Source organism: Candidatus Pantoea communis (assembly GCF_011752685.1).
Lineage (GTDB): Bacteria > Pseudomonadota > Gammaproteobacteria > Enterobacterales > Enterobacteriaceae > Pantoea > Pantoea communis.
In genome coordinates this window covers 1-95,277 of record NZ_VWXC01000022.1, presented here as the reverse complement: position 1 = coordinate 95,277, position 95,277 = coordinate 1, and the positions used below count along the sequence as shown (strand labels likewise).

Sequence of the window (95,277 nt, the reverse complement as noted above, 5' to 3'; positions counted from 1 at the left end):
CTTATGAACGATATCGAGAGCCTGACTGAGAAGCATAAAAAAATCCGTAATCCCTGAGAGATTACGGATTCTTGCAGAACTGCCGGATCGTTCAACCGATCATTTTTGTCTTAACTGATCGGCATTAAGCCAGCGGCTTCCTTTTTCTTACCCGGTGTAAAGTGAACTCACGTTAGCGCTATTCACAATTCGAAGCACTGGAAAATTACAGCAGGAAATCGTCCAGTTGTTTACCTTGTTCTTCAATCGCTTTTTTAATCACGGCTGGTGTACGACCCTGACCTGTCCAGGTACGGTTTTCACCATTTTCATCAACGTAAGAATACTTGGCAGGACGTGCAGCACGCTTGGTTTTTCCCGGTGCTTTGGTCTCAGAAAGTGCCTGTAACAATTCGTTTGGATCGATACCATCTGCAATCAGCATCTCACGGTATTGTTCAAGTTTGCGGTTACGTTCAGCATTTTCAGCCTGCGCGTGAGTTTCTTCTTCACGACGCTCATTGACGACAGCCTCGAGTTTTTCCAGCATCTCTTCCAGTGTTTCCAGAGTGCATTCCCGAGCTTGCGCGCGCAATGTACGGATATTATTAAGAATTTTAAGTGCTTCGCTCATTGTCCTAATCTCAAAATATAATAAATGGGAGTTGTTCTGCCGACTCATAATAGTGGGGCTAAAAAATAACTGCAATAGTCAGATTAAAAAGTAAAACGTTAAGTAAAAACCAGAAATCACATTGTATTACGGTTTACAAATATATTTACCGTTAGCGCTTAGATCTGAAGCCTTGATTATCCGCGTTTGCCACCGTGACGTTGTGCTAATCCTTACACTTTGGCAGTAATAATGCTGAATAAATTCTCAGCATAGATTGTCCTTTGCCAAAAAGTGCTGTTTTAACATCGATGATGAATCACGTACCTGCCATTGTCGTTAATTTGAGCAAATGATAAAAATAATGCATCGCTACAGGTTTACTTGTTTATGGTAGACTGCGCGCCATCAGATTTGTGCTGCGATGAGATTCTGCATATGGCCCAACTTTATTTTTATTACTCCGCGATGAACGCGGGTAAATCCACTGCTTTGCTTCAGTCCTCCTATAACTATCAGGAGCGCGGCATGCGCACTCTGGTGTATACCGCCGAGATTGATGACCGCTTTGGTGCGGGCAAGGTAAGCTCGCGGATTGGTCTTTCGTCTTCTGCATTTTTATATAACGCTGCGACACAATTAAATCAGGAAATAGCCAGGGAGCATGCGAAGCAACCGGTTCATTGTGTGCTGGTGGATGAGAGTCAGTTCCTGACACGTGAGCAAGTCAGAGCGTTATCGGATGTGGTCGACAATATGGATATTCCCGTATTGTGTTATGGATTACGCACTGATTTTCGCGGCGAGCTCTTTACCGGCAGTCAATATTTACTGGCATGGGCAGATAAACTGGTTGAGCTTAAAACCATCTGCCATTGCGGCCGTAAAGCCAGCATGGTATTGCGCCTTGATGCCAACGGTAAACCGTTCAGCGAAGGAGAGCAGGTGGTGATTGGCGGCAATGAGCGATATATTTCTGTCTGCCGTAAACACTATAAACAGGCGATTGATGAAGGATCGTTAAAAGCTATCTATGGTGCGCAATCTCCGCAAGCTTGATTATTTAGCGATAAAAAAACCCGCCGCAGCGGGTTTTTTGTTTTTAGCCGGTTAGGCTTTTTTGGTTTTTTTCTCGATTTTCACCGTTTTATCATCGGCGGCTTCAGCCACTGGGCCTTCAGCTTCAGAGAATTCGCGGCCATAGAAGGTATCCAGCATGATTTGCTTCAATTCAGCAATCAGCGGATAACGCGGATTCGCACCGGTACACTGGTCATCAAACGCGTCGTCTGCCAACTTATCGACTTTCGCCAGGAAATCGGCTTCCTGCACGCCAGCTTCACGGATAGAGGTTGGGATACCGAGTTGAGTTTTCATCTCTTCCAGCCATGCCAGCAGTTTTTCAATTTTCTGGGCAGTGCGGTCACCCTGTGCACTCAATCCAAGATGGTCGGCAATTTCAGCGTAGCGACGACGTGCCTGTGGGCGATCGTACTGGCTGAAAGCTGTCTGCTTGGTTGGGTTGTCATTCGCGTTGTAACGGATGACGTTACAAATCAGCAGGGCGTTGGCCAAACCGTGCGGAATGTGGAACTCCGAGCCCAGCTTATGCGCCATGGAGTGACACACACCGAGGAAGGCGTTGGCGAACGCGATACCGGCGATTGTGGCCGCATTATGCACACGTTCACGCGCTACTGGATTCTTCGCCCCCTCACGATAGCTGGCCGGCAGGTTCTCTTTCAGCAGTTTCAGCGCCTGCAGCGCCTGGCCATCCGAGTACTCATTTGCAAGTACAGAGACATAGGCTTCCAGCGAGTGAGTCACCGCATCCAGACCACCAAACGCACAGAGTGAACGCGGCATATCCATCACCAGGTTGGCATCCACAATCGCCATATCAGGCGTCAACGCATAGTCCGCTAACGGATATTTCTGGCCTGTGGCATCGTCAGTCACTACCGCAAACGGTGTAACTTCAGAACCGGTACCGGAAGTGGTGGTGATGGCCACCATGCGCGCTTTCACGCCCATTTTCGGGAACTTGTAGATACGTTTACGGATATCCATGAAACGCAGCGCCAGTTCTTCGAAGTGGGTTTCAGGATGTTCGTACATCACCCACATGATTTTCGCGGCATCCATCGGGGAACCGCCGCCCAGGGCGATAATCACATCGGGTTTGAAGCTGTTCATCTGCTCAGCACCTTTACGTACGATGCTGAGTGTTGGGTCCGCTTCTACCTCAAAGAACACTTCAGTTTCGATGCCGTGCGCTTTTAACACGCGAGTGACTTGATCCGCATAGCCATTGTTAAACAGGAAGCGGTCAGTGACGATAAAGGCGCGCTTAGCACCGTCGGTCGCGACTTCTTCCAGGGCAATCGGCAGTGAACCACGACGGAAGTAGATAGACTTCGGAAGTTTATGCCACAACATATTTTCAGCTCGCTTGGCCACGGTTTTCTTGTTGATCAGGTGTTTAGGTCCGACGTTCTCAGAAATTGAGTTACCGCCCCAGGAACCACAGCCCAGCGTCAACGAAGGCGCAAGTTTGAAGTTATAGAGGTCGCCAATACCGCCTTGCGAAGCTGGTGTGTTAATCAGAATACGGGCGGTCTTCATTTTGTCGCCAAAGAAGTGCACGCGCTCGTGTTGGTTATCCTGGTCAGTGTACAGGCAAGAGGTATGGCCGATACCGCCCATAGCCACCAGTTTTTCTGCTTTATCTACCGCGTCGTAATAATCTTTTGCGCGATACATCGCCAGGGTTGGCGACAGTTTTTCGTGGGCAAACGGTTCAGACTCATCCACCAGCTTCACTTCACCGATGAGAATTTTAGTGGTCGCAGGGACGCTGATGCCGGCCAATTCAGCAATTTTTGCCGCAGGTTGGCCGACGATAGCGGCATTCAGTGCACCATTTTTCAGAATGATATCCTGAATGGCTTTCAACTCTTTGCCCTGTAACAGATAGCCACCATGGCTGGCGAAACGCTCGCGAACCGCATCGTAGACCGAGTCCACCACGATGACAGACTGCTCTGACGCACAAATGACGCCGTTATCAAAGGTTTTCGACATCAGGATAGAAGCGACTGCGCGTTTAATATCGGCGGTTTCATCGATAACAACAGGCGTATTACCGGCACCGACACCAATCGCCGGTTTACCGGAACTGTATGCGGCTTTTACCATGCCTGGGCCACCGGTGGCCAGAATCAGGTTGATATCAGGGTGATGCATTAACTGGTTAGACAGTTCTACTGACGGGACATCGATCCAGCCAATAATGTCTTTCGGTGCACCGGCCGCAATGGCGGCTTGCAACACAATGTCGGCTGCTTTGTTGGTGGCGTCTTTGGCGCGTGGATGTGGTGAGAAGATGATACCGTTACGGGTTTTAAGGCTGATCAAGGCTTTAAAGATGGCGGTTGAGGTCGGGTTAGTGGTCGGGACGATACCGCAAATCAGGCCAATTGGCTCAGCGATGGTGATAGTACCGAAGGTGTCATCTGTATCCAGCACACCACAGGTTTTCTCATCTTTATAGGCGTTGTAGATATATTCAGAAGCGAAGTGGTTTTTGATCACTTTATCTTCAACGATACCCATGCCCGATTCGGCGACGGCCATTTTGGCGAGGGGGATACGGGCATCAGCAGCGGCGAGTGCAGCAGCGCGGAAAATGGTATCAACTTGTTCCTGACTAAAGTTGGCGTATTCACGCTGTGCCTTTTTAACACGCTCTACCAGTGCATTAAGTTCGGCAACATTTGTAACGGCCATAGTGCTCTCCTGAAGGAAGTTAAACTCTTTTAGTAAGCAAGCCTGAGTCGGAAAGTATAGTCGCGCTATGCTTATACGTTGTTCAGAGTGGCGAGTAGATTGCCGTTGCTTACTAAAAGGGTTTCCAGGATAAGATGCTGACGCCTGTATCAATAGTTTCGATGGGTTAAGATTACCCCTGATGAGGTAGGCAAATTTTGATGTGGATCAATCTGGCGCCAAGCTGACACCTTTCAGCATCGACTTTAGCAACTAAAGTAACTCATTAAGCGGTTTTAGTTGATGGAGATGACGTGAGGTGGGCGACGAGCCATTGTTCGCAGAAGAATAAACTGGAAGTAAGGGGAAATAGCAGCATATATTTCCGCTTAACCTACTGGTTTTCCCTCCGGCTTATGCACTACATTAAGCGCGATTTGAAACACTACCTTCGTGGAGCTCACCGTGAACCCCGTGCTACTTGATTTTTCCGGCTACATTAAGTTTTTTGTCGGTTTATTTGCCCTGGTCAATCCCGTGGGGATCATTCCCGTGTTCATTAGCATGACCAGCTACCAGGCTGTCGCTGAGCGGAATAAAACCAACTTCACGGCAAATCTGGCTGTAGCGATCATTCTCTGGACCTCGCTGTTCCTCGGGGACGCTATTCTCCATCTCTTCGGCATCTCCATTGACTCATTCCGTATCGCTGGCGGCATTCTGGTGGTCACTATTGCAATGTCGATGATCAGCGGCAAGCTGGGCGAGGATAAGCAAAACAAACAGGAAAAATCAGAGACCGCGATTCGTGAAAGTATTGGTGTGGTGCCGCTGGCTTTACCTTTAATGGCCGGGCCGGGTGCGATCAGTTCGACTATCGTCTGGAGCACGCGTTACCACAGCTGGATAAACCTGCTCGGTTTCACTGTCGCCATTGCGATTTTTGCTTTCTGTTGCTGGTTACTGTTCCGGGCTGCCCCTTTAATGGTGCGCGTTTTAGGACAAACAGGCATTAACGTGATTACCCGAATCATGGGATTGCTTCTAATGGCACTGGGGATTGAGTTTGTTGTCACCGGGATGAAGGCGATATTTCCGGGTTTGCTGAATTAATTTGTCGGTGTTTTCAGTTAAAAAATAACTTTTGTGATCCATATTGGTGCAATGGGCCAGTATTTTGCACCAATAGGGTGAGGTTATTCGCCTGGCTTAATATGATCTGACTATCATCACTTTTGCTACTACTTTTCCTTCCCGCGCCAGTTCATCAACAAATATATGTGATAATTATCACAGTATATTTCACTGCCATATTCATTTTAATCAGTAACTATTCGGAAGTTTTATCACCTCAAATAACGTTTCATATTGTTAGATGAGAGTTTGGCAGCGTTAACAGTAAAATAGCGGATTGCAAGGCTTTATTGGCGATAAAATCAGCGGAATATTGACTTATTTCTTATAAAACATCTGGTTGAATAATATTTTAGGATGAAAATTAACACTTCTCCTGTCGCGGTCTACATGATAAAAGAGAATTAGCTAACATTTTTTGCTGTTTAGCTTTGGCGTGCGGGCATCGGTTCTGATAATTTTCGGCTCATCACAAATTTTTTCCCTGTTCGCGACAAATGTGTACGCTTCTTGCTTACTCGCTATCAGGTTTTTATTTAAGGTTGATATTTGTTGATGAAGAGCATGGTAGCGAAAAAAGTTGCGCGCACGTCTCTGGTACTTTGTCTGGCAGGTTTTATCTCTCATAGTCAGGCGGCTGACATCCCGGCAGGGACGCAATTATCTGCAACACAGCGCATTGTCATCAATAACGGTAGTGAAGTGTCCTCGCTCGATCCGCAAAAAACGGAAGGGGTTCCCGAATCTAATGTCATCCGCAATTTGTTAGAGGGGCTGGTCGAGACCGATAACAATGGTCAGATTGTGCCTGGCGTTGCAAACCAGTGGAGCAACCAGCAGGGGCGTATCTGGACCTTCACCCTGCGTGAAGATGCGCGCTGGAGCAACGGTGAACCCGTCACCGCGCAAGATTTCGTTTACAGCTGGCAGCGTCTGGCCGATCCGAAAACAGCTTCACCCTATGCCAGTTATCTGCAAGCTGCCCATATCGCCAACATCGACGCCATTTTGGCGGGCAAAGCCTCGCCGGATTCACTGGGCGTGAAAGCGATTGATGCGCATCACCTCGAAGTGACACTCACTGAGCCTGTTCCCTATTTTGTCGACATGCTGGCCCATACCGCGATGAAGCCGGTGTATCGCGCGGCGATTGAAAAATTCGGCGAGCAGTGGACCCAACCGCAGAACTATGTGGGAAATGGTGCCTACACGCTGGCTGACTGGGTGGTGAATGAAAAGATTGTCCTGAAGCGTAACCCGCAATATTGGGATAACGCGCACAGTGTGATTGATGAGGGCGTTTTTCTGCCGCTCTCTTCCGAAAACAGTGACATCAACCGCTATCGCAGTGGTGGTACGGATATGACCAACAGCGTGGTGCCACCGGATTTATTCAAGAAGTTGCAGCAGGATTTAGGTAATCAGGTCAAAGTCAGCCCTGTGCTCTGCACCTTCTACTATGAAATGAACAACAAAAAGGCGCCGTTTGATGATGCAAGAGTTCGTACAGCCCTGAAGCTGACGCTCGATCGTGACATCATCGCCGACAAGATCATGGGGCAAGGTCAGATCCCCGCCTATGCGCTGACGCCGCCATTTACGCATGGCATCTCGCCTGAAGCCCCTGCCTGGTCGAAGCAAACTCAGGCCGAACGTAACGCCAGTGCCAAACAACTGCTGGCCGATGCCGGTTTTAATGCTCAGCATCCGCTGCGTTTCACGTTGTTGTATAACACCTCTGAGCAGAATAAACGACAGGCTATCGCCGCCGCCTCGATGTGGCAAAAGAACCTCGGTGCCGAGGTGACGCTACAAAATCAGGAGTGGAAAACGCTGCTGGAGACGCGTCATCAGGCACAATACGATGTGGTGCGCGCTACCTGGTGCTCGGACTATAACGAGCCCTCAACTTTCCTCAATATGCTGCTGAGTGGTTCCTCGATCAACACCGCGTTCTATCACAGCGATGCCTTCGATAAATTGATGGCGCAAACCCTGACGGTTGCCGATAACACTCAGCGTGCCGCATTGTATCAGCAGGCCGAAGCGCAGCTGGATACGGACTCGCCTATCGTGCCGGTTTATTATCGGGTCAGCGTGCGTCTGGTGAAACCCTGGGTAGGCGGTTTTACCGGTAAAGATCCGCAGGATATGCTGGCATTGAAATACTATTACATAAAGAAACATTGAGTAATGTGTGGAACCGGCGCTACAGTCGGACGGCACATTAACGTGGTAAACCCTGAAGGGTGGTAGTGGTCTCTGTTCAGACAGGCAGAGATCTCCCGGAAACGGGGTACGCCGGGCAGTTCACTGACCCGGTGACGATAATAAAACTGGAGCTAAGTAATGAACAACATCACGAAAAAAAGCCTGATTGCCGCAGGCGTTCTTGCAGCAATCGGCGCACTGGCAGGGAATGCTGCTTTGGCCGCAGTGCCAGCAGGCGTTGAATTGGCAGCAAAACAGGAGCTGGTACGTGGTAATGGCGATGAAGTGCAATCGCTTGACCCGCATAAAATTGAAGGCGTGCCGGAAGACAACATCGCACGCGATCTGTACGAAGGTCTGATCATCAGCGACAGCGATGGCAAACCGATTCCGGGCGTGGCAGAAAGCTGGGAAAACAAAGATTTTAAAGTCTGGACTTTCCATTTGCGTAAAAACGCTAAATGGTCCAATGGCGAGCCAGTCACGGCACAAGATTTCGTCTATAGCTGGGAGCGTTTAGTCGATCCTAAAACCGCTTCTCCTTACGCCAGCTATCCGCAATACGGCCACATCCTGAATGTCGATGACATCATCGCCGGTAAAAAACCGATCACCGATCTGGGTGTGAAAGCCATTGATGACCATACGCTGGAAGTGACCCTCAGCGAGCCGGTTCCTTATTTCTACAAGCTGCTGATCAACTCCGTGATGTCACCGGTGTATAAGCCTGCTATCGATAAGTTTGGTGATCAGTGGACGCAGCCACAAAACTGGGTGGGCAACGGTGCGTTTAAACTGGAATCACACGTCATCAACGAACGTGTCACCATCGTACGTAACCCGGAATATTGGGATAATGCGCACACCGTACTGAACAAAGTGACCTTCCTGCCGATCAACTCAGAAGTCAGTGACGTGAACCGTTACTTCTCTGAGAACGGCAGTGACATCACTTATAACAACATGCCGATCGAGCTGTTCAAAAAACTGCAGCGTGATAACGGCAAAGAGTTGATGGTGAAGCCGTATCTCTGCACCTACTACTATGAAATCAACAACCAGAAAGCGCCATTCACCGATCCGCGCGTGCGTACTGCGCTGAAACTGGGTCTGGATCGCGACATCATGGTGAATAAGGTGCTGGCGCAGGGGCAGTTACCGGCGTACAGCTTTACCCCGCCAGCCACCGACGGCATGGAATTGCTGCCGCCAGACTGGTTCAAATGGGATCAGAATAAGCGTAACGAAGAAGCGAAAAAACTGCTGGCTGAAGCGGGTTACACGGCTGACAAGCCACTGACCTTCAACCTGCTGTACAACACCTCGGATCTGCATAAGAAACTGGCTATCGCCGCGTCTTCGATCTGGAAAAAGAACATTGGCGTGAACATCAAACTGGAGAACCAGGAGTGGAAAACCTTCCTGGATACCCGTCATCAGGGCAACTTTGATGTTTCTCGTGCGGCCTGGTGTGCAGACTATAACGAGCCAACCTCGTTCCTGAACATCATGCTGTCTGACAGCAGCAGTAACACCTCGCACTATAAGAGCGCAGACTTCGATAAAGTGATCCACGATGCGGTGAAAGCGGTAGACGATAAAGCCCGTGTCGCGGATTACCAGAAAGCTGAGCAGATTCTGGATAAAGACAGCACCATCGTGCCGGTTTACTACTACGTGAATGCGCGTCTGGTGAAACCGTACGTGGGTGGTTACACCGGTAATGATCCGCTGGATAAAACCCTCGATAAAAACCTGTATATCATTAAACATTAATAGCACTCAGGCTATCGACAGTGGCGGCGCTGTAGCGCCGCCTTTTTGACTTTGTGAAGCAACAGCCTGGTAGGTACGGCAATGTTAAAATTCATCCTGCGTCGGCTTCTGGAAGCGATCCCGACGCTCTTCATCCTGATCACCATCTCCTTCTTTATGATGCGACTGGCACCCGGCAGTCCGTTTACCGGCGAGCGCACGCTCTCGCCTGAGGTGATGGCGAACATCGAAGCCAAATATCATTTGAACGATCCGATCGGCAAACAGTACGTCAGTTACTTAGTGCAACTGGCGCACGGCGATTTTGGACCATCGTTCAAGTACAAAGATTATTCCGTTAACTATCTGGTCGGCCATGCCTTCCCGGTTTCGGCCAAACTCGGCCTCGCCGCCTTCTTCCTTGCAGTGATCCTTGGCGTGACGGCAGGAGTCATTGCCGCGCTCAAACAGAACAGTTTGTGGGATTACGCGGTAATGGGGGTCGCCATGACGGGCGTCGTGATACCCAGCTTTGTCGTCGCACCGCTGCTGGTGCTGATTTTTGCGATTACCTTGCGCTGGCTGCCGGGCGGTGGCTGGAACGGTGGGCAGTGGAATTACATGCTGCTGCCTATGGTGGCGCTGTCTCTGGCCTATATCGCCAGCATCGCGCGTATTACGCGTGGTTCGATGATTGAAGTGATGCACTCCAACTTTATTCGCACCGCGCGCGCCAAAGGGTTGCCGCTGCGCCGTATCGTACTGCGTCATGCATTGAAACCTGCCATGTTACCCGTGCTCTCGTATATGGGGCCGGCATTCGTCGGCATCATCACCGGTTCAATGGTGATCGAATCGATTTACGGTCTGCCGGGTATTGGCCAGCTGTTTGTTAACGGTGCCCTGAACCGTGACTATTCTTTGGTGATGAGTCTGACCATTTTGGTCGGCGTGCTGACCATTCTGTTCAATGCGATCGTGGATGTGCTTTATGCCGTCATCGATCCGAAAATCCGTTACTGATGGTGGAGTTCGCCCATGATGTTAAGTAAGAAAAACAGCGAAGCTCTGGATGCCTTCAGTGAAAAACTGGAAGTCGAAGGGCGCAGCCTGTGGCAGGATGCGCGTCGCCGCTTCATCCATAACCGCGCTGCGCTGATCAGTTTGCTGGTGCTGTTAGCGATTACCCTGTTCGTGATATTAGCGCCGGTGTTATCGCAGTTTAAATATGATGATACCGACTGGGCCATGATGTCAGCCGCTCCGGATACGGTATCAGGCCACTGGTTTGGTACCGACTCATCGGGACGTGACTTGCTGGTGCGCGTGGCGATTGGCGGTCGTATCTCGTTGATGGTCGGCATTGCCTCCGCGTTGATCGCGGTGCTGGTGGGCACGCTGTATGGTTCACTGGCGGGCTATCTCGGCGGTAAAATCGACTCCGTGATGATGCGTATTCTGGAAATCCTCAACTCCTTCCCGTTCATGTTCTTCGTGATCCTGCTGGTGACCTTCTTTGGTCGTAACATCCTGCTGATCTTTGTGGCGATCGGTATGGTGTCGTGGCTGGATATGGCGCGTATCGTGCGTGGCCAGACGCTGGGCCTGAAGCGCAAAGAGTTTATTGAAGCGGCTCAGGTGGGTGGGGTGTCGACCTTCAATATCGTGCTACGTCACATCGTACCGAACGTGCTGGGTGTGGTGGTGGTCTATGCCTCATTGCTGGTGCCCAGCATGATTCTGTTTGAATCCTTCCTCAGTTTCCTCGGGTTGGGTACGCAAGAGCCACTGAGCAGTTGGGGCGCACTCCTGAGTGACGGCGCCAACTCCATGGAAGTCTCGCCCTGGTTGTTGATGTTCCCGGCGGGTTTCCTCGTGGTCACGCTGTTCTGTTTCAACTTTATCGGCGATGGCCTGCGTGATGCTCTCGACCCGAAAGATCGTTAAGGAGTTTCCCGATGACCATACATGAATTTCAGCCAGCAATGGCTGCACGTGCGGGAAACAGTAACCTGCTGCTGGACGTTAAAGACCTGCGCGTCACCTTTGGCACCCACGATGGTGATGTCACCGCAGTCAACGATCTTAACTTTTCACTTCGTGCCGGCGAAACCCTGGGTATCGTCGGCGAATCGGGATCGGGCAAGTCGCAAACCGCTTTCGCCCTGATGGGCCTGCTGGCAAAAAACGGTCGCATTGGCGGTTCGGCAAAATTCAACGGTGAAGAGATCCTTAACCTGCCGGAGAACAAACTGAACAAGCTGCGCGCAGAGCAGATTGCGATGATTTTCCAGGACCCGATGACCTCGCTCAATCCGTACATGCGCGTCGGCGAGCAGCTGATGGAAGTGCTGAAGCTGCACAAAGGCATGAGCAGCGCGCAGGCGTTTGAAGAATCCGTGCGTATGCTGGATGCGGTGAAAATGCCGGAAGCGCGCAAGCGCATGAAGATGTTCCCGCATGAATTCTCTGGCGGCATGCGTCAGCGTGTGATGATCGCCATGGCGCTGCTGTGTCGTCCTAAATTGCTGATTGCTGATGAACCGACCACGGCACTGGATGTGACGGTGCAGGCGCAGATCATGACGCTGCTGAACGAGCTGAAACGCGAGTTCAATACCGCGATCATCATGATCACCCACGATCTCGGCGTGGTTGCCGGTATCTGCGACAAGGTGCTGGTGATGTACGCCGGGCGTACCATGGAGTATGGCCGTGCACGCGATGTGTTTTATCAGCCTGCGCATCCTTACTCCATTGGCCTGCTGAGTGCGGTGCCGCGTCTGGATGCGGAAGAGGGTGAGTCACTCACCACCATTCCTGGCAACCCGCCTAACCTGTTGCGCTTGCCACAGGGCTGTCCGTTCCAGCCACGTTGCGCCTTTGCGATGGACGTTTGTGCCAAGTCACCGCCGCTGGAGCCTTTCGCGGAAGGGCGTCTGCGTGCCTGCTTCAAACCGGTGGAGGAATTAGCATGAGCACCGTCATCGAAGAGAAGAAAGTCTTACTGGAAATCGCCGATCTTAAGGTGCATTTCGATATTAAAGACGGCAAACAGTGGTTCTGGCAGCCGCCAAAAACACTGAAAGCAGTGGATGGCGTCAGCCTGCGCTTGTATGAGGGGGAAAACCTCGGCGTAGTGGGCGAATCGGGCTGTGGTAAATCAACCCTGGCACGCGCCATCATCGGCCTGGTGAAAGCCACCGACGGTCGTGTGGCCTGGCTGGGACGTGATTTATTGGGGCAGAGTCAGGATGAGTGGCGCCAGGCGCGCAGCGATATCCAGATGATTTTCCAGGATCCGCTGGCCTCGCTGAACCCGCGCATGACCATTGGCGACATCATTGCCGAGCCGCTGCGCACCTATTACCCGAAGATGCCAAAGCAGGAAGTGAAGGATAAGGTAAAAAACATGATGATGAAGGTTGGGCTGCTGCCAAACCTCATTAACCGCTATCCACACGAGTTTTCCGGTGGTCAGTGTCAGCGTATCGGCATTGCGCGTGCGCTTATCCTCGAACCCAAACTGATTATTTGCGATGAGCCGGTTTCGGCGCTGGATGTGTCGATTCAGGCGCAGGTAGTGAATTTGCTGCAGCAGCTGCAACGTGAAATGGGATTATCGCTCATTTTCATTGCGCATGACCTTGCGGTGGTGAAGCACATCTCTGATCGTGTACTGGTGATGTATCTCGGTCATGCGGTTGAGTTGGGCACTTATGACTCGGTGTACAACAATCCGCAGCATCCTTACACCCGTGCACTGATGTCTGCGGTACCCATTCCGGATCCGGATCTGGAAAAAAACAAACAGATCCAGCTACTGGAGGGTGAACTGCCTTCACCGATCAATCCGCCCTCGGGCTGCGTATTCCGCACTCGCTGTCCGATTGCCGGACCTGAGTGTGCAAAAACGCGTCCGTTGCTGGAGGGCAGTTTCCGCCACGCAGTATCCTGTCTGAAGGTCGACCCCTTATAAGGTCGAAAAGAAAACGCCGGGCAATTGCCCGGCGTTGTTTTATGCGTCAGCGATTATTCACGCCAGAGAATGTGGCACAGCTTATGGTCTTTCTCGCGGCACAGCAGCACGCGGGCAAACACATCGGTAATCGGCTCGCCGTCCGCTTCACCCAAACCAATCACCACTTCCGCAAAGAAGTCCGGGTTGAGATCGAAATCGACGTGCTCCTGCCAGTCTTCCGACGGGTCAAACAACTCCGCACCGCCGCGCTCTTCAAACTGCAGATTGAACAGAATGATGTCAGCCGGATCGAGGTTATCACCGGCCAGTTCTAGAAAAATGTCGTAGGCCTGTTCCAGCGTTTCATCTTCGGTAAGGCGATTATTTAAATCCATGGTCATTCCTGCTTAATCTGAGGCGGTAATCTTGTCGCTCGTTTTACAGTAAAGGGCTAAAGAAGTAAAACAGTCGTTCAACGATGCGTTGCCACCACGCACGTTTAGCCCAGCGCGCACCATCCAGTAAGCGTGAGCGGGCGATATAGTCATCCTGCACCGTGGCCAAATCGCTGCCAAATCCATCATCATCCACCACCAGCGTGATTTCAAAATTAAGCCACAAGCTGCGCATATCAAGGTTTACGGTACCGACCAGACTCAGCTGTCCATCGACCAGCACGCTTTTGGTATGCAGCAAACCGTCTTCAAATTGATAAATTTTTACGCCTGCTTCCAGCAACTCGGTAAAGAACGCGCGGCTGGCCCAGCCCACCAACAGCGAATCATTGTGGCGTGGCACCACAATGCTGACTTCCACACCGCGTTGCGCAGCGGTGCAGATGGCGTGCAGCAGGTCGTCACTGGGGACGAAATAGGGCGTCGTCATGATCAGCTGTTCGCGTGCGGAATAGACCGCCGTCAACAGCGCCTGATGAATCATATCTTCCGGGAAGCCCGGCCCCGAAGCGATCACCTGGATGATGTGACCGCTTTCCTGCTCAAAGGGCATGATGTTGGCATCCGGCGCGGGCGGCAGAATGCGCTTGCCGGTTTCAATCTCCCAGTCACAGGCGTAAACGATGCCCATCGTGGTCGCGACCGGCCCTTCCATACGCGCCATCAAATCGATCCATTGGCCCACGCCTGCATCCTGCTTGAAGTAGCGAGGATCGACCAGGTTCATGCTGCCGGTGTAGGCAATATAGTTATCGATGAGCACCACTTTACGATGCTGTCGCAAATCCATACGGCGCAGGAACACACGCAGCAGGCTCACTTGTAACGCCTCAACCACGTCGATACCGGCATTGCGCATCATATTCGCCCATGGGCTGCGGAAAAATGCCACGCTGCCCGCAGAGTCCAGCATCAGGCGGCAATGTACACCCCGGCGTGAAGCCGCCATCAGTGACTCCGCGACCTCATCCGCCAGGCCGCCCGGATGCCAGATGTAAAACACCATCTCGATATTGTGACGAGCCAGTTGGATATCACGAATCAGCGCGTGCATCACATCATCAGAGTTAGTGAGCAGCTGTAGCTGATTACCTTTGACACCCGCAATGCCCTGACGATGGTGACAGAGTTCAAATAATGAACGTGCCACGTCACTGTGTTCGGTGGCAAAGATATGGCGGCACTGTTTGAGGTCGTTAAGCCACTTGGCGGTGGAGGGCCACATGGTGCGTGCGCGCTCAGCCCGGCGTTTACCCAGATGAAGTTCACCAAACGACAGATACGCGATAATACCCACCAGCGGCAGAATATAGATGATCAGCAACCAGGCCATGGCGGACGTCACTGCGCGGCGTTTCATCAGGATACGCAGCGTGACACCCGCAATCAGCAACCAGTAGCCGAACAGCAGCAACCAACTGATTAGGGTATAAAATGTAGTCATTAAGTGGACATCCTGTTCGCGCTTTGATGAGGAAAGTTTACGTGCTGAATAGCACTAGTGAAACCTTTAATCGTGAATGACAGTTCAATGAAGCTTTCGATTTGGCATTTTCAATCAGATCTTTATAATGCCTGGCGAGTTTAGCCTGTCTGATGAGGATGTGATGAGACGAAGCAGAAATGAAGTGGCACGCTGGAGAATGTTACGTCAGGTACACCGCCGTCGTGCACGTTGGCTGGAAGGGCAGTCACGTCGCTATAAACGTATCCATGCCATTCGTCATCAGGTGGCGCAGCAGCATCGCCGATCTATCCTGTTCATCACGCAGAATATGTAAATGGCTTACGCGGCCGTTAAGCGCCGCGTAACACCAGAGAGACATTGACGATCTGTAATGCGGCCGCCAGCACGACTAACATCACAATGTGCTGCCGGGCCTGGCGCCAGCCTTGCTGACGCCAAATCCAGAGTGCTCTGCCAATCAGCGTTAACACCGCTACCAGCAGTAAAACAGACTGCCACATCGATTAAAATACGCGCTTGAACGGTTTGACCGCCACTTTCTCATACACGCCAGCGGCAATGTACGGGTCGTCATTAGCCCAGGATTGTGCGGTTTCCAGCGAGGAAAACTCGGCAATGATCACTGAGCCGGTAAAGCCTGCCGGACCCGGATCGTTGCTATCGACAGCAGGCAATGGGCCAGCAGCGATCAGCCGACCTTCATCCTGCAGTAACTGCAAGCGCGCGAGATGCGCAGGGCGTACGGAATTGCGTTTTTCCAGTGAATCTGCGGTATCTTCCGCATAAATGACGTAAAGCACGATGGGGTACTCCCGTTAGACTTGCCGAAATTGCGAGACACGTTAAGTGATCGTTAATCAGAGTGCAAATGAAAGATAAATCCACCGTCATATAGCGCAATCTCCGCTAAAAAACGCCTTTCTGCGAGTGGCTTACACATCGCTTATTGAAACTGATTGCTATTTGCATTTAAAATCTGCGCTTCACTCAATGAATATGACTGATATGACGACGTTGACTACGCCTCTTCCTACACGTACCCCCGTAGCTATGATCTTGTCCGTGGTACTCCACGGCTCGCTGATTGCGGGCATTCTCTATGCATCGTTTCATCAGACCATTGAGGTTCCGAAAGCATCCCAGCCAATCAGCGTGACCATGGTGGCACCTGAAGTGCAGCCAGAACCGGCCCCCGCGGTGGTGACGCCGCCGCCAGAGCCCGAACCTGAGCCGGAAGTTGCACCCGAGCCGCCTAAAGTCGAGCCGGTGCCGATTCCGAAACCTGAACCAAAGCCCAAGCCAAAACCTAAGCCGAAGGTAGAGAAAAAGGTCGAGCCGAAGCCACGTAAGGAAGTGAAGCCGCAGGAGAATCCGGTCAAGCAGGATATCCCGACCACTCAGACGCGTCCGACCACGGCACCGAAGAGTAATCCAGCGCCAACGCAAACCGTCTCTGACGGGCCTAAGGCGATGAACGTGAGCAAACCTGCCTATCCGGCGCGTGCGTTTGCGTTACGCGTGGAAGGGCGTGTACGCGTGCAATTCGATGTGGATAGCGACGGTCGTGTCGATAATGTGGAGATTCTTTCTGCCGAACCGCGCAACATGTTCGAGCGTGAAGTGAAGCAGGCCATGAAGAAGTGGCGTTATCAGCCGGGTCGTCCTGGCAAAGGCTTGACCATGAACATAGTGTTCCGCATTAACGGCGGTGCTAACATCGAGTAAGCCTGGGTTGAAGGCAAAGAAAAAGCGGTCATTGACCTAATGCTTGTCAGTTAAGATCTTAATGGAGGCCGCAACGGATAACGTTGTGGCCTCTTTTTTACCGCCCTTGGGTAATGCCGCACTCTTCTTTCCGGCAGCACCAGCCCTGGAGCCATCGCCATTATCTCTTCCATTATCCGCGGTATTTTTCCCGGTGAGATGCCCGGTAGCAGGCTCAGATGACTTCTCAGATACAGTGCGGACTGCTTAAAACTCATCTGATAAGGTTCCACGCCTTTCAGGCTGTACGCCATCTGCGCCATCATGAACCTCAGAAGGTTATAGGCCAGGACCACGCCCCACAGCTCCTGACGCACAAGTTCTGGCTTTTTGCTTCTCAGCGTCAGCTCATTATTCAGCAGGTGTTGTTTCATCTCGCGGAACCCATGCTCTATTTCCCAGCGATGGCCGTATAAATCCACGACATCTGCTTTGGGATACCTCAGGGGGTCGCACATGGATGTCAGGATTTGAACCGTTTTTCCGTTGAGTTCTTTGCTGATAAGCCTTGCCGTCAGCGTGTCTGCAGCACCCTGCCATTTTTTCTTCGCCTGCGGCGACAGCTGTAATTCCACCAACTCCTGCCCGGCTCCTAAGCTACGGACTACACGGTACTGTGCTCCTTTGCGCAGCGGCAGCATCCAGTGTCTTTCCGTTCCCGCTGACTGCCAGGCGTGCAGCAGACCCAGCGCATAAAAACCTTTATCAAAGAGGGTCAGAGAGTGGTCGGGGGTCTGTGGGATAAGCTGAGCGGCAAGATCGGCTTCGCCGACAGCTGAGACGCTGTCGAACGCTGCTGCTGACAGCAGGTGACTGGTGACTTCCATCTGACAGACCATTCGCACCTGCGGCCACTCAGAGCACTTATTAATATTGGCCGTTCGCCCGAAGGCGGCATCATTCTCTGGTGTGTCAGGGGTACGCCATACGGTGCCATCCACCGCCATCAGAGTCAGTCCGTTCCAGTGCGACAGCGGTGTCTTTTCAAACCACAGGCGCTGCGTTTTCTCAAACATTAACCGGATAACATCTTCTCCAAATCGCTGCCGGGCCTGCACAACCGCGCTGGGCGCAACAAAGGGCCTTTTCCCCGGCAGAAGGATATCCAGGTGTGAGACGAGCTGAGTCATCGAATGGGAGCGAAAAAGTGCCATGCCGGTCACAGCCCAGACCATCATTTCCATCGATAACCGGCGCTTTCGTAACGTTACTGTCCCGGTATCCGCGAGACACTCGTCAATAAGTTCAGGAGAAAGGAGATCAGAAAGCGTCGAGAACTCCTGAGGAGTAAAGTTATGAACAATATCGAGAGCCTGACTGAGAAGCATAAAAAAAATCCGTAATCCCTGAGAGATTACGGATTCTTGCAGAACTGCCGGATCGTTCAACCGATCATTTTTGTCTTAACTGATCGGCATTAAGCACCAGTAAGCCGTTATTAATCGCCTCCTGGCTGAGCAGCAAGTCACCAATTGAAACGCCGTGTCCACTGATCGCCGCCATCGTGCCCTGTTCCAGCGTATCGAACAGTTTGCCTTGCCACAGATTGATAGCCGGTGCATCAACTGCCCCCTGTGACCACCTCAGCCAGTCGCGGCGATCGTGTGAAGGGTGAATCAATTCACAACTTGCCAATTGCGTTTGTGCCTGTCGTTCCAGTGCGGGGGCGCAAATCGGAATTAACCACTCCTGAAACAGCAAATGGCATTCAGTGTCTGCACCAAAATGGCCGTCGCCCAACAAGATGGCGCAGTCAAAAGGTTCACGGGCAAAATCGACGTTGTCGGTGTCCATCCAAACGCTGGTAATCTGCACTTCAGGTGTTGAGTTTTGCTCGCGATAGAGTTGGAGTGCATCCAGCAGCCACCGCATGGTCAGTGTCGAAGGGGCCTTGAGACGGAGTTGATGACCCTGCTGCGTGAAGGCGGCGCAAGCTTGCTCTAAAGAGGCAAATCCGGCCTGTAATTGTGCCGCTAATACGCTACCGGCAGCGCTGATTTCGACCCTGGGGCCTTTACGGACAAACAGTTGGCAATCGAACCACGCTTCAAGGGTGCGGATGTGGCGGCTAATCGCACCAGGGGTGACGTTGAGTGCCGCAGCGGCCTGGCTAAAAGACCCCAATTGCGACGCACTGGCAAAGGCGCGCAACGCGTAAAGTGGAGGAAGCGTCATAAGGCAAACTCAATATTGAGTAAAACTCACATTCAACGGCATTTTAAAGCGTTTTTCTATGTGGAAACGAAAAGCCATACTGGCGACCTTCTAATACGTTTCAGGTCGTTGCCATGAACTTCTCACTGCTGCTGGCGTATATGCTGGCGATTTTATTGCTGTTAATAACGCCAGGCCCGGTGGTGGCGCTGATCACGGGCACGGCCGCGCGTCACGGTTATCGCCGCGCTTTTGCCACAGTGGTGGGCACTAACGCGGCATCACTGGTGTTGATTGCGCTGGCTGCACTGATGTTGACGGGATTGGTCTCTCTCGATCCCTTGAGTTTGCAAGTCGCCGGGTTGCTGGGTTCCCTGTTTATTGGCGTGATTGCATGGCGAGGCTTACGTGCTGCGACAAGTGCAACCGCCCACCGGCCTGCAGCACAGGGGGGATTGCTTAAAGGCTTTGTGGTGGGCATCTCTAATCCAAAAGATATTCTGTTTTTTGCCGCGCTGTTTCCACAGTTTATCGCCATCACGCCCGATCTGAGCAGCAGCCTGATCACCCTGGCGCTGGTGTGGATGGCCTTCGATTTTGCGGTGCTGGCGTTTTATATCATCACCGTAAAGCGCTGGCTGCCGGGAGCACATCAGCAGCGCCTGGAGCGGATATCAATGCTGATGTTGTTGCTGATCGCGCTGGCGGGAGCGTTCTACAACCTGAGGCAATTGTTGTTATAGCGTGGTATTGAAGATTTCACCCGTAGCGCCGATAACGCATAGCGAATGGCTGCATGGAGCAGCAGACTAAAGGGAAAGTAATGAAAAAAGCATTGATAGCGTTAGCGGTTTTAACCCTGGCAGGGTGCGCCAGACCTTATGGATCAGCCGATACCATCATCAATCAGCAAATGGTGACACCGGATGCCAGCAAGAAGCAGACACCGGTGACTGTTACGCGCCTCAAGCAGTTTATTGGAAGTGCCAGCGGTGGAACCTGCAAATTCGTGGTGAACGTGGATGGTCAGGATGTCGCGATGTTGCGTCAAAACCAGTTTGTCACTGCTTATCTGGAAAATGGTCTGCACAAGTTGCGCGTCAGTAATGACTGTTCAGTGATGAGTCTGGGGATGCGCAAGTCGCTGGATATTGTGGCTGACGGCACGCCACAGGAGTACGTCACAGAAGTAGGCTTCTGGGGACAGTACCGCATGTGGCGCACTAAATAAGTTACAGGTCGATCACCCGATTGCGCGATTAAATGCGTGAGCAGCACAGCGCGATAAACTGTTCAGCGGCTGGCGCTGGTTTTTTTTGTTTCCCCCCTCAGGCAATCCTCTTCAAATACCCGCAGATTGAAAGCGTGCACATCTTCTACCTGGACCCGCAGCTCGACGTTGCGGGTATTCATGGTGATGTTCCTGCCATTGGCTCACGAGGGCGACTGAAAGACTTCATTTTTATCAGGACATTGTGAATAATTAGCTCTGTACAAATCCATCCGACAGAATTCAATCAAGTGTTGCAAAAAACAGTACAGGTGATGCATGAGTCCGTTTTCCCGCTTTTCCGTTTACTTTGCAGAAGTGGCTCGCAGCGGCAGCTTACGTAAAGCCGCCGAGAAACTGCACGTCTCCGCGTCCGCCATTAACCGGCAGATCCTGCAGGCGGAAGAGAGCTTTGGTACGCCGCTGTTTGAGCGTTTGCCGGATGGGCTGCGGATGACCACCGCCGGTGAGTTGTTGTACGACGATGTGATGCGCTGGCAGCGCGAATTTCGCGTTACGTGCCAGCGTTTCGACGATATACAGGGTTTGAAGCGCGGTAACGTCAGCGCGGGTCTGGTGCAATCACTGACTAAGGGACCGGTGGCTGATGCGATTGCGGATATTGCACGTGAACATCAGTGGCTGCGGCTGGAACTTACCGTCGACAACAGCCACGCCATCAGCCAATTGATTCGACAGTCTGCGATTGATTTTGGCTTGATCCTGGATCCGGCGGGACAGAGTGGACTGGATGTGTTGGCGTTTGCGGAACTGGATATGGGTATAGTCATGGCGCCCGATCATCCATTGAGCCAGTGCGATGCGCTATCGCTCAGTCAATTGAGCCAGGAACGGCATATCATTCCTGGTGATTCGCTGGTGGTCCATGAACGGGTCGATGCGCTATACCGCAAGCAGGGCATGGCGCCGGATAACATTATTGCCTGCAACGATATTCGCCTGATACGCAGTTTGGTTGCTCAGGGCACTGGCGTATGCGTGCTGAGTTTGTTGGATGTGATGACTGAAGTGCAGGAGCAGCAACTGTGCTTTGTGCCGCTGAAAAACAGCGTGATGCGTCCGCTGACGTTGGCCCTTTGTACTGCGCCATCCCGACAGTTATCGCGGGCGGCGCAGAGGGTGATTCAGCGCATCACACAGGTTATCGATGAGATGGCGCGTTAAGCGTCCGATGCCTGTTTCGGAAATTTATTGCGCAGTTTCTGCAGTTTTGCCGGGATATTCATCATACAGAAGGCGTTTTCTTGTCCTTCTTTCTCCCAGAAGTTTTGATGATAGTCTTCGGCTGCGTACCACTCGGCTAACGGTTCCAGCTTTGTCACCAGCGGCTTGCTGAGTTCGGCAGCGGCACGCGCTATCCCTTGTTCAGCGGCAACGCGCTGTGCATCGCTGGTCGGAAACAGTGCGGAACGATAACGTGAACGCACCACGCCGTCTTTGATGTTTTCCTGCGTGGCATCATGTGTCGCGAAGTGGATGTCGAGCAAATCGTCGTAACTGACGAGATCGGGATCGAACTCGATTTTCACCGCCTCGGCGTGACCGGTGGTGTCGCTGTAAACTTGATCGTAAGTGGGTGACGAGACATGGCCGCCGATATAACCACTTTCCACGCTCAATACACCATGGATGGATTGGAAAATCGCTTCAGTACACCAAAAGCAGCCGCCGGCAAAAATGGCTTGTTCACGCATCAGTCTAAGTTCCGGATAAAAAAAGTGACGTTACCTTACACGGCGGTGAAAAGTAACGCCACTGCATTGGCGCATCCTGAATGCCTGTCAGCGCGCTAAGCCGCACTCAGGCTTCAATTGCTGCGTAATCGCCTGTGCCTTCAGGCCATGGCGTGAGCAAATCGAAGCCGGTCTCGGTCACAGCAAGGGTGTGTTCCCACTGCGCCGACAGCGAGCGATCTTTTGTCACCACCGTCCAGCCATCAGATAAAACACTGGTGCCTGCTTTGCCGGCATTGATCATTGGCTCGATGGTAAAGATCATGCCTGCCTGCAACTTAATCCCTGTGCCCGGCGTACCGTAGTGCAGAATCTGAGGCTCGTCGTGATAAATCTCACCAACACCGTGACCGCAATATTCACGCACCACTGAAAATCCGGCTTTCTCCGCCACCTGTTGGATCGCGGCGCCGATATCACCCAATGTCGCGCCGGGTTTGACGACTTTAATGCCCGCCACCATCGATTCGTAGGTGATATCGACCAGACGTTTAGCGCGCACCGATGGTTCACCCACGTAATACATGCGGCTGGTATCACCGTACCAGCCATCTTTGATGATGCCGACGTCGATGTTGACGATATCGCCATTCTTGAGCTTCTTCTCACCTGGAATGCCATGGCACACCACGTGGTTTACCGAGGTACAGGTGGTGCGTGTATAGCCGTGATAACCAACATTCGCGGGAACAACCTTCAGTTCATTGACAATATAGTCATGGCAAATGGCGTCCAGTTCATCTGTGGTCACGCCGGGTTTGACGTAAGGGGTGATGATTTCGAGCACTTTTGCCGCGGCGTGTCCGGCAGCGCGTGCCAGTTCGATTTCTTCAGCGGAATGTAGTTTGATGGTCATTGCGCGATTCCCTGCGAGGTTAATGTAGGCTGGTCAAGCAGCTGCGCTAAATCTGCGCCGCCGTCACGTTCGACACGCATCAACAGGCGCGTCAGTTCCTGAAGGTTGAGGTCAGGATAAAGCTCAGCCAGCATGCCAATCTTCATCCAGTGTTCTGCCTGCGCATTGATGGAACGGCTTAACGCCGTGCTCGCGATACGCAGATTCTCATGCATCAGATCAGAAATTTTTACGATACCCATTATGCGATCCGTATATGAAACATAGTCGTTTTGCATATAGGTTACGCTGCGTCCGGATAAGATGGAAGGGGAAATGTTGGGAAGTTTGCCGTGACCCTGCATAGCATCTCCACCTCTTAGCCGTTTAAGCCTGCTACGGCGTGACAGGGTGGCGTGATGTGTGGAGGAAAAGATAGACTAAAGAAAAAATACCCTGCGAAGCGGCTTTATAATCGTTGCAGAGTAATATCTCTGGATTTCCCCAGAGCAGGGTGGTGAAAGTTCGGGATTTGAAACCTTAGCTAAAATAAAATAATCCCATTATTGAGAGATTAAGCTAATAAGCGAGACGCATCATTAAGAGAAAACCTGGACCGACTTAGCGATAGGGCAGGAATATATATGCCGTGACGCATCGCTTATTTGATGCTTTTCTGTGCTTGTTGAATTACGGACAAAAGACTGAATTCTATGCGGTAATTATTAAATCCTATTAATGCGTGCGCCATTGAGAAATCTCTGAGCAGCCGTCATCCTTGTTATCAATTTACGCCTCGCTTGAATGGGATGAAGGATACCTTTACTCAGTTTTCATGTAAGATTTTTGTAAAGATATTTCAGCATGACAAACCGTGATGGCGAGCATAATATGGTGATATTGACCGGTTAATAATGAGCAAAATAGACGCAAAATGGCGGATATTCTCCTTAATGATAATGAAGTTATTCTTTTGAGTTCAGCATTGCTATCCGTGCCAATGGAATGGGCGAGTGCAAATGAGCATAACTAACGAATTGAAGCCAGGCTGCATCACGCTCCAGGCACTTCGGAATCCGGATATCTGCCGTGACGATGTACTGAGCAAATTCACTGATTTGGTCAGTAAAACGCTGGATGTTCCCAGCAGTTTCATCTCTGTCCTTGACGATGATTTCCAATACATCAAAGCTGCGCACAACTTTAACGTCGGTGAAACGTTGCGTGCCGATTCATTGTGTCAGTACGTGGTCGAGGGGGATCAACCGCTGGTGGTGCCCGATACCCAACTGGACGCCTGTTTTTCCGTCAATCCTTTTGTTATAGGTGAACCTTTTGTTCGCTTTTATGCGGGCGTGCCACTAAAGAGCCAGGAAGGGCTGGTCTTAGGCACGCTGTGCGTGGTGGATAGCAAACCACATACCTTTAGCGCTGAAAAGCTGGCGACGATGACGTTGCTATCACAGCTGGTTATTTCCTTTCTTGAAGCCTGGCATTCTGTCGGTTTTACCGATTTGGTTACAGGATTGCCTAACCGACAGCAACTGATTAGAGACCTGCAAGCCTTGCGTAATGCGGGTGATAACACGCGGTATCGACTGGTGTTAATCGACTGCATCGATATGCCGCGAGCCTATGAGCTGGCGCGTTCGTTGGGCATGGCACCTGTCGAAGGGCTCCTCAAAGATATGGCAACGTTACTGCCGCTACGTCTGCGTCCCGGCAAAAATGAACTGCTCTATACCGTGGCAACCGGGCGGTTCGCGCTATTAACTCAACAAGAAAGTCCATTGTGCGCCGAGTGGGTTGCGCGACGCATGGAAGGCGTACGCGCCGAGATTGGAGAAGGTTTATCGGTCGATTTGGCGACACATACCGGTGAAACCCTCTTTTCGCCGTCAGAAATTTCCGCTCAGGAAGCGCTGCGTCGAGCCGTTAGTGCCTTGCATGAAGCCATTTGTCGCGGGATCCCGTGTATGAACTTCAGTGAGGAAAACGATGAGCGGCGTACGGATGACTTTACTCTCGTCAACGACCTGGCCACTGCTGTAAGGCACAACCATGGATTGTATCTGGTGTTCCAGCCGAAAATCTGTCTGAGCAGCGGTTTACCGATTGGGCTCGAAGCGCTGATCCGATGGCGCCATCCCACCCGAGGTGAACTTTCTCCTTCAGTTTTCATCCCGCTCGCGGAACAAACCACGCTGCTGCAAGAGATCACCGAATGGGTCATTGATAAAACCATTGAGCGGTTGAAACGGCTCAACGGGCAAGGTATCCAGTTGCCTGTCACGGTGAACGTTAGCGTGCGCGACTTTAGCCAGGAAAGTTTTGCTGACAGGCTCGAGAATAAGATGATCAAGGCACGTCTGCCGACGAATCTGCTCGGCATTGAGTGCCTGGAAACTGAGCGCATCATCGAAAGCGCGGCGGCCATTAAGGGACTGGAAATGTTGAAACTGCGCGGTTTTGGTATTGCGCTGGATGATTTCGGCACCGGTTACAGCAATATCAGCTACCTACGAAAAATGCCTCTGGATGTGGTCAAACTCGACCGTTCGATTGTCGGCGGACTTGCCACGGATACCGCGTCACGCATCATCACCCGCAGCATTATCGCTATGCTCAAAGAACTGGATTATGTGGTGTTAGCGGAAGGCGTGGAAAATATTGAGACGCTCGAAGCGTTAAAAGAGTTCGGTTGCGATCAGGCGCAGGGGTTCTTTCATTCCCGCCCGTTACCTGAAAGCGAACTGGATAATTGGTTGCGCTGGAAGTTAGGGTGATGCGTCTGTCCTGACTTCACCGGTTCCTGCCTCACCCATTGCCAGAGCACTGGCGCTGGCGGGATCAAACAGCGACAGACTCTCGATTTGTTCCACCATAATCACTTTACGAAACGCTAAAGCTGTTTTGGGTTTCGACATGAAATCAATTTGGTGCTGATGATACCAACGGCTGTAATTGTGCTCAACGGCGAGATTTAGCGTACGTGAATCGCGATAACCGCTGAGCATCGGTATTAATACAATATTGGCCGTGCTGGCATATTCGAAGGTGGCGGCATGAATCATGCCAATGTAGATGCGTCGGGATTTTAGCGTTATCCAGGCTAACTCACCGTCTTCCATACACTGCAACAACATCTGTTCAATACCGTTCGAACGTGACAATCGCTGATAGAGGTCGCGGCGGCTGCTGGCGGTTAATCGCGCGCTGCCAGCCCAGTTTGAGCGATACACACAAAACAGCACGGCAAAGGCGAGCATAATCACGACCGGTGCCTGAATACCCAGGAAGCTCCAGGTCATAAAATCCACATGCCAACGAGCATGCACCAGGCGGGTAAGTGCAAAAGTATTATTGATCGCTGAAGCGGCGAGTAATATCAGCCAGACAATCCCGGTGGCAAACACGCCCTGTAAGACAAAAATACAACCATAAAGGGCAATTAAAAAGTAGACATCCCAGCCAAAGGAACGCTTTATTTTTAAGCGACTCGACATGTCCCGGCTGGTGTACCAATAGCCACACACCATCAGCACCATAAATATTGCCGTTCCCATTTAGATATCCTTCAAGGTTTTGACATGATGGGCAAAATCGCGCTGAACTTTGGGACTTAACGGATTAACCGAAGCGTTTCCATCTTCATCAATAATGATCCTGTCACCCTCCTGAATGGATTCTTTCATATCTTGCTGGCTCATCACTTGTAGCAATGACTCAGGGCTCTTGAAGAGGGCGATAACAAAGTGAAACATGTTATTTTCCAATTAATTTGGGTACCGAGAGTATGGCACACTATCCGATGTGAATTTGGGTTAGTGACTTGAATAATAGGCGTGTTTTCGAACTTACGGATTAATCTGTCTAAAAATCTGAAGTAAGCGAGACCGTAGGGGAATGGAAAAATTTGCCAGTTTTAATAATGAATGGCTTAGGCGTTCAGCATTCATTTCCTGTCGTTAAAATTAGACTACAATAAGAAAGACATTAAATATGAGGTTAATTATGAAATATCATCATACGAATGAACAACGTAATAAAGAAGGGGATGTGCATAAGGAATTTCCCGAAGCCGCCCCCAATGTCGGCAATGCGTATGAAGAGGATGACCATCCGGCAAAAGACAACCCTGAAGATCATGGAGAGATTCCGCGCACGCGCGATGATAGTAAAGATCACAAGCAGGATCCTTATCAGGATAAATAGCCTCGCTGACAATTAATCTCACCCGACATTTAAACAACATCTCTTTAATTATAGGGTGTGCTTAATCAATTGAAATTGTTGGTTAATCACCCTGTAATTTCGAAATAAACGAAGCATGTAGTTTATAAAGTAAGCTTTTCTAGTGGTTAAAATATTTTATAAAATATCCTACGCTTGATTCACAAAATCGGTTATTTTCTGCACCGTATCAATCATCACCCCACTAAACTACTTATACCCAATCAGGGTGAATGGAGGTATATATGTCAGAACGTCCAGATCCAGATGATGTTAAGCCGCTGCCTGGCGACGATTTACCCTTACCCGATGAAGAGGATGATGAGACTGACGATCGTGATTTACCTGATGATCAAAATCCGATGATCTGATTCTCAATTCAGAGCCGCGGAAGCGGCTCTTTTGCGTGATTTGTAAGGGTATTATTGCGGTACAGCATTTCAATCATTGGATGATGCATCATCTTTGATGTATTGCCGTATCGCTTCATGCATGGCTCGGTTACGGTCAACTTCCAGTCCGCGCTCTTCATACTCTTTAGCCATGTTAATAATGACTTCATCATATTTCCCTTTGAAGGTGATGTTATTCACCGCGACCTGTTTAATCATCAGTTCACGCAACACCTCAGTTTCGATTTTTAAACGCTGAACCGTTTCTTCAAGTTCCTTTATTCTTTCTTCGGTGGACATTATCACTCCCTATTAAGTTATGTAGATTAAGCGAGCCACATTATTGAAAAGAATATGGCATTGAAAAGCCTATAACTCAAGCCTCACCATTCGCATCATATTAAGCGAGCCGTAAAGCACAGATTGGAGAGCGATAACCTAACATTTGGTTTATATTGACGGCGCAAATTAACGAGCCGCAATGATTGATGCGAATGAATAACGCGGCAGCGCTGGAACCCTCTTATGATGAACATCTTCGCCCTGATACTGGCCATTGCTGTGGTTTTTAGCGGCCTGAGTTGGACATACAGGCTTTGGGCTTTGACGCGCATCACCCTTGAGAAAAACCAGGCAGAATCTTCGCTCATACAGCAGGGTAAAACTCAGCGCCTCCCGAGTTGGCTGGATACGCCCGCATCGCTCTTTCCGTTACTGGTCATCGTGTTACTGGTTCGGGCCTTTGGCTGGGAGCCTTTTCGCATTCCTTCTGGATCCATGATGCCAACTCTCCTCACCGGCGACTGGGTGCTGGCAGATAAATATTCATACGGGCTTCGAAATCCATTCAATCAGAAAACGTTGCTTGCCACCGGATACCCTAAACGTGGTGATATTGCGATATTTGCGTTTCCTCAGGACGAAACGCAGTTGTTCATTAAAAGAGTTATCGGTTTGCCCGGTGACAAAGTCATCTTCAATCCAGCCTCACAACAGCTCACTGTTTTCCCTTTTTGCCAGGACCATCAATCTTGTGCACCTGCGCTAGCCATTCATTACAGTGCGCTCAAAGCGGGCGAGTTCGTCGAGACTGCCGGAATGCATCCGGGCTTTTATGCCAGACCAATTGGCGAGGAAAAGCCTGATGAACAGCGTCTATTGATGGGCACTGAAACGCTAGCGGCGGTGACGCATCGCATTTTGCAGAAGCCTGAATGGACTGTTTCAGCATCGGCGTTTTTCCATCAACCAGGTCAGCAGCCTGGAGAGTGGGTGGTGCCGGCGGATAGCTATTTTATGATGGGTGATAATCGTAACAACAGCTATGACAGCCGCTATTGGGGTTTTGTCCCTGAGCGTAATCTGGTGGGCAAAGCGGTGGCGATTGGATTTAGTATGGAAAAACAGGAAGGGCAGTGGCCGACAGGCTTGAGGCCAGGTCGCATCGGGCGGATCCATTAAGAGAAGATGCCAGTCCCTGGCAGAACAAATCCTAAAGCGCTTTACTCAGACTTTGTTGGAGGACGGCGACTTATCTTGCCTCCTTTCCGACCCGCTTCAACGGCGCGTTCAGGGTCGTTTCTGAAGTTGCCTCCACTGGCTTTGCCTCCCGCTTTGCCAGCTTCTCTTGCGCGTGCCGGATCGTTAGCAAAATTCCCTGCACCGCCTCTGTAGCTCTGTTGTTTCATAGGAAGACCTCATATCAATGTTCCGTGAGAGATAAGGACTAGCTAGTCACTCCATAATTTTAGTGCGCGATTGCGGCTTCGCCAGCGCGGGGTAATTAATATTTTGTAGTCTTTATCGCACAAAAAAAGAAATGTTGTCCGATTTCAAATAGCCACTAATCACGATTAAATGGTTTTTTAATTGTTTAAGTAATAAACATGAAAATATTAAATGTTGAAGTCAATTTCTGGGCCGCGCTTGGCTTAGAAAAACTATTGATATCTGCAGGTTACCAATTCTTATCCTGCTCATCTTTATGTGATGCAAAAAAAATATTAATCGATCAATCTATCGAAGTAATGATTATTGAGTTAAAAACTGAAGCGGATGATATTGAATCTTCCTATGCGTTTTTACGCCTGTTGCAGGCACTTTATCCTTGTATCCGCGTGTTGGTACTGACCGACATTAATGATGCTGCGCTGCTTAATTTTCTTGCCCATGAATTTCATTCGGTTTTATTTCTGACAAAAAAAGCCTCATTAGCCAGCATTGTTCAAAACATCAATACACTCGCTGAGAAGAGACCGCATACATCAACACGCAGCCGTGTTCCATCGCTCTCGCTGCAAGAATTTCACATGCTGAAATGGCTTGCCCGATACAGCAGTCAGCAGGACATTGCCTTGCGTGTCAGACTGAATAACAAAACCATCAGTCACTATAAGCGATCGATTTACACTAAACTGAATTGTGAGAATAATGTTCAGTTTCATCATCGGCTTACGCAATACGGGTTTAATCGAACCCATGTCGATTAATACCTCTACTGACTGTATCCCTCGCTCATAACGCCCTGTTATGCCCGGTCAGTAAAGGGTGCTTTTTGCCTGAGGCTTGAGAATTCCGGCCCGCAGGAGGAAGATATTCCCCTTTGCCAGGGCCGGGAATAGCCATGCTGATCACCTCCGAAAACACGCGCACTTTTAATACGGATACCCGACTCGCCTGCACGCTGGCGGCTGTGGCGGGCGCGCTGAACACAGCTGCATTTGAAACCGTCGGTTTTTTCTCTGCCAACATGACGGGCAACGTCTCGTCACTTTCCGATCATCTGGCGAAAGCAAATCTGCATGTCGGATTGTTCTTCCTGCTCATCGTGCTGCTCTTTATAGCGGGTTCTTCTGTCTCGACCCTGATTATCAACTCCGGACGCAGGCGACAAATTCGCGGGATTTATGCCATCAACATCCTGCTGGAAGGCGTGGCACTATTCGCGCTGGGCGTCATTGAGAGTTGGTTCAGCTTTAGTGAATCGGGCGTATTGCTGGTGCTCAGTTTGAGTTTTTTGATGGGATTACAAAACGCCGTGGTGACCCGGATTTCCAACGCACGCGTGCGCACCACTCATGTCTCCGGTACCGCTACCGACATTGGCATTGAGTTGGCCATGTTGTTTGATGTGCTACGCCGTAAAGAATCCCCGAAAGATGCGCCGCTCTATATCGAGCGTTTAAAACTGCACTTCTTCACGGTGATGGCATTCCTGTTCGGCGGCGTGCTGGGTATTCTGCTGCTGAACGCGCTGAGCTATAAACTGTTAATTTTGATTGGTGTGATGCTATCTGCCCTCGCTTTGTCAGCATTACAACGTGCCGGGCATGCGCTGCACTCCTGAACAATAATTGACGCGCTTCACACATTTCAGCGCGATTTTTGAAAACTGCTTGCTACTTTTTGGCAATGCTCAGCAAGATAACCGTCATTAAGGATTGTTACTGTTCGGCAGGCAAAACCTGAGGCGCGCCCTTTCTCGATAGCAGAGGGCGCGCCTCAGGTTTTTTTTTGCGCGAAATTTGAGGCGTTTTGCAGGAGAAAGGAAGATGCAATATCAGGAACTGGCAGATGACATTGTGGCTGGCGTGGGGGGAAAAGATAACATTATCAGCGTGATGCACTGCGCAACGCGCCTGCGCTTCAAATTAAAAGAGAGCCAAAAAGCGCATACCGCCGAGTTGAAAAATAATCCTGGCGTGATCATGGTGGTGGAGAGCGGGGGACAGTATCAGGTGGTGATCGGCAACCAGGTTGCGGAGGTCTACCGCGCGTTAACGGCACGCTATGCCCTCGACCATGCCGATAACGTGGAGGACACTACGCCACAAAACCTGTTTGCCCGTTTTATCGATCTGGTTTCCGGCATTTTTACACCCTTTATTGGTGTGATGATTGCGACAGGCATCATCAAGGGACTGCTGGCGTTGGCGCTGGTGCTCGGTGTGATGGACGCGAGCAGCGGCAGCTACAAAGTGCTGTTTGTTGCCAGTGATGGACTCTTTTACTTCCTGCCGATTCTGCTCGGCTACAGCGCCGGGAAAAAATTTGGCGGTAACCCCTTTGTCAGCATGGCGATTGCCGCAGCGCTGGTGCATCCGTTGATACTTGAAGCGATGCAACAGCAGCAGGCAGGAAAGCCACTGACCTTTGTCGGTATCCCGCTGGAAATACTCAATTACAGCTCCTCGGTGATCCCGATTATCTTTGCTGCTTGGGTCTCAAGCCTGATTGAGCGTTGGGTACATCCGCGTTCACCCGGTGCGGTGCGTAACTTCACTACGCCGCTGGTGTGCTTGCTAATCACCGTGCCGCTCACTTTTCTGGCGATTGGCCCAGCAGCCACCTGGCTCAGCCGCTTGCTGGCGGAGGGCTATCTGTGGATTTACAGCCTCAGCCCCATGGTTGCAGGTGCGGTGATGGGCGCCATCTGGCAAATCTGTGTGATATTTGGTTTGCACTGGGGACTGGTGCCGATCATGCTCAACAATCTGGCCAACTTCGGTCACGACACCCTACTGCCATTACTGATGCCGGCGGTATTAGGACAGGCGGGCGCGACATTGGGGATCTTCCTGCGCACGCGTGATATCAAACTCAAAGCGATGGCTGGCTCGGCATTCACTGCCAGCATTTTTGGTATCACTGAACCCGCAGTGTATGGCGTTACGCTGCCACGTCGTCGTCCGTTTATCTTCGGCTGTATCGGTGGCGCGCTGGGTGCCGCCATTCTGGGCTTCTGGCACACCACTATTTACTCCTTTGGCTTCCCCAGTATTTTCACGTTTATTCAGGTCGTGCCCAGCACGGGTATTGATGCCAGCGTGCTGGCGTCCTTTGCCGGTGCAGCGGTCGCGCTAGTTTTCGCCTGTGCCATGACCTATGTGTTTGGTTTACGAGAGTCTGCGGCACAACCCGTTGTGGCTGAACCCGTCGCCGATCCCGCGCCTGCGACATTAACGCGCCGTGAAAGCGTGGTGAGCCCGATTGCGGGTGACGTGTTGCCGCTGGAGAAAGTCAAAGATGAAACTTTCGCCAGCGGTTTACTCGGCAAGGGCGCGGCCATTCTGCCGCACATGGGCCGCGTAGTATCGCCGGTCAATGGCGTAGTTTCCTCCATGTTCCGCACCGGACATGCGATTGGACTGACGTCAGATCAAGGCGCGGAAGTGCTGATTCATGTTGGACTCGATACCGTCAAACTCGACGGGCAATATTTCCATCCTCATGTACAAAACGATCAGCCAGTGAAAGTGGGCGATGTGCTATTGGAGTTTGATATCGAGGCGATCAAAAACGCTGGATTCGACCTCACCACACCGGTGCTGGTGAGCAACAGCGATGAATTTGTTGATGTATTAACCCTGAACAACAGCGCAGTGAGTGAAGGCTCGCCGCTGCTGGCCGTGCTGAAATAACCAAGGAGCAAGTAAATGACTACACGTTTCCCGGATGCATTTTTATGGGGTGGCGCCGTTGCCGCCAATCAGGTGGAAGGTGCCTGGCAGGAGGGCGGTAAAGGGCTATCGACCTCGGATCTGCAACCCAAAGGTATTTTTGGCGCGCGCGTTGAACGCAGCGGCAATGATTTTGGCATCAAAGACACGGCGATTGATTTCTATCATCGCTTCCCGGAAGACATCAAGCTGTTCGCAGAGATGGGCTTTACCGTTCTGCGCACCTCGATTGCCTGGACGCGTATTTTCCCGCAGGGAGATGAAGCTCAGCCCAATGAGGAGGGGCTGGCCTTTTACGATCGTTTGTTTGATGAGATGGCAAAGTACAACATCACTCCGCTAGTGACGTTGTCACATTACGAAATGCCATACGGTTTGATCAAAAAATACGGCGGCTGGGGCAATCGCATCACTATTGATTGTTTCGAACGCTATGCGCGCGCGGTATTCACTCGCTTCCAGCATAAAGTGAAGCTGTGGCTGACGTTCAATGAAATCAACATGTCATTGCATGCGCCCTTTACTGGCGTTGGATTACCGGGAGAGAGCAATCAACAGGCGATCTATCAGGCGATTCATCATCAGCTGGTGGCGAGCGGCCGCGCCGTTCAAGCCTGCCATGAGATTGTTAAGGACGGTAAGATTGGCAATATGCTGCTGGGTGCGTTGCTCTATCCGCTCAGCTGCCGTCCGTCCGATGTGTTGGAAACGCTGCAGCAGAATCGCGAGTGGTTATTCTTTGGTGATGTGCAGGTGCGCGGTGCCTATCCGGCTTACATGAAACGCTTCTTCGCCGATCGCGGAATCACCGTCAGCATCACGGATGAGGACAAACGCGACCTGCGCAACACTGTGGATTACATCTCCTTCAGTTATTACATGACCGGTTGCGTCACCACCAATGAAGAAGAGAACCAGAAAGCGCAGGGCAATATCTTGTCGATGGTGCCGAATCCGCATCTTGCCAGCTCAGAGTGGGGATGGCAGATTGATCCGGAAGGTCTGCGTATTCTGCTTAACATCTTGTACGACCGTTATCAGAAGCCGCTATTTATTGTGGAAAATGGCCTGGGTGCCAAAGATGTGGTTGAGGCCGATGGCAGCATCAATGACGATTACCGCATCCAGTATCTCAATGATCACTTAGTGCAGGTGCGGGAAGCGATTGAAGATGGTGTGGACGTGATGGGCTACACCTGCTGGGGACCGATTGACCTGGTCAGCGCTTCTAAAGCCGAGTTCTCGAAGCGTTACGGTTTCATCCACGTGGATCGCGATGATGCGGGCAACGGCACGCTGGAACGCTCGCGTAAAAAGAGCTTCTTCTGGTATCAGGATGTGATCCGTAGCCACGGCGCGGCATTGAAATAAACCCGCTAGCGGGCGCGCTGGCGCCCGTTTTTACGCCTCGTCGGCATCTTCCTGCAACGCTAACGTCTCTTTGCGAACTCGCTCAATATGGATGGTGAGAAACATGCGCTCTTCCGCCGAGAGGGCATAGAGGTATTTTTGCTGGATATGGCTGTCGATCTTCACCGCGCATTGATAAGCAATCGGATATTTGTCGCGCACCACATCATGCAATGACTCATCTTCACTGCACACGCCGCGTTTGCCCAGCATGCGCTGGGCAAAAAACTTCAAATGGTTAACGAAGCGGTTATAGCTCAGGCTGTCGGTGCGGTAATCCAGCTGCAACCGATACTTCACGATATGCAAAATCTCCTGCATAAATTGCGTCACGTGAGAGACATCGGCAAAGTCGCTGCCCAGTTGCGCGTTGACTAAGTGCAGGGCGATAAAGCCTGCTTCATCGTCAGGCAACGTCACACCAAGGCGTTTGTTGATCAGTGCCAGTGCTTCCATGCCAATCGCGAACTCTTTGGGGTAGAGCGTTTTGATCTCCCACTTCAATACATTACGAATCGGAATGCCTTGCTGATGGCGTTCAATCGCGAAATGGCAGTGATCGCATAGCGCAATCGAGAGGCTCTCATGCAGCGGCTGACCCAACTGTTGACGTGCGCTGGCGATGATTAACTCGCTGGTTGTGATGACTTCCAGCGGGATATCAGAAAGCAACTCGCTTAGCCTTCCTGTCAGGGTGTCACTCTGCAGTGCGAAGACTTTTTCAATCTGCTGCGCATCCAGCGCATCGCCCACACGCTTCTGAAAAGCCAGCCCGCGACCCATCACGACCTGTTCTTTGCCGTTCTCGCCCAGTACGACCACGACATTGTTATTGAGGATCTTCGCGATTTTCATTTTTATCAGCCCTGAAAAAGAAAAAACCTGACCCACCGGGAGGGCGGCGTGTCAGGTTTTGCCTGCGTTTGCGCGCAGTAACAATCTGGCGAGATCATAAGCCGCTCTGTGATTCCGACAAGCATACTGACCGTTAAATGTGAGACACGTCATGTTTTATTGCGTAGCGAAGCAATGGAGGAAAAACAGGGCAATGGCCCCTGAAGCCGCGTCTGCACTGATGTTGTGCAAACTGTAAGGATATTCGTAAGGAAATAGTAAAGAAATGATCAGGTTTTCTTAAAGGTTTGCGTTAAGTCGCCGATAGTACCGTAACGTCAAAATAACAGGAGTTACGTACATGGCCGGGATTTCAACTTTAGGTGTGGGTTCAGGACTGGGTTTAAGTACCATTTTGGATAAGCTGACCGCCGCTGAAAAACAGTCACTGACACCGATTTCTAAGCAGCAATCTGCCGCCACGGCGAAGCTTTCTGCTTACGGCACACTTAAAACCGCGATTCAGGCTTTTCAGACGGCTAACACCAAATTAAAGGATGCGAGTCTCTATACCGCGACCAGTACCACTTCCAGTTCGAGTGCATTTAGCGCGGATACCAATGGCAGCGCGCTGGCAGGGAAATACACCATCAGCGTAGATCATCTGGCGCAATCGCAAACGCTGACCAGCGATGCGAAAACCGATGTCAAAGCGGCTCTAGGCAGCGATGCGGCATCGCGTACCCTGACATTTGTCACTGCGGATGGCAAAGAGAAGAGCATTTCGTTAACCAAAGATCAGACATCCCTGACAGCGCTGCGTGACACCATTAACAAGTCCGATGTGGGGATCAGCGCCAGTTTGATCAAAGTGTCAGGAACCGAATACCGTCTGTCATTAACCTCGAAGGCGACGGGAACTGACCACGCAGTGACCTCTTTAAGCGTAACGGGTGATGATACGCTGCACGGTTTTGTTGGATTTGATAAATCTGATCAAGCTAACAGTCACATGATTCAGAGTGTGGAAGCGCAAAATGCCAGCCTGACCGTCAACAATGTGGCAATTCAAAGCAGCAGCAACACCATTGAAGACGCCGTGGAAGGGATTACGCTCAAGCTGAACGATCAGACGTCTGGCACTCAGACGTTGACCGTCAGCGCTGACACCAGCAAGGCGAAAAGCGCCATCACCGATTGGGTGAATGCCTACAATTCGCTGCAAGATACGATGGGCAATCTTACCCGCTACACAGCGGTGGATGCGGGTAAAGAACCGGACAGCAAAAACGGTGCACTGCTGGGTGACGGCACGCTGCGTAACATCCAGACCCAGTTAAAGAGCATTCTTGCCAACGCCTCCGGTTCGGGAGTTTACAAAACGCTCAGCCAGGCGGGTATTACCACTGATCCCACCGATGGGAAATTGAAGCTGGATGCGGACAAACTTTCCAGTGCACTGAAAGTCAGGCCTGACGCCATTCGTGATATGTACACCGGTGATGGTAAGAAAACCGGCGTCAGCACGGTATTGGATACCACTTTTACCGCGTTTCTCAGCAGTAAAGGCGTGATTCAGGGGGCGACGGACAGCATCAGTAAAAAACTGAACCAGCTGACCGATCAGTACAACACCACCAGTAAACGCATTGATGACAAAATCGCACGCTACAAAACTCAGTTCACCAATCTGGATAAAGTGGTCAGCGTACTGAATAGCACCAGCAACTATCTCACACAGCAGTTTGATAATATGACCAGCAGCAACAGCAAAAAATAATTATTCCCCGCCAATAGCGGCGTGTCAGGGCACTTTTCGGTGCCCTGCTAATTAACATCGTCATCGATTGACGTTGCATCATACTCGCCTAATAGATAAGTAGATGCTAATGTGTTTGGTGTCCCCATATTTTGCGGAGTGATTCCATGCGCGACAGTAACACCGAACCTTCTGAACCGGCAGCACCGCCACTTAATCCATCGCTGATGGAACATCTGATCAACGCACGCAAGATTTTCATTACCGGCACCGTGGATGAAAAAATGGCCAAAGAGGTGGTTCAGCATCTGCACATCCTCGCCGCTCTCAGCGATCGACCGATCACGATCTTCATCAACTCTCCTGGCGGTCATGCTGAATCGGGCGATATGATTTTTGATGCCATACGCTTTATCACACCCGAAGTGATCATGATTGGCTCAGGCTGTGTCGCCAGCGCAGGTGCGTTGATTTATGTCGCCGCCAACAAAGCAAATCGCTATGTGTTGCCCAACACCCGCTTCCTTCTGCATCAGCCTTCCGGCGGCATGCAAGGCCCCGCCAGCAATATGCAGATTTACAGCAATGAAATCGTGCGCATGAAAAATCGCCTCAATCATATTTTTGCGGATGCCACCGGGCAGGCGATTGAGAAGATTGAGCAAGATACTCAGCGTGATTTCTGGTTGAGTGCGGAGCAGGCGGTGGAATACGGTTTGGTGTCGAAAGTGATCGTCACCGAGCAAGAGATCGCTGCGCATTATCTTGCTGCTTAAATAAGCCAGTGCTAATGTCATCAACATGATTGAAAATGCGATATTCAAAGCACTGGCGGATCCGACCCGCCGTGCCATATTTGAAAAGCTGTCGGTGGGGCGCATGAATGCCACGGCGTTGCGCGACGGGATCGAGATCAGCCAATCGGCGATGTCTCAACATCTCGCGGTGTTACGGGGTGCGGGGCTGGTGCGTGAAGAGCGGCAAGGGCGCTTTGTGAACTATGAAGTCGACCCGGTTGGCATGACGTTTCTGGTCAACTGGCTAGCCAAATATCGCGCGTTTTGGCCGACACGCATTGATGCCCTGAAAAGTTTGCTGAAGGATATGGACCAATGAGTGAAGCCGAAAAATCCAACGAACTGGTACAAGAGTATCAACTGGATGCGCCGCCGGAGAAAGTGTGGCGCGCTATCAGTATTACGGAGTACCGGGAAGCCTGGCTACCCAACGCCGTATTAGCGGAGGCTGAACCTGTTGCCTGCGAACCTGGAAAATCGATCCATTACCGGTTACGTGATGACGCGCCACCTTACCTGAAGAGTGACGTGACGTTTCTGATCGCGCCCGATGACGTGGGTGGCACCCGATTGACTATTGTCCATCGCATCGATGAACTGAATTTGCAGGCCGCTAATGATGAAAATGGTCCATTGATGCTGGCGGCATAGCCTCGGGCTAATTTTTTTCGCGCGTCTTATTCCCAAAACGTACATTCCCGGCGGCCCGAAGGCCGCCAGCTTTACACGGGTTGATCAGCCTTATTCGCATCACGAGATCCTGCCGCGCCCGCACAAACTAACGCCAGCAGCACCATCACCAGCACCGGCAACATCGCCATGCGCAGACCCGCGTGTTCACCAATAAACCCCAGTCCTGGCGGTCCCACCAGAAAGGCCAGATAACCAAGCGTTGCGGCGATGGTCACGCGAATCGCGCTGTTTTTGCCATCGCCAGCTGCCGACACGGTCAGTGGGAAGCCAAGCGAAGCGCCAATCCCCCAGAACAACACTGCCGCCGCCGCCAGCCACTGGTTGTTGGAGAAAATCACCATCGCCAGACCCAATGCGGCTGAGAATGCGCTGGCGCGTAATACCAGCACACGGCCCAGGCGATCCACCACATATCCGCCAAGGAAACGTCCCACGGTCATGCCCGCAGTGAAACCCGCGTACACCAGCGTGCTTTGCGTGTGATTAAGATTATGACCATCGATCATCAGTAACGGTAGCCAGTCATTGGCAGAGCCTTCTGCCAGCGCCATCGCCAAAATCACCACCCCAAGGATCAGCAGTTGGCGATCGCGCAGCTCGCGTCCGACCTGAGCGAGGAAGCCGCCGCTGTGCGCCTGTTCATGTCGTTCGCTGTCGCTGGTGGCGGGTAAATGACGCAGGGCTGCGGAGACAATCAGCAGGTTCACCAGCACCACGAAGGCAAAGTGCCAGGTGATGCTGACATCCGCGGCTGTCATAGCAAGACCCGACAGAGCACCAATCAGCGTGCCAAAGCTAAAGAAGCCGTGAATGGTGGTCATGATCGATTTGCCAATCAGACGCTCAAACGCTGCGCCTTCAACGTTTATCACGACATCGATTAACGCTGTCCCTCCGCCCAGTAACACCAGGCTGGCGAAGACACCGTACGCGCTGTGCAGTAGAAGGGCAGCTAACATGACTGCGACGCCACTCAGCAGCAGCACAAAGCCATAACGCATGACACGGCTAGTGCCAAAGTGGGTGATGAGTTTGCCTGCCAGCAGAACGCATAACATTGAGCCACAGGAAAAGCCGAACAGGATCATGCCCATCATTTCCGTGGAAGCATGCAGAATATCGCGCATGTAAGGCGTACGACTCACCCACGAAGCCCAGGTGAAACCGGGTAAAAACATCAGGCCGTAGATCGCCCATTTACCGCGTAGCTGTTGCTGTAAATCCATATTCATCCCCATCCATAAATTATCGGAAAGGGTAACAGAAAGGCTCCCCGCGTGCGCGACGCGGGGAGAAGCAGTGATTAAAAACTCTGCCAGTCGGCGTCATTAACCACCGCTAAACGCTGTGGCTTGGGGTGCGATGGCGTACGGATGATGGTCTGTGGAACGTCAATGACATCGCTGACATGGAATTTACCGACCAGCTGATTCAGGTTACCCGCCTGCTCTTGCAGCGATTGCGAAGCGGCCGCGGCTTGTTCCACAAGGGCGGCGTTCTGCTGGGTAACATCATCCATCTGATTAACCGCTTGCTGCACCTGAACGATGCCCTGGCTCTGCTCCACGGCAGCCGCAGCGATCTCACTCACCAACTGACTCACCTGGTGAATGGCATCATTCATCACGTCCATATTGCGGCCCACATCACTGGCTTGCGTGGCACCCGATTCGGTCAAACGATGAGATTCCTCAATCAGCACTTTGATCTCGCGTGCTGCGTTGCTTGAGCGCTGAGACAGGCTGCGCACTTCACCGGCAACCACCGCAAAGCCTTTGCCGTGTTCACCGGCGCGCGCCGCTTCAACCGCCGCGTTCAAGGCCAGAATGTTGGTCTGGAAGGCGATACCTTCAATGATCGAGACAATCTCAGTTACTTTGCGCGAGCTGCCACGAATCTCGTCCATGGTCGACAGCATGGTGGTGAGCGAGGTTCCATTTTTCTCTGACAGCGCGCTGGCATTGGCTGCCAGCTGGCTCGCCTGCCGGGTGTTGTCCGCCGTTTGGCGCACCGTCTCACTGAGTTCCGTCATGCTGGCAGCCGTTTGCTCCAGCGATGCTGCTTGCTGTTCGGTGCGTGAAGAGAGATCTTCATTACCCGCTGAAATCTGCACCGAAGCGCTGCTCACGGACTGAGACGCTTTACGCACTGAAGAGAGGGCTTCAGAGACGCGCTGCATCAAAATATTGAAGGAGTGTGCCATATTGCCCACTTCATCTCGCCGGCTCTCATCGGCGCTTAAGGTCAGATCGAGGTTCTCGCTGGCCGCCAGCATGACCTTGCCAACCGCGCCCAAACTGCGGCGAATACGCATCACGGTAAACAGCGAGAAGAGACCGAAGATCACCACTGTCGCCGCGACACCTGCAACGGTGGCCCAAAAGACAAAATGGAAGGTGCTTTGATTGGTGACGCGCAATGCGTCGCCCGCAGTAATATTGAGTGCCTGTTGAGTTTGATAATCAGCGATCATCTGACGAATGGCGGCACCCACACCACTATCTCCTTCCAGCAAACTCAGGCTCACTTCATTCTGGTGAGCACGTGACGCTGTAAGAAATGCAGGTAACTGCGATGCAACGCGCTGGATGTTATCAAAAGCGACGTTAGTCAGGCGTTTGTCTTCCTCATTCGAAATATCGTTTGCCATGTAGTAATCGGTCAGCGCTTTCAGTCCATTGATTTGCTCATCGATCTGTTTTTCTACGGCAGGCATGTTGCTGTCGTGAATCTGGCTCTGGTGTTTGTACAGCGTAATGGCCAGCTGGTTACTTTGATCGATCAGTTTGCCGATGTCCTTAATCGAAGGAATGGCGTTAGTTTGCACAAATTCAAAACGGTCCTGAAATCCTGACAGTAGCGAGAGCGCAAGAATCGCCTGCAGGATGATGGCGCCAAACAACATGGAAAGGGTCAGCAAGAGACGCTGGGAGATGTTCATCTAATTATCCTTAATCTAAAAGCACCCCTGGTTCAGGAAAATCAGGGAATAGGGCAGATTAATAACCATCGGCAGAATGCGAGATTTAGTTAATTATTTTTTAGCGAGGAGTGATGGGGATCGAAAAGTTCGGGGTGAAGGTGCAACATTTTTAACCGATTAGGCACTAACGCACAGTGCCAGTAAAAAGTAGTGATTCCTGATAACGGTGATCATCGTGCCGCTGTTTCGAATTCGCAGCGGCACGAGTTGACATTTATGGCCTTCTAAACAGCGCCATGCTGCGGCCTTCCAGTTCAAAATCCTTCTCTTTGGTAATCACCAGCCCTTTTTTAGCGGTATCGGAGGTGGTGAGTTCCAGTACCCAGCCGCCTTCGCCAAATTGTGGGATGCGGAAGGGCACGTTGCCTTCAAACGGATTGAACAGCATCAACACATCGTGCCAGATGCCCTCTTCGGTTTGCAGATCCGGACGGCCAATGTAGACGCCAAGCGTGCTGCCCTCATCCCATTGGTCTTCCTGCTGGAAGCCGCCGCCAGCGTTAAACCACTTAATATCCATGCCGTCGCGCCAGTTTTCACGGCGCAGCAACGGCTGTTTCGCTCTCAACGCCAGCAGATGGCGAGTGAATTCGCGTAATGCATCCGCGGACTCCGGCAAGTTTTCCCAATGCAGCCAGGAGATTTCACTGTCCTGACAATATCCGTTGTTGTTGCCCATTTGGCTGCGGCCAAACTCGTCGCCCGCCAGCAGCATCGGCGTGCCGTGTGAGAACAATAACGTAGCCAGGAAGTTACGCTTTTGCCGCTCACGCACCGCGTTGATGCCTTCGTCATCGGTAGGGCCTTCCGCGCCGTAATTATAGGAGCGGTTATCGTTGTGACCGTCGTTGTTATCTTCACCGTTCGCGTCGTTATGTTTCTCGTTGTACGACACTAAATCGTTGAGCGTGAAGCCATCATGCGCGGTGAGGAAATTGATGCTGGCCCATGGACGACGGCCACGTTGATCATAGAGATCGCCTGAGCCGAGCAGACGTGCAGCAAAGTCGGTAGAGACGTTGTCGCCTTTCCAGTATTCACGCACCGTATCGCGATATTTATCATTCCATTCTGCCCAGCCTGGTGGGAAGCCCCCAACCTGATAGCCACCGGGGCCGATATCCCAGGGTTCGCCAATCAGTTTTAATTTCGACAGCACCGGATCTTGCGTCACAGCATCGAAGAAGCCGCCACGCTGATCAAAACCTTCCGGTTCGCGCCCGAGAATAGTGCCCAAATCGAAGCGAAAACCGTCGATATGCATCGATTCCGCCCAGTAGCGAAGTGAATCCATCACCATCTGCAACACGCGTGGATGGGAGGTGTTCACGGTGTTGCCAGTACCGGTATCGTTGATGTAGTAGCGATGCTGATCCGGCAAGGTGCGGTAATAGGAGAAGTTATCGATGCCTTTAAACGACAGCGTCGGTCCTAATTCGTTACCTTCCGCCGTGTGGTTGTAAACCACGTCGAGGATCACTTCGATACCGGCGTCGTGGAAGGCGCGGACCATGTCACGGAAGCCCTGAATGCCGCGCGGACCAAAGTAGCGCGAGGCCGGGGCAAAAAACGCCAGTGAGTTGTAGCCCCAGAAATTTTTCAGCCCTTTATCGAGCAGATGCTGATCGTCCGGGAACCAGTGCACCGGCAATAGCTCAACCGAGGTGACACCGAGACTTTTGATGTACTCGACGGTGGCTTTGTTGCTCATGCCATCGTAAGTGCCGCGCATTTCAGGGGGCACTGCCGGGTTCAACTGGCTGAAGCCCTTAACGTGTGTCTCATAGATAACGGTCTGCGACCACGGGATAACCGGGCGATTGCGGTCCTGCCAGTCAAATTCGTTGGGATCGATCACCCGGCATTTTGGCGTAAAGGGCGCGCTGTCACGTTCATCGAAAGTCAGGTCTTTATCTTCATGCAGCAGGTCATAAGCAAAATGCGCATCGTTCCACTGGATGTCGCCGCGCAGCTCACGAGCATAGGGGTCGAGCAGCAGTTTGTTGGCGTTGAATCGATGGCCGTTTTCCGGTTCAAACGGACCATGCACCCGGTAGCCGTAAAGTGCACCGGGCTGCAGACCGGGAATGTAGCCATGCCAGACTTCATGGGTATTTTCCGGCAGATCAAAACGCGCGATTTCGTGCTGACCGCTCTCATCGTAAAGACACAATTCCACACGCTCGGCGAACGCTGAAAACAGGGCAAAATTGACGCCCTCGCCATCATAATTTGCGCCAAGCGTTTGACCCGAACCCGCGATAATTTCTAAAGGCTTTGCGTTAGACATTCATTCCTCTCCATCCAATGAACAGAAATACAGGCTTGTTATTAACTGGCAATCAGCACCAGTGGCGCGTAAGGCGGTAAGTTATCTAAAGAAAGTTGTTCGTTAAGCGCTAAGGTTGCACCACTTAACAGATTGCGATAGTGCCGGTGGGCCAGTGACTCAGGTAAGGGAATGGACGTTTCAGCCCAGGAAGTGCCCTCCAGCATTAAACGAGGCGCCACAACGATGAGGCTGTTTTCACTGTCCTGTCGCGCATAGGCAATCAGGTGCTCTGGATGCGCGCCTGTGGCGTACAACGGTTGATAATCGCCGAAACGGAATAGCTGCGGCTTATCCAGACGCAGGTGTAATAAGCATGCGATGACCTGCTGTTTGAGTTTGCCGCTGCGCCAGTCAGAGGGCTGAGTGAAATCAGGACGGCTGCGATCAACAAGTTGCGCCTCCAGCACGGCGTAATCGGGCTCACGGCGGTTATCGGGATCGACGAGGCTGAAATCCAGCGCTTCGCTGCCCTGATAAATATCCGGGACGCCTGGTGCGGTGAGCTTAATCACGGTCTGTGACAGGCTATTAACCAGGCCGGCATCAACGAAAGGTTGAATGGCTGTGACGAAGTCCGTCAGGAAAGCTGAATTTTCTGCAGATAGCAGATGTTTTGCATATTCAAGCACCGCCTGCTCGTAAGTTTCATCGCCATCCGCCCAGTCAGTGCGCAGCTTGGCTTCACGCAGCGCTTTCTCCACAAACGGTAAAAAACGTGCCTCAAGGGTACGCAACCCGTCGTGGTCATCTGGTCGTAAGGTCGTGGGCCACGCACCGGCCAGCGCCTGATACAGCATCCATTCTACCGCCGGTTCGGGGGCCGGGCCTTCGTTCAGGGTGAGCACTTTGGATTGATTCAGCTCCCGCCAGCGCGTGACGTTCTCTGCCCAGAGTGCGGGTGCTTCGCTCAGTGAATAGAGTCGGGCACGGGCATCTTCCCCACGTTTGGTATCGTGGGTTGACGTCGTCGAAAGTGCGTCGGGTTGATGATGTAACCGGGTTTGCATCTGCTGGTGGAAGTGTTCCACAGAGAAGGGGTGCGGCAGCGGTTCCGCGCCGACTTCGTTGATGGCAAGAATGGCGTGATTACGAAAGAACAGTGTGTCCTCGACGGATTTTGCCATCAACGGGCCGGTGAGCTGCTGGAAGCGGGTACGGAATTCAGCGGCATCCTGTTCACTTTGTTCCGATATCGCGCCCAGCAAAATGGCCTGCAGGAAACTCAATGCAGCGGGAAACGCACTGAACTTCACCGCTTCCAATACCTGTTGCAGAAGTGCTTCGCCCGCCAATGGCATGCCCGCCGGGCGACCATAGGTGCGGTAAACCGGGAAGGCGATCAGCATCTCGCGCAGGGCGACATGTAACTCTGCTTCGCCAAAATTGCGCTGCTCTGAATGCGCCACGACTGTCGCTAACGCGAGCAGGCGTGAAAATTCCCCGGCAAAATTGCGATCAACCATCAATTCACGGGCGGCGCGCAGACCAGCACTGACATCATTCCGCTCTTCGGTGACGGCTTCATAGGCCAGATGCAACGCATCAATTTGGGTATCGTCGATTAATGCATGTGAAAGTGCAGCGATAAACTCATAGCCGGTGGTGCCGGAGATCGGCCATTCAGACGGGATCTGCTCCTCATCCGCCAGAATCTTCTCTACCGTAATATAGCAATCCTCACCTGCGGCTCTGCGCAGACGCTGTAGATACCCCTGCGGATCGGCCAGACCATCAACGTGATCAACGCGTAAACCACTCACAGCACCGCTGTGAACCAGTTCCAGAATCAGTGCGTGTGAGGCGTTGAACACGGCTTCATCCTCGACCCGAACGCCGACCAGTCCGGTGATTTCAAAGAAGCGCCGGTAGGAGAGATCCTTTCGTGCATCGCGCCAGTTGATCAGCTGCCAGGGCTGCTGTTGATGCAATTCGGCAATCGCTGCGCGATCGTTGATGGCCAGCACCTCATCGGCGCGTCCTTGCCAACTGGCAGGCGTCAGCGGATAGAAGCTGTCGTAGTAAGCCAGCGCCGGATGGCCGGTTTGCGGATGGGGCTTAATGCTCAATTCGTCGTTTTGCAGCACGCGTTCAAAATCTTCGCCGAGGAACGGCAACGTCAGGCGACGCGACCAATCGATATCGAAATAGCGCGCATACTGACTGTTTTCGCCATGCTCAATCACATCGCGCCACCAGGCATTTTCCAGTGATGCCGCCATATGGTTTGGCACGATATCCAGAATTAAACCGAGGCCGGTCTGCTGTAATGCCGTCGACAGTCGGTTAAAACCGTCACGTCCGCCCAGCGCAGGATCGATTTCATTGGCATCAGTGACATCGTAGCCGTGCGTGGAATCGGTGGTGGCAGTGAAGATAGGTGAGGCGTAAAGATGGCTGATACCTAGCCGCTGCAAATAAGGTAACAAGGTGATGGCGCGGTCAAAGGTCATGCCGTTGCGGAACTGAATACGGTAGGTCGCTGAAGGAATCGTCATGCTTTTTCTCCCTGTGCCAGACGCACCACAATGGCATGTTGCGGCAACACATCATTCTCCTGCGGCCAGGCAAAGAGGGTTTTGCCTGCCATAGTGGGTAAGGGCTGCGCCTGCTTACTGATATTCAGCGCCAATGAGAGTTCGCCCTGCGGGAACTGCCAACTCACCGCGATAAAACCTTTGGCCGTTTTCAGTACTTTGCCACTGTGACCGCCCGCCGTGGCGAGCAGCGGCACAATGTGGCGCTGACGCAAGGCCAACAATTGCTGAGTGAACGCCAGCCAGGCTTTGCCTTTCTCACTCTCCAGTTTGCTCCAGTCGAGTTTCGAGCGGTTAAACGTCTCTTCCGCATTGGGATCGGGCACACTGTCGTCGTGGCCCGCATGGCCGGTAAACTCGCGGGCGCGTCCTTCACGTACCGCTTTAGCCAAATCACCATGAAAATCGGTGAAGAACAGGAACGGGTTGGTTTCGCCATACTCCTCGCCCATAAACAGCAGCGGGATATGCGGTGACAGTAACAGCGTGGCCAGCAGCACTTTGGTGCGGTCGGTGCCTGCCAGCGTGATTAAGCGGTCACCCTGCGCACGATTGCCGACCTGATCGTGGTTCTGGATAAAATCAACAAAGGCAATCGGAGGCTGTGCCGCACTGGGCACGCCGCGCCGTTGACCACTCTGCGGCGAGATTTCCCCCTGATAGGCAAAACCTTCAGTCAGAATGCGTGCAATCAGCTTTTCAGGTACGTCGGCGAAATCCTGGTAGTAGGCATGGGTTTCACCGGTGGCAAACACATGAATGGCATTGTGGAAATCGTCATTCCATTCACCGGTGAACAGCGGTGCATGGCCCTGCTTGTCGCGTGGGTGCAGGAAGGTGACATTGCGCGAATCTTCCGTGGTGAGATGGATAGGGCGATCCGTGATCTCACGGCGGATGCGTTCAGCAATTTCAATCAACGCATGTTTGCTGGAGGTATCTTCGATTTGATCGATGGCATCAAAGCGCAGGCCATCGAGGTGATATTCCTGCAACCAATAGAGTGGCGCTTCAACGATGTAACGACGTGCAGCATCAACATCATAAGCGATGCCTGCGCCCCAGGGTGTCATGCGCTCTTTGTGGAAGAAATCAGGGGCCAGCAGCGGCAGATAATTCCCTTCAGGGCCAAAGTGATTGAGCACAATATCGAGCACCACCGACAGGCCGTGTCCATGTGCAGCATCCACAAAGGCTTTGAAATCATCCGGCGAGCCGTAAGCGGAGTGCGGTGCGTACAGCAATACGCCGTCATAGCCCCAACCGCGATTGCCCCCAAACTGCGACACCGGCAACACCTCAATCATGGTAATGCCAAGTGCTTTTAAATAGGGCAAGCGGGTAATCGCGGCCTGGAAAGTGCCTTCGGAGGTAAAGGTACCGATATGCAGTTCGTACACCACGGTTTCTTGCCAGGCGTGTCCATGCCAATCCGTGTGCTGCCATGCATAATGACGAGGATCGACGACCACGGAAGGGCCATTGACCCAGGATTGTTGCGCGCGAGCGGCGGGATCGGGCACCACCGTGCCATCCGCCAGTACAAAGTTGTAAGTCGCACCAGGTTGTATGCCGCCCAGTTGCCGTTGATACCAGCCATCGTCCGAGGCTGACATAAGGTGATCGCCATCGGCGAGACGCAAGGTAATCTGTTGCTGACCCGGTGCCCACAAGCGGAATAGCACGCTGCCATCCGCCTGAATCTCAGCTCCCCAGGATTTCTTAAATGATCTGAATTCCATTCAATTGCCTCGTTTAACCCTCGCAAGGGCAATGGACGACATCAAGCGGTCTACGTTCCGTTTAAAGATGCTGGCTGAGTACGATTTATAGTGGGACGACACGACAAGACTGAGAACAGATCATAGTCGATATTTTGCGCTTTTCTGGCGCGAACAGATGGGTTTAGGAAATTATCGACGCCTTACGCTTCGCTAATCAGGGAGGTGAATAGAAGAAAGGCGACCTGATGGTCGCCCCGAAGATTATGCTGGTTTGTGTTGCTGGACCTTGCGGCCGCGCTGCTTACGTAATTTATCAATCAGCTTATGCGCCTCCGCTTTGGTGGCGACAGCAGGTGAAGAGCCTTTCAGCGGTTTACGCGCGGTTTCACTCAACGTTAGCACCGTAATCAAACCGATAATTCCGGCACCCATCATGTAATAAGCGGGCATCATCGCATTGTGCGTGGTATCCACCAGCCATGCAGTGATTAACGGCGTAGTGCCGCCGAACAGTGACACGGAGAGGTTAAAGCCGATCGCTAATGCGCTGTAGCGAATATCGGTGACAAACAGGGCCGGTAATGTGGCGGGCATGGTGCCGCTAAAGCAGGTATGCAATAAACCTAATACCGCCAGACCGGCAAATACCAACATCATATTGCCAGAACCAATCAGCATATAGCTGGGAATAGCCAGCAATATTAAGCCCAGAGCCCCTAAGCCAATGACCGGCTTACGGCCCATACGGTCGGTTAAATGTCCCCACATCAACGTCAATGGCATCATAATAAACATAATGACCATCACTAACATGAGCCCGGATAATTCACTCATACCCAATACGCCGGTCAAATAGCTGGGCATATAAGCAGTCAACATATAATTGGATACGTTAAATAACAGTACCAGGCCAATACATTTCAACAGCGGTTTACTCTGTACACGCAGCATCTGCAGCAAGGTCAGTTGAGGCTTATTGTGCTCAAGCTCTTCGCGCTTATCCATGTGCTCTTTAAATGCCGGTGTCTCTTCCAGTTTCAGGCGAATATAGAGACCAAATAATCCCAGAGGTGCCGCCAGGAAAAAGGGAATACGCCAGCCCCAATCCATCATGGCTTGATGCGGTAATAGTGCAATCATGCCGGTGACCAGACTGGCACCGAGCAGATAACCCGCCAGTGTGCCGAATTCCAGGAAGCTCCCCATAAAGCCACGGCGCTTATCGGTGGAGTATTCCGCGATAAAGGTCGCTGCGCCACCGTATTCGCCGCCGGTGGAGAAACCCTGCACCAGACGGGCCACCAGCAACAGGATCGGGGCGGCAATGCCAATACTGGCATAACTGGGAATCAGGCCGATGCAGAAGGTGCCGATCGACATCATGATCATGGTGAAAGCGAGCACTTTCTGCCGCCCAAAGCGATCACCTAACGGCCCAAATACCATTCCCCCGATTGGACGAACTAAAAACGCGGCGGCAAAGGTGCCGAAAGAGGCGATTAATTGCGCGGTATTACTGGCGCCAGGAAAAAAGACCTGGCCAATAATCACGGCAAGATAGCTATATACGCCAAAATCAAACCATTCCATGGTGTTGCCTAATGCAGCAGCACTCACAGCGCGTTTTAATAATTTGTTATCGATGACCGTAATATCATCAACGGTTAAGTCAGATTGTTTAGAAGTCGTTCCGGTGCTCATAAACCTCCATGAGTAAAATTAGAGCGATCTTATAGCTTTCGCAGCCGAACAATTCACCTATGGAAATGAAAGCTATAAGAGGCTGAAAGGCGGACACCTTAGGTAATCTCTTTAAGATGTGCAAGTTTGTGACATATATCCTTGCATTAAAGCGTAGCGATGAAGGTATATTCTGTCAAAGTGCTCTCAAGGTGAAATAATTGATTGTGTCGTGGTGGAGGGGGTGGGTTTTATTCTGCGCTATATTATGCGGTGACACTGTGCTAGTGAGTTAATTATGCTGCAGTCATTCACGCCGCATAAGATTCAGCGGCACAAGGCGGGTGAAGGAAAATCATTTGAACAGCGCATTCACGATGGAGGTAAATACTGACCCTGTAACGAAAGCATGATGAGTAATATAGTCTTGATTTTGGACATCCGCTAACCGCTTTAACGCCGCTTCAGGCGTCACTGCTTCGACCTCTTCATCTAACTTTTTATAGCCTTGTGAAATGAGTAAGACAGCGCTTTCAACATCAGAGCGTTCCAGTGTCGCCACGATTTGTTCTTTGCGATAAAAAATGAATTCTGGCATAGCACTTTCCCGGTTCAACCTGTGTGGCCCCCATTATAGTGCCGAATGGACATAAAATGTATCCGTGCACGCCGCCTGGCTAAGCCATCACTCATTTTACAGAAACATTTTCATCGCGTTTAATCACATCCAATCTTTAATTAGCTTCTCATAAAGATTTTCAGCTTCAGCCAATCGACTCAGCAAACAATATTCATCGGTTTGATGTGCCATCGTGGGTTCACCTGGACCGAGAATCATACACGGCGGATTGCCGAGTGCGGGCAGCAATAGCGACGCATCCGTAAAGTAAGGCACGACTTTGGCATCAAGTGGCCGATCAAACAGCGGTTGGCAATGGCGGTAAACGGATTGTACCCATTGGTTTTCTTCAGAACTCAACACTGCCGGCAGATCGACAAGGGTGGTGATCGTGACAGCCTCACCCAAGAGAGAAGCCAACTGCTGTCGGACTGTAGCGTGTTGCAAATTCGGTGCACTGCGAATGTCGACATCAAAAGCGGTGCGGTCCGGAACAGAATTGATATTGAGTCCGCCCTCAATACGCCCAACATTCAACGTGGGCTGCTTCATTAATGGATGCGGTGCGCCGGGAGAAAAGTGACGAATTTTCCCCAGCGCATCTGCGGCCAGATAAATGGCATTGATACCCAGTTCTGGCATTGCGCCGTGTGCCGTTTTACCGTGGGTTTCACAGCGCAACCACAGTGCACCTTTATGGCCAATGACCGGATAGTTAGCCGTGGGTTCCCCAACAATCAATGCGCCGATTTCAGGCAAGTTGCCCGCTTCAATCAATGCCCGCGCACCATCACAGCCGGTTTCTTCCCCACCCGTAATCATCAACACCACGCCGCGGCCCGCTTGAATCGCCGCTTTTTGCTGCACGCAGGCAATGGCGAAAGCGGCTACCGCTGCTTTCATATCGCTCGCGCCACGGCCGTACAGGCGATCGCCGTCGATATCGCGACCAAAAGGGTCGAATTGCCATGGCTGATTGCCCAGCGGGACGGTGTCGAGATGACCGGTAAACGCGAGCGGTTTTCCTGCGGAGGTTCCCGCTATACTGGCAATCAGGTTGACCCGATCCGAACCAAATTGCGTGAGCGCGATGTCAAAACCTTGCTCCGCGAGCCAGTCTGCCAGGAAATGCATGCAGTCGGCTTCATTGCCAGGCGGATTGATGGTGTTAAAGCCCAGCAGTTGCTGGGCGAGTTCAAGTGACTTTGGTGGCATGTCAAGGGCGCTCCGTCAGCCAATCGAGGCAGTTCAGCCACAGTTGGCGATACCCTTTCCATTGAGAAAACGCTTCTGGTAACCAATGGGCGGACATATCGCTGGTCCAAACCAGAGAACGGCCATTTTGATACTCTCGTACTGCCAGCAAAGGATGAGCCGTACCCGCAACGGTGGCGATCAGTGTGCCTTCAGGCTGCATCTCGACCTCGTTATATCCCAGCAACCAGGGCCAATCGCCTGGAATATCTGCCAGCACTTTGTGTGACGTTGTCACCTCGGCGTAGCTGCCCTCCGGCGTCTCTATACGGTCATCCCAGGCGAGGCAGCGCACCGGCAACACTTTTTCCACCAGCGTATTACGGTAACGAGCACCGCCATTGATGCCCTGGAAACTGTAATAGCCGCCAATCATCATCAGAGCCCCACCTGCTGCTACATAATCGTGGATTAGCTTAAGACGATTGGGCGTACGACGGCTTTTCAGCCACGTATCCGGATGCAAAAGCAAAGTATTGGCGCCAATATCAGAGAGGATGATCGCATCCCACTGCTGTAAGGCTTCAAGCTCCAGAGGAAACTCAGTGGCCGCCGCGTGGGCAGGCATATGTGTAATGGCATAATCGCTATCTTGTAATGCCGCCATAAAATCGACGGCGCCGCTATGCCAGGTGGCGGTGGCGAACTGATCAAAGCCTTTCACATGGGTCGAGGTACTGGTCCAGGATTCTCCAACCAGCAAAACGTTCTTCTGCATAACGCGTCTCCGTTTATCCGCCAAATACTCGCTGCGGATTACCAATCATTAAGGTTTCAAGTTGTTCACCGCTAACGCCATGACGTTTCAGGCGCGGGACGAAATGTTTGAGAATGTAGCCATAACCGTGGCCACCGTAACGCGTCAGCATGGTTTTCAGGAACACATCCTGCGACATCAAAATCTGCTGGATATAGCCGTCCTCTATCAGTTCGCAGATGGCGCGTGCGTTCTCTTCATCGGATGGCGATTGGGCAGATTCGTCGGCGTAGTAATAACTCATGCCAATCATGTCGTACTCCAGAAAAACGCCGCGTTTAGCCAGTTCTCGCTGGTAGGGTTTGTCCGCAAAGCTGGGGTTCATATGGCACAGCACGGTATGACGCAAATCAGCCCCTTCCTGCTCAAGAATATCCAGCACCTTATGACCGAGCCGCTCCCAGCCAGGTAAGTGCACCTGGATGGGGACGCCGGTTGCTGCGCTGGCGCGACCGGCAGCACGCAGTGACTTCTCTTCATCGGGGGTGAAGCGACTGGAAATACCGATTTCGCCGATCAAACCGGCAATGACGTCAGGTTTTTCATCTGCTCCACCGAGGTCATAGATGAGCTTGTCAGTCAGCTGCTCAACGCTGATGCTTTTGACCCATTCGGGATGTGAAGGCTCCAGATAAAGTCCAGTGCCCATCACGATGTTTAAACCCGTTAAGCGCGCAATTCGCTGTAATCCTTTGGGATCGCGTCCAATACCGATATTGGTAGGATCCACCACCGTTTCACCGCCCAGTGCGCGGTACTTCATTAATTCTTCGATGGCGGTGTCAGTATCGAACAACTGGCAATTATCGCGGCTCATCAACGGATTCATCGACAGTTCACCGAGGTTCTCCATCTTCACTGGCATTTCGGCAATGTGACGATCGCTGCAACAGCAGGGAGGCACCCATTTGCCAGAAGCATCCAGCAATATGTGCTCATGCATTAAGGTGACGCCCATCTTAGCCACCGGCATTGGGCCGAGTACCGTCATCACCTGACCGCTACGTACGCCCACAGGAAGAGGGTCCGCATGACGGAAAATTGATCCTTTCATTGATTATCCTTTTGCGGGTGAGCGAGCAGGGTTGAGGATGCGAGTATTGAGCCAAATCGCCAGTAAGATGATTGTGCCGGTCGCGATCTGCGTATAAAACGGCGAGATATGCGACAAGATCAGTCCATTCTGGATAATGGCAATCGACAATGCGCCCAACAGCGTGCCAATGATAGTGCCAAATCCGCCAAATAAACTGGTGCTGCCAAGGACTACCGCCGCAATCACCTGCAGTTCAAATCCTTCACCCTGATTGGACGATCCGCTGCCGAGACGCGCCGTGATAATCATGCCTGCCAGCGCGGCCGCCATGCCGCTGAGGATATACACCTTCATGGTTACCGCTTTGGTATTAATGCCGCTACGGCGCGCGCCTTCTGCGTTGGCTCCGATGGCCGTAACATAGCGACCAAAACGCATGTGATTCAGCAAGACGTGCCCGGCCAGCAGAATCACAATGCCGATTAGCGCAGGCATGGGAATGCCCAGCACCCAAGCGCGGCCCATAAAGGTGAATAGGCTGTCGGCGGGAACCGGAATCGAATAGCCCTGGGTAACCAGCAGCGCAATACCGCGCACCACGGCCAGCGTGGCTAGTGTGACAATAAAAGCGGGTATCCCTTCAAACGCGATAAAGAAGCCGTTGATGGCTCCGACCAAACCGCCCAATAGTAGTCCACCGATCAACACCACAGGCCACGGTAGTCCCCAATTGTTGAGTGCAATGGCAGAAAGCGCACCGACCAGCGCCAGTGTCGACCCTACAGACAAATCAATACCGCCAGTGGTGATCACCAACGTCATTGCCGTCGCGACAATCAGCAGCGGGGCGCTTTGCCGAATGATATTTAGCCAGTTAGTGCTGGTGAGAAAGTTACTGGTGATCAGCGAAAACACCACGCAGCAAAAGATAAAAAACAGCGCAATGCTCACCACGCCTGAGTGGTTATGCAACAGGCGGCGGGGCAGCGAGTGTTGGATCATGCGTGAACTGCTTAGATTCATGATACTCATCCTGTTTCCTCAATGTGCTGCTGCTGAATGAGCAGTGAATTTTTCACCCACGATCAGGTTAACGATGTCGCTGAGGCTGGTATCCGCCACGCGGCGATCGGCCACGTTGGTGCCTTCGTACATCACCATGATGCGGTCACACACCAGGAACAGATCCTGTAAACGGTGGGTAATCAGGATCACGCTCACCCCGCGCGCTGAAACACGACGTATCAGTTCCAGCACCGCCTCCACTTCAGCTACAGCGAGAGCGGCGGTAGGTTCATCCATGATCAGCACTTTGGGTTCGAACGCCGCCGCGCGGGCAATAGCAATAGCCTGCCGCTGCCCACCTGAAAGATTGCGTACCAGCAGGCGCGTATCGGGAATGGAAATCCCAAGGCCTTTCAGCATTTCGCGTGCTTCTGCATGCATTTTGGTTTGATCGAGAAAGGGAATACCGAGCACGGATTTCATCGGCTCGCGGCCCATGAATAAATTCCCCGCCACATCAACCGTGTCGCACAGGGATAGATCCTGATAGACCATCTCAATATGACAGCGGCGTGAATCGGCAGGGTTACTGAAGTGTTGTTGTTCACCGTCGATGCGAATGGTGCCGCTGGTGGGGATTACGGCACCGGACAACACTTTGGTGAGCGTCGATTTGCCGGCACCGTTATCGCCAACCAAACCGAGTACTTCCCCTGGCGCAAGCTGAAGATTTACCCCGCGCAAAGAGCGAATCGAACCGTAGGTTTTGGTGATATTGACCATTTCAACCCGGGCCGGAAGAGCTTGTAATTGCTGCATTGGACAACTCCCATCAACACTTGTGGGAAATGTTTGCCCTGTCGGGAAAAGTGCATATCCGGCACGATCTACAATCTAGTAAACCGGTTTACCCGCCAGATAAGACTTTTGTTTAAACCAACAGGGCAAACGCTACAATGATATTTACTCGCCAGTGGTGACATTGCAGCATCCATGCCAGCCTGCGTTGCAGGCACTTCACTTTCGGCTAACTTGTTGTAAATCATCACGAGTTTCGTGAATATCAAGTAAACCGGTTTACTCACTATAACGCGATTAAAAAAATCAGCTCACTTTTTGCGCCATTATTGTGCGCTTTTGCATCATTTTGGGACGCCGTTAACAAATCCAATAGAATCACGCCCAATCCATTCCACGGGCAAACGGGTTTCGTTCGGGATGCCGGTTTCATCATTGAGCAGGCGCAGCATAATACTCACCGCCGTATGTCCCAATTTGCGAGCAGGTTGGCGGATTGTGGAGATCCGTGGATGTGTCAGGTCGGTGTAATTGGCATCGTCAAAGCCCACCAGCGAGAGGGCAGCGGGAGCCTGCAAGCCGCTGGCGCGAAGACCATCTAGCAATCCCAGCACCAGATAATCACTGGCGGCAAACACGGCAGTGGGGCGTTGTGCACAGCTGAAAAGTCGTTTGAGCGCCTGCTGGCCAAATTCGCGCGCATAGTTGCCATACATCACCCATTCGGGAGGAATGGCTAACCCGGCCTGTTGCATCGCGGTGCAAAAACCCTGATAGCGCTCGCGTACGCTCATCAGTTGTTCTGGCCCGCCGATGAAAGCGATCTGGGTGTGTCCGGCAGCAATCAATTGTTCCGTTGCCATACGCCCACCTTGCACATTGTCGGCAAACACTTTGGGCACCGTACTGCCGGGAATATCTTCATCCAGTAACACCACATGACGCTGGCGCTGAATTTCCTGCCGTAGTACGCCGTTATCGGGACGGTTAGTGGTGAACAGCAGGCCATCAACCTGACGCGTATCCAGCCAGCGGATAAACTGCGCCTCCTTTTCCGGATTATTACGCGTGATACAAAGCACCAGACTATAGCCTCGCGCCGATGCTGCCTCTTCAGCCGCATCAGCCAGTTCTGCAAAGAATGGGTTGGTGATATCCGGCAATACCAATCCCAGGGTTTCACTCCCACCTTTACTCAGACGACGTGCCAGGCTATTGCCACGATAATCAAGGGTGTGAATCGCGCTTTCGATGCGATCAATGGTCTCCTGAGGCAGCACAATACTGTGGTTCATGTAGCGGGATACCGTGGCTTTTGACAGTCCCGCCAGTTTCGCGACATCCGATAACAATACGCGTTTTGTACTCATGAATTCCGCTCTCAATCCCCAGGTGGCTTATCTGTAACACAGTTAAGCGTGACTGATACAGTGCTTTCCTTTTTGCGTGGATGGATAAATAACACTTGACAAAAAAATCGACTGGGAGAATTGTATAAACCGTTTACCGCAGTACCGGGAATAACTTCCCAACCTGATTCACACTATTTCACCCCGTACTCCCAGCGGATGGGATACCGAAATAGTTGAACCGGGTGGCATCAAAAACACAGCGTCAGGCCTGTGTTCTGTTTTATTTCATCGATATTTGCCAGCCAACATAACCTCTCAGCGTGAAAGCGCTGTGAAACGCTGATTATTATTTATTCCCGACGAGGAAAACATGATGTCATCTTTCACCGGAAAACTGCGTTCAATGGTTCTGGCCACAGCATTACTTTCATCAGGTTCGCTTTTTACATTAGCCCATGCCGCGCCCACTTATGCATTAGTACAAATTAACCAGCAGGCTCTGTTTTTTAATCTGATGAATCAGGGGGCTCAGGAAGCGGCTAAAGCCAGTGGTAAAGAGCTGGTGATTTATAACGCGAACGATAATCCTGTGGCACAAAACGATGCCATTGAAAACTATATTCAACAAGGCGTGAAAGGCATCTTAGTCGATGCCATCGATGTTAACGGCATTATGCCGGCGATTAAAGAAGCAGCCGCAGCGAAAATCCCGGTGATTGCGATTGATGCTGTATTACCAGCAGGCCCGCAAGCGTCGCAGGTTGGGGTGGATAACCTTGAAGGCGGTAAAATCCTCGGTAAATATTTTGTCGATTACGTGGCAAAAGAGATGGGGGGTAAGGCGCGCTTAGGCATTGTTGGTGCATTGAACTCAGCGATTCAAAACCAGCGTCAGAAAGGGTTTGAAGACACCATTAAAAGTAACAGCAAAATTACTGTTGCTGATGTGGTAGATGGTCAGAACATTCAGGATAACGCGATGACAGCGGCGGAAAACCTGATCACCGGTAATCCAGACCTCACCGCGATTTACGCCACCGGTGAACCGGCACTGCTTGGTGCCATTGCGGCCGTGGAAAACCAGGGACGCCAGAAAGATATCAAGGTGTTTGGTTGGGATCTGACCGCGAAAGCCATCAGCGGGATTGACGGCGGCTATGTGACGGCGGTGCTGCAACAGGATCCGAAAAAGATGGGCGAAGAGGCGCTGAAAGCACTTAACGCCATCAATGAAGGAAAAGCTGTCAATAAAACGATTCTGGTGCCTGCCACCGTGGTAACCAAAGCGAACGTGGATACTTATCGTCCGCTGTTTAAATAAGTGCGTCGTTGCGAGAGGTGGCCGGAAGGCCACCGTTAAAGGCCCACGGCCAGCAGTGCTCTGAGTTCACACTCAGTTGGAAAGGCTTTCAGTGTTCCGGTACGGCTCACGGTAATGGCGGCCGCCGCGCTGGCATGCTGCAGCGCGAGGGCATCGGGCGCGACACCGCGCAGTAAGGCCGAAGCAAGTAGCACCGCCAGGAACGTATCGCCTGCTCCGGTGCTATCTACGACCTGAATCGGTGTTGCCGGGCAAAAATGGTGTTGGGCATCGGTGATCAGTTCAGCACCTGCGGCGCCCTGAGTAATAACCAAAGTGGGAATACCAACAGGTTGCAGCAGTTCGGCTTCATGTTGATTGACCACGGCAATATCGACCAGCGGCCACAAATCGGCAAAGTCCGGGTTGGCGGGGGAAGGATTAAATACGGTGATGAGCCCATGATTTTTTGCCCAGCTAAACAGGGCGCGTGTCTTATCAACGGAGAAATTACCTTGCTGTAACAGAATATCGCCAGCTGAGGCATCCGCTAAATGCGCCAGGATAATATCCAGCGTTAGCGCTTCGGCTGCTGCCATGGTGGTAATAATCGCATTGTCGCCGTCGTGACTGGTAAAAATGATTGAGGTGTCACTATGTTCAGAAATACTATTTTGAGGATTTAACGTTAATTTTTCGCTTTGCATGCAATCGCGAATCCACTGGCCGTTAATATCGTTACCGGTGGCGGCTATTAATTGTGTATCGATACCGCAGCGGGAAATGACAATCGCCTGATTAGCGCCTTTTCCGCCGATATCTTGCGATGATTTTACGCCATGAATGGATACGCCTTTTTGTGGCAATTCATGAATGGACCAGGTTTCATCAACCACAATATTACCTGCAACATAGACACGCATAGGTTTCTCGTTAATAAGGTGAAAGAGATGGCTTCTATATCAGCAGAAAAAAGTAACGCGATACAAGATATTTTTTCACGTAAGAAAGCGGTGATTGGCGTTATTCATTGTGATGCCTTTCCCGGCGCGCCGAAATATCGCGGTAAACCTGTGAGAGATATTATCGATCGCGCCCTGCGTGACGCGGAAAACTACCTTTCAGGCGGCGTACATGGATTGATCGTTGAAAATCATGGCGATATTCCTTTTGCGAAACCTGAAGATATTGGTCCGGAAACAGCAGCATTCCTGGCGGTTATCACAGAAAAAATTCGCGAACGCTTTGGCGCACCGCTTGGCATTAACGTATTAGCCAATGCCGCTATTCCCGCAATTGCAACAGCATTGGCGGGGGGTGCGAGTTTTGTGCGTGTTAACCAGTGGGCGAATGCCTACATCGCTAACGAAGGCTTTATTGAAGGTGCGGCGGCCAAAGCGCTGCGCTATCGCAATCAACTACGTGCCGACCACATTCGTGTCTTCGCTGACAGCCATGTCAAACACGGCAGCCATGCCATTGTGGCCGACCGTTCCATCCAGGAACTGACGCGAGATGTCGACTTTTTTGAAGCCGATGCGGTGATCGCCACCGGACAGCGCACAGGCGACAGCGCCACGCTGAGTGAAATTGATGAAATCCGTGTTGCTACTGAATTGCCGCTGCTGGTGGGCTCGGGCGTTACCCCGGCTAACGTCTGCCAGATATTAGGGCGTACGCAAGGCGTGATTGTTGCCAGCACCATGAAAGTGGATGGCGTGTGGTGGAACGAGGTGGAGTTAGCGCGGGTAAAACACTTTATGTCCGTGGCGCAGGCCGCGTTGGAGGAGGCGTGATGCTCAGTTTTACCGATCAACTTCTCGAACAGCATCAGCAGGTGTGGCAAGAGATGCAGCAGCATCGATTTGTGCGGGATATCGAACAGGATCAACTGCCCGACAGCGTATTCAACCGCTATCTGGTGTTTGAAGGCAACTTTGTCGCCACCGCGATTGCCATCTTTGCGTTGGCCGTCAGTAAAGCGCCCGATATTCGGCAACAGCGCTGGTTGATTGGCGTACTCAACGCGTTGGTAGACACCCAGATTGCCTGGTTCGAAACGGTGCTGGCCAGGCGCGATATCCACCCCGAGGATTATCCCGATGACTTACCGGGCGTCACCACGTTTCGTGATGGCATGTTGCAAGTGGCGCAGCAGGGCAGCTATGCCGAGATCATTACGCTGATGTTTGGCGCCGAGTGGATGTACTACCACTGGTGCAAACGCGTCAGCGAGCAAAGTCAGCAGGATGCCGACGTCCGTCGCTGGGTCGATATGCACGCCGAAGAGGAGTTTCATCAACAGGCGTTGTGGCTCAAAGCCGAGCTGGATGCGTGTGCATCAATCCTCAGCATCGAGGAGAAACAGCGGCTCTCCACGCTTTACGGCACTGTGCTGCAATGGGAAATCGACTTCCACACTGCGGCCTATCAGGAGGGCGAAGATGAATAGCTGCTTCATTGAAGCGCGCAATATCTGTAAGCGATTTGGTGCATTAACTGCGTTAAGCCAGGTCAATTTATCGATCCATCGCGGCGAAGTGCTGGCGCTGCTCGGTGATAACGGTGCGGGGAAATCCACCTTCACCAAGGTGCTGTCGGGGGCCTATAGCGCCAGCGAGGGTGAACTGTGGATCGAAGGTAAAGCGGTGAAATTCACCTCGCCTCGTCAGGCTGCGGAACACGGCATCGCCACCATTTATCAGGAGCTGGCACTGGCGGAAAACCTGTCGATTGCTGAGAACGTGTTTCTCGGACGCGAACTCAAGCGCCGGGTACTGGGTATCCCTTTCCTGAAACGCCGCGCGATGCGGGAACAGGTCGATCAGCTATTGAAAGATCTGGATGCACACATCTCCGATGCCGAAGCAGCGGTAGGTAGCTTGTCGGGCGGTCAGCGCCAGGCGGTGGCGATCTGCCGTGCGCTTAATCTCAACGCACAGTTAGTGATCATGGATGAGCCCACCGCCGCGTTGGCGGTGGCCGAAACGCAGAAGGTGCTGCAACTCACGCGTCGTCTGGCAGAACGCGGCTGCGCGGTGGTGCTGATCAGCCACAACATCAGCGATGTGTTTGCCGTGGCGGATCGCATGGTGGTGTTTCGTCGTGGTCGGAAAATTGCCGAACGCCGCCATGTCGACACCACGCCTGACGAAATCGTTTCACTCATTACTGGCGCGCATCCTGATGCGCGCGTCTTTGAAAACACCTAACACCAGGGGAAATTATCATGCGTCGAATTGCTACGGCTGTTTGTTCTCTGTCACTGCTGGTCTCGGGTTGTGCACTGGCGGCGGAAAAAGTCGCCTTTGTGCCGCAAATCATCGGCATTCCCTATTTCCAGGCCATGGAAGCGGGCGGTAAGCGTGCGGCTAAAGAGTTGGGCGTCGAGTTTGTCTACAGCGGGCCGGTAGACACCAACCCAATGGATCAACTGCAAATTGTGCAAAACCTGATTGCACAGAAAGTTAACGCCATTGGTATCAGCGTACTGGATGCTTCCAGTATTGCGCCGGTAATGGCGCAAGCGAAATCCAGCAATGTGCATCTTTTCACCAGCGATAGCGACGCACCTGATAGCGGACGTCCGGTTTACGTCGCGCAGGCGACCGATGAAGGACTGGGTGACAGCATCATTGATGAGATGGTGAAGCGAGTGGGAGATAAAGGAAAAATCGGCATCGTCTCCGGGGAAGCCACTGCATCCAACCTTAATAGCTGGATCGGGTACATGCAGCAACGCGTGAAGAGCAAATATCCCCATATCACGCTGCTTAAACCGCAGTATGCCGGCGGCTCTGCCAGTCGTGCGGCACAAATCACCACCGATTTGATGTCAGCGAATCCAGATATCAAAGGGGTGATCGCCATGGCTTCCACGACCTGTCCTGGAGTGGCGCAAGCCATCGAAAGCGCCGGTAAAAACGGCAAAGTGATCGGCAGTGGATTCTGCAGCCCGAACACTGCGCGGGCCTATCTGAAGAGCGGGGCGTTTGGCTACACCGTACTTTGGGATCCAGAAAAACTCGGTTATCTGACGGTGTGGGCAGGTAAGCAGTTGATCGATGGCAAAGCGTTTGCGGCAGAGAACAAAGTGCCCAGCTTTGCGGAACCGGTAAAGTTTGACAGTAAAACGGGGGTACTGCTGCTAGGCAGTCCGGCCGTGTTCACCAAAGAGAACGTCGATCAGTTCAATTTTTGACGGGGACACACATGCACATGACTTCACGGGAGATCGCCTTATTGGCGATCGCCTTGCTGGCTGTTGGCTGTTTCTCCTGGTTTTCGCCATGGTTTGCCACCGCGGACAACCTGCTCACCATCTTACGCAATAGCAGCGAACTGTTGCTGATCGCGCTGGGGATGACGTTGGTGATTGCCATGGGCGGGGTGGATGTGTCTGTGGGCGTAGTCATGGGGGTTGCAGCATGGGGCGTTGGGCAACTGTTGATGCTGCAGTCGCCCTGGCTGGCTGCGCTGGCGGGGCCGCTGATAGGCCTGCTGGCCGGTCTGCTCACCGCGCTGGTGGTGGTAATCGGTCGCATCCCGGCGATTGTGGGTACGTTGGGATTGTTTGGCGTCTGGCGCACGGCTTTGTTTGTGCTGCTCGGCGGGCAATGGTTATCCGGACTGCCCGATGATCTGACCCGTGGGCTAATGCACACGCTATTTGGTGTTCCGGTTATGGCATGGATGATCATGCTGGTCTGGGCGCTGGTTTGGCTAGCACTGCGCCATACGCCTTATGGATTATGGTTACTGGCAGCGGGGAATTCAGAAGAGAAAGCCAGGCTGGCAGGCATCCCGGTCACCCAGGTACGCATCGCCACTTTCCTGATTAGCGGTGTGCTTTGTGGCTTAGCCGCCACCTGCTATATCGCGACTTATCGCAATGTGGAAATGACGGTGGGCGGCAGCCTGGCACTGGAGGCAATCGCGGCAGTGGTACTAGGTGGTACGCGCATTACTGGCGGTTCATGCAGTCTGCTCGGAACCTTGTTGGGCGTTTTGCTGCTGCGCATTCTGCAGAACGGTTTGCTATTGGTGGGTGTGCCCTCTTTATGGCAAACGGTCGTCACCGGCACCGTATTGCTGCTGGTGTTAAGCAGCGAGGCCGCCAGCGGTCGTGTACTGACATTCAGGAGGATGGCATGAAAATCATGCATAAATCGCCTGACCTCACCTTACTCGTCGCATTGTGGCTGCTACTCGGCATCGGGATTGTCTTCGCACTGCCGCAGATGTTGGCTTTATGGTCCATCACCTCAATCCTGCAGTTCGCTACGCTGCTTGCTCTGGTGGCATTGGGCCAATCGCTGGTGGTCATGGCGGGCGGTGGCGGTATTGATCTCTCGGTCGGGGGCAATGTGTCTCTCTCCGCTGTTATCGGCATGCTGGCGCTGCAACAGGGAATCAATCCGGCACTGCTTCCCGTGATTTGCATGTTGAGCGGAAGCGCCGCCGGAGCACTGAATGGCCTGCTGGTGGCGCGACTACGGTTATGGCCATTAATTGTCACGCTGGGCAGTTTTTACCTGTTTTCTGGCCTGGCATTGGCTTTAACCGGTGGTGCGGCTATCTCAGGCGTTCCGGTAGAACTGGCGCAATGGGGCCGAGGGGCAAACTTCGCGATTCCTCTGCCGTTCCTGACCTGTGTCATCCCTGCCTTTTTTATAGCCTGGTTAATTCTGAGCAAAAGCGCATGGGGGAAATGGGTTTACGCCTGTGGTTTCAATGAGCATGCAACACGTCTGGTTGGCATACCCGTGGATCGTCTGCGCCTGCTGGTTTACTGCCTGAGTGGGCTGTTAGCAGGCTGCGCCGGATTCATTTCACTCAGTTGGTTAGGCAGCGCACGACCGGAAATCGGCGTCAACTTAGAACTGGAATCGCTCACTGCAGCGTTGCTCGGCGGTGTCGCCATTTTCGGCGGGCGCGGCAGCGTGGTCGGGGTATTGGCGGCGGCGCTGATGCTGGTGACCATTAAAACCTGCATGTTACAGCTGGGACTGAACAGCGTCTGGCAGCTCGGTGTGGTGGGCTTGTTATTGATCATCGTGTTAATGGCACAACGACTTTTCATCTATCGGAGATAATTCATGAGCCTGACTGAAAAAATTGGCGCACACGTTGATGCCAGCGCCGAGCGCATCGCGCAGACGTTGTGCGACCTGATCGCTTTCCCCTCAATCCTCAAAGTTGACCCACGTGAAGCTGGGCCGGGAGAGCGCGACTGCCAGCTTTACTTACAGCAGCGCCTCATCGCATTGGGTATGACCACCGACTTATGGGATCCCGATGGTCCGGCCTTGTATGCCCAATATGAAGGACGTCCCGGTGCGAATAAAGGTCGCACATTTGAGGGGCGTCCGAATCTTGGAGGCACGCTAGTTGGCGCGGGCGGCGGTAAATCACTGATGCTCACCGGGCATATTGATGTGGTTCCGCCGGGTCCGGCGGAGCACTGGCACAGCGCCCCTTTCCTGCCGGTGATCAAAAACAACGCAGTCTACGGGCGGGGTGCGGTCGATATGAAAGGTGGCGTTGCCTGCATGTTGATGGCGGTGGAGTTATTGCAGGACCTCGGTATCCGCCTCGCAGGAGACGTGGTCTTCACCACGGTGGTGGATGAGGAGATTGGTGGCATGGGTTCACTGGCGATGGTGGATCGCGGCTTCAAAGCCGATGCCGGTATTATGACCGAGCCGACAGCTAACCGCATTTCACCTATCTGTCACGGCATTCTCTGGGCTCGCATTATTCTTGATGGCATTGGCGGGCATGCCGAACTCACACCTAACAGCTGGGACAGCAGCGGGCCGGTCGATGCAGTGATGCTGTGTCGTCAGATGCTGGATGGGCTTGATGTTCTCAACCGTCGCTGGCAAACGCAGCCCGATAAAAATCATCCGCTGATGGAGATGCCGAACCAGATTATCGTTACGCAATTGAAAGTGGGCGAGCATCCAGCATCGATTGCCGGTCGGGCGGAGATCGTCATCGATGTGCAATATCTCCCTGCCGAAAAAGATGAGATGGGATTGGGCGGCAAGGTGAAACGCGAAATTGAAGAGCACGTGGCCAAAGTGTGCGCGCTCGATCCTTATCTGGCGAAGCACCCGGCAAAAGTGGAGTGGATTCTGGACGCGGACTGTGCGGAGATTCCTGCGGACCATCCTTTTGTTGAAGCTTTTCAGCAAGGCGTCAATGATGCCGCGCTCAATCCGCAGCTGGCGGGATTTGGTGCGCATAGTGACATTGGTCTACCAAGCACACTAGGACAGACGCCCACCGTCAACTTTGGACCGGGCGATCCTGCCATGTCACACCAGCCAAATGAGCATGTAGCTATTGCCGATTTGGTGGCCTGCACCAAAGCCATAGCGCTGACGCTGGTGCGCTGGTGTGGTGTAGCCGAAAGCCAATAGTTTTATTCCGCCCGTCTCCGTATTAATGACCTGCTTAGCATCCTAAGGGAGCGAAGCAGGTTTTTTCGTTTTAAAGACCTGTCTTCGATCACAATTCAATCTACAGCCACCACGAGCATTTACACCATGGCGATGGTCCAACGAAATATCAGCAAATGACTCCGGAACAAGTGCAATAGACTGCGGATTAATCCATGAGACGTCACTCGCGGATGCACTGGAATCCGGCAGGCTAAATTGGGCAGCGCTGGAAAGTTTCAGCGAACCACACTGTACCGCTGGCGGGGGTTCAGTAATGTGATCCTCTCTTCGCATATTGGTGGCGTGAGTGATGCTTCCTACACTCGTATGGAACGGTGGCTGCGCAGAATATGTTGGCCGCGTTGCAACAACTCGTGATCGAAGATGATGTGTCCCTCCAATCCAGGTGATGCATGCGTTATTTTTTTACGTTCACTTCCAACCTCTATTAACATCTTCATATAAAATATGGTCGTATAAAACCCATTGAATGAACGTTGTTAACAGAGTGATTGGAGTGTAAAAAGGCTTTTCTGCGGCTATTGCAGTAATTTGTTGTTATGTTAAGGGCTTTTATTGCCTGGTTATTTTACTGAATAATGTAAGGGGAATCGATAAATATAGTATGGCATTCCCTGCGGCAAATTATTTTTCCGTGATATTTTGCATCGCAATTGGAAAGGGTTTTTGTGATGCGCATTCAAAAATTAATAAGTTATCGCAGTGAGTGAATGATAATGAAGTTAAATAAAATCAGTGAGTTGTCGGTTGGTTGATGAGGGGTGCGATTGGATTTGATAGATTTTAGAAACGATTGTGTGGAATATGGATTTGCAAGGGGCTATTAAATAATGTTTTACTGTTTCTGCTGAATCTCTCTCACTGAGAATGATGGAAGTGACAAGTCCTCTGGAAGCTGTAATTCCTGAGGATTGGACGATTTCTGTTATCGATAGCTGTTACTTGCTCACTCACCAGCATTGAGTGAGTGCTGATAGGTGAACTATGTATTTATTAAAAAAATGCTTAATTTTATTTTCTTTCATTATGATTGGAAATTGGTTTTTGAGTGGCGCTTGTGTCATTTCAGGTTTTATTGATTACACGCCACAATATGAACTCTCTAAGTTGATTGTCATGATAACATCGTTAACGACATTCATTACGCTAGGCCTTAAGCTAAGTAATTATATCTCGCGTAAATTTGATCTGACACGTTGATTGATTACCACTATGGATAATGGCTTGATGAACACGGCCAAATCTTTGGCATGCATTCGTAAATATATCCCTTTCCGTACTAATGTTTTATTTACAGCTTTACCGCTAGATTTCCCCGAACGTGTCGAATGATAAACGAAGCAAGTGTGAATCAGGCCATTCGGGCATTAAACATCACGCGCATCATTGTTGCGCACCGAAAAAGCACGGCAGAGACTGCAGACAGGATTATTACCCTCAATTAATGGTCCTGTTCAAATGTGTGGGTGATAAAACTCACTGGATTGCCCCTATCGTCAATGACTTCATACTGCACCGTCTCGCTGGGAAGTAAGGCGTGTGTTGATAATAGGGTTTGCTTTGTAAACGGCGCCACCAGCACATCATCCACTTTAAGCTTATTGGCAATCTTTAATCTTAAGCTCATATACCACGCCGTTGGATTCTCTAGTGTTAGCTGGCGTTCGTGCACGATAAAACGCAGCTTCTGCACATCTTCAGGCTGAGGCACGCCCAGTGCCGCCGGTCGGATAAAAACCTTAAGCCGCAATCGCAACGGCAACAGGATTTTTTGTTCGGCGCTGCCTGTTTGCCTGCTCAGCGCGGGAATCTGATAAATATTCAGCCAGTAAAGGCTCTCACGATCTTCCGGCAACGACTGGCGTGAAGTGAGCACCAGACGAATTGCACGCTGCTCATCAGGTGCGAGTTTCATCATCGGCGGCATGGCAAAAATGGGTGCACTGCTCAATTCCGGGGACTGCATCAAATCACCGTCATCGCTCCAGATCTCTACCACGGAGGGGGTTTCCGCACCGTTCTTTATATTTAGCGCCTGGCTGCTCTCACCGGCATTAAAAATGATGCGTGTTCTATCCACATTCACCACGGCCATGGCGTGAGCAGCGAATAACAGGCTGCTCAATGCCAATGTGTTACTGAAAACTGACCACCACTTGCAACTGCGCATTGACTGTCCCTGCTGTTACTGTTTGTCCACTTATGGCTTCGAGCGAAGCCAAAAAATCACCGCTGTAAATATTGCTGCTACCGGAAGAGACCAGCGAGGTGAGATCCGTATAGGCATACCAGCCACGCGTATTCCCGGTGCCGGTGCTGGCGAGGTTAGGCAATAAGTTAATGGCAGAACCACTGGCGTTATAAATTTTGATGCCCACACCCGAGGCCACGCCGCTGCTGCCATATTGATTATCCAGCAGCCAGGTCAATCCGCCGCCGCTGGTGGTCAAACCCAACTGTGTCGCCTGTGACACCGCATTGGGCTGATTCACCAGCAAGCCCATCGCGACATTGGCGGCAGTGCTGGTGGATGTGCTGGTGCTGGACCGCGCGCCCGATTCGCACTGCAGCGAGATCGAAAACGGTACCTGACTGCTACCGCCTGCTTTGAGCGCGTTCACACTGATGGTTGGCAGCAGCACCACAGATGGGTAGTTCTGGACTTCACACAACGCGCCCCGCACATAGGTCACGTTGCGATACGTACTCCAGGCGGCGGGCCAGTTGCCGTAAAACCCGTACCAATAGCTGGCGCTGTCCTGACCTACCGCCAGACTGTTGGTGTCCAGACCTGGGCCTTTAAAAGCAATATAGCCGCGCGGCTGCGTCCAGAGATCGCTGTAGCGGTTATCGCCATTGGCGTAATAGCTGGTTGAACTGATTTTGAACATCTCGTACAACACGTTGCTAAACGCGCTGGCCGGAATATAAAGGTAGGTGCCGTCAGAGTACCAACTGTCGGCGGTAAACTGGCGTGACTTCCAGTAGCGGCTGTAATACTCACCGGTGGTCAGATTGGTCATGCGCACTGCCACGTTTTTCGCCACGTCGTAATAAGCGCCGCTAACCTCGCTGCTGGCATACATGCCAGCATAGGCGCTGTCACCGTTGGTGGCGTACATCTCATACAAACTGCCCGCATCCGCTACTGCACAGCGGTAGAGAATCTGATTCGGGCTGTAAGCGGTGTTGCTGGCGGAGGTGAGAAACGAACCGACTGAACTGGCCAGCAACGATCCTGCGGGCTGAAAGGATGTGCCGCTGTTAATGCTGATCACCGAAGGTAAACCCAGGTTGCCTGAACAGGTATCACAGGCACCCGTCCAGGACGATGCGGTATAGCCGGCTGCCAGAGCGGCGGCTGAAAGCGATGAGGTGCTGGTGACTTTGATGCAGTTTGCCCATAACGTCAGCGGCAGCATCAGCAGCACTACGAGGAGATATTTAATTTTCACGAGTTATAGCGTCCTGCAAATACCATTGAGGAGGATAAGCGCCTGTTGCATCTTTCCGGTGATTTGATAATTGACGGCGCAGCGTTGGGTTTTGCCATCCCAGCTGATTTGCAGACTGCCGGAGTCATGCGGAACGCGTGCGTAAAGCTGGCTTCCCTGACCGACAACGCCAATCACAGTGTTGGAGGCATCACGCACCTCGGCGCCCATCGGCGGTGCCATCCCCTCGGTGGTATTCAGTGAAATCAACACCGCGGTGCCGCGTAAGGTGGCAAAACTCACTTGACTCACGGCACCGGCATAAGGAACCACACGCTGGCTTCCGCCGTTTAACTCAGCATCGGCGCGCATGTGCAACGTATCGAGGCTGACCGTGTTTTCACGATAAGGGGTGAGCGAGGGCAGCAGCGCATAACCGTTGTAGTCAATGACGGCTCCTTGTCCGTTTTGCACCGTCGCACCTTGGGCGCCCTCGGCATGGATCAACGCGAACGTATCGCTGGTGTAAGGCCCCGCAGTGAGACCGCCACGATGCAGCAGTAAAGTGCCAGACGTACCTAAACCGACCTGCCGATAGTGATCTCCCTGGCCGTAGTTGGCGCGGACTGCGCCAAAACGGGTGTTTTGCTGCAGGTTGCCCCCAAAGGAGCTCGCTTCTCCGTTGACGCCATTGCGGTAATGCTCAGTTCCTCCGTAGAGCGAATAGGAGAAATCACGCTGTTCGCCTGCCGAACCTGTTAGTGTCGCCATCGAAGACTGGCTCTGTTTTGACTGGTTGTAGTTGTAGGCCACAGATGAAAGACCCGCACCCCAGTTAAGCGGTACTGAAATATTCACTGAAAGGGTATTTTCGCTGTATCGCAGCTGGCGGCTGCTGTCGAGGTTATCGTTGACGCTCAGGTTAAATTGCTGGGTATTCCACCAGGTGCGTTGACGCGCCACATTGATACCGTAACTGATATTGCGCCAGCTGTTGCTATAGCCGAACTGCAACTGGGTGATGCGTGACTGATTATTATAATAGTCGGCGGTGCTGGCGCTTAAACTGACCAGGCCATACGCATCCATTGATTGGCTGAGTGTCGCCGATAAGCGATTACGCTGGTTGAGCGAGTCTGAGTAGTAGTTGATGTCCGCTTGTTGCTGGCGTCGAACCCCTAAAACATCCTGCAGGTCACGAAATCCACGGGTGGAATAACGATGGGCGGCCAGTACCAGGTTGGTGCCGGTCTGAAAGGTCTTGCTATAACTCAACTCGGCACGCCAGCCGGAGGTGCGCTGGTCATTTTCGGCCTTAGCCTGCGAAAACGTGGTGTTCAGACCCACCGCACCGATTCCGGTTGCCCAGACACCTCCCAGAAGCCAAGCCTGGTAATCTTCCGCCAGCCGTGAACCGACGGTTGCCGTCAAACTATTACTTACGCCGCGCTGCATCACGCCCTCAAAAAAAGCGTTATTCACAGCGTAATATTGGCGCACACGACCCAGCGCCAGCGAGTAATGCCAGTTGCCAGGACGCACCGAATCAGGAACCGAGGAGTAGGGCACCGTAAAGGTGGCGATTTTACCGTTGGCTTCAATTACCTCGACTTCAAAATCCCCCTGACTGCGGGTGTTGTTCAGATCATCAATGATAAACGGGCCAGGCGGCACCACGGTTTCATAGATGACCTTGTTCAACTGTTTCACAATCACACGGGCGTTAGATGAGGCGATGCCTCGAATTTCAGGGGCATAACCGCGTCTGCCTTGCGGCCACATACGTTCGTCAGTGGCGAGTTTTAGGCCATTAAACGGCAGGCTGCCAAACAGCGAGCTGTCTGTGTAGCTATCGCCAAAGGAAAGCTGGCTATTGAGCGACGTCAGTGGCCGTTGCACCCAGGTTCGTACCTTGTTGTAGCGATAGCTGCTACCACCCACACTGCTGCTGAGATAGCGAAGATTGCCCTGATGACGCAGCTGCCAGTTGGCGACATTAGTGCCTGCGGTTATTCCGCTCCACAAATATTGATAGCGGTAGGCGGCCGCGCTGTTTTCCGTCCAGGTGTAATTGGTGTTGTGGCGCAGAAATAACGCGGTCATCCCGCCATCCCACTGTTCGGGCGGAATATAACCACGCGGCGTGCGCTTAAGCGCTGACAGGGGCAGCGTGATATTCAGGCGTAACGCGGCGGCATCAAAAGCCCAGCTCCCTTGTGGCGTCCAGTCAGCAAGCGGGGCGCACTCGCGATCGATTGGCTGTGCTGGAACCTTTTTTAACGGCAACATTTTCACCAGCGAAAAGGGCAAGCATGGCTCGACCTCTTTTCCTTGTGCCGGGGGCAAAAATTCAAGCTTCACGCTGGATGACACGAGGGCATTATTGACATAAACATCGACCAGATAATGCCCCGCGGGCAACTCGCTTTGGTTGAATTGCGCGATGTTCTGACCGAAGGCTGAGCCTTTAAACAGCGACGGATCGAAATAATATTCTTCACTGTGCACGGCTGTTGAGAAATAGAATGAAACGGTCAGAAAGAATAAGGGGAATTTCAATTCATTGGGAGTTGATGGGGTAATTTTCACTTATTCTGGCTCCCTGATCGTTAATCGCGTCGAGTTTGACGCTGCCTACACCCTGTAAGCGTTGTTTGGTATGACTGAACCAGCAGGTATGCACGGAGAACGGGGCAACCATTACAGGTTCACACTCATAATTTTTTCCCGCGATACGCAGGGAAATAGCGACGAATGAAGCATGCCAGGGCTGCGCATTATCGATCTGTAATCCGCTACCTTTATGGGGATCGATTAGAGTGCGGACTTTAATACCCGATAAAATATTGCCCGGTTTGCCTATTGCCGCCGGGCGATAAAACAATTTCACCCGATTGCGCAGCATGACCGTCATGGCATTCTTATCGGCGGCAGCCTGTGATGCAGGCGGAATTTGCAGCATGTTAAACCAGTAAACGGACTCTCGATCCTGAGGCAGTTTGTCTGGCTGGCTGACGACAATACGCGCGACCTGCCCTGATTTCGGCTGAATACGAAATACCGGCGGCGTAGTAATAAAGGGCACGCGATTAATCTGCTGTGGTTTGGCATCCATATCATCCTCATCAAACCAGGTCTGAATAACATAGGGAATGCTATCGTCGTTTTTAAATTGGATATTGATGGAGCTGGCGGGTGCCGGATAAATAATCCGACTGCCCAGCAGCGTGACGCTTGCTGTTGCCGTCGCTGACATCACGCTGAGAAATAACGCGCCCAGGGCATTGCGTAAATACATACAGACAATCTCATGGCATGCAGCGCACGCCCGGATTTCCGAACGTACGCTGATTAATTATTACTGGTAAGTCACAGCGTATTGTAATGAAGCAGCCACGGTTCCGGCAGCGGCGACACCATTGGCATAATATTGTGCGTTATAAGTGGCCGAGGATTCGGTCTCATCGGCGGCAAGCGTCAGGTCGCCATCACCGGTATAGCCGCCCGTCAGGTTAATCACCGCGTCTTTACTGTCCACCAGTTGGACCTCCACATTTTTTGCGGTGCCGGTGTTCGCCAGGTTGCCATTGGCCGTCACGTTATTGCCGACAAATACCGTTGAAATTTTTGTTGAGGAAGCTGAATTGCCGGTACAACCGGTCAAACCTACGGTAAAGGCGGTTTGTCCGGCGACATCACCACTGGCAGCCAGATCGGATTTACTCACGGTGGGCATCAGCACCACCGGTGAGGCCGCATTGCCATTCACCGAGATGGAACAGGTTTCATCAGCCACTTCGCCCTGGAAATTAATGGTGTTATCGGACGCTGCAACGGCAGAGGCCGAGAAAAGGGCACCGGTGATAATCAGTGAAAGCAGTGTTTTATGTGTTTGCGTCATTTCGTGTAATCCTTTTACTTAGTGACCCGAGATCAGCTGATTAAGGCTGGTACCGGTCTTTCGTCGAATCGAATCTTTGATGTTGTAAATTTTTTTCATCTCATGGTTCATTGCTATCGAAATGGCAGAAAGTGAATTCCCTTTTAAGGCTAAATCCAGAAAGGTCACTTCCTCATTCGACAGTGCATTAACTCTCCTTGTTGCGCCTCCTTTTAAACCATAATAGGTACTGTTAATCACCTTCTTGATATCCTCTAACCGGTCTTCACAATAAATAACGGAGTGGATTCCCTCTCTCTTTATCCAGTGTGCAGCCAGAGCGGCCAGCGGACGATCGGAGACTAAAACGATCGTTAGCCCGGTGGATTTCAGATAATCAATCCAGTTTTTATTGGTGAGATAACGTAAGTTTTCTCGCGAAAAATCAACGAATATACATCCCCGGCAAAACACACTTTCATAGCGGCCAGCGACTAATGAAAGTACACCTTTAATCAGGAAATGATTGTTCCCCGGCCAAATCGCAATTTTTTGTATTGGACAGCGATTAAGAATATCGTTGTTTCGGTTCGTCAGCTGGCAGCCATATTTGCAACTGGCACAGCGTAAGTCCTCTCGTGTGGTATTTTTCATAACAAACTCATCCGCTCCTGTAAGAGCTGCGGATATCCTGGCAGGATAATTGTTTTTATTCAACGAGTTAAGAAAATCAGTCATTTCTTACCCTCAGAAAAGTCTTAGGTTGTACGGGATGGTGATTTTTAAAATTCCATTGTCTTTTCTCAACTTGGCATGATCGTCATCGTTTCATACCCCTATAGAGTTAAGAACTTTCTAAATCCCCCAGGATTAATGGTGAAAATCGGCTTTTGGGATCAAAATTTAGATAGCATTAATTGCTAAATAATTGGATGTTCGTCAGTGTTGAGCCTGATTATCTTTGGTGTGAAAAGTGAGAATTCAGGATTTTTAATTTTTATTTGATGTAATGAAAACTGCCTCTGGTCTGTGGGTTGTGATGCGGCGAGGTAATTGAGTAATGAAGTTCACCTTATGGAAGGGGATATTTATCTCTCTTAGGATTATTCTTACACCTAATGCAGAGTGGATTTGATCTTAAAATGTCCGCGCGGAGAAGATTTTTGCATATCATTAGCAATCTTGTGACCGCTTTAATTAGTGCAATTAATCAAAGTGGATGAGGGTTCAGCTTACTGGCTATGATTTATCTACGAAATATTTTATTTGGCTAAATCAATTGTTAATGTCTGGTGTTTATTTAATTGATAAAAAAAGACTGTGCATTTAGGAAGACCAGGCGACAAATATTGTCTGGTTGAGGTTACGTTGTGAATTAACGCTGAATTATGAGTCGGGCCAGCGACATTCGTCACTCATGGTTTGTGCCAGTGCGGCGGCAGCATGGGAGAGCTGGTGCTGTTTCAATCGCAAAATGCCCACTCGCCGCTCAATCTGCGGCGAGACCAGCGGCACGCATACCGCGCCGAGTTCTCGCATCTGCTGAATACAAAGCGCAGGTACGGCGCTGGCCCCCAATCCACTGGCGACCATTTTGCCCACGGTGACCAATTGATGACTTTCGTAAGCGACGTCGAGTCTTCTGCCGGCCTGTGCCAGTGACTGCTCAAGCAGCAGACGCACCGCTGATGGACGCTGCAAGGTAATGAAATCCAGATGCAGCAGTTCTCGCCAGCTCAGCTGTGGCTTCTCCGCTAACGGGCTATCAGCGGGCACCACGGCAACAAAGCGGTCGCTACCCAGAGGGGTGAAGTGCAGCGCATCGGCCAGTTCGGGCTCAAAGGCGACACCCATCTCCACGCGTCCCTCCTGCACCATCTCCAGCACCGTTTCATTGATCACGTCATGCACCGCGATATTGACGCCGGGATAGCGCTGGCGAAAAGCCTTCAGCACCGCAGGCAGCAGGTTGCCAGCAAAAGAGGGCATGGCGGCAATCGACACTTTCCCCAGTTGCAGCGTAAAACGCAGGTGCATCGCTTCTTCGGCATTTTCCCAATCCGCCAGCAGCCGTCGTGCCATGGGAAAAAAGATCTCACCTTCCGGCGTCAGTGATACGTGGCGGGTGGTGCGCATAAACAACGGTCCACCCAACGCTTCTTCTAATCCGCTGATCGCCAGGCTCAGCGCCGGTTGCGAAATCGCCAGACGTTCGCTGGCCTGGGCAAAACTCAAAGTGTGAGCGACCGCTAAGAACGCGCGTAACTGCTTGATAGTCATTTTCATTTTGCTTTTTGTTAACTTTATGTAAAACAACGATTAACAGAATATTAATAAGAAAAGTAAATGAAAGGCCAATAAAAACAAAATTAACAAATCATTTTTGTGACGCGAGGATGGCTTTATTCGGTGAGCTGAGGAGATGTACAGCAATGGCAGGATTAGACAAACGCGTCACCAATTATCAGCAGGCGCTGGCTGGATTGCAAGACAACATGACGCTGCTGGCGGGGGGATTTGGCCTGTGCGGCATTCCAGAAAATCTCATCGCCGAAATTCGTCAGCAGGGCATTAAGGGGCTGACCGTGGTCTCGAATAACTGCGGGGTGGATGGCTTTGGCCTCGGGCTGCTGCTGGAGAATCGGCAGATCAAAACCATGATCGCCTCTTACGTCGGTGAGAACGCGCTGTTCGAGCAGCAGATGCTGAGCGGTGAGCTGGAAGTGATTCTCACGCCGCAGGGGACGCTGGCGGAAAAAGTGCGCGCAGGCGGCGCGGGTATACCCGCATTTTATACGGCCACCGGCTATGGCACGCCCGTGGCAGAAGGTAAAGAAGTCAGAGAATTCGATGGGCGCCACTACATTCTGGAACAGGCGATTCGCGGTGACTTCGCCATCGTCAAAGGCTGGAAAGCGGACTGGTACGGCAATGTGATCTATCGCCACACCGCGCAGAATTTTAACCCACTGATGGCGATGGCTGCCCGTGTCACGGTGGTGGAAGTTGAAGAGATTGTGGCACCGGGTGAGCTGGATCCGGCGGCGATCCATACACCGGGTATTTATGTCGATCGCCTGATTCAGGGCAACTTCGAGAAACGCATTGAGAAACGCACCCTGAGTGAAGGAGGCGCACATGCTCACGCGTGAACAGATGGCGCAGCGCGTGGCACAGGAGCTACGCGATGGCGATTACGTCAATCTCGGCATTGGTATGCCGACGCTGGTGGCCAACTACGTACCTGAGGGCATGGACGTGATGATGCAGTCGGAAAACGGTTTATTGGGCATGGGGGCGTTTCCCACTGAAGCCGAACTGGATGCCGACATGATCAATGCCGGCAAACAGACGGTGACCGCAAGAAAGGGTGCGGCAATCTTCGATTCGGCACAGTCTTTCGCCATGATTCGTGGCGGCCATGTTGATCTTACCGTGCTGGGCGCGCTGGAAGTGGACGTCAGCGGCAACATCGCGTCGTGGATGATCCCCGGAAAAATGGTCAAGGGCATGGGCGGTGCGATGGATCTGGTGGCGGGTGCGGAAAACATCATCGTGATGATGACGCACGCATCAAAGCATGGCGAATCAAAACTGCTGTCCGAATGCACTTTGCCGCTTACCGGCGTCGGCTGTATTCGTAAAGTGATTACTGAACTCGGCTGGCTGGAGATTGAAGAGGGCGCTTTTGTGCTGCGTGAGTATGCGCCGGGCGTCACGCTGGATGAGATCCGTGCAAAGACGGCCGGGCAATTACGCATCGCCGATGATGTCCGTGAAATGCATTTTTCAAAGGAGGCATCATGAACGAATGTGTGATTGTGGCAGCCACCCGCACGCCCATCGGCCGTTTTCACGGTGCGCTGGCGTCTCTTACTGCTGCAGAACTGGGCCAGCAGGTGATTGCCACACTGCTGAAACAAACCGCGCTCGATCCCACGCTAATCGATGAGGTCATTATGGGGCAGGTACTCACCGCCGGATGCGGGCAAAACCCTGCGCGCCAGGCGGCCGTGGCGGCGGGTGTGCCTTACAGCGTGCCAGCCAGCACGCTGAACATGGTGTGTGGCTCAGGGCTGAAAGCGGTGATTCAGGCCGTGCAAGCCATTCAAAGCGGTGCCGCTGAGATCATTATCGCGGGCGGTCAGGAGAGCATGAGCCAATCTCCTTATCTGTTGCCGGATGCGCGTGGCGGCTGTCGTTTGGGGCACAGTCAACTGATGGACAGCGTGATTCACGATGGTCTATGGGATGCGTTTAACGACTATCACATGGGGATCACCGCCGAGAATCTGGCCGATAAATACCACATCAGCCGTGTCGATCAGGATGCGTTTGCCTTGCAATCCCAACAGAAAGCGGTGGCGGCACAGCAACAGGGCGCCTTCCGCGCCGAAATCACGCCTGTCGCGGTGGCGCAGGCTAAAGGCGAGACATTGGTGATCGGTGAAGATGAACAGCCACGCGCGGACAGTTCAGCAGAGCGGCTGGCGCGTTTGCATCCCGCCTTTAAAAAGGACGGCAGCGTGACCGCAGGTAATGCTTCCAGCCTGAATGATGGCGCGGCCGCCGTGCTGTTGATGTCAGCATCACGCGCCGCTGCTCTAGGGCTGCCGGTGCTGGCGCGATTGACCGGGAGCGGCATGGCTGGTGTGGATCCGGCGCTCATGGGTATTGGCCCGGTGGCTGCCACCAACAAAGCCCTGAAACAGGCTGGTTGGGAGCTGGATCAAGTGGACTTAATCGAAGCTAACGAAGCCTTTGCCGCGCAGGCTCTGGCGGTAGGCAAAGCGCTTAACTGGCAGCCGGAACGGGTCAATGTCAACGGCGGTGCCATTGCGTTGGGGCATCCGATTGGTGCCTCCGGCTGCCGCATTCTGGTGACGCTCATTCATGCCTTGCAGCAGCGTGAGCGAAAGCGCGGTCTGGCAACGCTGTGTGTTGGCGGCGGCATGGGCGTCGCGCTGGCGGTTGAACGCCCGGATTGAGGCGGACCGATTCAAATTTTTGGCAATGTCTTTACCTTCAACCCTACAAAATAATAAGGAAGCAACATGAGTGTCGTTATTGCCCTCGCTGCGCTTGGGTTGCTGATGTTAGCCGCCTATCGCGGCTATAGCGTAATTTTGTTCGCCCCGATTGCCGCGCTGTTAGCGGTGCTGTTAACCGAACCGGCTGCGGTCGCGCCGGTGTTTAGCGGTCTGTTTATGGAAAAGATGGTGGGCTTTGTGAAGCTCTACTTCCCGGTGTTTCTGCTGGGTGCCATCTTTGGCAAGTTGATTGAGCTATCCGGCTTCTCACGCTCGATCGTCACGGCGGCCATTGCGCTGCTGGGGCGTCGCCATGCCATCCCGGTGATTGTGCTGGTGTGCGCACTGCTGACGTACGGCGGCGTGTCGCTGTTTGTGGTGGCCTTTGCCGTTTATCCGTTTGCCGCAGAACTGTTTCGTCAGAGCAATATCCCTAAGCGCTTGATTCCGGCCACGGTGGCTCTGGGTGCATTCTCCTTCACCATGGATGCACTGCCCGGCACGCCACAAATCCAGAACATCATTCCCGGTAGTTTCTTCGGCACTAACGCCTGGGCTGCGCCATGGTTGGGGTTGATCGGTTCACTCTTCATTATTGTGGTGGGCTTGCTGTGGCTGGATCGGCAACGCCGTCGGGCACAGGCCAACCAGGAACCCTATGGCACTAACCTGAAGAATGAGCCAGAAACGGCGGAAGATGTTCGTTTGCCGCATCCGCTGATCGCCATTCTGCCGCTGATTCTGGTCGGAGTACTCAATCTCTGCTTCACCTGGTGGATCCCGTCATGGTACGGCGCGCAGAGCAGCGTCACGCTACCGGGAAATCCCACGCCGATTCTCACCGATATTAAGAAAACCACCGCGATTTGGGCAGTACAGGCGGCGCTGCTCAGCGGCATTCTGGTGGTGCTAATTTTTGGCTGGCGCAACATTCGTGGTCGTCTGGCAGAAGGCAGTCGTACGGCGGTCGCCGGTGCGTTACTGGCGGCGATGAATACCGCCTCCGAGTACGGTTTTGGTGCGGTAATCGCTGCGTTGCCGGGCTTTGTCGTGCTGTCTGGCGTGCTGCAGGCGATTCCCAACCCGCTGCTCAATGAAGCGATCAGTATTACCGTGCTGGCGGGGATCACCGGTTCGGCATCGGGTGGGATGAGTATTGCGCTGGCAGCGATGGCAGAACACTTCGTGCAGGCGGCGCAGGCCACGGGGATTCCGATGGAAGTGCTGCACCGCGTGGCGGCGATGGCCAGCGGCGGGATGGACACACTGCCACACAATGGCGCGGTGATCACCTTGCTGGCGATCACCGGGTTAACGCATAAAGAAGCGTATGGTGGCATCTTCGCCATCACCATTATCAAAAGTCTGGCCGTGCTGTTTGTGATTGGGGTGTTTTACCTCACCGGCATTGTCTGAAGGAGGATGAATCGATGCAATTAGCGGGAAAAGTGGCACTGGTGACCGGGTCTACCAGCGGTATCGGATTAGGTATCGCGGAGCAACTGGCACTAGCGGGCGCCACGGTGATACTCAACGGTTTTGGCGAAGTGGAACACGCGAAAGCGATTATCGCGGCCACTGGGGCAACAGTGGATTATCACGCGGCGGATATGTCCGATCCACAGCAAATCGCCGCGATGATTGAGTGGGCGGAAGCGCAGTATGGTGCGGTAGATATTCTGGTGAACAACGCCGGTATTCAGTACACCGCGCCGGTGGAATCTTTCCCGGTGGAGAAATGGGATGCGATTATTGCCATCAATCTCTCCTCGGTGTTCCATACCAGCCGTGCCGCCTTACCCGGCATGCAGGCACGTCACTGGGGGCGCATCATAAATATCGCCTCCGTGCATGGGCTGGTGGCATCGAAAGAGAAAGCCGCCTATGTCGCAGCGAAGCATGGGGTGGTAGGACTGACAAAAGTGATTGCGCTGGAGAATGCCCAATCACCGATCACCTGCAACGCCATCTGTCCGGGCTGGGTGTTGACGCCGCTGGTGCAGCAGCAGATCGATAAACGCATTGCAGCCGGCGAGGATGCCCAAACCGCGCGCCTGGCGTTATTGTCAGAGAAACAGCCTGCTCAGGCGTTTGTTACGCCAGAGCAGTTGGGAGCACTGGTGCTGTTTCTGTGCAGTGAAGGCGGTGCGCAGGTGCGCGGCGCCGCCTGGAACATGGATGGCGGCTGGCTGGCGCAGTAATGCATCACGGCTTTATCCACGCAGCAATACACTCTTTCATCACGCGCAGGCGCTCATCCAGCGCCGCTTTGGCACTGAGATCCTGCTGGTAGATAATCGACAGTGTTGACTGATTGATCAGATAGAAAAAGCCCAGCGCGGAGATATTGATGTTGAGTTGCATCACATCGATATCCTCGCGCACGTTTCCTTCGGCGCGTCCTCGTTGCAGCAATTGCTGGGTAATACTGCTCCAGCTCTGATTAATCTGCACGGTGATGTCAGAATTTTTGAGATGTCGCGCCTTAAGCTGATTTTCACTGTTGAGCAGGCGAATGAACTCGGGATTTTTCAGGTAATAGTGCCAGGTGAACTCCACCAGCTGCAAAATTGCCTGATCGGCGGGGAGGTGATCGAGCTTTAGGGCTGCTTCCTGCTCGCGAATGTCACGATAGGCTTCTTCCAGCACGCGGGTAAACAGAATGTCTTTGTTAGTGAAGTAGTAGTAAATCAGTTGCTTATTGGCATGAGCGCGTTCGGCGATGCTATCAACGCGTGCACCGTCGAATCCTTTCTCAGCGAACTCGGCGCGCGCGGCCATCAGTATCCGCACCTGCTTATCCGTGACATCCTCAATGTTACTCGCAACACGATCAACCAAAGCAGAATCCCCACATATCACTGTTTTACTGAGCATTATAGTGCCTCTTTTTGCGCATAAAACAAGGGCAAAAGATTTTCAACTAACTAGTTGGTTATGTGAATTCGATCAAAGTCAGGTCTCTTTCTGCCCATTATAGTGACGTCATCAACCAGTTAGTTGATTGATTATGAATCAGCGAACGGCGGAGCGTTGAAATAGATGTTGAACGTGTTACTTCCATCACAAACGACTTTGAGGTGAATACATGGCGCAGATTCCAGTGGGCATCATCATGCACGGCGTGACCGGGCGAATGGGTAAAAATCAACATCTCATCCGTTCGATTGTGCAGATTCGGCAGCAGGGCGGTGTGGCGCTGACCAATGGCGACCGATTGATGCCCGATCCGATTCTGATTGGCCGCAACGCGGAAAAAATGGCTGCGCTGGCGCGGGAATTTGGTATCGAACGTTGGGGAACCAACATTGATGAAGCACTGAATAATCCGCATGACATCATCTTTTTTGATGCCGCCACCACCCAGGCACGTCCGGCGTTGCTGAAGAAAGCCATCAGCAAGGGGAAACACGTCTATTCGGAAAAGCCGGTAGCGATGGGGCTGGATGATGCGCTGGATCTATACCATTTCGCACAAGAAAAAGGCGTGTGTCACGGCGTGGTGCAGGACAAGCTATGGCTGCCGGGTCTGCAAAAGCTGCGTTTGCTTAATGAATCCGGCTTCTTTGGTCGCGTGTTATCGGTGCGCGGTGAATTTGGCTACTGGGTATTTGAAGGCGATCGCCAACCGGCCCAGCGTCCATCCTGGAACTACCGCAGCGAAGATGGCGGCGGCATTATCCTCGACATGATTTGCCACTGGCGCTACGTCATCGACAACCTGTTCGGTGAAATCAAAAGCCTGAGCTGCATCGGCGCAACCCACATTCCACAGCGCTGGGATGAACAGCAGCAACCTTATGACGCCACAGCGGATGACGCGGTGTACGCCACCTTCGAACTGCACAACGGCGCGATTGTTCAGATCAACAGTTCATGGTGCGTGCGCGTGCGCCGCGATGATCTGGTGACATTCCAGGTGGATGGCGTCAACGGTTCAGCGGTGGCTGGCCTTAGCGATTGCTTTACGCAGGCTAGCGTCAATACGCCAAAGCCGGTGTGGAATCCGGATATCCGTCAAACCCATAACTTCTTCGATGACTGGGCCAGCGTGCCGGATACCCAGGTCTACGACAATGCATTCAAAGTGCAGTGGGGGCTGTTTTTACGCCACGTCTGGGGCGAAGGGGAATATCGCTGGGATCTGCTGGAAGGAGCCAAAGGTCTGCAACTGGTCGATCTGGCATTGAAAAGCTGGAAAGAGCGTCGCTGGGTTGATGTGCCATCGCTGGAACGCTAAGGAGCCGAACATGAGTCGTCCCCATTCCGAACAACTTTCGCTCAACACGGCGACCGTGCGCCAGCAGTGGGATTTACGCCAAATCATTGAAGGTTGTGCGCGCCATGAGATTCGCGGCATCTCGCCGTGGCGCGATCAGGTAGCAAACATCGGTTTAGCAGAAGCGGCGCGGCTGATTCGTCATCACGATCTGCGGGTGAGTGGCTACTGCCGGGGTGGCATGTTTCCCGGCGTTGATCAGCAAGCACGCCAGGCGACCCTGGCCGACAACCAGCGAGCGGTGGATGAAGCGCTGGAATTAGGCGCAGAGTGCCTGGTGCTGGTGGTCGGCGGTTTGCCGCCAGGTTCGAAAGATCTGCCGGGGGCGCGCCAGCAAGTGCGTGATGGACTCAGTGCTCTGCTGGAGTACGCCCGCGCGGGCGGCATGCCGCTGGCGATTGAACCGCTGCATCCCATGTACGCGGCGGATCGTGCCTGCATTAACACGCTGAAGCAGGCTAACGATCTCTGCGATGAATTGGGTGACGATGGACTGGGGATTGCCGTCGATGTCTATCACACCTGGTGGGATGCTGAGTTTTATCAGGAAATCGCCCGTGCGGGTCTGAAACGGCTGCTGGCGTTTCATATCTGCGACTGGCTCACGCCTACGCGGGATCTGCTGGAAGATCGCGGCATGATGGGCGATGGCGTTATCGATATTCGCGCCATGCGGGAAGCGGTAGAAGCTCAGGGTTATCGCGGATTACATGAAGTGGAAATTTTCTCCCGCCTGAACTGGTGGACTCAGGATCCAGATGAGGTGCTTAAGACCTGCAAGGCTCGCCATCTGGCGCACGGTTAACCGTATCTGACAGAGCTGAAAAGCTGTTTTCGTCGGTCACAGACATTGTCGAGGAAAAGATGAATACAGATACCCGCAAAATGATTCTGGTCACCGTGCTGTGCGGCCTTGGCTACATGATGTACTCGGTGGATCGCATGACGGTGTCATCAGCCATCGGGCTGATCGCCGGAGAGTTTGGTCTCGGTAAAGCGGAGAGTGGCATTCTGCTCTCCTCCTTCTTTTTTGGCTTCATCGTCTTTCTGTTCATTTCCGGCATTATCGCCGACAAGTTAAGTGGCAAACCGGTGCTGATTCTCGGCCTGATGATGTTTTCACTGGCGACACTGCTAACCGGTGTTGCGGGCAGCATGACCAGCCTGATTTTTTACCGCGTGATGACGGGCATCGGCGAGGGCATCTTCTGGCCTGCCGCCTCGCTCGAAGTGGCCAACGTGACCAGCGAAAAACAGCGCACCACCGTGATGTCACTCTATTGGATGGGGTATCCGATTGGCGGGTTCCTCGGTACATGGATGGGCGCCATGCTCGGTCCGATCTTTGGCTGGCGCGTGGTGTTCTACGTGGCGGGCGCGATGGGCATGCTGGTGGCGCTGTTGTATCTGGTGCTGGTGAAAAATGACCGGAAACCTGCCGAGTTGATTGCACGCCAGGCGGCGGAGAAAGTGCCATTAAGAACCTTGTTCCGCCATGCGCCGGTGTTGCTAATGGCCGCGTTCTATTTCGTGCTGCTGGCAGGCTGGTGGATTGTGCTGCTGTGGGCACCGAGCTATTTGATGCAGGTAAAAAATCTGTCGATTGGCACTGCAGGCACCATCGCCAGTCTGCTGGGCATTACCGGTGCGCTGGGCGGTTTTGTATTGGGGCGCTACTGCGACAAGGGCGATTTCAAACGTCGTCGCACCATTCTGATGACCATTACTTTTATCAGCGGGCTGGTGATGGCCGCCATGGCATTCAATCTCTCGGTGCCGTTGGTGATTGTGCTGGTGCTGATCCTCGGTTTCCTTGGCTATCCGATTACACCCATTGTTCTCTCCCTCACCGCTGAACTGGTGCCGCCTTCTCTGCGCGGTTCCGCCATCGGCTTTGTGATGAATATGGGAATGGCGGCGGGCGGCATCTCGCCGATTGTGGCGGGTTATTACGCGCAACATTACACCTTGCAACCGGTCTGGCTGGTCGCCGCCTGCGTCATTATCTGCAGCAGCCTGGTATTGCTGGGGGTGCGTCGCCTGCCTATCGGAAACCACAACAGTTCGCAGAATGTGATGCCGTCCGGGCATCTGGCAAAACACTGAAATAAGGAACAGAACCATGTCTGTGAGCAATAAAGTGCGTTTACTGGATCGCAACGGTCAGCCCTACAGCTACATCATGCAGGGTGAGCGCCACTGGAGCGTACCGGCGAAACCGGTATTTAACCGCGACGTGTATGCCGCTGCACATGTGGTTGCCGACCCGCAGCGCATGCAAAATCCGCATAGCGATATGGCGATTGACTGGGACAGCACGCTGGAATATCGCCATCATTTAATGTCGCTGGGATTGGGCATCGCGGAAGCCATGGATACCGCGCAACGCGGCATGGGGCTGGATTGGCCAACCGCGCTCGAGCTTATTAAACGCAGCGTGGAGCAAGCGAAAGCGTATCCGGGGGCACGGGTCGCCAGCGGGGCTGGCACCGATCATCTGACGGACTTTTCCCAACTGACCCTACAGGATGTGATTGCCGCGTATGAGCAGCAAATCTCAGCAATCGAAGCCTGTGGCGGCCGTATTATCTTAATGGCCAGTCGCGCGCTCGCCGCCATTGCTAAGGGGCCAGAGGATTACATCACCGTTTACAGCACGCTTCTGCGCCAGGTGCGTGAGCCGGTTATTTTGCACTGGCTGGGGGACATGTTTGATCCCGCACTACGCGGTTATTGGGGTGGCGCGACGATTCACAGTGCGATGGAGGTCTGTCTGGCGGTGATACGCGAAAATCAGGCAAAAGTCGAGGGGATAAAGATCTCACTGCTGGATAAAGATCGTGAAATTGAGATGCGGCGCCAGCTACCGGCTTCCGTCAAAATGTATACCGGCGATGACTTTAACTATCCCGAACTGATCGCCGGTGATGAGCAAGGCTTCTCGCATGCGCTGCTGGGCATTCTCGACGGCATTGCACCGGCCGCCACCAGCGCACTGCATGCATTGGCGCAGGGCGATCGCGCCAGCTTTGAACGGATACTGGCACCGACAGTGCCGTTGGCACGCCATTTGTTCTCGGCACCCACGCAGTATTACAAGGCGGGCATCGTGTTCCTGGCCTGGTTGAATGGCCATCAGAAGCATTTCACCTTGCTGGGCGGCATGCAGAGTGCGCGCAGTCTGACGCACTACTCTGAAGCGTTCAGACTGGCGGATGAGGCTGGTTTGCTGAATAACGCGGATGTGGCTGCTGAACGCATGTGGTCGCTGGCGAAGTTGCACGGTATTTGAATATTTTAAGGGCGGTTACGGCCGCCCAGCTACCACATTTGATCGACGAAAGTCCCTTCTTCTGCCCGCGATTCCACCTTCCTGCATGTCATAAGAATCCCCTATAAACAGAAAAGTCGCTATTTAACATTGAGTTATATGTCATTTAACAAAACTGTGACATCGCACAATATACATATAACATATTATGTTTTATAAATACTGACATAACATTACAGTCAAGGTTCTGGAGGCGTTGATGAGTACTATCCCGTCAGGAAATACCCGCAATACAACCGAGCATGAAGCGCGAAAATTCAAACGATCGATCGGTTTGATGTCCAACTTCTCATTGGGTTTTACCTATTTATCCCCTCTCACCGCCGTCTACTCCCTGTTTGCTCTCGCCATGACGTTGGCCGGTCCGCCCTCAATCTGGTGGATATTGATCGCGGCAGGGGGGCAACTTCTGGTGGCAATGGTATTTGGTGAAGTGGCGTCACAATATCCGATTACCGGTGGTTTATATCCGTGGTCGCGTATTTTATGGGGCAAGAAATATGCGTGGATTGCCGCCTGGGTTTATCTCTGGGCGCTGGTGGTGACCATCACCTCAATCGCCGAATACAGCTCAACCTTTGTTGCCTCGTTATTAGGCTATGAGCAAACGGCGATTAATTTACTGATGACGTCGGTGGTGTTGCTGTTAATGATGATGGCGATCAACCTCTCCGGCACTAAAAACCTGGCACGCGTGGCGCGTATTGGTTTCTGGTGTGAAATTGTCAGTGTTATTGCGTTGGGTATCTATTTATTGCTGTTCCATCGCATGCAGCCAATCAGTGTGATCTTTGATTCGATGGGTGTGAATGCCAGCGGTGGCTACATGGGTGCCTTTATGTCGGCGTCATTGCTCGGTCTGTTTATGTTCTTCGGTTTTGAAGCCTGCGGTAACGTGGCGGAAGAAGTGCAGAACGCCAGCCGGAAAATTCCTGTCGCGATGATTCTGAGCATTGTGTTTGGCGCGATTTCGGCGGTGATTTCGGTATTGGGTTATCTGTTGTCCTATCCTAATCTGCACGACATCGTGTCGGGCAAAATCCAGAACCCGATCCCTGAGATTCTGAATAACGCGTTGGGGCCGATGGGCGAGAAGATCTTTATCGTGGTGGCGGTGATTGCCATGCTGTCATGCATCCTCTCGCTGCAGGCAGCGCTTAGCAGACTGCTGTTCTCTTTCTCGCGTGACAAGATGCTGCCCGGCAGCAACTGGATGGCGAAAATTTCCAAGCACGATGTGCCCGACAACGCCATGATTGTCAGCTGTGCCTTACCGCTGTTGATTTGCATCTGGGTTTACTATCAGCCCGATAACCTGGCGCGAATTACCGCCTTTGCCGTAGCGGGGATCTATATCTCCTTCCAGATGGTGGTCTTAGCGGCACTGCGTAAACGTCTGCAAGGGTGGAAGCCGCAGGGTGAATGGCATATTGGTCGCTGGGGCATCTGGGTCAATATTCTGGCGCTGATGTATGGGCTGAGCGGTATCTATTTGCTGGTTCAGCCGGGTGAGGGCAGTTTCGTCGATAAATGGATTGTATTAATCGGCTTATTTATTGTGGTGGGATCAGGTGCGCTGTATATGTTTATTGCCAGACCTTATAGCCAGAAAAGCAATGAACAGCATTATGATCTGAGTGCAATCAAAGAATAATCGTTACGGGTGAGGGTCACCTCACCCCCTTCAAGCATTTCATCTCTCTTTTCACTCCATCGCCGATACCATGCGAAGGGAGCGGCGTGTCTGACATATTGAATAGGAATTATTATGAGCCTGAATTCAAGAAAAAAGACAAATTTATCCATCTGGCAAGTGATTATTATTGGTATCGCCTATATGACGCCGATGACGGTATTTGATACCTTCGGCATTGTCTCAAAGTTAACTGAAGGCCGTGTGCCGTTAGCCTATTTACTAGCGCTGGCAGCGGTGTTATTTACCGCACTGAGTTATGGCCGCATGGTGAAACTCTATCCGAGTGCAGGTTCGGCCTATACTTACGCACGTAATGTGTGCGGTAACAATGTAGGTTTTCTGGTGGGTTGGTCATCGCTGTTAGATTATATTTTTCTGCCGATGATTAATTCGCTGCTGGCAGGCATCTATTTGCAAACGCTGCTGCCCGCCATTCCACCGTGGATCTCCATCCTCGCTTTCACCACGTTGATTACCTATATCAACTGCTGCAACATTAAAATTTTGGCCAACGTTAATTTTCTGTTTGTCGGCATGCCGGTTATTTTGATGGGTGTGTTTGTTTACCTGGTGGTTCACGATCTGGATACCGCCTATGGCACTGGCCGCGTTTTAACGGTCACGCCGTTGTTCAATGGAAATGCCAGTATTCTCCCGCTGATCAGCGGTGCTGCCGTACTCTGTTTCTCCTTCCTCGGTTTCGATGCTGTGACCACGCTGTCTGATGAAACAGACAGACCAGAGAATGTTATCCCCAAAGCGGTGTTTTATACCGCATTAATCGGCGGGGCGATTTTCTTCCTCGCGGCATGGTTTATTCAGCTTTATTATCCCGATAACGCCATGTTTAAAAATCCGATGGAAGCGATGCCGGAAATTGTTTTATATGTGGGTGGCCGATTCTTCCAGACGCTATTTCTGCTGGGTATTTTATTGAACACCGTGGCTTCTGCGCTCGCCTCGCACGCCAGTGCGGCACGACTGCTGCATATTATGGGGAAAAACAATCCGGTTACCGCGCCGGTATTAGGTTACATCCATCCGAAAACGCGTAATCCGCTCTACTGCGTCTTATTAACCGGCTTTATTTCGCTCAGCTCGATCTTTTTTGATTTAGATACTGCCGTTTCATTAATTAGTTTTGGTGCGCTGGTGGCGTTTAGCGCCGTGAACCTTTCAGTTATCGTGAAATTCGTTTTTGTCGATAAACAAATCAGTACCTTCAGTGATTTGTTCAGAAATATGGTGCTGCCGGTGTGTGGCCTGGCGTGTGTGGCGATGATGTGGGTAAACCTCGATCATGATGCCTTTATGCTGGGATCTATTTGGGCGGTGTTAGGGATTAGCTGGATTATTTACTGCAGTGTTACCCAACGTGAAGTGATGATTTCCGAGTAAAAAAGTAGTGTAACTCACAGTGATTCTTCCTGTGGTGCGATTAACGAACCGAGAATAATCGATGAGCAGACAGCCTGATTTAATTAAACCTGTATTAATGCGTGATGCAAAATTTTCGCGACCGAGTCAGACCGCCTTCAATGGCGACTGGAACTGGGTCAGAGAGTGTGATGAAACAGAGAATATCGATCCGGGAAATCCGGCCAATTACTACGAGTCGACGCTTGCCCCCTGGACAACATTTGCCCCGCTGGAAGGTGATAAAGTGTGTGAATTCGTAGTCATTGGCGGCGGGTTGCTGGGGGCCTCGACGGCGCTGCATCTGGCAGAAGCCGGTATCGAAACGGTACTGCTGGAAAAAAACGCCATTGGGTCGGGGGCGTCTGGACGTAACGGCGGGCAACTGACGCCGGGATTGGCCCGCTGGGAGGCGGAGTCAATGCTGGATAATCTCAGTATCGATGAAGCGAAGCGCCTGTGGCATTTCACCTCAACCGAAGCCATGTCGCTGATTGATGATATCGCCAGCCGCTATCACCTCGATCTGGATCGTCAACGCGGGCACATTACCGCCGCCATTCATCCCGGCCATATGAACGCGCTGGTGCAGGCTGCGGATGCGCGTCGCTTTCTCGGGGATGACCATGTGGCGGTGTTAGGCGGCTATGAGTTGCAGGAGCATATCAAATCCGATGCCTATTACGGCGGCGTGTTAGACGACCTTGGCGGACAGATTCACTCGCTGGCGCTCAATCGCGGTCTGATTTACGGCTTTGTGTTGAACGGCGGCCAGGTTCATGAGCAGAGTGAAGTGATACGGATTGAGGAAGTCGGGAGTGTGACGCGCGTTCACACCGCCGCAGGTGTCATTACCGCAACCAAAGGCGTGGTGATTGCGGTTCATGATGCGACACATACTTTGCTGAACGAGAATAACGCCACCACCATTCCTTTCTATACCTATGTCGGCGTCACGTCGCCCGTCAGCGGCGGCTCAAAAACCCTTCTGCCCACTGGCAAACCGGTGTACGACACGCAATTGCAGATAGATTATTACCGCCCGGTGCGAAATGAGCGTCTGCTGTTTGGGGGACAGGGAACGGGTATGCGCTGGGACGATACCCGCACGGTCGATTACCTGACTTCACGCTTGCGGGCCGTTTTTCCCGAGCACGAAGAGCTACAGCTCGATTTTGCCTGGAGCGGTACCACGGATTTAACGCTTAATGGCGCCACCGATTGCCGGAAAGGCGGCAAGAACGGCAAGATCTATTCAGTACATGGCTGGAGTGGACATGGCATCGCGCAGACAGTGCGCATTGGCAAGGCGATTCGTGATGATATCGTCAATGCCAATAGCGATTTTTCAATGCTGACGGCGATTAAACACACACCGTTAATGATTGGCAGAAAACTGGCTCCGGTGGCGATTCCGCTGGCGAAGACGCTGCTCGGTATTAGCGCCAAACTGGCACCGGGTAAAATGATTTCGTTTTAATCAGCACCCTGCCGCTAAGGGCGGCAGGGTGTTACAGGAAATAGATTTTGCAAAAGCCGTTTTGCGTTGTCTGATAGGATGCATCGATATTCAGCAACGAGCCGGTGCGATAGTGCAAATGGCTGGAAAATATCACGCGATTTTCGCTATTGGTCATAACAACCTTACTGCTACTTTGCTTCACAATAGGCAATAAGGCTTCCTCAATACGGCTGACTAATATATCTACCGCTGCTACGCCCACCATATTTCCGTCAATCACGACAGGAGACGCGGCAGTAATGGTATACGCTGAGGTGCAAACATAATCCACATACGGGCCGTGTAAATAAACGTCCTCGGCATCGGGCGTATTTTTAAACCATTCAAAGGTACTAAAATCCAGCCGCTGCTGCGTGGCTTGATCGAGATCCAGGCAGGATTGTTGATTGCTCTTCGGGTTTTTAAACCACCATTCGAGGAACCAATAGGGTTGAGCAAGGTTTTCCGTTGCCAGATGGCTGGCAAACCCCGCGCCAGAACAGAACTGGCTCTCCAGCAGGATTTTTTCGATTGAAGGGTAGAGGCTTTTACGCAGGCTACTCTCACGCTGTTTATCAGATGCGATGCCTGCTACGGGAATCGTGGCAAGGGTCTGATTAACGTAAGCAGAGAGATGTTTCGTCGAGAGCGTCACTGCAGCGAATAGCGCTTCCAATGTATTCACGATCCGCTCTTGGTTATTGACATCACTCACTCTTCTCTCCTCACATAATCTCTTTAAAGCTTATTTTATATTCAATGAGTTTTGACGTTAATTCATTAATCAGCGCACTCGCCAGATTAACCGCAGCCAGTTCATCATGACCGCGAAATGCGGTCAATAACTTGCGATAAATATCGACAGTAGTGTGATGAGCCGCATCTGACTTATATAAAAGTGTGACCAGAGACGCCCATTCAGATTGGATAATCAACTCCTGGCTGGCAATTCTCGCCGACTGCGAATTCGCAGCAATCGTCAACAAACAACGCATATCTGCCTGGCTGCGCATTTCTGCGCTGGATGCCTGCTCCAGGATATCCACAAATTGCGTGAGCGTGGCGATGTCGCTGGCCGTCATGCGGGTGGACGCTAATCTTGCGGCATGGCAGAAAATCGCACAGTGCCATTCACCCAAATCAGACAGATATTCCGTGCTGATCAAATTGAACGGATGTTGACTCGATGTCTGTTTATCGATGCTGTTGGCAACAAAACTGCCACCGTTTCGCCCGCGCACGGTGTAAACCAGACCGTTGGCGCGCAGGGTGTTCAGCGCTTCGCGAATCGTGATGTGTGAGACGCCCATCATTCGGGCCAAATCCGCTTCATTCGGCAGTTGCTCATTGGCTTCAAGTAAACCTGAAACGATAGCGTTGGCCAATCGCTGCACGATTTGATCGGAACGACTGGACTGCCCAATAGGGGAAAAAATCACTGCATGAGTAATCATAGTCCTCGTGATTTCTTATTCGTGTTGGGGAGGCAAGATGCACATTCATAACATAAAACATCCACATTGGAAACAATGAGTTGCCTTATCTGGTTGCGACGGAAAACTGTGATAAGCAACGCAATCAGCAGCTTAAACCAACAGCTGCTCAAACAGCCTCTCTCGGATCTGTGAACCCGCAAATATGCGAGTGCAATCAAATTAATGTGAAAGAAACGTTGCCTGATTTGTGATCATAATGATAAAACCTAATATGTTATATGATTAAGGAGCCTGTCGCATGCGTAAGATAAAACACTTTATCAATGGAGCCTTCTGTGAGGGTTCTGGCAGTGAGACTTTCGAACTGGTCAGCCCGGTGAGCGGTGAAGTCTATGCATTATCCCCCCTTGCTAATGAAGACGATGTCAACGCGGCCTATACCGCCGCTAAAAGTGCTTTTCAAATCTGGAAAAAGAGTACGCCAGGTGAGCGCCAGCGCGCGTTGCTGCATCTGGCGGATGCGGTCGAGCAGAACTGTGAGCGTATCGTTGATATCCAGAGCGAGGAGACCGGTCAGTTAAAGCACTTTATCCGTCAGGAAGAGATCGCTGGTTCGTGCGATGCAATTCGCTTTTTTGCCGGTGCCGCCCGCTGTCAGGAAGGCAAGGCCTCCGGTGAATATATGGCGGGCTTTAACTCCACCATTCGCCGCGAGCCGCTGGGTATCGTTGGCCAGGTCACGCCATGGAACTACCCATTTATGATGGCGGTATGGAAGATCGCCCCCGCGCTGGCAACGGGAAATACTGTGGTGTTAAAACCCAGTGATACCACACCACTCAGCACCTTGCTGCTGGCCGAGTTGGCGGCTCCATTCTTCCCGCCAGGTGCCATCAATGTGGTGTTGGGTAAAGCCGCGAGTGGCTCGCTGGTGGTGTCGCATACCGATGCTTCGCTGGTGTCAATCACCGGTTCGGTACGCGCCGGTTTACAGGTGGCGGCATCAGCGGCAGCCAATCTGACCAAAGCACATCTGGAACTGGGCGGTAAAGCACCGGTGATTGTGTTTGGCGATGCTGACGTAGACAAAACGGTGAAAACCATCTGCGCCGCTGGCTTCTTTAATGCCGGTCAGGACTGCACAGCCGCTACGCGTATTCTGGTTGAAGAGGCAATTTATCCCCATTTCCTCGATAAATTAGTTAGTGAAGCGCGCAGTCTGCGTTTCGGCCAGCCTGATGATACAGACGCTTTTTATGGTGCGCTCAACAGCCAAAATCAGCTGGAACAGGTGAAAGGTTTTATCGCCCGTCTGCCTGCGCACGCGCGCGTTGAAACCGGCGGCAAAGCAGGTAACGGACCTGGCTTCTATTTCGAACCCACCATTATTTCTGGGCTGCAGCAGAAAGACGAAGCTATCCAGCACGAGGTGTTTGGACCGGTGATGACAATTCAATCTTTCGCGTCTGAAAGTGAAGCGTTATCGATGGCGAATGACGTGGAATACGGTCTGGCGGCCAGCGTCTGGACGCGCGATCACCGTCGGGCGCAGCTATTTAGCCGTGAACTCGATTTCGGCACGGTCTGGATCAACAACCATATTCCTCTCTGTGCGGAGATGCCGCATGGCGGATTTAAAAAGTCAGGCTACGGCAAAGACCTTTCTGCGTACTCCTTAGAAGAGTACACCCGCATTAAACATGTCATGAGCGACTTATCTTAACGGTGGAGAATCAACATGAAAAAGATCGCAATGGTGGTAGCCCTGTTTGTTTCTTCCAGCTGTTTTGCCAGCCAAACACCGCTGGAGGTGGTGAAAGAGTATATGGGCGCATGGAATCAGCATAATGCCCACAAGGCCGGAACCTACCTGGCAAAAGATGTGACCTATTATGATGCGGCCGTCGGCACCCCGGTAAAAGGCAATAGCGATGCCGAGAAAAATGTCATTAAAGCCTTTATTGATGGTGTGCCGGATTTGAAATGGCAGATGATCGGTAAACCCGTTTATAACCATGACATTGTGGCTTTCGAATGGGTGTTCTCCGGCGTCAACAGCGGTGAATGGGCGGGTAGTCCGGCAACCAATAAACCGATTAAATTTCACGGTGTTTCATATATTAAAGTGAACGAGGGAAAAATCACTTATCAAGGTGATTATTACGACTCGAAGAAACTCGACGAACAATTAAAGTAATTATTAATAAATTGCATTCATGCCTGAATATTTATGGCAGGCATCGTATCGCTTGAACAGAAGGTTCGAACAATGAAAAACTCTGATTTTAATCAGCGTCGCCAGCGTGCTACCCCACGCGGCGTGGGCGTCATGTGTGATTTCTATGCGCAGCAGGCGGACAATGCCACGATCACGGATGTAGAGGGCGCGGAATATATCGATTTCGCCGCCGGCATCGCCGTATTGAATACCGGACATCGCCACGCCAAAGTGGTAGAGGCGATTGAGAAACAGCTGGCACAGTTTACCCATACCGCCTATCAAATTGTCCCTTACGAGAGTTATGTCGGTCTGGCTGAAAAAATCAATGAGCTGACGCCAATTGAGGGCGAGACCAAAACCGCATTCTTTACCACCGGTGCAGAAGCGGTGGAAAACGCGATTAAAATCGCCCGTTGTCACACCGGACGCCCTGGCGTTATCGCATTCGGTGGCGGTTTCCATGGCCGTACCTACATGACCATGGCGCTGACCGGAAAGGTTAAGCCGTATAAAATCGGTTTTGGTCCATTCCCCGGCTCGGTGTTCCATGCCGTTTATCCTTCAGAAGCACGCGGTATCAGCGTGCAGGACAGCATTCGCTCGTTAGAGTCGCTGTTCCAGTGCGATATCGATCCACAGCAGGTTGCCGCAATTATCTTCGAACCTGTGCAGGGTGAGGGCGGGTTTAACGTTGCGCCTGCCGAATTTGTCGAGGCGCTGCGTGACATCTGCGATCGACACGGCATTGTTTTGATCGCCGATGAAGTGCAAAGCGGTTTTGCCCGTACCGGCAAACTGTTTGCCATGCAGCATTATCATCATCAGGCCGATCTGATGACCATGGCGAAAAGCCTGGCGGGCGGGATGCCACTCTCCGCCGTGGCCGGTAAAGCGGCCATTATGGACAGCCCGCTGCCGGGTGGTCTGGGCGGGACCTATGCGGGTAATCCTCTCTCCATCGCCGCCGCCCATGCGGTGATTGATGCCATCAGTGAAGAAAAGCTGTGTGAACGTGCAGTTCATCTGGGAGCCAAACTGCGTTCGGTGCTGGAGAGTGCCGTAGAAACTTGCCCGGCATTAAGCGATGTGCGGGGTGTGGGTTCGATGATTGCCGCTGAATTCAGCGATCCTGCCACCGGTGCGCCTTCTGCGTCGGCAGCTCAGGCCGTGCAAAAGCAGGCGCTGGCGCAAGGCTTGCTGTTGCTGACCTGCGGGCCGCATGGCAACGTCATTCGTTTCCTTTATCCGCTCACTATCCCTGATGCACAGTTTGATAAAGCGCTGATGATGGTGAAAGACGCATTACAGGCTGCAGTTTAAGCACAGCGGTGTGAGGTCGGTGTCTAAAACGGCTGCATCATGCACGAAAAAAAGCCCGCCATTGGCGTAATGCCGATCAGTTAAGACAAAAATGATCGGTTGAACGATCCGGCAGTTCTGCAAGAATCCGTAATCTCTCAGGGATTACGGATTTTTTTATGCTTCTCAGTCAGGCTCTCGATATCGTTCATA

The 95,277-nt window shown here is 52.2% G+C and carries 88 protein-coding genes and 1 pseudogene; 48 read left to right on the top strand and 41 right to left on the bottom strand.

The window, feature by feature from the left end:
- Positions 1 to 205: 205 nt before the first annotated feature.
- Complete coding sequence (gene hns / locus F3J37_RS23105; RefSeq protein WP_166936091.1) at positions 206 to 613, bottom strand: histone-like nucleoid-structuring protein H-NS; 408 nt, start codon at positions 611 to 613, stop codon at positions 206 to 208.
- A gap of 417 nt (positions 614 to 1,030) precedes the next feature.
- Here hns and tdk point away from each other — a divergent pair, with 417 nt between their 5' ends.
- Positions 1,031 to 1,651, top strand: a complete 621-nt coding sequence (gene tdk / locus F3J37_RS23100; protein ID WP_166936089.1) for a thymidine kinase — start codon at positions 1,031 to 1,033, stop codon at positions 1,649 to 1,651.
- Between the two features lie 51 nt (positions 1,652 to 1,702).
- Here tdk and adhE read toward each other — a convergent pair whose 3' ends face one another.
- Entirely contained in the window at positions 1,703 to 4,381 is a 2,679-nt protein-coding gene (gene adhE / locus F3J37_RS23095; protein ID WP_034828825.1) for a bifunctional acetaldehyde-CoA/alcohol dehydrogenase, read from the bottom strand.
- Between the two features lie 444 nt (positions 4,382 to 4,825).
- Between adhE and F3J37_RS23090 the strand changes: the two genes are divergently transcribed.
- From F3J37_RS23090 to oppF, 7 genes are all read left to right on the top strand, one after another.
- On the top strand, positions 4,826 to 5,473 hold the full coding sequence (locus F3J37_RS23090; protein WP_166936087.1) for a YchE family NAAT transporter: 648 nt from the start codon (positions 4,826 to 4,828) through the stop codon (positions 5,471 to 5,473).
- Positions 5,474 to 6,049: 576 nt separating this feature from the next.
- Positions 6,050 to 7,684 (top strand): ABC transporter substrate-binding protein, encoded by a 1,635-nt coding sequence (locus tag F3J37_RS23085; RefSeq protein WP_166936085.1) that lies wholly within the window; start codon positions 6,050 to 6,052, stop codon positions 7,682 to 7,684.
- A 159-nt stretch (positions 7,685 to 7,843) separates the two neighbouring features.
- Positions 7,844 to 9,481, top strand: coding sequence for an oligopeptide ABC transporter substrate-binding protein OppA (gene oppA / locus F3J37_RS23080; RefSeq protein WP_034828830.1), 1,638 nt, complete (start codon positions 7,844 to 7,846; stop codon positions 9,479 to 9,481).
- An 81-nt stretch (positions 9,482 to 9,562) separates the two neighbouring features.
- Complete coding sequence (oppB, locus tag F3J37_RS23075; protein WP_034828832.1) at positions 9,563 to 10,483, top strand: oligopeptide ABC transporter permease OppB; 921 nt, start codon at positions 9,563 to 9,565, stop codon at positions 10,481 to 10,483.
- Between the two features lie 15 nt (positions 10,484 to 10,498).
- On the top strand, positions 10,499 to 11,407 hold the full coding sequence (gene oppC / locus F3J37_RS23070) for an oligopeptide ABC transporter permease OppC (RefSeq protein WP_034828835.1): 909 nt from the start codon (positions 10,499 to 10,501) through the stop codon (positions 11,405 to 11,407).
- Between the two features lie 11 nt (positions 11,408 to 11,418).
- Positions 11,419 to 12,438: an ABC transporter ATP-binding protein gene (locus F3J37_RS23065; protein ID WP_097116989.1), complete on the top strand. Its 1,020-nt coding sequence runs from the start codon at positions 11,419 to 11,421 to the stop codon at positions 12,436 to 12,438.
- Complete coding sequence (oppF, locus tag F3J37_RS23060) at positions 12,435 to 13,439, top strand: murein tripeptide/oligopeptide ABC transporter ATP binding protein OppF (protein ID WP_166936083.1); 1,005 nt, start codon at positions 12,435 to 12,437, stop codon at positions 13,437 to 13,439. Before F3J37_RS23065 ends, oppF begins: the two co-directional genes overlap by 4 nt.
- 53 nt (positions 13,440 to 13,492) lie before the next feature.
- On the opposite strand, the gene F3J37_RS23055 is transcribed toward oppF, so the two are convergent.
- Positions 13,493 to 13,822, bottom strand: a complete 330-nt coding sequence (locus F3J37_RS23055) for an HI1450 family dsDNA-mimic protein (RefSeq protein WP_196250121.1) — start codon at positions 13,820 to 13,822, stop codon at positions 13,493 to 13,495.
- A 37-nt stretch (positions 13,823 to 13,859) separates the two neighbouring features.
- The gene (gene cls / locus F3J37_RS23050; RefSeq protein WP_034828843.1) at positions 13,860 to 15,320 is read right to left on the bottom strand and encodes a cardiolipin synthase; all 1,461 of its coding nucleotides are present in this window, start codon (positions 15,318 to 15,320) and stop codon (positions 13,860 to 13,862) included.
- Positions 15,321 to 15,483: 163 nt separating this feature from the next.
- Here cls and F3J37_RS23045 point away from each other — a divergent pair, with 163 nt between their 5' ends.
- A complete protein-coding gene (locus F3J37_RS23045; RefSeq protein ID WP_097117257.1) occupies positions 15,484 to 15,657 on the top strand; it encodes a YciY family protein in 174 nt (57 codons plus the stop codon).
- Between the two features lie 16 nt (positions 15,658 to 15,673).
- Here F3J37_RS23045 and F3J37_RS23040 read toward each other — a convergent pair whose 3' ends face one another.
- Both F3J37_RS23040 and F3J37_RS23035 read right to left on the bottom strand, forming a co-directional pair.
- Positions 15,674 to 15,844 carry a hypothetical protein gene (locus F3J37_RS23040; RefSeq protein ID WP_166936081.1) on the bottom strand — a complete coding sequence of 57 codons (171 nt, stop codon included), beginning with the start codon at positions 15,842 to 15,844 and terminating at the stop codon, positions 15,674 to 15,676.
- A gap of 3 nt (positions 15,845 to 15,847) precedes the next feature.
- On the bottom strand, positions 15,848 to 16,144 hold the full coding sequence (locus tag F3J37_RS23035) for a YciI family protein (protein WP_039334626.1): 297 nt from the start codon (positions 16,142 to 16,144) through the stop codon (positions 15,848 to 15,850).
- Positions 16,145 to 16,349: 205 nt separating this feature from the next.
- On the opposite strand from F3J37_RS23035, the gene tonB reads away from it, so the two are divergent.
- A complete protein-coding gene (tonB, locus tag F3J37_RS23030) occupies positions 16,350 to 17,069 on the top strand; it encodes a TonB system transport protein TonB (RefSeq protein WP_202403655.1) in 720 nt (239 codons plus the stop codon).
- A gap of 50 nt (positions 17,070 to 17,119) precedes the next feature.
- Here the strand turns inward: tonB and F3J37_RS23025 are convergent, their stop codons facing one another.
- A complete protein-coding gene (locus F3J37_RS23025) occupies positions 17,120 to 18,436 on the bottom strand; it encodes an IS4 family transposase (protein WP_166936079.1) in 1,317 nt (438 codons plus the stop codon).
- 64 nt (positions 18,437 to 18,500) lie between these two features.
- The gene (locus tag F3J37_RS23020; protein WP_166936077.1) at positions 18,501 to 19,283 is read right to left on the bottom strand and encodes a LysR family transcriptional regulator; all 783 of its coding nucleotides are present in this window, start codon (positions 19,281 to 19,283) and stop codon (positions 18,501 to 18,503) included.
- A 113-nt stretch (positions 19,284 to 19,396) separates the two neighbouring features.
- On the opposite strand from F3J37_RS23020, the gene F3J37_RS23015 reads away from it, so the two are divergent.
- Positions 19,397 to 20,005 (top strand): LysE family translocator, encoded by a 609-nt coding sequence (locus F3J37_RS23015; RefSeq protein ID WP_166936075.1) that lies wholly within the window; start codon positions 19,397 to 19,399, stop codon positions 20,003 to 20,005.
- 80 nt (positions 20,006 to 20,085) lie between these two features.
- Positions 20,086 to 20,493 (top strand): hypothetical protein, encoded by a 408-nt coding sequence (locus F3J37_RS23010; protein ID WP_166936073.1) that lies wholly within the window; start codon positions 20,086 to 20,088, stop codon positions 20,491 to 20,493.
- A gap of 80 nt (positions 20,494 to 20,573) precedes the next feature.
- Here F3J37_RS23010 and F3J37_RS28190 read toward each other — a convergent pair.
- Positions 20,574 to 20,666, bottom strand: a pseudogene (locus F3J37_RS28190) (hypothetical protein); the annotation flags it as partial.
- A 145-nt stretch (positions 20,667 to 20,811) separates the two neighbouring features.
- On the opposite strand from F3J37_RS28190, the gene F3J37_RS23005 reads away from it, so the two are divergent.
- Positions 20,812 to 21,717, top strand: a complete 906-nt coding sequence (locus F3J37_RS23005; protein WP_034822648.1) for a LysR family transcriptional regulator — start codon at positions 20,812 to 20,814, stop codon at positions 21,715 to 21,717.
- Here the strand turns inward: F3J37_RS23005 and msrA are convergent.
- The 3 genes from msrA to F3J37_RS22990 all read right to left on the bottom strand — a co-directional run bounded on the left by msrA (position 21,714) and on the right by F3J37_RS22990 (position 23,384).
- Positions 21,714 to 22,250: a peptide-methionine (S)-S-oxide reductase MsrA gene (gene msrA, locus F3J37_RS23000; RefSeq protein ID WP_160867177.1), complete on the bottom strand. Its 537-nt coding sequence runs from the start codon at positions 22,248 to 22,250 to the stop codon at positions 21,714 to 21,716. The two genes, F3J37_RS23005 and msrA, sit on opposite strands and share 4 nt — an antisense overlap.
- 103 nt (positions 22,251 to 22,353) lie before the next feature.
- Positions 22,354 to 23,142: a type I methionyl aminopeptidase gene (gene map, locus F3J37_RS22995; protein WP_166936071.1), complete on the bottom strand. Its 789-nt coding sequence runs from the start codon at positions 23,140 to 23,142 to the stop codon at positions 22,354 to 22,356.
- Positions 23,139 to 23,384: a ParD-like family protein gene (locus F3J37_RS22990; RefSeq protein WP_034822655.1), complete on the bottom strand. Its 246-nt coding sequence runs from the start codon at positions 23,382 to 23,384 to the stop codon at positions 23,139 to 23,141. The genes map and F3J37_RS22990 overlap by 4 nt, the downstream gene beginning before the upstream one ends.
- 756 nt (positions 23,385 to 24,140) lie before the next feature.
- On the opposite strand from F3J37_RS22990, the gene F3J37_RS22985 reads away from it, so the two are divergent.
- Positions 24,141 to 25,907 carry a sensor domain-containing phosphodiesterase gene (locus tag F3J37_RS22985; RefSeq protein WP_166936069.1) on the top strand — a complete coding sequence of 589 codons (1,767 nt, stop codon included), beginning with the start codon at positions 24,141 to 24,143 and terminating at the stop codon, positions 25,905 to 25,907.
- On the opposite strand, the gene F3J37_RS22980 is transcribed toward F3J37_RS22985, so the two are convergent.
- Together F3J37_RS22980 and F3J37_RS22975 are read right to left on the bottom strand one after the other, a co-directional pair.
- Positions 25,899 to 26,687: a hypothetical protein gene (locus F3J37_RS22980; RefSeq protein ID WP_166936067.1), complete on the bottom strand. Its 789-nt coding sequence runs from the start codon at positions 26,685 to 26,687 to the stop codon at positions 25,899 to 25,901. The genes F3J37_RS22985 and F3J37_RS22980 overlap by 9 nt on opposite strands.
- Positions 26,688 to 26,885 (bottom strand): hypothetical protein, encoded by a 198-nt coding sequence (locus F3J37_RS22975; protein WP_034822666.1) that lies wholly within the window; start codon positions 26,883 to 26,885, stop codon positions 26,688 to 26,690.
- A 250-nt stretch (positions 26,886 to 27,135) separates the two neighbouring features.
- On the opposite strand from F3J37_RS22975, the gene F3J37_RS22970 reads away from it, so the two are divergent.
- A complete protein-coding gene (locus F3J37_RS22970; protein WP_166936065.1) occupies positions 27,136 to 27,336 on the top strand; it encodes a hypothetical protein in 201 nt (66 codons plus the stop codon).
- A gap of 263 nt (positions 27,337 to 27,599) precedes the next feature.
- A complete protein-coding gene (locus F3J37_RS28410; RefSeq protein ID WP_255464806.1) occupies positions 27,600 to 27,725 on the top strand; it encodes a hypothetical protein in 126 nt (41 codons plus the stop codon).
- A 69-nt stretch (positions 27,726 to 27,794) separates the two neighbouring features.
- Here the strand turns inward: F3J37_RS28410 and F3J37_RS22965 are convergent, their stop codons facing one another.
- Positions 27,795 to 28,046 carry a hypothetical protein gene (locus F3J37_RS22965; RefSeq protein ID WP_034822671.1) on the bottom strand — a complete coding sequence of 84 codons (252 nt, stop codon included), beginning with the start codon at positions 28,044 to 28,046 and terminating at the stop codon, positions 27,795 to 27,797.
- Between the two features lie 225 nt (positions 28,047 to 28,271).
- On the opposite strand from F3J37_RS22965, the gene lepB reads away from it, so the two are divergent.
- Complete coding sequence (gene lepB, locus F3J37_RS22960) at positions 28,272 to 29,207, top strand: signal peptidase I (protein ID WP_166936063.1); 936 nt, start codon at positions 28,272 to 28,274, stop codon at positions 29,205 to 29,207.
- A gap of 41 nt (positions 29,208 to 29,248) precedes the next feature.
- Here lepB and F3J37_RS22955 read toward each other — a convergent pair whose 3' ends face one another.
- On the bottom strand, positions 29,249 to 29,434 hold the full coding sequence (locus tag F3J37_RS22955; RefSeq protein WP_072016973.1) for a con-10 family general stress protein: 186 nt from the start codon (positions 29,432 to 29,434) through the stop codon (positions 29,249 to 29,251).
- Between the two features lie 198 nt (positions 29,435 to 29,632).
- On the opposite strand from F3J37_RS22955, the gene F3J37_RS22950 reads away from it, so the two are divergent.
- The 4 genes from F3J37_RS22950 to F3J37_RS22935 all read left to right on the top strand — a co-directional run bounded on the left by F3J37_RS22950 (position 29,633) and on the right by F3J37_RS22935 (position 34,576).
- Positions 29,633 to 30,235: a helix-turn-helix transcriptional regulator gene (locus F3J37_RS22950; protein WP_166936061.1), complete on the top strand. Its 603-nt coding sequence runs from the start codon at positions 29,633 to 29,635 to the stop codon at positions 30,233 to 30,235.
- 134 nt (positions 30,236 to 30,369) lie between these two features.
- Positions 30,370 to 31,092 carry a YoaK family protein gene (locus F3J37_RS22945; RefSeq protein ID WP_058961215.1) on the top strand — a complete coding sequence of 241 codons (723 nt, stop codon included), beginning with the start codon at positions 30,370 to 30,372 and terminating at the stop codon, positions 31,090 to 31,092.
- A 205-nt stretch (positions 31,093 to 31,297) separates the two neighbouring features.
- On the top strand, positions 31,298 to 33,166 hold the full coding sequence (bglF, locus tag F3J37_RS22940) for a PTS beta-glucoside transporter subunit IIABC (protein WP_166936059.1): 1,869 nt from the start codon (positions 31,298 to 31,300) through the stop codon (positions 33,164 to 33,166).
- Between the two features lie 15 nt (positions 33,167 to 33,181).
- Entirely contained in the window at positions 33,182 to 34,576 is a 1,395-nt protein-coding gene (locus F3J37_RS22935) for a glycoside hydrolase family 1 protein (RefSeq protein WP_166936057.1), read from the top strand.
- A 30-nt stretch (positions 34,577 to 34,606) separates the two neighbouring features.
- On the opposite strand, the gene licT is transcribed toward F3J37_RS22935, so the two are convergent.
- Positions 34,607 to 35,470 carry a BglG family transcription antiterminator LicT gene (gene licT, locus F3J37_RS22930; RefSeq protein ID WP_166936055.1) on the bottom strand — a complete coding sequence of 288 codons (864 nt, stop codon included), beginning with the start codon at positions 35,468 to 35,470 and terminating at the stop codon, positions 34,607 to 34,609.
- A 340-nt stretch (positions 35,471 to 35,810) separates the two neighbouring features.
- Here licT and fliD point away from each other — a divergent pair, with 340 nt between their 5' ends.
- The 4 genes from fliD (at position 35,811) to F3J37_RS22910 (ending at position 38,656) form a co-directional block, all read left to right on the top strand.
- Entirely contained in the window at positions 35,811 to 37,229 is a 1,419-nt protein-coding gene (gene fliD / locus F3J37_RS22925; RefSeq protein ID WP_166936053.1) for a flagellar filament capping protein FliD, read from the top strand.
- A 146-nt stretch (positions 37,230 to 37,375) separates the two neighbouring features.
- Complete coding sequence (locus F3J37_RS22920; protein WP_166936051.1) at positions 37,376 to 37,984, top strand: ATP-dependent Clp protease proteolytic subunit; 609 nt, start codon at positions 37,376 to 37,378, stop codon at positions 37,982 to 37,984.
- 25 nt (positions 37,985 to 38,009) lie between these two features.
- Complete coding sequence (locus F3J37_RS22915) at positions 38,010 to 38,324, top strand: ArsR/SmtB family transcription factor (protein WP_166936049.1); 315 nt, start codon at positions 38,010 to 38,012, stop codon at positions 38,322 to 38,324.
- Positions 38,321 to 38,656 carry an SRPBCC family protein gene (locus F3J37_RS22910; protein WP_166936047.1) on the top strand — a complete coding sequence of 112 codons (336 nt, stop codon included), beginning with the start codon at positions 38,321 to 38,323 and terminating at the stop codon, positions 38,654 to 38,656. Before F3J37_RS22915 ends, F3J37_RS22910 begins: the two co-directional genes overlap by 4 nt.
- A 71-nt stretch (positions 38,657 to 38,727) precedes the next feature.
- On the opposite strand, the gene F3J37_RS22905 is transcribed toward F3J37_RS22910, so the two are convergent.
- From F3J37_RS22905 to F3J37_RS22845, 13 genes are all read right to left on the bottom strand, one after another.
- Entirely contained in the window at positions 38,728 to 39,930 is a 1,203-nt protein-coding gene (locus F3J37_RS22905) for an MFS transporter (protein ID WP_166936045.1), read from the bottom strand.
- A gap of 71 nt (positions 39,931 to 40,001) precedes the next feature.
- Positions 40,002 to 41,639, bottom strand: coding sequence for a methyl-accepting chemotaxis protein (locus tag F3J37_RS22900; RefSeq protein ID WP_166936043.1), 1,638 nt, complete (start codon positions 41,637 to 41,639; stop codon positions 40,002 to 40,004).
- A 256-nt stretch (positions 41,640 to 41,895) separates the two neighbouring features.
- Entirely contained in the window at positions 41,896 to 43,971 is a 2,076-nt protein-coding gene (gene glgX / locus F3J37_RS22895) for a glycogen debranching protein GlgX (RefSeq protein ID WP_166936041.1), read from the bottom strand.
- A gap of 41 nt (positions 43,972 to 44,012) precedes the next feature.
- Positions 44,013 to 46,508 carry a malto-oligosyltrehalose synthase gene (gene treY / locus F3J37_RS22890; protein WP_166936039.1) on the bottom strand — a complete coding sequence of 832 codons (2,496 nt, stop codon included), beginning with the start codon at positions 46,506 to 46,508 and terminating at the stop codon, positions 44,013 to 44,015.
- Positions 46,505 to 48,289: a malto-oligosyltrehalose trehalohydrolase gene (gene treZ, locus F3J37_RS22885; RefSeq protein WP_166936037.1), complete on the bottom strand. Its 1,785-nt coding sequence runs from the start codon at positions 48,287 to 48,289 to the stop codon at positions 46,505 to 46,507. The genes treY and treZ overlap by 4 nt, the downstream gene beginning before the upstream one ends.
- A 243-nt stretch (positions 48,290 to 48,532) precedes the next feature.
- Entirely contained in the window at positions 48,533 to 49,972 is a 1,440-nt protein-coding gene (gene proP, locus F3J37_RS22880; protein WP_166936035.1) for a glycine betaine/L-proline transporter ProP, read from the bottom strand.
- Positions 49,973 to 50,306: 334 nt separating this feature from the next.
- Positions 50,307 to 50,549: a hypothetical protein gene (locus tag F3J37_RS22875; RefSeq protein WP_166936034.1), complete on the bottom strand. Its 243-nt coding sequence runs from the start codon at positions 50,547 to 50,549 to the stop codon at positions 50,307 to 50,309.
- A gap of 123 nt (positions 50,550 to 50,672) precedes the next feature.
- Positions 50,673 to 51,785, bottom strand: a complete 1,113-nt coding sequence (locus F3J37_RS22870; RefSeq protein ID WP_166936033.1) for a M20 family metallopeptidase — start codon at positions 51,783 to 51,785, stop codon at positions 50,673 to 50,675.
- A gap of 1 nt (position 51,786) precedes the next feature.
- Complete coding sequence (locus tag F3J37_RS22865) at positions 51,787 to 52,542, bottom strand: glutamine amidotransferase (RefSeq protein WP_160866833.1); 756 nt, start codon at positions 52,540 to 52,542, stop codon at positions 51,787 to 51,789.
- 13 nt (positions 52,543 to 52,555) lie between these two features.
- Complete coding sequence (locus F3J37_RS22860; RefSeq protein WP_166936031.1) at positions 52,556 to 53,635, bottom strand: phosphotriesterase family protein; 1,080 nt, start codon at positions 53,633 to 53,635, stop codon at positions 52,556 to 52,558.
- A gap of 3 nt (positions 53,636 to 53,638) precedes the next feature.
- Positions 53,639 to 54,640, bottom strand: coding sequence for an ABC transporter permease (locus F3J37_RS22855; RefSeq protein WP_160866831.1), 1,002 nt, complete (start codon positions 54,638 to 54,640; stop codon positions 53,639 to 53,641).
- A gap of 18 nt (positions 54,641 to 54,658) precedes the next feature.
- Positions 54,659 to 55,405 carry an ATP-binding cassette domain-containing protein gene (locus F3J37_RS22850; RefSeq protein WP_166936095.1) on the bottom strand — a complete coding sequence of 249 codons (747 nt, stop codon included), beginning with the start codon at positions 55,403 to 55,405 and terminating at the stop codon, positions 54,659 to 54,661.
- A 359-nt stretch (positions 55,406 to 55,764) separates the two neighbouring features.
- The gene (locus tag F3J37_RS22845) at positions 55,765 to 56,790 is read right to left on the bottom strand and encodes a LacI family DNA-binding transcriptional regulator (protein WP_166936029.1); all 1,026 of its coding nucleotides are present in this window, start codon (positions 56,788 to 56,790) and stop codon (positions 55,765 to 55,767) included.
- Positions 56,791 to 57,142: 352 nt separating this feature from the next.
- Here F3J37_RS22845 and F3J37_RS22840 point away from each other — a divergent pair, with 352 nt between their 5' ends.
- Positions 57,143 to 58,093, top strand: coding sequence for an ABC transporter substrate-binding protein (locus F3J37_RS22840; protein ID WP_166936028.1), 951 nt, complete (start codon positions 57,143 to 57,145; stop codon positions 58,091 to 58,093).
- A 35-nt stretch (positions 58,094 to 58,128) separates the two neighbouring features.
- Here F3J37_RS22840 and F3J37_RS22835 read toward each other — a convergent pair whose 3' ends face one another.
- Positions 58,129 to 58,995: a PfkB family carbohydrate kinase gene (locus tag F3J37_RS22835; protein ID WP_166936026.1), complete on the bottom strand. Its 867-nt coding sequence runs from the start codon at positions 58,993 to 58,995 to the stop codon at positions 58,129 to 58,131.
- Between the two features lie 27 nt (positions 58,996 to 59,022).
- On the opposite strand from F3J37_RS22835, the gene F3J37_RS22830 reads away from it, so the two are divergent.
- From F3J37_RS22830 to F3J37_RS22800, 7 genes are read left to right on the top strand one after another with little or no spacing between them, the layout of a single operon-like run.
- Complete coding sequence (locus F3J37_RS22830; RefSeq protein WP_166936024.1) at positions 59,023 to 59,868, top strand: BtpA/SgcQ family protein; 846 nt, start codon at positions 59,023 to 59,025, stop codon at positions 59,866 to 59,868.
- Positions 59,868 to 60,524 (top strand): TenA family protein, encoded by a 657-nt coding sequence (locus tag F3J37_RS22825; protein ID WP_160866826.1) that lies wholly within the window; start codon positions 59,868 to 59,870, stop codon positions 60,522 to 60,524. Before F3J37_RS22830 ends, F3J37_RS22825 begins: the two co-directional genes overlap by 1 nt.
- A complete protein-coding gene (locus tag F3J37_RS22820; protein ID WP_166936022.1) occupies positions 60,517 to 61,284 on the top strand; it encodes an ATP-binding cassette domain-containing protein in 768 nt (255 codons plus the stop codon). The genes F3J37_RS22825 and F3J37_RS22820 overlap by 8 nt, the downstream gene beginning before the upstream one ends.
- 17 nt (positions 61,285 to 61,301) lie before the next feature.
- The gene (locus F3J37_RS22815; protein WP_166936020.1) at positions 61,302 to 62,273 is read left to right on the top strand and encodes an autoinducer 2 ABC transporter substrate-binding protein; all 972 of its coding nucleotides are present in this window, start codon (positions 61,302 to 61,304) and stop codon (positions 62,271 to 62,273) included.
- An 11-nt stretch (positions 62,274 to 62,284) separates the two neighbouring features.
- Positions 62,285 to 63,226 carry an ABC transporter permease gene (locus tag F3J37_RS22810; protein WP_166936018.1) on the top strand — a complete coding sequence of 314 codons (942 nt, stop codon included), beginning with the start codon at positions 62,285 to 62,287 and terminating at the stop codon, positions 63,224 to 63,226.
- Positions 63,223 to 64,167, top strand: coding sequence for an ABC transporter permease (locus F3J37_RS22805; RefSeq protein ID WP_166936016.1), 945 nt, complete (start codon positions 63,223 to 63,225; stop codon positions 64,165 to 64,167). The genes F3J37_RS22810 and F3J37_RS22805 overlap by 4 nt, the downstream gene beginning before the upstream one ends.
- A 3-nt stretch (positions 64,168 to 64,170) precedes the next feature.
- Positions 64,171 to 65,499 (top strand): M20 family metallopeptidase, encoded by a 1,329-nt coding sequence (locus F3J37_RS22800; protein ID WP_166936014.1) that lies wholly within the window; start codon positions 64,171 to 64,173, stop codon positions 65,497 to 65,499.
- Positions 65,500 to 66,982: 1,483 nt separating this feature from the next.
- Here F3J37_RS22800 and F3J37_RS22795 read toward each other — a convergent pair.
- The 7 genes from F3J37_RS22795 to F3J37_RS22765 all read right to left on the bottom strand — a co-directional run bounded on the left by F3J37_RS22795 (position 66,983) and on the right by F3J37_RS22765 (position 75,141).
- Positions 66,983 to 67,711 carry a fimbrial assembly chaperone gene (locus F3J37_RS22795; RefSeq protein ID WP_166936012.1) on the bottom strand — a complete coding sequence of 243 codons (729 nt, stop codon included), beginning with the start codon at positions 67,709 to 67,711 and terminating at the stop codon, positions 66,983 to 66,985.
- On the bottom strand, positions 67,677 to 68,963 hold the full coding sequence (gene stbD, locus F3J37_RS22790; RefSeq protein ID WP_058961285.1) for a fimbrial usher protein StbD: 1,287 nt from the start codon (positions 68,961 to 68,963) through the stop codon (positions 67,677 to 67,679). Before stbD ends, F3J37_RS22795 begins: the two co-directional genes overlap by 35 nt.
- A gap of 36 nt (positions 68,964 to 68,999) precedes the next feature.
- Positions 69,000 to 71,564, bottom strand: coding sequence for a fimbrial outer membrane usher protein (locus tag F3J37_RS22785; protein ID WP_370662140.1), 2,565 nt, complete (start codon positions 71,562 to 71,564; stop codon positions 69,000 to 69,002).
- Positions 71,536 to 72,273: a fimbria/pilus periplasmic chaperone gene (locus tag F3J37_RS22780; protein WP_166936010.1), complete on the bottom strand. Its 738-nt coding sequence runs from the start codon at positions 72,271 to 72,273 to the stop codon at positions 71,536 to 71,538. The genes F3J37_RS22785 and F3J37_RS22780 overlap by 29 nt, the downstream gene beginning before the upstream one ends.
- A gap of 60 nt (positions 72,274 to 72,333) precedes the next feature.
- Positions 72,334 to 72,876 carry a fimbrial protein gene (locus F3J37_RS22775; RefSeq protein ID WP_166936008.1) on the bottom strand — a complete coding sequence of 181 codons (543 nt, stop codon included), beginning with the start codon at positions 72,874 to 72,876 and terminating at the stop codon, positions 72,334 to 72,336.
- Between the two features lie 18 nt (positions 72,877 to 72,894).
- Positions 72,895 to 73,593 carry a LuxR family transcriptional regulator gene (locus F3J37_RS28185; RefSeq protein ID WP_237449301.1) on the bottom strand — a complete coding sequence of 233 codons (699 nt, stop codon included), beginning with the start codon at positions 73,591 to 73,593 and terminating at the stop codon, positions 72,895 to 72,897.
- Between the two features lie 648 nt (positions 73,594 to 74,241).
- The gene (locus tag F3J37_RS22765) at positions 74,242 to 75,141 is read right to left on the bottom strand and encodes a LysR family transcriptional regulator (RefSeq protein ID WP_097117774.1); all 900 of its coding nucleotides are present in this window, start codon (positions 75,139 to 75,141) and stop codon (positions 74,242 to 74,244) included.
- A gap of 146 nt (positions 75,142 to 75,287) precedes the next feature.
- On the opposite strand from F3J37_RS22765, the gene F3J37_RS22760 reads away from it, so the two are divergent.
- The 5 genes from F3J37_RS22760 (at position 75,288) to F3J37_RS22740 (ending at position 80,086) form a co-directional block, all read left to right on the top strand.
- A complete protein-coding gene (locus tag F3J37_RS22760; RefSeq protein WP_166936006.1) occupies positions 75,288 to 76,007 on the top strand; it encodes a CoA transferase subunit A in 720 nt (239 codons plus the stop codon).
- On the top strand, positions 75,994 to 76,662 hold the full coding sequence (locus F3J37_RS22755; protein WP_097117776.1) for a CoA transferase subunit B: 669 nt from the start codon (positions 75,994 to 75,996) through the stop codon (positions 76,660 to 76,662). Before F3J37_RS22760 ends, F3J37_RS22755 begins: the two co-directional genes overlap by 14 nt.
- Positions 76,659 to 77,843 (top strand): acetyl-CoA C-acetyltransferase, encoded by a 1,185-nt coding sequence (locus tag F3J37_RS22750; RefSeq protein WP_166936004.1) that lies wholly within the window; start codon positions 76,659 to 76,661, stop codon positions 77,841 to 77,843. Before F3J37_RS22755 ends, F3J37_RS22750 begins: the two co-directional genes overlap by 4 nt.
- A gap of 66 nt (positions 77,844 to 77,909) precedes the next feature.
- Entirely contained in the window at positions 77,910 to 79,301 is a 1,392-nt protein-coding gene (locus tag F3J37_RS22745) for a GntP family permease (RefSeq protein ID WP_097117778.1), read from the top strand.
- Positions 79,302 to 79,315: 14 nt separating this feature from the next.
- Positions 79,316 to 80,086, top strand: a complete 771-nt coding sequence (locus F3J37_RS22740) for a 3-hydroxybutyrate dehydrogenase (RefSeq protein ID WP_166936003.1) — start codon at positions 79,316 to 79,318, stop codon at positions 80,084 to 80,086.
- A gap of 4 nt (positions 80,087 to 80,090) precedes the next feature.
- Here F3J37_RS22740 and F3J37_RS22735 read toward each other — a convergent pair whose 3' ends face one another.
- On the bottom strand, positions 80,091 to 80,726 hold the full coding sequence (locus F3J37_RS22735) for a TetR/AcrR family transcriptional regulator (protein WP_240154163.1): 636 nt from the start codon (positions 80,724 to 80,726) through the stop codon (positions 80,091 to 80,093).
- A gap of 247 nt (positions 80,727 to 80,973) precedes the next feature.
- Here F3J37_RS22735 and F3J37_RS22730 point away from each other — a divergent pair, with 247 nt between their 5' ends.
- The 7 genes from F3J37_RS22730 to F3J37_RS22700 all read left to right on the top strand — a co-directional run bounded on the left by F3J37_RS22730 (position 80,974) and on the right by F3J37_RS22700 (position 90,087).
- Positions 80,974 to 82,125, top strand: a complete 1,152-nt coding sequence (locus F3J37_RS22730; RefSeq protein ID WP_166935999.1) for a Gfo/Idh/MocA family protein — start codon at positions 80,974 to 80,976, stop codon at positions 82,123 to 82,125.
- Between the two features lie 10 nt (positions 82,126 to 82,135).
- The gene (locus F3J37_RS22725; protein WP_160866805.1) at positions 82,136 to 82,969 is read left to right on the top strand and encodes a sugar phosphate isomerase/epimerase family protein; all 834 of its coding nucleotides are present in this window, start codon (positions 82,136 to 82,138) and stop codon (positions 82,967 to 82,969) included.
- A 59-nt stretch (positions 82,970 to 83,028) separates the two neighbouring features.
- On the top strand, positions 83,029 to 84,270 hold the full coding sequence (locus F3J37_RS22720) for an MFS transporter (RefSeq protein ID WP_166935997.1): 1,242 nt from the start codon (positions 83,029 to 83,031) through the stop codon (positions 84,268 to 84,270).
- A gap of 16 nt (positions 84,271 to 84,286) precedes the next feature.
- Complete coding sequence (locus F3J37_RS22715) at positions 84,287 to 85,456, top strand: dihydrodipicolinate synthase family protein (protein ID WP_166935996.1); 1,170 nt, start codon at positions 84,287 to 84,289, stop codon at positions 85,454 to 85,456.
- A 238-nt stretch (positions 85,457 to 85,694) separates the two neighbouring features.
- Positions 85,695 to 87,149 carry an APC family permease gene (locus tag F3J37_RS22710; RefSeq protein ID WP_166935994.1) on the top strand — a complete coding sequence of 485 codons (1,455 nt, stop codon included), beginning with the start codon at positions 85,695 to 85,697 and terminating at the stop codon, positions 87,147 to 87,149.
- A gap of 114 nt (positions 87,150 to 87,263) precedes the next feature.
- On the top strand, positions 87,264 to 88,589 hold the full coding sequence (locus F3J37_RS22705; RefSeq protein WP_166935992.1) for an APC family permease: 1,326 nt from the start codon (positions 87,264 to 87,266) through the stop codon (positions 88,587 to 88,589).
- Positions 88,590 to 88,650: 61 nt separating this feature from the next.
- Positions 88,651 to 90,087, top strand: a complete 1,437-nt coding sequence (locus F3J37_RS22700; RefSeq protein ID WP_166935990.1) for an NAD(P)/FAD-dependent oxidoreductase — start codon at positions 88,651 to 88,653, stop codon at positions 90,085 to 90,087.
- Positions 90,088 to 90,118: 31 nt separating this feature from the next.
- Here the strand turns inward: F3J37_RS22700 and F3J37_RS22695 are convergent, their stop codons facing one another.
- Together F3J37_RS22695 and F3J37_RS22690 are read right to left on the bottom strand one after the other, a co-directional pair.
- Positions 90,119 to 90,793, bottom strand: a complete 675-nt coding sequence (locus tag F3J37_RS22695) for a cache domain-containing protein (RefSeq protein WP_166935988.1) — start codon at positions 90,791 to 90,793, stop codon at positions 90,119 to 90,121.
- A gap of 40 nt (positions 90,794 to 90,833) precedes the next feature.
- Positions 90,834 to 91,562 (bottom strand): FadR/GntR family transcriptional regulator, encoded by a 729-nt coding sequence (locus F3J37_RS22690; protein WP_160866798.1) that lies wholly within the window; start codon positions 91,560 to 91,562, stop codon positions 90,834 to 90,836.
- A gap of 280 nt (positions 91,563 to 91,842) precedes the next feature.
- Between F3J37_RS22690 and F3J37_RS22685 the strand changes: the two genes are divergently transcribed.
- From F3J37_RS22685 to puuE, 3 genes are all read left to right on the top strand, one after another.
- Positions 91,843 to 93,267, top strand: coding sequence for a gamma-aminobutyraldehyde dehydrogenase (locus F3J37_RS22685; RefSeq protein ID WP_166935986.1), 1,425 nt, complete (start codon positions 91,843 to 91,845; stop codon positions 93,265 to 93,267).
- Between the two features lie 15 nt (positions 93,268 to 93,282).
- Positions 93,283 to 93,741: an ester cyclase gene (locus tag F3J37_RS22680; protein ID WP_034827469.1), complete on the top strand. Its 459-nt coding sequence runs from the start codon at positions 93,283 to 93,285 to the stop codon at positions 93,739 to 93,741.
- 72 nt (positions 93,742 to 93,813) lie between these two features.
- Positions 93,814 to 95,085, top strand: coding sequence for a 4-aminobutyrate transaminase (gene puuE, locus F3J37_RS22675; protein ID WP_160866796.1), 1,272 nt, complete (start codon positions 93,814 to 93,816; stop codon positions 95,083 to 95,085).
- Positions 95,086 to 95,277: the final 192 nt, after the last annotated feature.

Excerpts from the sequence above, each read along its gene's own strand:
- hns (WP_166936091.1), bottom strand. The coding sequence starts at position 613 with ATGAGCGAAGCACTTAAAATTCTTAATAATATCCGTACATTGCGCGCG.
- tdk (WP_166936089.1), top strand. The coding sequence starts at position 1,031 with ATGGCCCAACTTTATTTTTATTACTCCGCGATGAACGCGGGTAAATCC.
- adhE (WP_034828825.1), bottom strand. The coding sequence starts at position 4,381 with ATGGCCGTTACAAATGTTGCCGAACTTAATGCACTGGTAGAGCGTGTT.
- F3J37_RS23085 (WP_166936085.1), top strand. The coding sequence starts at position 6,050 with ATGAAGAGCATGGTAGCGAAAAAAGTTGCGCGCACGTCTCTGGTACTT.
- oppA (WP_034828830.1), top strand. The coding sequence starts at position 7,844 with ATGAACAACATCACGAAAAAAAGCCTGATTGCCGCAGGCGTTCTTGCA.
- oppB (WP_034828832.1), top strand. The coding sequence starts at position 9,563 with ATGTTAAAATTCATCCTGCGTCGGCTTCTGGAAGCGATCCCGACGCTC.
- oppC (WP_034828835.1), top strand. The coding sequence starts at position 10,499 with ATGATGTTAAGTAAGAAAAACAGCGAAGCTCTGGATGCCTTCAGTGAA.
- F3J37_RS23065 (WP_097116989.1), top strand. The coding sequence starts at position 11,419 with ATGACCATACATGAATTTCAGCCAGCAATGGCTGCACGTGCGGGAAAC.
- oppF (WP_166936083.1), top strand. The coding sequence starts at position 12,435 with ATGAGCACCGTCATCGAAGAGAAGAAAGTCTTACTGGAAATCGCCGAT.
- F3J37_RS23055 (WP_196250121.1), bottom strand. The coding sequence starts at position 13,822 with ATGACCATGGATTTAAATAATCGCCTTACCGAAGATGAAACGCTGGAA.
- cls (WP_034828843.1), bottom strand. The coding sequence starts at position 15,320 with ATGACTACATTTTATACCCTAATCAGTTGGTTGCTGCTGTTCGGCTAC.
- F3J37_RS23045 (WP_097117257.1), top strand. The coding sequence starts at position 15,484 with ATGAGACGAAGCAGAAATGAAGTGGCACGCTGGAGAATGTTACGTCAG.
- F3J37_RS23040 (WP_166936081.1), bottom strand. The coding sequence starts at position 15,844 with ATGTGGCAGTCTGTTTTACTGCTGGTAGCGGTGTTAACGCTGATTGGC.
- tonB (WP_202403655.1), top strand. The coding sequence starts at position 16,350 with ATGACGACGTTGACTACGCCTCTTCCTACACGTACCCCCGTAGCTATG.
- F3J37_RS23025 (WP_166936079.1), bottom strand. The coding sequence starts at position 18,436 with ATGCTTCTCAGTCAGGCTCTCGATATTGTTCATAACTTTACTCCTCAG.
- F3J37_RS23020 (WP_166936077.1), bottom strand. The coding sequence starts at position 19,283 with ATGACGCTTCCTCCACTTTACGCGTTGCGCGCCTTTGCCAGTGCGTCG.
- F3J37_RS23015 (WP_166936075.1), top strand. The coding sequence starts at position 19,397 with ATGAACTTCTCACTGCTGCTGGCGTATATGCTGGCGATTTTATTGCTG.
- F3J37_RS23010 (WP_166936073.1), top strand. The coding sequence starts at position 20,086 with ATGAAAAAAGCATTGATAGCGTTAGCGGTTTTAACCCTGGCAGGGTGC.
- F3J37_RS23005 (WP_034822648.1), top strand. The coding sequence starts at position 20,812 with ATGAGTCCGTTTTCCCGCTTTTCCGTTTACTTTGCAGAAGTGGCTCGC.
- map (WP_166936071.1), bottom strand. The coding sequence starts at position 23,142 with ATGACCATCAAACTACATTCCGCTGAAGAAATCGAACTGGCACGCGCT.
- F3J37_RS22990 (WP_034822655.1), bottom strand. The coding sequence starts at position 23,384 with ATGGGTATCGTAAAAATTTCTGATCTGATGCATGAGAATCTGCGTATC.
- F3J37_RS22985 (WP_166936069.1), top strand. The coding sequence starts at position 24,141 with ATGAGCATAACTAACGAATTGAAGCCAGGCTGCATCACGCTCCAGGCA.
- F3J37_RS22980 (WP_166936067.1), bottom strand. The coding sequence starts at position 26,687 with ATGGGAACGGCAATATTTATGGTGCTGATGGTGTGTGGCTATTGGTAC.
- F3J37_RS22975 (WP_034822666.1), bottom strand. The coding sequence starts at position 26,885 with ATGTTTCACTTTGTTATCGCCCTCTTCAAGAGCCCTGAGTCATTGCTA.
- F3J37_RS22970 (WP_166936065.1), top strand. The coding sequence starts at position 27,136 with ATGAAATATCATCATACGAATGAACAACGTAATAAAGAAGGGGATGTG.
- F3J37_RS28410 (WP_255464806.1), top strand. The coding sequence starts at position 27,600 with ATGTCAGAACGTCCAGATCCAGATGATGTTAAGCCGCTGCCTGGCGAC.
- F3J37_RS22965 (WP_034822671.1), bottom strand. The coding sequence starts at position 28,046 with ATGTCCACCGAAGAAAGAATAAAGGAACTTGAAGAAACGGTTCAGCGT.
- lepB (WP_166936063.1), top strand. The coding sequence starts at position 28,272 with ATGATGAACATCTTCGCCCTGATACTGGCCATTGCTGTGGTTTTTAGC.
- F3J37_RS22955 (WP_072016973.1), bottom strand. The coding sequence starts at position 29,434 with ATGAAACAACAGAGCTACAGAGGCGGTGCAGGGAATTTTGCTAACGAT.
- F3J37_RS22950 (WP_166936061.1), top strand. The coding sequence starts at position 29,633 with ATGAAAATATTAAATGTTGAAGTCAATTTCTGGGCCGCGCTTGGCTTA.
- F3J37_RS22945 (WP_058961215.1), top strand. The coding sequence starts at position 30,370 with ATGCTGATCACCTCCGAAAACACGCGCACTTTTAATACGGATACCCGA.
- bglF (WP_166936059.1), top strand. The coding sequence starts at position 31,298 with ATGCAATATCAGGAACTGGCAGATGACATTGTGGCTGGCGTGGGGGGA.
- F3J37_RS22935 (WP_166936057.1), top strand. The coding sequence starts at position 33,182 with ATGACTACACGTTTCCCGGATGCATTTTTATGGGGTGGCGCCGTTGCC.
- licT (WP_166936055.1), bottom strand. The coding sequence starts at position 35,470 with ATGAAAATCGCGAAGATCCTCAATAACAATGTCGTGGTCGTACTGGGC.
- fliD (WP_166936053.1), top strand. The coding sequence starts at position 35,811 with ATGGCCGGGATTTCAACTTTAGGTGTGGGTTCAGGACTGGGTTTAAGT.
- F3J37_RS22920 (WP_166936051.1), top strand. The coding sequence starts at position 37,376 with ATGCGCGACAGTAACACCGAACCTTCTGAACCGGCAGCACCGCCACTT.
- F3J37_RS22915 (WP_166936049.1), top strand. The coding sequence starts at position 38,010 with ATGATTGAAAATGCGATATTCAAAGCACTGGCGGATCCGACCCGCCGT.
- F3J37_RS22910 (WP_166936047.1), top strand. The coding sequence starts at position 38,321 with ATGAGTGAAGCCGAAAAATCCAACGAACTGGTACAAGAGTATCAACTG.
- F3J37_RS22905 (WP_166936045.1), bottom strand. The coding sequence starts at position 39,930 with ATGAATATGGATTTACAGCAACAGCTACGCGGTAAATGGGCGATCTAC.
- F3J37_RS22900 (WP_166936043.1), bottom strand. The coding sequence starts at position 41,639 with ATGAACATCTCCCAGCGTCTCTTGCTGACCCTTTCCATGTTGTTTGGC.
- glgX (WP_166936041.1), bottom strand. The coding sequence starts at position 43,971 with ATGTCTAACGCAAAGCCTTTAGAAATTATCGCGGGTTCGGGTCAAACG.
- treY (WP_166936039.1), bottom strand. The coding sequence starts at position 46,508 with ATGACGATTCCTTCAGCGACCTACCGTATTCAGTTCCGCAACGGCATG.
- treZ (WP_166936037.1), bottom strand. The coding sequence starts at position 48,289 with ATGGAATTCAGATCATTTAAGAAATCCTGGGGAGCTGAGATTCAGGCG.
- proP (WP_166936035.1), bottom strand. The coding sequence starts at position 49,972 with ATGAGCACCGGAACGACTTCTAAACAATCTGACTTAACCGTTGATGAT.
- F3J37_RS22875 (WP_166936034.1), bottom strand. The coding sequence starts at position 50,549 with ATGCCAGAATTCATTTTTTATCGCAAAGAACAAATCGTGGCGACACTG.
- F3J37_RS22870 (WP_166936033.1), bottom strand. The coding sequence starts at position 51,785 with ATGCCACCAAAGTCACTTGAACTCGCCCAGCAACTGCTGGGCTTTAAC.
- F3J37_RS22865 (WP_160866833.1), bottom strand. The coding sequence starts at position 52,542 with ATGCAGAAGAACGTTTTGCTGGTTGGAGAATCCTGGACCAGTACCTCG.
- F3J37_RS22860 (WP_166936031.1), bottom strand. The coding sequence starts at position 53,635 with ATGAAAGGATCAATTTTCCGTCATGCGGACCCTCTTCCTGTGGGCGTA.
- F3J37_RS22855 (WP_160866831.1), bottom strand. The coding sequence starts at position 54,640 with ATGAATCTAAGCAGTTCACGCATGATCCAACACTCGCTGCCCCGCCGC.
- F3J37_RS22850 (WP_166936095.1), bottom strand. The coding sequence starts at position 55,405 with ATGGTCAATATCACCAAAACCTACGGTTCGATTCGCTCTTTGCGCGGG.
- F3J37_RS22845 (WP_166936029.1), bottom strand. The coding sequence starts at position 56,790 with ATGAGTACAAAACGCGTATTGTTATCGGATGTCGCGAAACTGGCGGGA.
- F3J37_RS22840 (WP_166936028.1), top strand. The coding sequence starts at position 57,143 with ATGATGTCATCTTTCACCGGAAAACTGCGTTCAATGGTTCTGGCCACA.
- F3J37_RS22835 (WP_166936026.1), bottom strand. The coding sequence starts at position 58,995 with ATGCGTGTCTATGTTGCAGGTAATATTGTGGTTGATGAAACCTGGTCC.
- F3J37_RS22830 (WP_166936024.1), top strand. The coding sequence starts at position 59,023 with ATGGCTTCTATATCAGCAGAAAAAAGTAACGCGATACAAGATATTTTT.
- F3J37_RS22825 (WP_160866826.1), top strand. The coding sequence starts at position 59,868 with ATGCTCAGTTTTACCGATCAACTTCTCGAACAGCATCAGCAGGTGTGG.
- F3J37_RS22820 (WP_166936022.1), top strand. The coding sequence starts at position 60,517 with ATGAATAGCTGCTTCATTGAAGCGCGCAATATCTGTAAGCGATTTGGT.
- F3J37_RS22815 (WP_166936020.1), top strand. The coding sequence starts at position 61,302 with ATGCGTCGAATTGCTACGGCTGTTTGTTCTCTGTCACTGCTGGTCTCG.
- F3J37_RS22810 (WP_166936018.1), top strand. The coding sequence starts at position 62,285 with ATGCACATGACTTCACGGGAGATCGCCTTATTGGCGATCGCCTTGCTG.
- F3J37_RS22805 (WP_166936016.1), top strand. The coding sequence starts at position 63,223 with ATGAAAATCATGCATAAATCGCCTGACCTCACCTTACTCGTCGCATTG.
- F3J37_RS22800 (WP_166936014.1), top strand. The coding sequence starts at position 64,171 with ATGAGCCTGACTGAAAAAATTGGCGCACACGTTGATGCCAGCGCCGAG.
- F3J37_RS22795 (WP_166936012.1), bottom strand. The coding sequence starts at position 67,711 with ATGCGCAGTTGCAAGTGGTGGTCAGTTTTCAGTAACACATTGGCATTG.
- stbD (WP_058961285.1), bottom strand. The coding sequence starts at position 68,963 with ATGCTGCCGCTGACGTTATGGGCAAACTGCATCAAAGTCACCAGCACC.
- F3J37_RS22780 (WP_166936010.1), bottom strand. The coding sequence starts at position 72,273 with ATGTATTTACGCAATGCCCTGGGCGCGTTATTTCTCAGCGTGATGTCA.
- F3J37_RS22775 (WP_166936008.1), bottom strand. The coding sequence starts at position 72,876 with ATGACGCAAACACATAAAACACTGCTTTCACTGATTATCACCGGTGCC.
- F3J37_RS28185 (WP_237449301.1), bottom strand. The coding sequence starts at position 73,593 with ATGACTGATTTTCTTAACTCGTTGAATAAAAACAATTATCCTGCCAGG.
- F3J37_RS22765 (WP_097117774.1), bottom strand. The coding sequence starts at position 75,141 with ATGAAAATGACTATCAAGCAGTTACGCGCGTTCTTAGCGGTCGCTCAC.
- F3J37_RS22760 (WP_166936006.1), top strand. The coding sequence starts at position 75,288 with ATGGCAGGATTAGACAAACGCGTCACCAATTATCAGCAGGCGCTGGCT.
- F3J37_RS22755 (WP_097117776.1), top strand. The coding sequence starts at position 75,994 with ATGCTCACGCGTGAACAGATGGCGCAGCGCGTGGCACAGGAGCTACGC.
- F3J37_RS22750 (WP_166936004.1), top strand. The coding sequence starts at position 76,659 with ATGAACGAATGTGTGATTGTGGCAGCCACCCGCACGCCCATCGGCCGT.
- F3J37_RS22745 (WP_097117778.1), top strand. The coding sequence starts at position 77,910 with ATGAGTGTCGTTATTGCCCTCGCTGCGCTTGGGTTGCTGATGTTAGCC.
- F3J37_RS22740 (WP_166936003.1), top strand. The coding sequence starts at position 79,316 with ATGCAATTAGCGGGAAAAGTGGCACTGGTGACCGGGTCTACCAGCGGT.
- F3J37_RS22730 (WP_166935999.1), top strand. The coding sequence starts at position 80,974 with ATGGCGCAGATTCCAGTGGGCATCATCATGCACGGCGTGACCGGGCGA.
- F3J37_RS22725 (WP_160866805.1), top strand. The coding sequence starts at position 82,136 with ATGAGTCGTCCCCATTCCGAACAACTTTCGCTCAACACGGCGACCGTG.
- F3J37_RS22720 (WP_166935997.1), top strand. The coding sequence starts at position 83,029 with ATGAATACAGATACCCGCAAAATGATTCTGGTCACCGTGCTGTGCGGC.
- F3J37_RS22715 (WP_166935996.1), top strand. The coding sequence starts at position 84,287 with ATGTCTGTGAGCAATAAAGTGCGTTTACTGGATCGCAACGGTCAGCCC.
- F3J37_RS22710 (WP_166935994.1), top strand. The coding sequence starts at position 85,695 with ATGAGTACTATCCCGTCAGGAAATACCCGCAATACAACCGAGCATGAA.
- F3J37_RS22705 (WP_166935992.1), top strand. The coding sequence starts at position 87,264 with ATGAGCCTGAATTCAAGAAAAAAGACAAATTTATCCATCTGGCAAGTG.
- F3J37_RS22700 (WP_166935990.1), top strand. The coding sequence starts at position 88,651 with ATGAGCAGACAGCCTGATTTAATTAAACCTGTATTAATGCGTGATGCA.
- F3J37_RS22690 (WP_160866798.1), bottom strand. The coding sequence starts at position 91,562 with ATGATTACTCATGCAGTGATTTTTTCCCCTATTGGGCAGTCCAGTCGT.
- F3J37_RS22685 (WP_166935986.1), top strand. The coding sequence starts at position 91,843 with ATGCGTAAGATAAAACACTTTATCAATGGAGCCTTCTGTGAGGGTTCT.
- F3J37_RS22680 (WP_034827469.1), top strand. The coding sequence starts at position 93,283 with ATGAAAAAGATCGCAATGGTGGTAGCCCTGTTTGTTTCTTCCAGCTGT.
- puuE (WP_160866796.1), top strand. The coding sequence starts at position 93,814 with ATGAAAAACTCTGATTTTAATCAGCGTCGCCAGCGTGCTACCCCACGC.